Origin of the sequence: Albidovulum denitrificans (assembly GCF_002973535.1) — a bacterium.
GTDB classification, from domain to species: Bacteria; Pseudomonadota; Alphaproteobacteria; order Rhodobacterales; family Rhodobacteraceae; genus Albidovulum; species Albidovulum denitrificans.
In genome coordinates this window covers 1-113513 of record NZ_PVEP01000008.1, presented here as the reverse complement: position 1 = coordinate 113513, position 113513 = coordinate 1, and the positions used below count along the sequence as shown (strand labels likewise).

The 113513-nt window shown below is 66.3% G+C and carries 105 protein-coding genes, 1 tRNA gene, 1 pseudogene and 1 riboswitch (1 of these 108 running past the window's edge); of the genes and pseudogenes, 50 read left to right on the top strand and 57 right to left on the bottom strand.

What is annotated here, in order from left to right; translation table 11 throughout:
• Together LX70_RS16205 and pbpC are read left to right on the top strand one after the other, a co-directional pair.
• Positions 1 to 4174: the 3' portion of an alpha-2-macroglobulin family protein gene (locus tag LX70_RS16205; RefSeq protein ID WP_105515844.1), read on the top strand. Its footprint begins 1280 nt before the window's first position; the window shows 4174 of its 5454 coding nt (coding positions 1281-5454); its start codon lies off the left edge, out of view; it ends in the stop codon at positions 4172 to 4174.
• Positions 4171 to 6213: a penicillin-binding protein 1C gene (gene pbpC, locus LX70_RS16200; protein WP_105515843.1), complete on the top strand. Its 2043-nt coding sequence runs from the start codon at positions 4171 to 4173 to the stop codon at positions 6211 to 6213. The genes LX70_RS16205 and pbpC overlap by 4 nt, the downstream gene beginning before the upstream one ends.
• Positions 6214 to 6291: 78 nt before the next feature.
• Here the strand turns inward: pbpC and LX70_RS16195 are convergent, their stop codons facing one another.
• The 6 genes from LX70_RS16195 to LX70_RS16170 form a co-directional block, all read right to left on the bottom strand.
• Positions 6292 to 7470 (bottom strand): acetyl-CoA C-acyltransferase family protein, encoded by a 1179-nt coding sequence (locus LX70_RS16195; RefSeq protein WP_105515842.1) that lies wholly within the window; start codon positions 7468 to 7470, stop codon positions 6292 to 6294.
• Between the two features lie 46 nt (positions 7471 to 7516).
• Positions 7517 to 8365 (bottom strand): metallophosphoesterase, encoded by an 849-nt coding sequence (locus tag LX70_RS16190; protein ID WP_105515841.1) that lies wholly within the window; start codon positions 8363 to 8365, stop codon positions 7517 to 7519.
• Positions 8362 to 9102, bottom strand: a complete 741-nt coding sequence (locus tag LX70_RS16185) for a metallophosphoesterase (protein ID WP_105515840.1) — start codon at positions 9100 to 9102, stop codon at positions 8362 to 8364. Before LX70_RS16185 ends, LX70_RS16190 begins: the two co-directional genes overlap by 4 nt.
• A gap of 130 nt (positions 9103 to 9232) precedes the next feature.
• On the bottom strand, positions 9233 to 9841 hold the full coding sequence (locus LX70_RS16180; RefSeq protein WP_105515839.1) for a dimethylsulfonioproprionate lyase family protein: 609 nt from the start codon (positions 9839 to 9841) through the stop codon (positions 9233 to 9235).
• 159 nt (positions 9842 to 10000) lie between these two features.
• Positions 10001 to 11596: a phosphoglycerate dehydrogenase gene (gene serA, locus LX70_RS16175; protein ID WP_105515838.1), complete on the bottom strand. Its 1596-nt coding sequence runs from the start codon at positions 11594 to 11596 to the stop codon at positions 10001 to 10003.
• A gap of 81 nt (positions 11597 to 11677) precedes the next feature.
• Positions 11678 to 12826 carry a phosphoserine transaminase gene (locus tag LX70_RS16170; protein ID WP_105515837.1) on the bottom strand — a complete coding sequence of 383 codons (1149 nt, stop codon included), beginning with the start codon at positions 12824 to 12826 and terminating at the stop codon, positions 11678 to 11680.
• A 252-nt stretch (positions 12827 to 13078) separates the two neighbouring features.
• Between LX70_RS16170 and serB the strand changes: the two genes are divergently transcribed.
• A complete protein-coding gene (serB, locus tag LX70_RS16165) occupies positions 13079 to 13951 on the top strand; it encodes a phosphoserine phosphatase SerB (protein ID WP_105515836.1) in 873 nt (290 codons plus the stop codon).
• 177 nt (positions 13952 to 14128) lie between these two features.
• Here the strand turns inward: serB and LX70_RS16160 are convergent, their stop codons facing one another.
• The gene (locus LX70_RS16160) at positions 14129 to 15124 is read right to left on the bottom strand and encodes an asparaginase (protein ID WP_281260460.1); all 996 of its coding nucleotides are present in this window, start codon (positions 15122 to 15124) and stop codon (positions 14129 to 14131) included.
• 167 nt (positions 15125 to 15291) lie between these two features.
• Here LX70_RS16160 and LX70_RS16155 point away from each other — a divergent pair, with 167 nt between their 5' ends.
• Positions 15292 to 15819 (top strand): invasion associated locus B family protein, encoded by a 528-nt coding sequence (locus tag LX70_RS16155; RefSeq protein WP_105515834.1) that lies wholly within the window; start codon positions 15292 to 15294, stop codon positions 15817 to 15819.
• Between the two features lie 31 nt (positions 15820 to 15850).
• Here LX70_RS16155 and LX70_RS16150 read toward each other — a convergent pair whose 3' ends face one another.
• From LX70_RS16150 to LX70_RS16105, 10 genes are all read right to left on the bottom strand, one after another.
• Positions 15851 to 18049 (bottom strand): fused MFS/spermidine synthase, encoded by a 2199-nt coding sequence (locus tag LX70_RS16150; RefSeq protein ID WP_105515833.1) that lies wholly within the window; start codon positions 18047 to 18049, stop codon positions 15851 to 15853.
• Positions 18050 to 18118: 69 nt separating this feature from the next.
• Positions 18119 to 19288, bottom strand: a complete 1170-nt coding sequence (locus LX70_RS16145; protein ID WP_105515832.1) for a DNA recombination protein RmuC — start codon at positions 19286 to 19288, stop codon at positions 18119 to 18121.
• Positions 19285 to 21129 carry a DNA mismatch repair endonuclease MutL gene (gene mutL, locus LX70_RS16140; RefSeq protein WP_105515831.1) on the bottom strand — a complete coding sequence of 615 codons (1845 nt, stop codon included), beginning with the start codon at positions 21127 to 21129 and terminating at the stop codon, positions 19285 to 19287. The genes LX70_RS16145 and mutL overlap by 4 nt, the downstream gene beginning before the upstream one ends.
• Before the next feature lie 56 nt (positions 21130 to 21185).
• Entirely contained in the window at positions 21186 to 22499 is a 1314-nt protein-coding gene (locus LX70_RS16135) for a M16 family metallopeptidase (RefSeq protein WP_105515830.1), read from the bottom strand.
• Entirely contained in the window at positions 22496 to 23851 is a 1356-nt protein-coding gene (locus LX70_RS16130; RefSeq protein ID WP_105515829.1) for a M16 family metallopeptidase, read from the bottom strand. Before LX70_RS16130 ends, LX70_RS16135 begins: the two co-directional genes overlap by 4 nt.
• 90 nt (positions 23852 to 23941) lie before the next feature.
• On the bottom strand, positions 23942 to 24505 hold the full coding sequence (locus LX70_RS16125) for a DUF3035 domain-containing protein (protein WP_105515828.1): 564 nt from the start codon (positions 24503 to 24505) through the stop codon (positions 23942 to 23944).
• A gap of 52 nt (positions 24506 to 24557) precedes the next feature.
• Complete coding sequence (lspA, locus tag LX70_RS16120; RefSeq protein WP_105515827.1) at positions 24558 to 25028, bottom strand: signal peptidase II; 471 nt, start codon at positions 25026 to 25028, stop codon at positions 24558 to 24560.
• Between the two features lie 7 nt (positions 25029 to 25035).
• Positions 25036 to 26607 (bottom strand): bifunctional phosphoribosylaminoimidazolecarboxamide formyltransferase/IMP cyclohydrolase, encoded by a 1572-nt coding sequence (gene purH, locus LX70_RS16115; protein ID WP_105515893.1) that lies wholly within the window; start codon positions 26605 to 26607, stop codon positions 25036 to 25038.
• A 60-nt stretch (positions 26608 to 26667) separates the two neighbouring features.
• Positions 26668 to 28437: a heparinase II/III family protein gene (locus LX70_RS16110; RefSeq protein WP_105515826.1), complete on the bottom strand. Its 1770-nt coding sequence runs from the start codon at positions 28435 to 28437 to the stop codon at positions 26668 to 26670.
• Between the two features lie 88 nt (positions 28438 to 28525).
• Positions 28526 to 29803 carry an RsmB/NOP family class I SAM-dependent RNA methyltransferase gene (locus LX70_RS16105; RefSeq protein WP_105515825.1) on the bottom strand — a complete coding sequence of 426 codons (1278 nt, stop codon included), beginning with the start codon at positions 29801 to 29803 and terminating at the stop codon, positions 28526 to 28528.
• Between the two features lie 67 nt (positions 29804 to 29870).
• Between LX70_RS16105 and LX70_RS16100 the strand changes: the two genes are divergently transcribed.
• On the top strand, positions 29871 to 30050 hold the full coding sequence (locus tag LX70_RS16100; protein WP_105515824.1) for a DUF1674 domain-containing protein: 180 nt from the start codon (positions 29871 to 29873) through the stop codon (positions 30048 to 30050).
• Positions 30051 to 30168: 118 nt separating this feature from the next.
• Here the strand turns inward: LX70_RS16100 and dapB are convergent, their stop codons facing one another.
• Positions 30169 to 30987, bottom strand: coding sequence for a 4-hydroxy-tetrahydrodipicolinate reductase (gene dapB, locus LX70_RS16095; RefSeq protein WP_105515823.1), 819 nt, complete (start codon positions 30985 to 30987; stop codon positions 30169 to 30171).
• A 98-nt stretch (positions 30988 to 31085) separates the two neighbouring features.
• Here dapB and rbfA point away from each other — a divergent pair, with 98 nt between their 5' ends.
• The 3 genes from rbfA to truB are packed head-to-tail and all read left to right on the top strand — an operon-like array spanning position 31086 to position 33193.
• Positions 31086 to 31511 carry a 30S ribosome-binding factor RbfA gene (gene rbfA / locus LX70_RS16090; RefSeq protein WP_105515822.1) on the top strand — a complete coding sequence of 142 codons (426 nt, stop codon included), beginning with the start codon at positions 31086 to 31088 and terminating at the stop codon, positions 31509 to 31511.
• Positions 31492 to 32238 (top strand): phosphodiester glycosidase family protein, encoded by a 747-nt coding sequence (locus LX70_RS16085; RefSeq protein WP_105515892.1) that lies wholly within the window; start codon positions 31492 to 31494, stop codon positions 32236 to 32238. The genes rbfA and LX70_RS16085 overlap by 20 nt, the downstream gene beginning before the upstream one ends.
• Before the next feature lie 52 nt (positions 32239 to 32290).
• Entirely contained in the window at positions 32291 to 33193 is a 903-nt protein-coding gene (truB, locus tag LX70_RS16080) for a tRNA pseudouridine(55) synthase TruB (RefSeq protein WP_105515821.1), read from the top strand.
• Between the two features lie 56 nt (positions 33194 to 33249).
• Here the strand turns inward: truB and LX70_RS16075 are convergent, their stop codons facing one another.
• Positions 33250 to 35226, bottom strand: coding sequence for an FAD-dependent oxidoreductase (locus LX70_RS16075; protein WP_105515820.1), 1977 nt, complete (start codon positions 35224 to 35226; stop codon positions 33250 to 33252).
• Between the two features lie 300 nt (positions 35227 to 35526).
• On the opposite strand from LX70_RS16075, the gene LX70_RS16070 reads away from it, so the two are divergent.
• Both LX70_RS16070 and LX70_RS16065 read left to right on the top strand, forming a co-directional pair.
• The gene (locus tag LX70_RS16070) at positions 35527 to 36180 is read left to right on the top strand and encodes a peroxiredoxin (protein ID WP_105515819.1); all 654 of its coding nucleotides are present in this window, start codon (positions 35527 to 35529) and stop codon (positions 36178 to 36180) included.
• A 192-nt stretch (positions 36181 to 36372) separates the two neighbouring features.
• A complete protein-coding gene (locus tag LX70_RS16065; protein WP_105515818.1) occupies positions 36373 to 36588 on the top strand; it encodes a DUF1127 domain-containing protein in 216 nt (71 codons plus the stop codon).
• Positions 36589 to 36772: 184 nt separating this feature from the next.
• Here LX70_RS16065 and pnp read toward each other — a convergent pair whose 3' ends face one another.
• Entirely contained in the window at positions 36773 to 38926 is a 2154-nt protein-coding gene (gene pnp / locus LX70_RS16060; RefSeq protein ID WP_105515817.1) for a polyribonucleotide nucleotidyltransferase, read from the bottom strand.
• A 231-nt stretch (positions 38927 to 39157) separates the two neighbouring features.
• Positions 39158 to 39922 (bottom strand): phytochelatin synthase family protein, encoded by a 765-nt coding sequence (locus tag LX70_RS16055; protein ID WP_105515891.1) that lies wholly within the window; start codon positions 39920 to 39922, stop codon positions 39158 to 39160.
• A gap of 186 nt (positions 39923 to 40108) precedes the next feature.
• Here LX70_RS16055 and LX70_RS16050 point away from each other — a divergent pair, with 186 nt between their 5' ends.
• Both LX70_RS16050 and LX70_RS16045 read left to right on the top strand, forming a co-directional pair.
• Entirely contained in the window at positions 40109 to 41107 is a 999-nt protein-coding gene (locus tag LX70_RS16050) for a hypothetical protein (RefSeq protein ID WP_105515816.1), read from the top strand.
• Positions 41108 to 41197: 90 nt separating this feature from the next.
• Positions 41198 to 42442, top strand: coding sequence for a cation:proton antiporter (locus tag LX70_RS16045; protein WP_105515815.1), 1245 nt, complete (start codon positions 41198 to 41200; stop codon positions 42440 to 42442).
• 63 nt (positions 42443 to 42505) lie between these two features.
• Here LX70_RS16045 and rpsO read toward each other — a convergent pair whose 3' ends face one another.
• The 8 genes from rpsO to LX70_RS16005 form a co-directional block, all read right to left on the bottom strand.
• The gene (gene rpsO / locus LX70_RS16040; RefSeq protein ID WP_105515814.1) at positions 42506 to 42775 is read right to left on the bottom strand and encodes a 30S ribosomal protein S15; all 270 of its coding nucleotides are present in this window, start codon (positions 42773 to 42775) and stop codon (positions 42506 to 42508) included.
• A 194-nt stretch (positions 42776 to 42969) separates the two neighbouring features.
• A complete protein-coding gene (locus LX70_RS21060) occupies positions 42970 to 43983 on the bottom strand; it encodes a calcium-binding protein (protein ID WP_105515813.1) in 1014 nt (337 codons plus the stop codon).
• A 121-nt stretch (positions 43984 to 44104) separates the two neighbouring features.
• A complete protein-coding gene (locus tag LX70_RS16030) occupies positions 44105 to 44614 on the bottom strand; it encodes a DUF1643 domain-containing protein (RefSeq protein WP_105515812.1) in 510 nt (169 codons plus the stop codon).
• On the bottom strand, positions 44611 to 45264 hold the full coding sequence (locus LX70_RS16025; RefSeq protein ID WP_105515811.1) for an RluA family pseudouridine synthase: 654 nt from the start codon (positions 45262 to 45264) through the stop codon (positions 44611 to 44613). Before LX70_RS16025 ends, LX70_RS16030 begins: the two co-directional genes overlap by 4 nt.
• 190 nt (positions 45265 to 45454) lie before the next feature.
• Complete coding sequence (locus tag LX70_RS16020; protein WP_105515810.1) at positions 45455 to 46348, bottom strand: homocysteine S-methyltransferase family protein; 894 nt, start codon at positions 46346 to 46348, stop codon at positions 45455 to 45457.
• A gap of 11 nt (positions 46349 to 46359) precedes the next feature.
• Entirely contained in the window at positions 46360 to 47139 is a 780-nt protein-coding gene (locus LX70_RS20800; protein ID WP_170076227.1) for a GFA family protein, read from the bottom strand.
• Positions 47139 to 47594 carry a GAF domain-containing protein gene (locus tag LX70_RS16010; RefSeq protein ID WP_105515809.1) on the bottom strand — a complete coding sequence of 152 codons (456 nt, stop codon included), beginning with the start codon at positions 47592 to 47594 and terminating at the stop codon, positions 47139 to 47141. The genes LX70_RS20800 and LX70_RS16010 overlap by 1 nt, the downstream gene beginning before the upstream one ends.
• A gap of 73 nt (positions 47595 to 47667) precedes the next feature.
• On the bottom strand, positions 47668 to 48849 hold the full coding sequence (locus LX70_RS16005; RefSeq protein ID WP_105515890.1) for an acetyl-CoA C-acyltransferase: 1182 nt from the start codon (positions 48847 to 48849) through the stop codon (positions 47668 to 47670).
• 91 nt (positions 48850 to 48940) lie between these two features.
• Between LX70_RS16005 and LX70_RS16000 the strand changes: the two genes are divergently transcribed.
• Both LX70_RS16000 and LX70_RS15995 read left to right on the top strand, forming a co-directional pair.
• Positions 48941 to 49279, top strand: a complete 339-nt coding sequence (locus LX70_RS16000) for an STAS domain-containing protein (RefSeq protein WP_105515808.1) — start codon at positions 48941 to 48943, stop codon at positions 49277 to 49279.
• Positions 49263 to 49760: an ATP-binding protein gene (locus LX70_RS15995; RefSeq protein ID WP_105515807.1), complete on the top strand. Its 498-nt coding sequence runs from the start codon at positions 49263 to 49265 to the stop codon at positions 49758 to 49760. The genes LX70_RS16000 and LX70_RS15995 overlap by 17 nt, the downstream gene beginning before the upstream one ends.
• Positions 49761 to 49953: 193 nt before the next feature.
• Here LX70_RS15995 and LX70_RS15990 read toward each other — a convergent pair whose 3' ends face one another.
• The 3 genes from LX70_RS15990 to LX70_RS15980 all read right to left on the bottom strand — a co-directional run bounded on the left by LX70_RS15990 (position 49954) and on the right by LX70_RS15980 (position 51886).
• Positions 49954 to 50406 (bottom strand): GFA family protein, encoded by a 453-nt coding sequence (locus tag LX70_RS15990; RefSeq protein ID WP_105515806.1) that lies wholly within the window; start codon positions 50404 to 50406, stop codon positions 49954 to 49956.
• Positions 50407 to 50626: 220 nt separating this feature from the next.
• On the bottom strand, positions 50627 to 51238 hold the full coding sequence (locus LX70_RS15985) for a glutathione S-transferase family protein (RefSeq protein ID WP_105515805.1): 612 nt from the start codon (positions 51236 to 51238) through the stop codon (positions 50627 to 50629).
• 27 nt (positions 51239 to 51265) lie between these two features.
• On the bottom strand, positions 51266 to 51886 hold the full coding sequence (locus LX70_RS15980; protein ID WP_105515889.1) for an FMN-binding negative transcriptional regulator: 621 nt from the start codon (positions 51884 to 51886) through the stop codon (positions 51266 to 51268).
• A 137-nt stretch (positions 51887 to 52023) separates the two neighbouring features.
• Positions 52024 to 52182, top strand: a riboswitch (FMN riboswitch).
• Positions 52183 to 52268: 86 nt separating this feature from the next.
• Between LX70_RS15980 and LX70_RS15975 the strand changes: the two genes are divergently transcribed.
• Complete coding sequence (locus tag LX70_RS15975; RefSeq protein ID WP_105515804.1) at positions 52269 to 52706, top strand: 6,7-dimethyl-8-ribityllumazine synthase; 438 nt, start codon at positions 52269 to 52271, stop codon at positions 52704 to 52706.
• A gap of 155 nt (positions 52707 to 52861) precedes the next feature.
• Here the strand turns inward: LX70_RS15975 and mtaB are convergent, their stop codons facing one another.
• Positions 52862 to 54115, bottom strand: coding sequence for a tRNA (N(6)-L-threonylcarbamoyladenosine(37)-C(2))-methylthiotransferase MtaB (gene mtaB / locus LX70_RS15970; RefSeq protein WP_105515803.1), 1254 nt, complete (start codon positions 54113 to 54115; stop codon positions 52862 to 52864).
• On the bottom strand, positions 54112 to 54951 hold the full coding sequence (gene dapF, locus LX70_RS15965) for a diaminopimelate epimerase (RefSeq protein WP_105515802.1): 840 nt from the start codon (positions 54949 to 54951) through the stop codon (positions 54112 to 54114). Before dapF ends, mtaB begins: the two co-directional genes overlap by 4 nt.
• 97 nt (positions 54952 to 55048) lie before the next feature.
• Here dapF and LX70_RS15960 point away from each other — a divergent pair.
• Positions 55049 to 55124 (top strand) — tRNA-Lys (locus LX70_RS15960).
• Between the two features lie 56 nt (positions 55125 to 55180).
• Here the strand turns inward: LX70_RS15960 and LX70_RS15955 are convergent.
• From LX70_RS15955 to LX70_RS15940, 4 genes are read right to left on the bottom strand one after another with little or no spacing between them, the layout of a single operon-like run.
• Entirely contained in the window at positions 55181 to 55870 is a 690-nt protein-coding gene (locus LX70_RS15955) for a GntR family transcriptional regulator (protein ID WP_105515801.1), read from the bottom strand.
• A gap of 7 nt (positions 55871 to 55877) precedes the next feature.
• The gene (locus LX70_RS15950) at positions 55878 to 56783 is read right to left on the bottom strand and encodes a DMT family transporter (protein ID WP_105515800.1); all 906 of its coding nucleotides are present in this window, start codon (positions 56781 to 56783) and stop codon (positions 55878 to 55880) included.
• A gap of 7 nt (positions 56784 to 56790) precedes the next feature.
• On the bottom strand, positions 56791 to 57954 hold the full coding sequence (gene argE / locus LX70_RS15945; RefSeq protein WP_105515799.1) for an acetylornithine deacetylase: 1164 nt from the start codon (positions 57952 to 57954) through the stop codon (positions 56791 to 56793).
• Between the two features lie 5 nt (positions 57955 to 57959).
• Positions 57960 to 59144: a M24 family metallopeptidase gene (locus tag LX70_RS15940; RefSeq protein ID WP_105515888.1), complete on the bottom strand. Its 1185-nt coding sequence runs from the start codon at positions 59142 to 59144 to the stop codon at positions 57960 to 57962.
• A 191-nt stretch (positions 59145 to 59335) separates the two neighbouring features.
• Between LX70_RS15940 and ehuB the strand changes: the two genes are divergently transcribed.
• From ehuB to LX70_RS15900, 8 genes are read left to right on the top strand one after another with little or no spacing between them, the layout of a single operon-like run.
• Positions 59336 to 60178: an ectoine/hydroxyectoine ABC transporter substrate-binding protein EhuB gene (gene ehuB / locus LX70_RS15935; protein ID WP_105515798.1), complete on the top strand. Its 843-nt coding sequence runs from the start codon at positions 59336 to 59338 to the stop codon at positions 60176 to 60178.
• A 57-nt stretch (positions 60179 to 60235) separates the two neighbouring features.
• Positions 60236 to 60901, top strand: coding sequence for an ectoine/hydroxyectoine ABC transporter permease subunit EhuC (gene ehuC / locus LX70_RS15930; protein ID WP_105515797.1), 666 nt, complete (start codon positions 60236 to 60238; stop codon positions 60899 to 60901).
• Positions 60898 to 61566: an ectoine/hydroxyectoine ABC transporter permease subunit EhuD gene (gene ehuD / locus LX70_RS15925; protein WP_105515796.1), complete on the top strand. Its 669-nt coding sequence runs from the start codon at positions 60898 to 60900 to the stop codon at positions 61564 to 61566. Before ehuC ends, ehuD begins: the two co-directional genes overlap by 4 nt.
• 9 nt (positions 61567 to 61575) lie before the next feature.
• Positions 61576 to 62382, top strand: a complete 807-nt coding sequence (gene ehuA, locus LX70_RS15920) for an ectoine/hydroxyectoine ABC transporter ATP-binding protein EhuA (RefSeq protein WP_281260462.1) — start codon at positions 61576 to 61578, stop codon at positions 62380 to 62382.
• Between the two features lies 1 nt (position 62383).
• Positions 62384 to 63388, top strand: coding sequence for a hydroxyectoine utilization dehydratase EutB (gene eutB / locus LX70_RS15915; protein ID WP_105515794.1), 1005 nt, complete (start codon positions 62384 to 62386; stop codon positions 63386 to 63388).
• Positions 63378 to 64364 carry a cyclodeaminase gene (locus LX70_RS15910; protein WP_105515793.1) on the top strand — a complete coding sequence of 329 codons (987 nt, stop codon included), beginning with the start codon at positions 63378 to 63380 and terminating at the stop codon, positions 64362 to 64364. Before eutB ends, LX70_RS15910 begins: the two co-directional genes overlap by 11 nt.
• 3 nt (positions 64365 to 64367) lie before the next feature.
• Complete coding sequence (locus LX70_RS15905) at positions 64368 to 65516, top strand: M24 family metallopeptidase (protein WP_105515792.1); 1149 nt, start codon at positions 64368 to 64370, stop codon at positions 65514 to 65516.
• Positions 65513 to 65989: an Lrp/AsnC family transcriptional regulator gene (locus tag LX70_RS15900; protein ID WP_105515791.1), complete on the top strand. Its 477-nt coding sequence runs from the start codon at positions 65513 to 65515 to the stop codon at positions 65987 to 65989. Before LX70_RS15905 ends, LX70_RS15900 begins: the two co-directional genes overlap by 4 nt.
• On the opposite strand, the gene LX70_RS15895 is transcribed toward LX70_RS15900, so the two are convergent.
• Complete coding sequence (locus tag LX70_RS15895) at positions 65990 to 66862, bottom strand: MurR/RpiR family transcriptional regulator (protein WP_245885108.1); 873 nt, start codon at positions 66860 to 66862, stop codon at positions 65990 to 65992.
• Positions 66863 to 67005: 143 nt separating this feature from the next.
• Between LX70_RS15895 and LX70_RS15890 the strand changes: the two genes are divergently transcribed.
• The 9 genes from LX70_RS15890 to LX70_RS15850 all read left to right on the top strand — a co-directional run bounded on the left by LX70_RS15890 (position 67006) and on the right by LX70_RS15850 (position 77503).
• Positions 67006 to 67797, top strand: a complete 792-nt coding sequence (locus LX70_RS15890; RefSeq protein ID WP_105515789.1) for an N-formylglutamate amidohydrolase — start codon at positions 67006 to 67008, stop codon at positions 67795 to 67797.
• Position 67798: 1 nt separating this feature from the next.
• Complete coding sequence (locus LX70_RS15885; RefSeq protein ID WP_105515788.1) at positions 67799 to 68305, top strand: TRAP transporter small permease subunit; 507 nt, start codon at positions 67799 to 67801, stop codon at positions 68303 to 68305.
• A gap of 3 nt (positions 68306 to 68308) precedes the next feature.
• Complete coding sequence (locus tag LX70_RS15880; protein ID WP_105515787.1) at positions 68309 to 69634, top strand: TRAP transporter large permease; 1326 nt, start codon at positions 68309 to 68311, stop codon at positions 69632 to 69634.
• A 46-nt stretch (positions 69635 to 69680) separates the two neighbouring features.
• Positions 69681 to 70718, top strand: a complete 1038-nt coding sequence (locus LX70_RS15875) for a TRAP transporter substrate-binding protein (protein ID WP_105515887.1) — start codon at positions 69681 to 69683, stop codon at positions 70716 to 70718.
• A gap of 120 nt (positions 70719 to 70838) precedes the next feature.
• The gene (locus LX70_RS15870; RefSeq protein ID WP_105515786.1) at positions 70839 to 72203 is read left to right on the top strand and encodes a glutamine synthetase family protein; all 1365 of its coding nucleotides are present in this window, start codon (positions 70839 to 70841) and stop codon (positions 72201 to 72203) included.
• 40 nt (positions 72204 to 72243) lie between these two features.
• Positions 72244 to 73632, top strand: coding sequence for an aldehyde dehydrogenase family protein (locus LX70_RS15865; protein WP_105515785.1), 1389 nt, complete (start codon positions 72244 to 72246; stop codon positions 73630 to 73632).
• Positions 73629 to 74777, top strand: coding sequence for an iron-containing alcohol dehydrogenase (locus LX70_RS15860; protein ID WP_105515784.1), 1149 nt, complete (start codon positions 73629 to 73631; stop codon positions 74775 to 74777). The genes LX70_RS15865 and LX70_RS15860 overlap by 4 nt, the downstream gene beginning before the upstream one ends.
• Positions 74778 to 74822: 45 nt before the next feature.
• Entirely contained in the window at positions 74823 to 76058 is a 1236-nt protein-coding gene (locus LX70_RS15855; protein WP_245885107.1) for an NAD(P)/FAD-dependent oxidoreductase, read from the top strand.
• Positions 76059 to 76198: 140 nt separating this feature from the next.
• On the top strand, positions 76199 to 77503 hold the full coding sequence (locus LX70_RS15850; protein ID WP_105515782.1) for a UDP-glucose dehydrogenase family protein: 1305 nt from the start codon (positions 76199 to 76201) through the stop codon (positions 77501 to 77503).
• A gap of 94 nt (positions 77504 to 77597) precedes the next feature.
• Here the strand turns inward: LX70_RS15850 and LX70_RS15845 are convergent, their stop codons facing one another.
• From LX70_RS15845 to LX70_RS15830, 4 genes are read right to left on the bottom strand one after another with little or no spacing between them, the layout of a single operon-like run.
• Positions 77598 to 79103: a malonate--CoA ligase gene (locus LX70_RS15845; RefSeq protein WP_105515781.1), complete on the bottom strand. Its 1506-nt coding sequence runs from the start codon at positions 79101 to 79103 to the stop codon at positions 77598 to 77600.
• A 55-nt stretch (positions 79104 to 79158) separates the two neighbouring features.
• Positions 79159 to 79947 carry an iron chelate uptake ABC transporter family permease subunit gene (locus LX70_RS15840; protein WP_105515780.1) on the bottom strand — a complete coding sequence of 263 codons (789 nt, stop codon included), beginning with the start codon at positions 79945 to 79947 and terminating at the stop codon, positions 79159 to 79161.
• Entirely contained in the window at positions 79940 to 80719 is a 780-nt protein-coding gene (locus LX70_RS15835; RefSeq protein ID WP_105515886.1) for a metal ABC transporter ATP-binding protein, read from the bottom strand. Before LX70_RS15835 ends, LX70_RS15840 begins: the two co-directional genes overlap by 8 nt.
• The gene (locus tag LX70_RS15830; protein ID WP_105515779.1) at positions 80706 to 81206 is read right to left on the bottom strand and encodes a Fur family transcriptional regulator; all 501 of its coding nucleotides are present in this window, start codon (positions 81204 to 81206) and stop codon (positions 80706 to 80708) included. Before LX70_RS15830 ends, LX70_RS15835 begins: the two co-directional genes overlap by 14 nt.
• A gap of 85 nt (positions 81207 to 81291) precedes the next feature.
• Between LX70_RS15830 and LX70_RS15825 the strand changes: the two genes are divergently transcribed.
• Positions 81292 to 82215 (top strand): zinc ABC transporter substrate-binding protein, encoded by a 924-nt coding sequence (locus tag LX70_RS15825; RefSeq protein WP_105515778.1) that lies wholly within the window; start codon positions 81292 to 81294, stop codon positions 82213 to 82215.
• Positions 82216 to 82302: 87 nt separating this feature from the next.
• Positions 82303 to 82794: a GbsR/MarR family transcriptional regulator gene (locus LX70_RS15820; protein WP_105515777.1), complete on the top strand. Its 492-nt coding sequence runs from the start codon at positions 82303 to 82305 to the stop codon at positions 82792 to 82794.
• Between the two features lie 97 nt (positions 82795 to 82891).
• Here the strand turns inward: LX70_RS15820 and LX70_RS15815 are convergent, their stop codons facing one another.
• The 7 genes from LX70_RS15815 to LX70_RS15785 all read right to left on the bottom strand — a co-directional run bounded on the left by LX70_RS15815 (position 82892) and on the right by LX70_RS15785 (position 94833).
• Positions 82892 to 84895, bottom strand: a complete 2004-nt coding sequence (locus tag LX70_RS15815; protein ID WP_105515776.1) for a hydantoinase/oxoprolinase N-terminal domain-containing protein — start codon at positions 84893 to 84895, stop codon at positions 82892 to 82894.
• A 9-nt stretch (positions 84896 to 84904) separates the two neighbouring features.
• A complete protein-coding gene (locus tag LX70_RS15810) occupies positions 84905 to 86527 on the bottom strand; it encodes a GMC family oxidoreductase (protein WP_105515885.1) in 1623 nt (540 codons plus the stop codon).
• A 75-nt stretch (positions 86528 to 86602) separates the two neighbouring features.
• The gene (locus tag LX70_RS15805; RefSeq protein ID WP_105515775.1) at positions 86603 to 87502 is read right to left on the bottom strand and encodes an NAD(P)-dependent oxidoreductase; all 900 of its coding nucleotides are present in this window, start codon (positions 87500 to 87502) and stop codon (positions 86603 to 86605) included.
• A gap of 10 nt (positions 87503 to 87512) precedes the next feature.
• The gene (locus LX70_RS15800; protein ID WP_105515774.1) at positions 87513 to 89066 is read right to left on the bottom strand and encodes a trimethylamine methyltransferase family protein; all 1554 of its coding nucleotides are present in this window, start codon (positions 89064 to 89066) and stop codon (positions 87513 to 87515) included.
• Positions 89059 to 89892 carry an isocitrate lyase/PEP mutase family protein gene (locus tag LX70_RS15795; RefSeq protein ID WP_105515773.1) on the bottom strand — a complete coding sequence of 278 codons (834 nt, stop codon included), beginning with the start codon at positions 89890 to 89892 and terminating at the stop codon, positions 89059 to 89061. Before LX70_RS15795 ends, LX70_RS15800 begins: the two co-directional genes overlap by 8 nt.
• Positions 89889 to 92330, bottom strand: a complete 2442-nt coding sequence (locus tag LX70_RS15790; RefSeq protein ID WP_105515772.1) for a GcvT family protein — start codon at positions 92328 to 92330, stop codon at positions 89889 to 89891. Before LX70_RS15790 ends, LX70_RS15795 begins: the two co-directional genes overlap by 4 nt.
• Positions 92331 to 92394: 64 nt before the next feature.
• Positions 92395 to 94833 (bottom strand): GcvT family protein, encoded by a 2439-nt coding sequence (locus tag LX70_RS15785; protein ID WP_105515884.1) that lies wholly within the window; start codon positions 94831 to 94833, stop codon positions 92395 to 92397.
• A gap of 108 nt (positions 94834 to 94941) precedes the next feature.
• On the opposite strand from LX70_RS15785, the gene LX70_RS15780 reads away from it, so the two are divergent.
• The 11 genes from LX70_RS15780 (at position 94942) to LX70_RS15730 (ending at position 102805) form a co-directional block, all read left to right on the top strand.
• Complete coding sequence (locus LX70_RS15780; protein ID WP_105515771.1) at positions 94942 to 95520, top strand: isochorismatase family protein; 579 nt, start codon at positions 94942 to 94944, stop codon at positions 95518 to 95520.
• Positions 95520 to 96389 (top strand): LysR family transcriptional regulator, encoded by an 870-nt coding sequence (locus tag LX70_RS15775; RefSeq protein ID WP_105515770.1) that lies wholly within the window; start codon positions 95520 to 95522, stop codon positions 96387 to 96389. Before LX70_RS15780 ends, LX70_RS15775 begins: the two co-directional genes overlap by 1 nt.
• Positions 96390 to 96518: 129 nt before the next feature.
• Positions 96519 to 96779, top strand: coding sequence for a hypothetical protein (locus LX70_RS15770; protein WP_146111627.1), 261 nt, complete (start codon positions 96519 to 96521; stop codon positions 96777 to 96779).
• A 104-nt stretch (positions 96780 to 96883) separates the two neighbouring features.
• On the top strand, positions 96884 to 97498 hold the full coding sequence (locus LX70_RS15765; protein WP_105515883.1) for a ribonuclease D: 615 nt from the start codon (positions 96884 to 96886) through the stop codon (positions 97496 to 97498).
• 3 nt (positions 97499 to 97501) lie between these two features.
• A complete protein-coding gene (locus LX70_RS15760) occupies positions 97502 to 98470 on the top strand; it encodes a KpsF/GutQ family sugar-phosphate isomerase (RefSeq protein WP_105515768.1) in 969 nt (322 codons plus the stop codon).
• A 3-nt stretch (positions 98471 to 98473) separates the two neighbouring features.
• The gene (lptC, locus tag LX70_RS15755) at positions 98474 to 99082 is read left to right on the top strand and encodes an LPS export ABC transporter periplasmic protein LptC (protein ID WP_105515767.1); all 609 of its coding nucleotides are present in this window, start codon (positions 98474 to 98476) and stop codon (positions 99080 to 99082) included.
• 8 nt (positions 99083 to 99090) lie between these two features.
• The gene (gene lptA / locus LX70_RS15750) at positions 99091 to 99591 is read left to right on the top strand and encodes a lipopolysaccharide transport periplasmic protein LptA (RefSeq protein WP_105515766.1); all 501 of its coding nucleotides are present in this window, start codon (positions 99091 to 99093) and stop codon (positions 99589 to 99591) included.
• Positions 99591 to 100352, top strand: a complete 762-nt coding sequence (lptB, locus tag LX70_RS15745; protein ID WP_105515765.1) for an LPS export ABC transporter ATP-binding protein — start codon at positions 99591 to 99593, stop codon at positions 100350 to 100352. Before lptA ends, lptB begins: the two co-directional genes overlap by 1 nt.
• Before the next feature lie 16 nt (positions 100353 to 100368).
• Positions 100369 to 101658 (top strand): RNA polymerase factor sigma-54, encoded by a 1290-nt coding sequence (locus LX70_RS15740; protein WP_170076226.1) that lies wholly within the window; start codon positions 100369 to 100371, stop codon positions 101656 to 101658.
• A gap of 73 nt (positions 101659 to 101731) precedes the next feature.
• Entirely contained in the window at positions 101732 to 102304 is a 573-nt protein-coding gene (gene hpf / locus LX70_RS15735) for a ribosome hibernation-promoting factor, HPF/YfiA family (protein ID WP_105515763.1), read from the top strand.
• 36 nt (positions 102305 to 102340) lie between these two features.
• The gene (locus tag LX70_RS15730; protein WP_105515762.1) at positions 102341 to 102805 is read left to right on the top strand and encodes a PTS sugar transporter subunit IIA; all 465 of its coding nucleotides are present in this window, start codon (positions 102341 to 102343) and stop codon (positions 102803 to 102805) included.
• Between the two features lie 72 nt (positions 102806 to 102877).
• Here the strand turns inward: LX70_RS15730 and LX70_RS15725 are convergent, their stop codons facing one another.
• The 4 genes from LX70_RS15725 to LX70_RS15710 all read right to left on the bottom strand — a co-directional run bounded on the left by LX70_RS15725 (position 102878) and on the right by LX70_RS15710 (position 108385).
• Positions 102878 to 104299, bottom strand: a complete 1422-nt coding sequence (locus LX70_RS15725; RefSeq protein ID WP_105515761.1) for a nodulation protein NodH — start codon at positions 104297 to 104299, stop codon at positions 102878 to 102880.
• Between the two features lie 9 nt (positions 104300 to 104308).
• Positions 104309 to 106009 carry a DUF5927 domain-containing protein gene (locus LX70_RS15720; protein WP_105515760.1) on the bottom strand — a complete coding sequence of 567 codons (1701 nt, stop codon included), beginning with the start codon at positions 106007 to 106009 and terminating at the stop codon, positions 104309 to 104311.
• The gene (locus LX70_RS15715) at positions 106006 to 107016 is read right to left on the bottom strand and encodes a glycosyltransferase family 2 protein (protein ID WP_105515759.1); all 1011 of its coding nucleotides are present in this window, start codon (positions 107014 to 107016) and stop codon (positions 106006 to 106008) included. The genes LX70_RS15720 and LX70_RS15715 overlap by 4 nt, the downstream gene beginning before the upstream one ends.
• Positions 107017 to 107170: 154 nt before the next feature.
• Entirely contained in the window at positions 107171 to 108385 is a 1215-nt protein-coding gene (locus tag LX70_RS15710; protein ID WP_105515758.1) for an ROK family protein, read from the bottom strand.
• Between the two features lie 159 nt (positions 108386 to 108544).
• Here LX70_RS15710 and LX70_RS15705 point away from each other — a divergent pair, with 159 nt between their 5' ends.
• From LX70_RS15705 to LX70_RS15690, 4 genes are all read left to right on the top strand, one after another.
• Entirely contained in the window at positions 108545 to 109558 is a 1014-nt protein-coding gene (locus LX70_RS15705; RefSeq protein ID WP_105515882.1) for a sugar ABC transporter substrate-binding protein, read from the top strand.
• Positions 109559 to 109671: 113 nt separating this feature from the next.
• A complete protein-coding gene (locus LX70_RS15700; protein ID WP_105515881.1) occupies positions 109672 to 110745 on the top strand; it encodes an ABC transporter permease in 1074 nt (357 codons plus the stop codon).
• Positions 110742 to 111521: an ATP-binding cassette domain-containing protein gene (locus tag LX70_RS15695; RefSeq protein ID WP_105515757.1), complete on the top strand. Its 780-nt coding sequence runs from the start codon at positions 110742 to 110744 to the stop codon at positions 111519 to 111521. The genes LX70_RS15700 and LX70_RS15695 overlap by 4 nt, the downstream gene beginning before the upstream one ends.
• Positions 111518 to 112126, top strand: a complete 609-nt coding sequence (locus LX70_RS15690; protein WP_105515756.1) for a nucleoside/nucleotide kinase family protein — start codon at positions 111518 to 111520, stop codon at positions 112124 to 112126. Before LX70_RS15695 ends, LX70_RS15690 begins: the two co-directional genes overlap by 4 nt.
• A 9-nt stretch (positions 112127 to 112135) precedes the next feature.
• Here LX70_RS15690 and LX70_RS15685 read toward each other — a convergent pair whose 3' ends face one another.
• The 3 genes and pseudogenes from LX70_RS15685 to LX70_RS15675 all read right to left on the bottom strand — a co-directional run.
• Positions 112136 to 112549: a universal stress protein gene (locus LX70_RS15685; RefSeq protein ID WP_105515755.1), complete on the bottom strand. Its 414-nt coding sequence runs from the start codon at positions 112547 to 112549 to the stop codon at positions 112136 to 112138.
• Positions 112550 to 112618: 69 nt separating this feature from the next.
• Positions 112619 to 113086, bottom strand: a complete 468-nt coding sequence (locus LX70_RS15680; protein ID WP_105515754.1) for a group II truncated hemoglobin — start codon at positions 113084 to 113086, stop codon at positions 112619 to 112621.
• Positions 113087 to 113113: 27 nt separating this feature from the next.
• A pseudogene (locus LX70_RS15675) lies at positions 113114 to 113513 on the bottom strand (bifunctional methylenetetrahydrofolate dehydrogenase/methenyltetrahydrofolate cyclohydrolase); the annotation flags it as partial.

Below are 113513 nucleotides of genomic sequence, written 5' to 3'. Positions count from 1 at the left end.
CAAATCCGAGATCGCCGAGGAGGTGTGGAAAGGCACCGGCACCGTCGCGATGGAGGTCAACCGCGACATGACCACCCTTCTTCCGCTGGACGGCGTGATGGGCGATCTGGGTCCGGGCATCTATGCGCTTCAGGCGGCGGTTCCGGGGCTTGATCCCTATGACCATCCGGCGGCGACGCAGTGGTTCGTGATCTCCGACCTTGGCATGACCAGCCTCAGCGGCGCGGATGGCCTCAACGTCTTCATCCGCGGCCTGTCCGACGCGGCGGCGGTCGAAGGGGCAGAGGTCACGCTTCTGTCGCGCGCCAACGCGGTTCTGGCCCGCGTCCCGACCGATGCGCTGGGCTACGCCCGGTTCGACGCGGCCCTGACCGCAGGGACCGGCGGCGGCGCGCCCGCGCTTCTGACCGTCGCCAAGGGTGACGACTTCGCCTTCCTGTCGCTGAGCGAGGCGGAATTCGACCTCTCCGATCGCGGCGTCACGGGGCATGAGGCCGCGCCCGCCGTCGATGTCTTCCTGACCACCGATCGCGGCGCCTATCGCGCGGGCGAAACGGTGAACATCACCGCGCTGACCCGCGACGGCAAGATGGACGCGATCGAGGGGCTGCCCCTGACGCTGCGCCTGATCCGGCCCGACGGGGTGGAATATTCACGCCTCCTGACGCCCGAGGCCGGGGCGGGCGGCCATGTCGCGAACCTGCCCCTTGCGGGCAACGCCCCGCGCGGCACCTGGCGCGTGGAAAGCTTCCTTGAGGAGAACAAGCCCCTCGCCTCGCAGACCTTCCTTGTCGAGGATTTCCTGCCCGAGCGCATCGACGTCGCGCTGTCGCTGCCCGATATGGCGCTGCGTCTGGGCGACACCGTGCCCCTGGGGGTCGAGGCGCGCTATCTTTTCGGCGCACCCGGCGCCGATCTGGAGGTCGAGGGCGATATCAGGCTGACCGCGCTGACGGCCCTCCCCCCCTTCCCTGGCTACGCCTTCGGCCGCTATGACACGCCCTTCACACCCTATCGCGACGCGCTTTCCGGTGCAGGCACGACCGACGCGCGGGGCCAGGCGACCCTGCCCGTCGCCCTGCCCGATCCGGGCGAGGCCGCGAACCGCCCGCTTGAGGCCCGTGTCAGCGTCCGCGTCAAGGAAGGCTCCGGCCGCCCGGTCGAACGCGACATCGCCCGCACCGTCATGCCCGAAAGCCCCGTCCTCGGCATCAAGCCGGGGTTTGAGGGCGGCGTCGTCCCGCAGGGCGATGAGGCGACGTTCCAGGTGATCGCCGTCGGCCCGGACCAGAGCCCCGCCGCGCGCAAGGCCCACTGGACGCTGAACCGGCTTGAGACGCGTTACCAGTGGTACGCGCTTTACGGCCAGTGGAACTGGGAGGTGACGACCACCCGCAGCCGCGTCGCCTCGGGCGATCTGGACCTGACCGCCGAGGGGCCGCAGGTGGTCTCCGCCCCCGTCGACTGGGGCAATTATGAGCTTGTGGTGGAGTCGGTGGACGGCCCCTATACCGCCAGCGCGACAGAGTTCTACGCGGGCTGGTACGCCCCTGCCGATGCCGCCAGCACGCCCGACACGCTGCAACTGTCGCTCGACAAGCCCGCATACCGGCCGGGTGAGACGGCGAAGATACGGATCGAACCGCGCGCCGAGGGGATCGCGCTGATCTCCGTCCTGTCGAACCGGCTGATCGACATGAAGGCGGTGCCGGTCACGGCGGGCGAAAACGTGATCGACCTGCCCGTGACCGACGACTGGGGCGCGGGCGCCTATGTCACCGCCTCGGTCATCCGCCCGGTCAGCGCCGACGCCGGTCGCACCCCCGTCCGCGCGCTTGGCCTGTCCTACGCGCCGGTCGATCCCGGCCCCCGCAAGCTGACCACGACGCTTGACGTCGCGGCAGAGGTCGATCCGCGCGGCCCGCTGCCCGTCGCCCTGAAGATCGAGGGCGCGGCAGAGGGCGAGACGGTCCATGCCACCATCGCCGCCGTCGATCTGGGTATCCTGAACCTGACCGGCTTCACCGCACCGGACCCGGAAGATCACTATTTCGGCCAGCGCAAGCTGGGTGTCGGCATCCGTGACATCTATGGCCGCCTGATCGACGGCGCCAATGGCACGCCGGGCAGCATCCGTTCCGGTGGCGATGCCGCCACAGGGCTGAAGATGCAGGCCCCGCCACCGACCGAGGAACTTGTCGCCTATTTCGACGGCCCCCTCACCGTCGGAGCGGATGGCTATGCCCGCACCTCCTTCGACCTGCCCTCCTTCAACGGCACCGTCCGGGTGATGGCCGTCGCCTGGTCGAAATCCGCCATCGGGCAGGCGCAAACCGATGTTCTGGTTCGTGACCCGGTTGTCGTCACCGCCTCGGTCCCGCGCTTCCTGTCGCCCGGCGACGAAAGCCGCGTACTGCTTGAGATCGTCCACGCCACCGGCCCGGCGGGACGCATGGGCCTTGACGTCACGGCCGACGGCCTGACCCTTGGCAGCGCGCCGTCCGGCGTCGATCTGGCAGAGCTTGGCAAGGCCAGCGTCACCGTCCCCCTGACCGCGACGGAGGAGGAAGGCAACGCCACCCTCCGCATCGCCCTGACCACCCCGGCGGGCAAGCAGCTGGTCAAGACTGTGACCATCCCGGTCGAAACGCATGACCCCGAAACCACGCATCAAAGCCGCTTCGAACTGGCCGCCGGTGCGACCTTCACGCTGGACCGCAACGCCTTCGCGGGCCTCGTCCCCGGCAGCGGCCGCGCCACGCTGGCCGCGGGTCCCCTCGCCCGGTTCGACGCGCCGGGACTTCTGGCCACGCTGGACGCCTATCCCTATGGCTGCACCGAACAGCTGACGTCCAGGGCGCTGCCGCTGCTCTATTTCTCAGATGTCTCGACCGCGCTCGGCGTGTCGCAGAAGGGTGACGTGTCCAAGCGCGTGACCGAAAGCATCTCGGAAATCCTGCTCAACCAGTCCTCCAACGGCGCCTTCGGCCTCTGGTATCCCGATACCGGCGATCTCTGGCTGGACGCCTATGTGACCGACTTCCTCAGCCGCGCGCGGGCGCAGGGCTATGCGGTCCCCGACACCGCCTTCCGCAACGCGCTTGACAACTTGCGCAACCAGATCAACTACGCCCCCGATTTCGACGATCACGGCGGGCCTTACGCCTATGCGCTGATGGTGCTGGCCCGCGAAGGCGCGGCGGCGATCGGCGATCTGCGCTACTATGCCGATGTGAAAAGCGGCGCCTTCGACACGCCCATGGCCGCCGCCCAGCTTGGCGCGGCGCTGGCCTCCTACGGCGACCAACGGCGGGCGGACGCGATGTTCGCCAAGGCCGCAGGGCTTGTGGCCCTGCACGGGGCCGGCGAGGAATCCCGCCTCTGGCGCGCCGATTACGGCACCCGCCTGCGCGACGCGACCGCGCTTCTGGCGCTCGCGTCCGAGGCCGGATCGACCGCCTTCGACCCCGATGACCTGACGAACGCCGTCGCATCCGGGATGATAGGTCAGCACCTTTCCACACAAGAGGCGACCTGGGCGCTGCTGGCCACCCACGCGCTGATCGACCGGCCCGACACGGCGGGCTTTACCGTCAACGGCTCCCCCGCCGAAAGCCCTGTCATCGCGCTATCCGAAGCCGAGGCGACAACCCCGCAAAGCATCACCAACGCCACCGGCAAGGCCGCCACGGTGACACTGACCACCTTCGGCGTCCCGTCCGACCCCGAGCCCGCAGGCGGGCGCGGCTATACCATCGCGCGCAGCTACTACACGCCCGAAGGTACGCCGGTGGACATCGCGACGGTCCCGCAAGGCACCCGACTGGTGGCGGTGATCGAGGTCACGCCCCATGGCAAGGGCGAAGCGCGGCTGATGGTGAACGACCCGCTTCCGGCCGGGTTCGAGATCGACAACCCCTCGCTGATCCGCGCGGGCGACATCGGCGCGCTCGACTGGCTCGACACCGTCGATGACACGCGGATGACCGAGTTCCGGCAGGACCGCTTCCTCGCCGCGCTCGACTGGCGGTCGGACCGGCCCTTCCGGCTGGCCTATATCCTGCGCGCCATCTCTCCGGGCAGCTTCCATCAGCCCGCCGCGACGGTCGAGGATATGTACCGCCCCGACTACCGCGCCCGGACCGAGGCAGGCCGCGTGACGGTGACGGAGTGATCCGGCCCGGCTGGCGCCTTCCGACCCTCGCCGCGGTGTTTCTCTTCGCCGCGGGGCTGGCGCGGGATGCGACCGACCGCTGGATCGACACCACCGCCCTGCCGCCCCTTGCCGTCGAGACGGGGGCGGAGATCACCGCCCGCGACGGCACGCTTCTGCGCGCCTTCACCGTCGCAGATGGCCGCTGGCGGCTTGACCCCGGCCCGGTCGATCCGCTTTTCACCCGGATGCTGATCGCCTATGAGGACCGTCGCTTTGCCGACCATCCCGGTGTCGATCCGCGCGCCATGCTGCGTGCCGCCGGGCAATCCCTTCTGGCCGGGCGCATCGTCTCGGGCGGTTCCACGCTGTCGATGCAGGTCGCGCGCCTGATGGAAGACAGCGGCACCGGCAAGCTTTCTGGCAAGCTGCGCCAGATCCGCGTCGCGCTGGCGCTGGAACGGCACCTGACCAAGGCCCAGATCCTCGACCTCTACCTGCGCATCGCCCCCTATGGCGGCAATCTGGAAGGCATCCGCGCGGCAAGCCTGTCGTGGTTCGGCAAGGAACCGCGCCGCCTGACCCCGGCCGAGGCCGCGTTCCTCGTCGCGCTGCCGCAATCGCCCGAAACCCGCCGACCCGACCGCTTTCCCGACGCGGCCGGTGCCGCCCGTGACCGCGTCCTCGACCGCATGGTCACGGCCGGCGTCCTGACGGCAGAGCGTGCCGATGCCGCCCGCCGCGAAACGATCCCGACCGCGCGACGCGACTTCCCCGCCCTCGCGCCCCATCTCGCCGCCCGGCTCCACGCCGCCCGCCCGCTGGACCCGCGGATCGAAACCACCATCGACGCCCGGCTTCAGCGCAGCCTTGAAACCCTTGCCGCCCGCGCCGCCAGCGCGCAGAGCGCGCGGCTCTCGCTTGCCATCCTCGTCGCCGACCACCGGAGCGGAGAGATCCTCGCCTCCGTCGGTTCTCCCGACTGGACCGACGACCGCCGCGCCGGGTTCATCGACATGACCGAGGCGCTCCGCTCCCCCGGTTCCACGCTCAAACCCTTCGTCTATGCGCTGGCCTTCGACGACGGCCTCGCCCATCCCGAAACGCTGATCGAGGATCGCCCCACCGCCTTTGGCACCTACGCGCCCCAGAACTTCGACCGAGAGTTTCGCGGCACGATTCCGGTGCGCCAGGCGCTGCAACTCTCGCTCAACATCCCCGTCGTCGCCCTGACCGAGGCCATCGGCCCGGCGCGCCTGATCTCCACCCTCCGCCGCGCCGGGGCAAGGCCGGTCATCCCCGGCGGCCAGCCCGGCCTCGCCGTGGCGCTTGGTGGCGTCGGCATCACGCTGACCGACCTCGTGCAAAGCTACGCCGCCCTCGCGCGGCTCGGCGACCCCGTCACCCTCTCCGCGCTTGCCACCCGGGACGCACAGCAAGGCCAACGCCTTGTCTCGCCCGAGGCCGCCTGGATGGCCGCCGACATCCTCGCGGGCCTGCCGCCACCCGCCAACGCGCCCGCCGGGCGGATCGCCTACAAGACCGGCACCAGCTACGGCCACCGCGACGCCTGGGCGGTGGGCTTCGACGGCGCCCATGTCGCGGGCGTCTGGATGGGCCGCGCCGATGGCGCGTCGGTCCCTGGCGCCTTTGGCGGCGATCTGGCCGCGCCGGTCCTTTTCGACACCTTCGCGCGGCTGAAGGCCCAGCCCGATCCGCTGCCGCCCCCGCCCCCCGCGACGCTGATCCTGCCGAACGCCCGCCTGCCCCTGCCGCTTCAGCACTTCCGCCCGCGCGGCGCGGCGCTGGCCAAGGCCCCGACCGGCCCCGAGCTTGCCTTCCCGCCCGACGGGGCGGAGATCGAGGCGAACGGCCCGCTGCCGCTCAAGGTCCGGGGCGGCACCCCGCCCTTCACCTGGCTTGCCAACGGCGCGCCGGTCATCCTTGCCGACCGCGCCCGCGAAACCGCGATGCCGACGCCCGGCGCGGGCTTTCTCAACCTCTCGGTGATCGACGCGATGGGCCAAAGCGCGACCGCGAAGGTCACGCTCCGTCCCTGATCTTCTCCGTTGCAAAAATACTCTGGGGGGAGTCCCCGGCGGGGACGGGGGGCAACGCCCCCCTGCCCGGTCGCGGCGCTACAGACGCTCGATCGCCAGCGCGATCCCCTGCCCGCCGCCGATGCACATGGTGACAAGCGCGATCCGGCCGCCCACCCGCTCCAGCTCATAAAGCGCCTTCACGGTGATCAGTGCCCCGGTCGCCCCGACCGGATGGCCCAGCGCCACCGCCCCGCCATTGGGGTTCACCTTCGCGGGATCGAAACCCAGTTCCTGCGACACGGCCAGCGCCTGCGCCGCAAAGGCCTCATTCGACTCGATCACGTCGAAATCGCCGACCGTCAGGCCGGTGCGCTTCATCAGCGCCTCGACCGCCGGGACCGGGCCGATGCCCATCACCTCGGGCCGCACGCCCGCATGGGCATAGCCGACGATCCGCGCGCGCGCCTTCAAGCCCGCCTTTTCGGCCGCCGAGGCCCGCGCCAGAACCAGCGCCGCCGCCCCGTCATTGATGCCCGAAGCATTGCCCGCCGTCACGGTCCCGTCCTTCTGGAACACCGCCTTCAGCCCCGCCAGCGCCTCAAGGCTTGTGGCCTTGGGATGCTCGTCGGTATCGAACACCACCGTTCCCTTGCGCGAGGCGATCTCAACCGGCACGATCTGGTCCCGGAACCGCCCCTCGGCGATGGCCTTGGCCGCGCGGGTCTGGCTTTCCATCGCGAAGGCATCCTGCGCGTCGCGGGTGATGCCGTGTTCCTTGGCGACATTCTCTGCCGTCACGCCCATATGGCCGGTGCCGAAGGGGCAGCTCAGCGCCCCGGTCATCATGTCAAGCGCCCTTGTATCCCCCATCTTCTGCCCGAAGCGCGCGGCCTGAAGGATGTAGGGCGCCCGGCTCATGCTTTCGGCCCCGCCCGCCAGCGCGAAATCGGCATCCCCCAGCATCAGCGATTGCGCGGCCGAGACGATGGCCTGCGCGCCCGAGCCGCACAGCCGGTTCACGTTCATCGCGGGCGTCCCGTTCGGAATACCCGCCTGTATCGCCGCCACCCGGCTAAGATACATGTCGCGCGGTTCGGTGTTGATGACATGGCCAAAGACCACATGACCGATCTGCGCGGCCCCTACCCCGGCGCGTTCGATCGCGGCCTTGGCCGCCACGGTCGCCGTGTCGATCGGCGCCATGCCCGACAGGCTGCCGCCAAAGGTGCCGATAGCCGTCCGCGCCCCGGACAGGATCACGATGTCGTCGCTCATTTCAGTGCCTCCAGATCTGGTCGCCGTCTTGCGTTCACCGCCAAGGTTAGCCGCCCCCCGTCACCGTGACCATCACGATCTCGGGCGGCTGGAAAAGACGTAGCGGCACACCGGAATAGCCGATCCCGGCCGACACGATCATGTGCCGCGCCCCGTCACGGATATGGCCCCAGGCATAGCGCCCGCCATAGGCCGAGGGCGTCATCGGCCGCCAGCCGAACAGGTTCGCCTGCCCGCCATGGGTATGGCCGGAGATCTGGAGAAAAGCGCGCGCGTCGCCTTCGGCGAAATAGTCCGGTTCATGCGCCATCAGAATCGCGGGCGCGCCGTCAGGCACCGCGGCAAAAGCGTCGTCAGGCCGGTGAAACCCCGGCAGGCGCAGATGCTTGCGCGCGCCCTGACTGTCGAACCCCACCAGCCAGAAGGCGTCACCCCCATGCCCGATCCTCATCGCCCGGTTGGCGAGGTGATGGATACCGCTCCCCTCCAAAGCTTCCGCGACAGAGTTGCGGGCGAAATCGGTCTGCCGCGACAGGTGGCAATCCCACCAGTCGTGATTGCCCAGCACCGCCGCGACGCCAAGGGGCGCCCGCAGATGCCCCAGCCGGTCGATGATCGGGGCCGCCGGGACCGCGCGGCCCGGAAGGTTGCGGTCCATCAGGAAATCGCCCGGCAACAGGATCAGGTCGGCGCCCAGCGCATTGACCGCCGCGACGATCCGTTCGACACGGGCCAGCGGCGTCCAGGGGATGCAGACATGCAGGTCCGCGACGACGGCGATGGTCAGGTCGGGCAGATGCCAGCCCGGATGCGCGACCTTATGGGAGGTCAGGCGCGGAAAGCTCAGCATCGTGGCGGGCGCGTAGTGGCGGCGAAGGCGCGGCGGCGGCGTCATCGCGGTGGCCGGACCTCGACCCGCCCGGACGCGGTCAACTGCCAGACGGCGCCATCCTCGATCACCACCACGCTCAACGGGCGGCCATAGCCCGCCCCGGTGTCAAGGTTCAGCCGGTTGCCGTAATGCGTGACCGCATCGACCGGCGTATGGCCATGGACGACAAGACCGCCATGATCGCGGGTATCCTCCAGAAACTCGCGCCGGATCCAGAGCAGGTCATCCTCGGCCTGCCGATCCAGCGGCACGCCGGGGCGTACCCCGGCATGAACAAAGACAAGGTCCCCGGCCCGGTGCATCAGCGCCAGCCCCCGGACGAACCGCCGATGCGCCTCAGGCACCGCCTGCACCGCGTCGTCGTGCAGGTCGAAAAGCATCCGCTCCCCCGCGCCCGCGACACCGTAGGACAGAAGCGTTTCCCCCCCGCCAAGGCGCGGATCGGTCCAGTGCAGCCCGGCGCGCAGGCCCGGATCGTAGTGATCGGGATCGCCCAGGAACCCTTCGAACATCCGGTCGTGGTTGCCTTTCAGCGCGACCCAGGGCTCACCCCGCGCCATGCCCTCGATCAGGAAGTCGATCACCCCCCGGCTGTCCGGTCCCCGGTCGACAAGGTCGCCGACATGCACGACCTCTGCCGCAGGGTCGCCGGCCATGCCGCGATCCTCGGCGATCAGGTCATGCGCCTCGCGCAGCTTGGCAAGATGCCCGTGAATATCGCCGATAGCATAGATCCGCATGGTTCGCCCGCTTTCCGTTGCGCCGCGACCCTAAAGCATGTTGCACAAAAGTGGGAACCGGTTTTGTGCTTCTCGAACATGCGAAATCATTGGGTTAGCCAAAGCACCGGGATGCCGCAATGCGGCGCGTTCAAACGGCGAAAACCGCGGGATCGTCGAGAAAGGCGTAGGAAGCCGCGTTGATATCCCCGCTCCAGCGGTAGAGCGCGACAAAGCCCTTCGGCCCGGCGCGGAACGCATGGGGCATCAGGCTTGGATGGTGGATCATCTCGCCCGCGCCGCGCAGCCTGACATCCTCCCCCGCGGTCCAAAGCGCCTCACCGGCGAGGATCACATAGGTTTCATCCGCGTCGTGGTTGTGAAGCGGGTAGTAGCTGTCCGGCCGCTGGAACAGCAGGCCCAGCCGAAGGTCCGGCGCCGGGATCGGCCCGTCCGGCCCCATCAGTTCGGCCACGGCGCAGATCGCCGCCGCATCGTCGGTCATCTGCCCGGCCACCGGGTTCGTCCCCCAGGGGATCATGTCCTGCACCGCCAGAAGCGCCCGCGCCGCCGCCATGTCCGAGGTGGACAACACATCGCGGATCAGAATGTCGAAGGCACAGGCCTCCCGCTTGCCGATGGCCTCCGGCGCGGGTGTGGTCAAAAGCGCCTGCGCGGTGCGCGCCGCTTCATCCCGGCCCTCGTCACGGTAGAGTGCGGCCAGCGCCGACAAGAGCGCGTCGAATTCGGGGCTGTACATCGCTGCGTCCTGTCCAGCGGGCGGAATGGAAGCAGATGTGATGAAGAATCACCCCTCGCTCTTCGACGCAAGCGACAGGGACCCGTCGCTTTTCGACGCGCGGCAGAGATGGGAAACCGGGCCGATGATGCGGCCCGGTCCCTGGTCACTTCGCCCGGCTCAGGCGACCTCGAACTCCAGCGGCTTCACCTGCTGGAAAAGCCCCGTCTTCATCAGCTTGTCGATGACCGGCTGCGGGATCGGATCGTCGACGTAAAGAAGCGCGATCGCATCATTGCCGCGCGCCGACCGGCCAAGGGTGAAGTTCGCGATGTTGACGCCGTTTTCGCCCATCGTCTGGCCCAGTGTCCCGATGATCCCCGGCACGTCCTCATTCGTGGTGTAAAGCATGTGCTGCCCGATCTCGGCGTCGATATTGATGCCCTTGATCTGGATGAAGCGCGGCTTGCCGTCGGAAAAGACCGTCCCGGCGATCGACCGTTCCCGCGTCGCGGTGACGACGGTCAGCTTCATGTAGCCGTCAAAGACGCCGCCCTTCTCCTGATGCGTGGTGGAAATCTGGATACCGCGTTCCTTGGCGATGACGGGGGCAGAGACCATGTTCACGTCCGGGTTGGTGGCCTTCATGATCCCGGCAATCGCGCCGCAGTTCAGCGCCGACAGGTTCATCGAGGCGACCGTGCCGTCGTAAAGGATGTTGATCGCCTTGACCGGCTCATCCGTCATCTGCCCGGCAAAGGCGCCCAGATGCTGCGCAAGCTTCAACCACGGCCCCATGACGGCCGCTTCCTCGGCGGTGACCGAAGGCATGTTCAGCGCGTTCTGTACCGCCCCGGTCAGCAGGTAGTCCGACATCTGCTCGGCCACCTGAAGCGCCACGTTTTCCTGCGCCTCGGTCGTGGCGGCCCCCAGATGCGGCGTGACGACCACGTTCGGCAGGTGGAAAAGCGGGCTTGCCGTCGCGGGCTCGGTCTCGAACACGTCGAAGGCGGCCCCGGCGACATGGCCGGATTTCAGCGCCTCGGCCAGCGCCGCCTCATCCACCAACCCGCCACGGGCGCAGTTGATGATCCGCACACCCTTTTTCGTCTTCGCGATGTTCTCTTTCGACAGGATGTTGCGGGTCTTGTCGGTCAGCGGCACATGCAGCGTGATGAAATCGGCCCGCGCCAGAAGCTCGTCCAGTTCCACCTTGGTCACGCCCATCTGCTTGGCGCGCTCCTCGCTCAGGAACGGGTCATAGGCCACCACCTTCATGTGCAGCCCCAGCGCCCGGTCACAGACGATGCCGCCGATATTGCCCGCACCGATCACGCCCAGCGTCTTGTTGAACAGCTCCACCCCCATAAAGCGGTTCTTCTCCCACTTCCCGTCATGGGTGGAGGCGCTGGCCTCCGGCAATTGCCGGGCGACGGCGAACATCATCGCGATGGCATGTTCGGCCGTGGTGACAGAGTTGCCGAAGGGCGTGTTCATCACGATGATGCCCTTCTTCGACGCGGCGGGAATATCGACATTGTCGACCCCGATCCCGGCCCGGCCGATGACCTTGAGGTTGGCCGCGGCGGCAAGGACCTTTTCGGTGACCTTGGTGGCCGAGCGGATGGCAAGGCCGTCATACTGGCCGATCACCTCCAGAAGCTTCTCCTTGTCCTTGCCAAGATCGGGCAGGTAATCGACATCGACCCCCCGGTCGCGGAAAATCTGGACGGCGGTTTCGGAAAGCTTGTCGGATACGAGAACTTTGGGTGCCATGGGGCAAATCCTTGATATGTCTTGGGGAACGCTGTCCCGGACCTGATCCGGGACCTCATGTTCGGTTTGGCGCGCGAGGGGTCAGTTTGCCTGCGCAGCGATCTCGGCCTCGAAGGCCCATTCGATCCACGGCATCAGCGCGGCAACGTCCGATGCCTCGACCGTCGATCCGCACCAGAGGCGCAGGCCCGCAGGCGCATCACGATAGGCGCCCGCATCGAGCGCCACGCCCTCTTTCTCAAGCCGCTTCGCCACCGCCTTGGCAAAGGCCGCGCCGTCCCTGATCCGGGCATCGGTGAACTTCAGACACACGCTGGTGGTCGATGCCGTCGCCGGATCGACCGCCAGATTGGCGATCCAGTCCTTGTCCGCGATGAAATCGTGAACCGCCCTGGCATTCGCCCCGGCCCGCGCGATCAGCCCCTTCAACCCGCCGATGCCTTGCGCCCATTTCAGCGCGACAAGGTAATCCTCAACACAAAGCATCGACGGCGTATTGATCGTCTCACCGACAAAAATGCCCTCAATCAGCTTGCCGCCCTTGGTCATGCGGAAGATTTTCGGCAGCGGCCAGGCGGGGGTATGGCTTTCCAGCCGCTCCGCCGCGCGGGGCGACAGGATCAACACGCCATGCCCGCCCTCGCCGCCCAGCACCTTCTGCCAGGAAAAGGTGACGACATCGAGCTTGTCCCAAGGCAGGTCCATCGCGAAGGCCGCGCTGGTCGCGTCGCAGATCGTCAGGCCAGCGCGGTCCGCCGGGATCGCATCGCCATTCGGCACCCGCACGCCGCTGGTCGTCCCGTTCCAGGTGAAAACCACATCCTTGTCGAAATCGACCGTCGCGAAATCCACGATTTCGCCATAAGGCGCCTTCTTCACACTCGCATCCAGCTTCAGCTGCTTGACCACATCCGTGACCCAGCCCTCGCCGAACGATTCCCAGGCCAGCATCTCCACCGGCCGCGCGCCCAGAAGCGACCAAAGCGCCATTTCCACCGCGCCGGTATCCGACGCCGGAACGATGCCGATCCGGTACTCGGCCGGAACGCCAAGGATCTCACGGGTCAGGTCGATCGCCTCTTTCAGCTTCGCCTTGCCGATGGCGGCACGATGCGACCGGCCAAGCGGTGCATCCGAAAGCATGTTGAGGGAAAAACCGGGGATCTTCGTGCAGGGGCCCGAAGAGAAGCGCGGATTGACCGGCCGCGCGGCCGGAGGCGTCTTGACCATTGCTGGTATCCTTCCAGATATACGCCCCTCGTTGGGGAGGGGTGTCCCGCCGCCGGGGATAAAGCGGCCCGGACCGCCGCACAAGCCGGAAAATCGCGCCGAAGCGTCGCTTTCGCGCCCCGATCCGCAACACGCCATCCACTATCGGAAACTCCACCACCCCGCCGCCTCTCGCCAGAAACCCCTCTGGCCTCCCGCGCCGGTTCGCACTAGAGGTCCCGAAAGACCCCGAAACCACCGGAGCGGCCCACCATGTTCATCGTGACCCTGCTTGCCAATCCCGACCGCGCCGATCTCGACACCGCCGCGGTCGAGGCGCTTCAGAACGCCTGGGGCGGCGACACGGCGCGCTGGCTCAACCCCGGCATCGCCGCCGAATTCCCGGTAGAAATCGTGCCAGCGAACAGATGGGACAACTGGCAGGGCTTGCAGGAGATGGGGCTCGACCTCATCGTCCAGCCCGCCGAGGGGCGGCGGAAGAAGATGCTGCTGGCCGATATGGATTCGACCATGATCGGCCAGGAATGCATCGACGAACTGGCCGACATGGCGGGCGTCGGCCCCCGCGTGGCCGAGATCACGAAACGCGCCATGAACGGCGAACTGGATTTCGAAGGCGCGCTGATCGAACGGGTCGGCCTTCTCAAAGGCCTGCCCGAAGCCGTGATCGACAAGGTCCTGGCCGAGCGCATCACCTTCACCCCCGGCGGGCGGGAGCTTCTCGCCACGATGAAGGCCAATGGCGGTTACGCGGCCCTCGTCTCGGGCGGCTTCACCGCCTTCACCACCGCCGTGGCGCGGGAACTCGGCTTCGACGAACACCGCGCCAACACGCTTCTGGCCGAAGACGGCACCCTCACCGGCGACGTCGCCCGCCCCATCCTCGGGCGTGAGGCCAAGATCGCCGCGCTGGAAGAGATCACCGCCCGCCTCGGCCTTGCCCATGCCGATGTAATGGCCGTCGGCGACGGCGCCAACGACCTCGGGATGCTGCACCGCGCCGGTGCCGGTGTCGCGCTTCACGCCAAGCCTGCGGTCGCCGCCCAATGCGACATCCGCATCAATCACGGCGACTTGACGGCGCTGCTCTACATCCAGGGCTACACGGTCGAGGACTTCGCCTGACCCCACGGGCTTCTTCGTTGCAAAAATAATCCCGCCGGAGGCGTCGCGAAGGTCTGCCGCGCAAGCGGCGGGCCTGAGGGGAAGATCGTGCGCCCGGTACGGGCGCCCCGCCCTTTGATTTCGCATGTTCGGGAAGCACGAAAACCGGCTCCCACTTTTCATGCAACATGCTTCAGGTCAGGCCGCGAAACCGGGGGCCAGCCGCATCTCGCCCACCGCGATCCCGCGCCGGTTCAGCATCGGGTCGCTCAGGTAACGCCCGACGACCGGATGCCCGGCCTCCAGCGCGCCAAGCCGCACCAGAAGCGCCGTGATCGCCGCTTCCGAGGCCCGCGTCCCGCCATCGAGGATCTTCACCGCGACGCCGCGCTTCATCTCCGGCAGGATCGCCACGAACACCGCCTCGGCCCCGGTCTTGACCGCAACCTTGCCGCCCATCGCCCGCATCAGGTTGGTGCAGGCCCGCCCTTCACCGGCGACCAGCGCGGGATAGGCCACCATCGCGCGCCAAAGCCGCGCCATGGCCCGTTCGCGCGCGTTCCCCTCGGGGTTGGCGGCGGCAAACCCCGCCATGGCGCGCCCCAGCCCATGCAACGAGGTCGCAAAATTCGGCGCCGAACAGCCATCTATGCCGTAACCGGGCGAGGCCTCGCCCGTCACCTCCTCGAACGCCGCCCGCACGGCTTTTTGCACCGGATGGTCGACCTCGACATAATCCGGCCCCGCCTTCAGGTGCCGGCCCAGCGTCAGGAAGCCCGCATGCTTGCCGGAGCAGTTGTTGTGGACCTGACAGGGCGCGGCGTCCGAACACATCAGCTCCTTCCGCGCGTCGCGGTCGTCGGGCATCTGCGTCCCGCAACGCAAATCGTCGTCGCCCATCCCCAGATCGGCGAGCCAGCGATTGACCGGATCGGTGTGGATATGCGCGCCATTATGGCTCGCGCAGGCCAGTGCCAGCTGCGCCTCGGCCAGACCAAAGGCCTCCGCCGCGCCGCTTTCGATCAGCGGCAGCGCCTGGATCATCTTGCAGGAGGACCGCGGAAAGATCACCGCCTCGGGGTCGCCCCAGGCCTCGACAATCGCGCCGCTCTCGTCGCAGATCACCGCATGACCGGCATGGACGCTTTCCAACATCCCGCCGCGCCAGAGTTCTATCAAGGGAATCGCTGCCAAATCACCCTCACCATTGCGCGATTTTCTGCCGCCGGGGCTTTCCCCGTCCAAGGAATTCGCGTTATGACACCCATACTCAGTGATAGGGTTTCCTGCCACCCAAAAGTCGATCGGCAACAGCGACGGGGCAGGAGGCAAAGACAATACGGTTGGAGGGAGCAGATCCAATGACATCGGCGATGCTGCGCATCCTGGGCGCTACGGTTCTGGCAATTGGCACGACCACGGGCGCGCAGGCACAGGTCTCGACCAACAGGGTGGCGGCCGAAACCGACTGGAGCGTCTTCGTCGAGGACAGCCCGAAGGAATGCTGGGGCGTCTCGGCCCCGAAGGAAACCGTGAACACGCGCGACGGCAAGGCCGTGTCGGTGCGGCGCGGCGACATCCTGCTTTTCGTCACCTTCCGCCCCGGCTCGGCCGCGGGCGAGGTGTCGTTCACCGGCGGCTACCCCTTCGCGGGCGGCTCGACCGTGGATCTGATGATCGGCGATACGAAGTTCGACCTTTTCACCGATGGCGAATGGGCCTGGGCCGGATCGCGTGACGACGACGCAAAGATCATCGCCGCCCTGAAGGCCGGGGCGAGCGTCTCGCTGACCGCACGTTCGGCGCGCGGGACGCAGACCAAGGACAGCTTCTCGCTCCTCGGGATCACCGCCGCGCTCGACGAGGCCGCCAAGCGCTGCGCCAACTGACGCCGCGCGGGTCCGGCCGGGCCGCTGCGGGTCAGTTCAGCACCGACAGCAGGTTCGCGAAATCGTCGGTCCAGACCGGCCCGCCGTCTGAGCGCAGCACCCGCCACCGGGGGTCCGCCGCCAGCGGGCCAAAGACACCCTCATCCCGTGCGATCATCACCACGCGCGATCCGATATCGCCGGGGTCGCGGTCGGCATTGCCGTCATACTCCTCGATCCGCGCCGTCAGGCCCAGCGCGGCGGCGCTGCGGCCCAGCGGCCGGTCGATGGCGTAGTAGCGGTTCGAGATGTGGTAGATAAGCAGCCCGTCCGGGGCCAGACGGCCCATGTAAAGCTCCATCGCTTCCAGCGTCGTCAGGTGCATCGGCACCGCATCGGACCCGTAGGCGTCGATCACCAGGATGTCATAGGGCGCCTCGCCGCCTTCCTGCGACAACACCACCCGCGCGTCACCCAGACGGGTCGTCATGTCTGGTGCGCAAGCAGACAGGAAGGTGAAGTAGGCCGGATTGCGCGCGATCCGATCCACCGCCGCGTCGATCTCATAGAACGTCCAGTCCTGCCCCGGCTGGCTGTAGCAGGCCAGCGCCCCGACACCCAGCCCCACGATCCCGACACGCTTCGCGCGCTGCCCGACGGGGGAGCCAAGGACCCGCGCCATCGGCGCGTTGCGGTGATAGTAAAGCTGCGGTTCGGGCCGGTCGCGCCCGAAATCGGCCAGCTTTTCCGACCCGTGAATGGTCGTGCCGTTGACGTACTGGCGCATCCCGTCCGCCTCCATCACCCGGTGGGTGCCAAAGAAGCTGCGATCACGAAAGACATCGCCCGAAGGCATTTCATAAAGGCTGATCCCCGTCACGATCCCCATGGAAATCGCCGCGGCCGGTAGCTGATGGCGGAACCAGATCGCCACGCCACCGGCCAGCGCGAACATCGTCAGGCGCAGCGTCAGCCAGTCATCGACACCGTAGACCCGCGTCATCACCACGATCGGCACCACCGCGATCAGCCCGAGGGCGGCCCCCTTCAGCGCCAGCGCCCGCGTCGGCCGCATGGCGCGGCTGAGGATCAGGACCGCCGCCAGCAGTACGGTCACCCCGCCCTCGGCCAGCGTGTTGAACAGGATCGGCGCGAGGATGGAGTTGAAGATCCCGCCCAGCGCACCACCGACGGACATGACCAGATAGAACACGGTAAGGTGACGGCCATCGGGGCGCTCGGCATAAAGCCTTGCATGACCGAACAGCGCCACCACGAAGAAGGCAAGGACCAGCCCGGCCGCCCCCCAGACATCCAGATGCCCGCCCGTCAGCCCCGCGAAAGCCGCGCCAAGCCCGCCAAGCGCGATCAGGTAAAGGAGACGCAGGACCGGGCTGGCCCCGATGGGCCGTTTCGCGAAGGTCAGGACGAAGCTGAGAAGGTACAGCGACAGCGGCACCACCCAGACCAGCGGCACGGCGCCCAGGTCGGTACTGATCTTCGTCGTGACCGCCAGCATCATCGAGGACGGCACGAAGGACAAAAGCAGCCACCAGCCGACCTGGCCCGCCGTGATCGGCCCGGCCGCGCCCTCGGCCCGTGCCGCGCGTGCGTTGGGGCCGCGCAGCACCAGAAGGCCGCAGATCAGAAGGAAGGCGCCGAAGGTGACAAAGCCCAGCGCCCAAAGCTCCCCGATCCGCCGCGCGCCCAGAAGCGGTTCGGCGACAAGGGGAAAGCCCAGAAGCGCGATGAGCGAGCCAAGATTGCTCGCCCCGTAAAGGAAATAGGGATCATCAGCCGAAGGGCCGTCGCTGCGCGCATACCAGGACTGGATCAGCGGCGCGTTGGCCGACAAGACACCGAAGGGCAGCCCGACGCCCAGCGCAAAGAGGACCAGCGTCTGTACCACGGCGGACCTCTCCGCCGCGAACTGCCAGCCTTCGGGGATCGCCAGCGGCAGGAAGAACAGCGCCGCCCCCCAAAGCAGCAGATGCAGGAAAAGCTGCGCCCAGACCGGCAGATAGCGCGTCACCAGATGGGCATAAAGGTAACCGCCGATCAGAACGCTTTGGAAAAACAGCATCGCGGTCGTCCAGACCGCAGGCGCGCCGCCGATCTGCGGCAGCACGATCTTGGCGAAAAGCGGCTGCACGAAGAACAGCAGGGACGCGCTGATGAAGATCGTGACGGTGAAAAGCACCGGAACGATGAATCTCGCCGTCGACACGGGACCCGTCTCAACCCTCTGCATTTGCCCTCTCCGCACTGGTCATTGTTGACCGTTACGGATGAAATCCGCCCGGAATGCGGCGAATACCAGTCAGATCTTGGCCAATGGCACCACGCGCTGATCCTCAGCCTCGGGCGAAAGCTCCTCAAAGTCGAAATTGTCGAGCTTTGCCGCGCGCTTGCCCGCGCGTTCGGCAGCCGTGGTGATGCCCTCCAGATCGCCGCGCGCCTGGTTGAAATGGGTGGAAAGCTTGTCCACCCGCTCAACCACCAGTTCCACGTCGCGGTGCAACAGCCGCAGCGTCGCGCGGATCGCCCCCGCCTGTTCCCGCATCCGCGCGTCCTTCAAGACCGCCCGCATGGTGTTCAGCGTCGCCATGCAGGTCGTCGGTGACACGATCCAGACCCGCGCGTCAAAGCCTTCGCGCACCAACTCGGGGAAGTTCGCGTGCAGCTCGGCATAGACCGCCTCCGACGGCAGGAACATCAGCGCGCCATCCGCCGTTTCCCCGTCGAGGATATAGCGTTCCGAGATCGCCTTGATATGGCTTCTGACCGCGATCCGCAGGCTGCGCTGCGCCTCGATCAACTGCGACTGGTTTTCGGCCCGGCGCAGCATCTCATAGGCTTCCAGCGGGAACTTGCTGTCGATCACGATGGGGCCGGGCGGGTTCGGCAGGTGGATCAGGCAATCGGCCCGCCGCCCGTTCGACAGCGTCGCCTGCATCGAATAGGAATCGGGCGGCATCGCCTTGCGGACGATGTCGTTCAACTGAATTTCCCCAAAGGCGCCGCGCGTCTGCTTGTTCGACAGAATGTCCTGCAAGGACAGGACGTCACCTGACAGCTTTTCGATATTCGATTGCGCCTTGTCGATCGTCTCAAGCCGCTGCTGAAGATCGCCCAGCGACCGGGCGGTGCGCGTCGCGGCGCCCTGAAGGCTTTCGGTCATGCCCTTGGACACTTCCGCCAGCCGCTGCTCCATCAGGTGCAGGACCTTGGTCTGTGAGGTCGCCTGCGCCTCGGACACATGGGTCAGGCCACCGGCAAGCTGCTGCTGCCCGTCCGACAGGGACTGCACCCGCTGGCCAAGCTGGCTGAGGTGATAGGACAGCGGTTCGGTCATCCGGGCCGACCGGGCAGCAGCGCGCATGGTCAGGATGATGAGGATAAAGAGCGCCAGCACCAGCACCGCGCCGCCGAGGATGGCAAGCACCAGCGGGTCGCCCAGCGCATAGCTCTGTCCGTTGACCGTGATCATGTGCGCCCGAAAAGCCGTTCGATATCGGAAAGCTTCAACTCGACATAGGTCGGCCGCCCGTGATTGCATTGCCCCGACAGCGGCGTCGCCTCCATCTCGCGCAGAAGCGCGTTCATCTCCTCGGGCCGCATCCGGCGGCCGGAGCGAACCGATCCATGACAGGCCATCCGGCTGAGAACCGCGTCGATCCGCGATTGCAGCTTCTGACTGCTGCCGAGGTCGTGCAATTCGTCCAGAATGTCGCGGATCAGCGCCGTCACATTGACCTCGCCCAAGAGCGCGGGAGTCTCGCGCACGGCCACCGCGCCACCGCCGAAGGGCTCAACCGTCAGCCCCAGCGCCGAAAGCGGCGCCGCGTGGTCCAGCAAAAGGCCCGCATCGGCGTCCGAAAGCTCAACAATCTCGGGGATCAGAAGCGCCTGCGCCGCCACGCCGTTCGCGTCGCGCTGCCGCTTCAGCCGTTCATAGACCAGCCGTTCATGGGCGGCGTGCTGATCGACGATGACGATGCCGGTTTCGGTCTGGGCGATGATGTAGTTCTCATGCACCTGCGCGCGGGCGGCGCCAAGGGGGTTCTGCTCCTGACCGCGATCCGTGACCTCGGGCATCGGCGCCGGATCGAACCGCGCGCTGGCCTCGGCGAAATCGCGGGCAAGCGGCGCCTGCCAGTCGCGGACATGGTGAAGCGTCGTCTGCGACGGCCGGTCCATCTGATAGATACGCGGCGCCGCGCCTTGCGGTTCGCGCCGAAGCGCCCCCAGCGTTGCCGCCGCGACGGTGGAGGACGCGCGATGCCCCGCTTCGGCCAGCGCATGGCGCAGCGCCGACACGATCAGGCCGCGCGCCACGCCGGGTTCGCGGAACCGCACCTCGGCCTTGGCGGGATGCACGTTCACGTCCACCCGTTCGGGGTCGCAGATCAGGTTCAGCACCGCCGCCGGATGCCGGTCACGGCTCAGCACATCCATATAGGCCGCGCGCAGGGCCCCGATCAGCAGCTTGTCGCGGACCGGGCGGCTGTTGACGAACAGGAACTGTTCCACCGCCGCGCCGCGCGAATAGGTCGGCAAGGCGGCAAAGCCGGTCAGGCGGATGCCCTCACGCTCCGCATCAATCGGCAGGGCGTTTTCGGCGAACTCCCTGCCGATCAGGGTGCCGAGCCGGTGCGACAGCGCGTCAAAGAGATCGCCCTGCTCAGGGTCCGCCCGCAGGATCACACGGCCCTCGCCACCGCCCGACACGTCGCGCAGCGTGAACCCGACGAAAGGCTCTGCCATCGCCAGACGCTGCACCACGTCGCGGATCGCCTGCGCCTCGGCCCGGTCAGAGCGCAGGAACTTCAGCCGCGCGGGTGTCGCGAAGAAAAGATCGCGCAACTCGACGACGGTGCCTTTCGACAGGGCCGCCGGGCGCACCGGATCGACCCGTCCGCCAGAGACGGCAATCTCCGCCGCCGCCTCCCCCGCCGCGCGGGAGGTGATGCGAAGCCGCCCGACCGCGCCCAGCGACGGCAGCGCCTCGCCCCGAAAGCCGAAGGTGCGGATGTTCAGCAGGTCCGATCCGTCGATCTTGGACGTTGCGTGCCGGGCCAGCGCCAGCGGCAGATCGCCAGCGCTCATCCCGCAGCCGTCATCGGCCACGCGGATCAGCGTCTTGCCGCCATCGGCATAAGAAACCTCGATCCGCCGCGCCCCGGCATCCAGCGCGTTTTCGACCAGCTCCTTCACGGCCGAGGCCGGACGTTCGACCACCTCACCCGCAGCGATGCGGTTGACGGCGGCCTCATCCAGCTGCCGAATAACAGGCCGATCAGGCAGGATATTGGGGCTTTCGGCGTTCATCCTACCAGAATTAGCAGGTTCCGGCAGATTCGGCCATGCCCGGCGAAGGCTTTGCGTCAGTTCGTCGTCTGAAGTCCGACGGGCTTGCCCACGACCACGAAACGCAAGCCACCGGGTGTCATCAACCGTTGTGCCACCCGCTTCACATCGTCCAGCGTCACCGCCTCGATATAGCCGTTGCGGTCGTTGACATAGGAGGCAGGCAGCCCCTCGGCCATCATGCCGACGAGGATGCCAGCAATCCGGTCATTGCCGTCGAAGCGCAGCGGGAAGGAGCCGGTCAGATAGGTCTTGGCGGCGTCCAGCTCTGCCTCCGTCACGCCGTTGGCCGCCACGTCGGCCCAGACGTCCTGCACCACGCCGATCGCCTCGGCCACCTTTTCGTTCGCCGACGAAAACGTCCCCTGCCAGGTCTCGGCCAGGTTCAGCGGCATCAGGAAGGTTCCGATCCCGTAGGTCAGCCCGCGCTTTTCACGCACCTCATCCATCAGCCGGGCGGAAAAGCCCTGCCCGCCGATGATGTGGTTCAGCACATAGGCGGCGAAGAAATCCGGGTCGTCGCGCGTGATGCCCGGCTGGCCGAAATTCACCACCGATTGGGGGCTGTCGAAATCGACGACGGTCACGCCCCCGGTCAGGTCCGGGGTGACATGGGGCGGCATCGGCGCGCCCTTGGCGGGCAGCGGGCCAAGCACCTCGTCGATCAGCTTGCCCAGCGCCTCGGGCGTGATGTCGCCGACCGCGGCGACCGACACCCGGTCGCGCGCCAGAACCGCGTCCTTGGCGGCGATCAGGTCGTCGCGGGTCAGCGCGGCAAGGCTGTCCAGCGTGCCGTTGCGCACGGTCCCATAGGGGTGATCGCCAAAGGCAAGGCGGTCGAGGGTGCGGCTGGAGATGCGCCCCGGATCGGTTTCGTCCTGCCGGATAAGCGAATCGATCTGCGCCCGCACCCGGTCGATGGCGTCCTGATCGAAGCGCGGCTCTGTCAGGGCGGATTTCAGAAGGGCGACAACCTGATCGCGGTTCTCGGTCAGCATCTGCGCCGAGACGGAGACCGCATCATCGCCCACGTCGAAGGAAATATCGGCCGCCAGCGCCTCACGCGCGGCGGCGAAGCCCTGCGAGTCCAGATCGCCCGCCCCTTCCTCAAGGGTCGAGGTCATCAGCGTGGTCGCCCCGCGCTTGCCCGGCGCATCAAGGCTCGCCCCGCCCTCGAACCGCAGTTCAAGCGCGGTGAAGGGCAGCGAATGTTCCTCGACCAGCCAGGCGCGGATGCCGCCGGGCGAGGTGATCTCCTGTATCTTCACTGCCGCGAGGGCGGGCAGCGCGGTCATAAGGACAACGGCAACCGTGATGAGGGCGCGGATCATTGCATCAACTCCGTCGTGTCATCGCCCGCGCTTTCGGGCATCATCCAGCCGGTGACAGCGTGGCGCTTGTCCAGCACGTCGCGCGCGGCTTGCCGCACCTCATCCACGGTGACGGCATCCAGAACGGCGGGCCAGTCCTGCACGTCCTTGATCGTCAGCCCGGTGGTCAGCGCCTCACCATAGCGTTTGGCCAGACCCATCACGCTGTCCTCGGCATAGATGTTGTCGGCGCGGATCTGGGTCTTGATCCGCGCGAACTGCTCCGCGTCGATGCCGTTCTTCGCCACATCGTCCAGAACGCCGTCCATGGCCTTTTCGGCCTCGGCCATCCCGACACCCGGCGCAGGCACGACGACAAGGCTGAAGGTCGTGTCGTCATAGGACAGACCGTCATAATCGGCGGCGGTGTAAAGCGCGATCTTGCTGTCGAACTGAAGCCGTTTGGCCAGGATCGAGGTCTGCGGGCTGCCGCCCAGCGCCGCGGCAAGGATCGTCAGCGCCGCCGCCGTCTTCTGGTCGCCCGGATCGCGTTCGGGGGCCAGATAGCTGCGCGACAGATAGGGCTGCGCGACGCGCGGGTCACGGTAGCTCAGCCGCCGCTCGGCCCGTTGGACGGGCTCCTGCGGCCGCGCACGCGGGCCGATCCCCGGCGTCGGCGCCAGCGGGCCATAGTATTTCTCGGCCAGCGCCTTCACCTCATCCGGCGTCACGTCGCCCGCGACGATCAGCACGGCGTCATTGGGCGCGTAATAGGTCTTGTACCAGTCCAGCGCGTCCTGCCGGGTCAGCTTCTCCATCTCCTGCCGCCAGCCGATGATCGGCGTGCCATAGGGGTGGTTGAGGTACTGCGCCGCCTGCTTCTGTTCGCCGAAGATGGCGCCCGGATCGCTGTCGGTGCGCTGGTTGCGTTCCTCGATGACGACCTCGCGCTCTGTCTGCCAGTCGTCTTCCGACAGCTTGAGATGGCGCATCCGGTCCGCCTCCATCTTCATCACCAGCTCCAGCCGGTCCGAGGCGATACGCTGGAAATAGGCGGTGAAATCCCATGAGGTGAAGGCGTTGTCCGACCCACCATTGGCCGCCACGATCTTCGAGAACTCACCCGAAGGAACGGTATCCGTCCCCTTGAACATCAGGTGTTCCAGAAAATGCGCCACGCCCGAGACGCCCGGCTTTTCGTCGGCGGCCCCGGCGCGGTACCAGACCATCTGGACGACGACCGGCGCGCGGTGATCCTCGATCACGACGACCTGAAGCCCGTTATCTAGGTCGAAGGACGTGACCTCTCCCGCCGCGGCGGGGCTTGCGAAGACCGCGGCAAGCACGAGGGGGCGCAGAATACGCAGGAACATGCCTTCCTCCCAACAGGATGGGCGAATTGGTAGCGGCTGAATGGCAAGCGTCAAGTCAAAGGCGCGCGGGCTGACGCAGAGGTGATCCTACTACTTCGCCTTCTTCAGCCCCTTGGGCGGTGCGCCGACGTTCTTCACACCGCGCGCGCGCCAGTATTCAAGCTCGGCATGCTGGTCGAGAGACATGCCCGCATAGGCGCGGTAATAGACGTTGGTGTTGAAGATCTGCTCCAGAAGCCGCCCGTCATGGTCACGCCGCCATTGCAAGTCTTCGGCCGCCAGCGTCTGACGGATCCCCGCCGAGCGCCCGTAACGGCCGGTATAGTTGACCAGCGTCGTGCTGGCCGCCGCGATGGTCTGCTGGCCCAGCGCCGCCGGATTGCCGCCCAGCGCCGCGATGGCGTCGGCTTCGGGCGTCGGGTCGGTGATGTTGGCACCGCCCGGCGTCGGCGCCGGAAGCTGCGCCAGATCCTCGGGCATCTGCAAGGGCTTGGTCGGAACCACGGCGAATTCGTCGGGGCTGCGCGTCTGGCTGCGGACATGCATCAGGCGCGGGTCCTTGTCATTGCCACCAAACATGCCGCCGCAGGCTGAAAGCGTCAGCAACAGCACCGCACCAAGCGTTATTTTGCCCAGAGTCAGCCTCGGCTGCATCCGTCTCTCCCTCACCTGCCTGATGTCGTCTTAGCCCAACTGATCGGCGCCGTCACCTAGTCTTCTCCCGCCCGGTAAAGATCACCAGCCCGATGGCGCCGGCAAAGATGGCAATATCGGCGACATTGAAGGAATAGGGGTTCTGAAACCCCGGCACCGACATGTTCAGGAAATCGGCCACCGCGCCATAGATGATCCGGTCGATGACATTGCCCGCCGCGCCCCCGATCAGCATCCCGGCCGAAAGCTTGACGATGGTGCTGTGCGGCTCGCGCCGGACCCAGAGCCAGACCCAGGCGGAGATTACCACCGCCAGCGCGATCAGCGCCCAGCGCGCAAGGTCCGAGGAATGGGACATCAGCCCGAAGTTGATCCCCTGATTCCATGCCATGCGGAAGGTCAGCCAGGGCGGCAGCACGTCGATCTGATGGCGCGCGGAAAGGTCCATCACCTCGACCACGGTGAATTTCGTGATCTGGTCCAGCGCAAAGGTCGCGGCGGCGGTCAGGACGACAAGGCGCATCCCGCCCTCAGTGCCGGAAATGGCGCTGGCCGGTAAAGACCATGGCCAGCCCGGCCGCATCGGCCGCCGCAATCACATCGGCATCGCGCATCGACCCGCCTGGCTGGATCACCGCCGTCGCCCCGGCCTCCGCCGCCGTCAGCAGACCGTCGGGGAAGGGGAAGAAGGCGTCAGAGGCGACGACCGATCCCTTGACCGTCGGTTCCGACAGACCCAGCGCCTCGGCCATATCGGCGGATTTGCGGGCCGCGATGCGGGTGCTGTCCACCCGGCTCATCTGCCCCGCGCCGATGCCGACGGTCGCGCCACCCTTGACGTAGACGATGGCATTCGACTTGACGTGTTTCGCGACCTTCCAGGCAAAGAGAAGATCGGCGATCTCCGCCGCGCTGGGGGCGCGTTTCGTCACCACCTTCAGGTCGGCGGGCAGGATGATGCCGTTGTCGCGGTCCTGCACCAGAAAGCCGCCCGCGACCTGGCGGAAGGTCAGGCCCGCCGATGTCGGATCGGGCAGCCCGTCCGTCGTCAGAAGGCGCAGGTTCTTCTTGGCCGCAAAGACCGCCTTCGCCGCATCGTCCGCACCGGGCGCGATGACGACCTCGGTGAAGATCTGGCAAATCTCTTCCGCCGTCGCGGCATCAAGCGGGCGGTTGAGCGCCACGATCCCCCCGAAGGCCGAAGTCCGGTCGCAATCATAGGCCGCGCGATAGGCGTCGATCAGCGTTTCACCCCGCGCCACGCCGCAGGGGTTCGCGTGCTTGATGATCGCACAGGCCGGTCCCTCGGCCGGATCGAACTCTGCCACCAGCTCGAACGCCGCGTCGGTGTCGTTGATGTTGTTGTAGGACAGCTCCTTGCCCTGCCACTGCTTCGCGGTGGCAACGCCCGCCCGGTCCGATCCGTCGGTGTAGAAGGCCGCCGACTGGTGCGGGTTCTCACCATAGCGCAGCGTCTGCGCCAGCGTCCCGGCAAAAGCCCGGCGGCGCGGCGCCGTTTCGCCCAGCGCACCGGCCATCCAGCCCGACACCGCCGCGTCATAGGCCGCCGTCAGCGCATAGGCCCGCTGCGCAAGCACCTGACGGAAAGCATAGCGCGTCTGGCCCCCGTTGGCGTCCAGTTCGGCCACCACCGCCGCGTAATCCTGTGCGTCGGTCACCACGCTGACATAGGCGTGGTTCTTCGCCGCCGCCCGAATCATCGCCGGGCCGCCGATGTCGATATTCTCGACACAGGTCGCGTAATCGGCGCCCTTGGCCACCGTCGCCTCGAACGGATAGAGGTTCACCACCAGAAGGTCGATCGCCGCGATGCCGTGGTCTTCCATCGCCTTCGCATGGTCGGGATTGTCGCGCAGCGCCAGAAGCCCGCCATGGACCATCGGATGCAGCGTCTTCACCCGCCCGTCCATCATCTCGGGAAAGCCGGTCACATCGGCCACATCCCGGACCGCCAGCCCCGCCTCGCGCAGCATGGTCGAGGTGCCGCCGGTCGACAAAAGCTCCACCCCCCGCGCCGCCAGCGCCCTGGCGAAATCGAGAAGCCCGCCCTTGTCCGAGACGGAGATCAGGGCGCGCCGCATCGGCGCAAGGTCGGAATGCTGGTTTTCGGGCGCGGTAACGGTCACGGGCGGGGTCCTTCGCTATGGGTCCTGGGGCGCGTCGGCATCGCCATCGCGCAGCGTGTCACGGATCGCCGCCGGGGTATCCTGTGCCTTGGCCAAGGTCCAGCCCAACTGGCAGGCATAATCGAGAACGACCGAGGAAAGGATGATCTGCTTCGTCGCCCGCGGCTTCAGCCGCCCGCTTTCAAGGTAGACCGAAGGCTCCAGCCGCAATTCCCCCACGCCGTCATGGCGAAACACCCAGATCTCCCCGCTTTTCAGCGCCATGGAGATGGCCGTGCCGCCAAGATCGACGGTCGCGTCGACATCGGGATGCAGGTGAAAGCGCAGATCGAAAGCGATGCCCTTGTGCCGCGTCCGCTCCATGATCGTCTCATAGCGCCGCCGGTCGCCCACCGTCATCGCGCCCAGCGTATCTTCGCCCGCAAGGGACCGCCCGTCGATCGACAGCGTCAGGTGGCGGATATGCGTCAGGCCATGGGTCGGGACATAACCGTTATGCCCGGCCATCAGGCGATGGCTGTCGCTGTCATCCTCGGGCTGCGCCCAGACCTGATCGGGGGCATCCATCAACTGACTGCGGGCGCTGAACGGCCCTTCTGCGCCAAGCCGTGACGACGAAAACCCCTGCACGCAGAGCGTCGAATGCGATGGCGTCGCCCGCCCCGCGCGGCGCCAGTCCGGCCCGAAACTCGCCCCCGATCCGCAATTGACGATCAGCGGGCGGCGCCCCGACGTCATCTCCATCGCCAGGGTAGAGGCATGGGCGTTCTCCGACGCGCGCCCCGACGGCGGCGGCGCGGCATCGACGATCACGGTGGTGCGCCCGGCGGCCAGCCGCGCATAGCCCATGGCAAGCCCGTGCGCCGTCATCGCCCGGCCGCGCAGATTGGCCAGCGCCTGATCCAGCCGCCCCTCAAGGCCCCGCCCGCCACCATGGAACCGCGCCAGCCCGCCATCGGCATGGCGCAGCGCCCGCAAGGTCGGCGCGATCCGGTCGATGGCGGCGACATGATCGGGATGCGGCACCCGCCCGGCCTCGGCCAGCGCGGCGGCGGCCCAGGTCAGCAGGGTGAAAACTTCAAGCAATTCCTCTGGGTTGCGCGTCGGCACGCCGCCTTCGGCGTCGATCTCGCTGGCGCAGTCGCGGCCCAGCGCCTCGGCGGCGGGGCCGACATGGCGCTCCATCCCGGTCAGGGCAAGGCCCGCGTAGATCAGCCCGGTCAGCGCCTCGAACCGCGGCAGGCCCGGCGCGGCGGTGCGCCAGCGCCGCGCAAGGAAAATCGTCTGCCGCCCAAGGCAACGGAAATACGCGTCGGAATCGGCCCGCGACCGTCCGTTCAGCAGCAGGATCGCATGGTTGATCCAGCGGATCAGCCGCCGCCCGGTCAGGTCCGGCGTCCAGCCCGGCCCCGATCCGCGCCCGAACCGCGCGATCCAGTCAAAGACCCAGTCCTGCGCCCGCTTGCGCGCCGGAAGATCGGAGACCGAGGCCAGATCGTCCAGCCAGGCGCAGCCGTGAATCGCCTCCTCGAACCGCGGATCGGGGACCGGCAGATCCCAGATGGAGCGGTCTTTGGATTCGATCAGGAACCCGGCGAACAGGAAATTCCCGGCAATAAGCTGACGCCCCCGCGCGAAAGACCCGATGGTCTTCGGCTCCGGCTGGCTGACGAACCCGGTCGCGGGCCGCGCCAGCGCCGCAAGACGCGCATGGATGCGGTCGAAGCCACCGACCTTCGCCCCGGTCTGCTTTTCCGATCGCGCCACGCCCCACGTCCCTGTCATTGTCCAGGGCCCGAAAGCCCCGATATCTGCCCGGAGGCAGACTATCCGCGCCCCCGCGCCCTGTCACGGGCGCTCTGGCCCCACTGCCTCAGGACCGGCGGAGGGCCGCGATATAGAACCCGTCCAGCCCGCCAAGCTCCGGCCAGTCATCCGGCCGCGTCCTCAGCCCGCCCTCTGCCGTTCTCCAATGCGGCGCGGCACCGGCGAGGTCAAGCGCCCCGGCGTCGATGGCAAGCGCGCTGTTGCGCTCAAGCGCCGCCGCCACCTGCCGCTCCCCCTCATCGGGCAGAAGCGAACAGGTCGCAAAGACCAGCCGCCCGCCGGGCGCAAGACGCGCGACGGCGCTGTCGATCAGATCGGCCTGAAGGCGGGCGATCTCGCGAATGCCCGTCCCGTCGCGCAGGTAAGGCAGGTCCGGGTGGCGCCGGATCGTCCCCGTCGCCGAACAGGGCGCATCAAGCAGCACCGCATCGAAATCGCCCGCCCCCTCCCAGCTCAGCGCATCCGCCGCAACGACCGTCGCCGACAGCCCGCAGCGCGCAAGGTTCTCCCGCAGCCGCACCAGCCGCTCCTCCGACAGGTCAAGCGCGGTCACCTCCGCCCCCGCCGCCGCAAGCTGCAAGGTCTTGCCCCCCGGCGCGGCGCAAAGGTCCAGCACCCGCTCCCCCTTCCGCACCGCCAGCGCCTTCGCGGCCAGCGCGGCGGCGGCGTCCTGCACCCACCAGTCGCCGGTCGCATAGCCCGGCAGCTCGCTCACCTGCCCGCCGGCGGTCAGCCGTACCGACCCGGTCGGCAGCACCACCGCGCCCAGCCGCCCGGCCAGCCCCGCCGCATCGCCATCCTTCGGTGTCAGGTCGATGGGCGCGCCGCGCGCATGGGCGGCCTCCATCGCCTGCGCCGCCTTCTTGCCATAGGCCGACATGATCCGCCCGCGCAGCCAGCCCGGCATCTCCGGCGCGGGCAGCGCCGCCCAACGCTCAACCGACACCTCCGAGGCGCGCCGCAAAACGGCATTGACCAACCCGGTCAACCGCTCGCCCCCGGCGCCCAGGGCCCGCGTCGCCGCCACGGCCTCGCCTACGACACCATGCGGGGCGGCGCCGTCCTCCATCATCTCGCTGACCGCGACCCGCAGGATCGCCCGCACCGGCGCGGGCGGCACCTTGCGCATCAAGGGCTTCAACACCCCGTCGGCCCGCGACAGGTTGCGCAGCGCCGACAGCGCAAGCCGCTGCGCCCGCGCCCGATCGGGCGGCGCGAGCCTGTCCAACGCCCCGCGCTGCACCTGCTCGACCAGGGACACCCGGTCCTCCAGAACCCCCAGAACCAGCCGCGCCGCCGCCGCCCTTGCCGTTACCTGCGCCATTCCCGCCCCGTTTGCCTTGACCCCTCGCCGCCTATATCATGGCGCGACCCCGGACAAGGACAGCACCATGACCGACCCGCGCACGGATAACCTTCCAGACGCCGCGAAACGCGCGCTGGCCGAGGCGGCGGAGCGTCGCAGAAAGGCAAAGCCCGCCGACCGTCCGACCGAACTCGGCGGCCGCGACGGGCCGGAACCTGTCCGCTACGGCGATTGGGAAAAGAAGGGCATCGCGGTCGACTTCTGACCACGCCCCCCGACGTCTTCCCGCCCCGGCTTCTTCGTTGCCAAAATACTCCCGCCGGAGGCAGGCCGCGCGCGGCCCCGGCGAGCGGGGGCTCGACGCCCCCCGAGACGGCCCGCCCTCAAAGGCCAAGCACATCCATCATGTCATATTCGCCGGGCTTCTGGTCCTGCCCCCAAAGCGCGGCCCTCAGCGCACCGCGGGCAAAGATCGCCCGGTCGGTCGCGACATGGCGCAGGATGATCCGCTCGCCCTCGCCCGCGAAGATCACGTCATGCTCGCCCACGATGTCGCCGCCCCGGATCGCGGCAAAGCCGATATCGCCGCGCTTGCGCGCCCCGGTCAGCCCGTCGCGCCCGCTGTCGCGATGGCCCTCCAGCGCCACGCCGCGCCCCTCGGCCGCCGCCTGCCCCAGCATCAGCGCGGTGCCGGACGGCGCGTCCACCTTCATCCGGTGATGCGCCTCGACGATCTCGATGTCCCAGTCGGCATCCAGCGCCTCGGCCACCTTGCGCGTCAGCCGCGTCAGCAGGTTGACCCCAAGGCTCATGTTGCCCGCGCGCACAATGACGGCGTGACGCGACGCGGCGGTCAACTTCGCCAGTTGCCCTGCCTCGAACCCCGTCGTGCCGATGACATGGACCGCGCGCGCCTGCGCGGCCAGCGCGGCAAACTCGACCGTCGCGGCCGGGGCGGTGAAGTCGATCACCGCCTGCGCCTTCGCGAAAGCCTCAAGCGGATCGTCCGTCACCCGCACGCCATTGGCCGCCCCGCCCATCGCCTCGCCCAGATCGCGCCCGATCCAGGGCGTGCCTTCGCGTTCCACCGCGCCGACCAGCCGCAGCTTCTCCGAAGCCCCGATCAGCTTGACGAGCATCTGGCCCATCCGGCCCGACACCCCCGTCACCACGACGCCCGGCAGATCCTGCTCTGGCTGCATCTCCACGCTCCTTCTTGCGACCGGCCCGGTTTAGCCGGTCACGCAAGCGTTGGCAAAGCCCCGTTGCGGGGCGCGCGGGCTTGGCCTAAACCGGGCCAATGGCACATCACCGCACCTCTTCGGGCAAAGGCCCCTCGCAACGTCAGCTTCGCGTCGGCGAGGCGATCCGGCGCAAGCTCTCCGAAGCGCTGATGCGGGGCGAGATCCATAACGACGATCTGGCAGGCATGTCGATCACGGTGGGCGAGGTCAAGGTCTCTGCCGACCTGCGCGTCGCGACCGCCTATGTGCTGCCCTTGGGCGGTGCCGGGGCCGAGGCGGCGCTGAAGGCGCTCAGCCGGTCGCAGGGGGAGCTTCGCCATGTCGTCGCGCGCGACCTGCAACTGAAATTCGCCCCCGAGCTGCGCTTCCGCATTGACGAAACCTTCGACCGCATGGACCGGATGCGCGAACTGCTGGCCGACGAACGGGTGCAGCGCGACATCGCCGCGACGGATGACCGGGATGACGAAGCTCTGGACTGACACACTGGCGGCCCTTCTGCTGGCCACCCCGGTTCAGGCCGCGGCCGATCCCGCCTGCCGTACCGTCCCCTTCGAGGACCTGACCTTTTCGGTCTGCGAGGCCCACGCGGGCGACGACCTGCGCCTGTTCCTGAAGGATGCCGAGGGCCAGCCGCTTCTGGGTTTCGAACGGGTCGATGCGGCGCTGGCCACCGAGGGGCGCAAGCTGGTCTTTGCGATGAATGCGGGCATGTACCACCCCGACCGCAGCCCGGTCGGGCTTTATGTGGAAAACGGGGCCGAGGCGCAGCGCATCATCACCTCGGACGGGCCGGGGAATTTCGGCCTTCTGCCGAACGGCGTCTTCTGCATCGCCCCCGACCGTTTCGCGGTGATCGAATCGCGCCGCTATGCCGAAACCACGCCCGAGTGCCGCTATGCCACCCAGTCCGGCCCGATGCTGGTCATCGGCGGCAAGCTGCACCCGAAATTCCTGCCGGGCTCGGATTCGCTTTACTACCGCAACGGCGTCGGGGTCAGCGCCGACGGCGCGACGGCCTGGTTCGCGATCTCGGACGCGAAGGTGAATTTCCACACCTTCGCCCGCTTCTTCCGCGATGCGCTCGGCGCGCCCGATGCGCTTTACTTCGATGGCAATATCTCCCGCCTCTATGCGCCCGATCTGGGGCGCAACGATCTTGGCTTTGCCATGGGGCCGATGGTCGGCCTGACCGCCCCGGCGGATTGACGGCCGCGCGGGCTTTCGCTAATCGGCGCGCTTCGGATCGGAAGGGCAGGACATGGCACGCAAGAAGGGCCGCGACATCTCGGGCTGGCTGGTGGTGGACAAACCGGCGGGCATGACCTCCACCTCGGTCGTGAACAAGGTCCGCTGGGCGCTGGACGCGAAGAAGGCGGGCCATGCCGGGACGCTCGACCCCGCCGCGACGGGCGTTCTGGCGGTGGCCCTGGGCGAGGCGACGAAGACCGTCCCCTACATCACCGACGCGCTGAAATGCTACCGCTTCGCGGTGCGCCTTGGGATCGCCACCAACACCGACGACGCGGAAGGCGAGGTGATCGCGACCTCGGACGCGCGTCCCTCGGACGAAGATATTGCCAGCGCGCTGGTGGCGTTTCGGGGCGAGATCATGCAGGTCCCGCCGCAATTCTCCGCCGTGAAGGTCGATGGCGAACGCGCCTATGCGCTGGCCCGCGCGGGGGAGGAAATGGACCTGGCCGCGCGGCCCCTCTGGGTCGAAAGCCTTGAGGTCGTGGCGCGGCCCGATGCCGATACGGTCGAGTTGGAAATGGTCTGCGGCAAGGGCGGCTATGTCCGCTCCATCGCCCGCGATCTGGGGGCGGCGCTGGGGTGTCATGGCCATGTCCTCTGGCTGCGCCGCGTATGGTCGGGGCCGTTCGAGGCCACCGATGGCGTGTCGGTCGAGGTGATCGACGCCGAAGCCAAGACCGGTGCGCTCGACGCGCGGTTGCTGCCGCTTGAGGTCGGGCTGGCGGAGCTGCCCGAGCTGAAGGCGACGCCAGAGGGCGCGGCACGTCTTCGCAACGGCAATCCGGGGATGGTGATCGCCTCGGACATGGACTGGGGCGAGGAAGCCTGGGCGAGCTATCAGGGCCGCGCGGTGGCGGTCGGCGTCTACAAATCGGGCGAGCTGCACCCGAGCCGGGTGTTCAATCTTTGACGGCAAGGCCGGGGGCCAGCCCCCGGACCCCCGGAGTATTTTCGAACAGAAGAAGTTCAGAGCATGAGCGCGGTCTTGCGGCCCTCGTGGAAGGCATAGGGCGCCTGCCGGGGGGCGGCGGCATCGCCGATCAGGTGGGTCTCGATCCCTTCCAGTTCCGCCGAAAGCGGGTCGAAGGCGCGGTTGGTCGTGGACATGACGAGCGCGGAGGCGCCGTGGCGGGTTTCCGCCCCGGTCAGCATGTTGCGCAGTGTGGCCGCGTCGCCGTGCCATTCGGCGACGAGATGTTCGGTCAGGACCCTGACGCCCAGTTTCGCAAGCCGCGGGCGCAGGCCGATATCCGACGAGGTGCGCGCAAGTTCCTTGCCGATGAAGGGTTCCGGCGTGACGATGGTGACCTGCTTGCCCTGTTCGGCCAGCGCCCAGGCGGTGCCGAGGCCGCGCCAGTGACCGCCCTCGTCATAAAGGATCACGCTGTCACCCAGCTTCGCCTCGCGCCGCATGACCTCTTCGGGCGACCAGACATTGCCTTTGTCGATACCGGGCAGCCGGTCATGGCCGGGCAGCCAGCGTTGGAACCCGTCCTCATCGGGCAGCGATCCGGTGGCGAGGATGACGGCATCGGGTGACAGCGCGCGGATGTCGTCGGCTTCGGCGTAACTGTTCAGGTGGACGCGGACCTGGAGCTTTTCGAACTGGCGTTCATACCAGTCGAGCAGGTCAAGAATCTGCGCCCGGCGCGGTTGTTCGCCCGCCAGCCGGAACTGCCCGCCGATCCGGGGTTGCGCCTCGAACAGATCGACGCGGTGGCCGCGTTCGGCGGCGGCGCGGGCGGCCTCAAGCCCCGCAGGACCGGCGCCCACGACGACGATATGGCGGGGTTTGTCGGCGGGGGTGAAGCGGTCGCCACCCCATTCGAATTCACGCCCAGCGGACGGGTTGATGAGGCAGGAGATCCAGTAATCGCGCGACCGCCGCCCCCAGCACATCTGGTTGCAGGAGATGCAGCCGCGCACATCCCCGGCCCGGCCTTCAGCCGTCTTGCGCGCCAGATGCGGATCGGCGATCTGGCCCCGCACGATGGAGACCATATCCGCCTGACCCGACGCGATCACGCTTTCGGCGTTCTCCGGCGTCCTGACATGCGCCTCCGACGTGATCTTTGCGTGTTTGACGACCTTTTTCAGTTCCTCGGTAAAGGGCGCGGTCAGCTTGTCGGCATAAAGGAAGGTCGGCATCAGCCGTTCGAAATCGAGGTAACCGCCATGTCCGCAGGTGACGTAATCGACATGGCCTGTGGCGTCATGCAGCGCCACGACCTCGGCCAGCGCCTCGCCCTGCAACAGCACGTCGTGGCTGTCGGAGGTGGAGATGGCGAGGCCGATGATGAAATCCTCGCCACATGCCTTGCGGATGCCCTCGATGATCCGCCGCGACATGCGGGTGCGGTTTTCAAGGCTGCCGCCCCATTTGTCCGTGCGCCGGTTCGACCAGGGCGTCCAGAACTGATCCAGAAGCGAGTGATAGGCGCCCCAGACCTCCACCCCCTGAAAGCCACCCTTCTTGCAGCGGACAGCGGCGGCGATATGGGCCGCGATCAGCTCCTCGATCTCGGCCTCCGTCATGGCATGGGACCCGTCGCTGTCGTGATAGGACGGCCCGCCCGACGGCCCCCAATGGGGCGAAAAGCTGAGGTCGGAATCGCCATGCGCGCCGATATGGTAAAGCTGCTGGAGAAGGACCGCGCCCGCCTCTTTCACCGGCTCCGTCACCTTGCGGAAATGCGCGATCACCTCATCGGTGGAATGCAGGAAGTTGCCGCGCGTCAAAACGCCGGTGCGGTGAACCGGCATCGGTTCGGCCACGATCATGCCCGCGCCCCCCAGCGCGCGTTCCAGAAGATAGCCGGCGAAACGCGGGCCGGGCAGGCCCATCTCGGCCATGTTCGCGGTATGGGCGCCGAAGACGATCCGGTTGCGCAGCGTCTGGCCGCGTAGCTCGATCGGGGACATCAGGTGGGGGTGGGCGGTCATGGTCGGGTCAACCTTCGCTTTCGTTTCGTCTTGCTCTGCCTGTCCCGGGCCTGCCCCGGGACCTCTTGCGCGGAGAAGGACCCGGTCCGGGGCGCCTTCCGGGTATAGCCGAAATCTTACGGGCGCGCGGGCCGCAGGGCATGTCGGCCGCGCGACATTGCGCCCCCAAAAAACGTCGCTTTGGGGCGGGTCCGGGTCCGTCGCGCGCCGCGAAAGGCCGGTTTTCGCGCTTTCGCTCTGGCATCCCGCGCCACGCGGCGTATGGTCCGGCCAATCTCATCACCCGGAAAGGAGCATGACATGGGTCTGCGCATCAACGACACCGTCCCGAACTTCACCGCCGAGACCGATCAGGGCAAGATCACCTTCCATGACTGGATCGGCGACAGCTGGGCGATCCTCTTTTCCCACCCGAAGGACTTCACCCCCGTCTGCACGACCGAATTCGGCGCCGTCGCGCAACTGGCCGAGGAATGGAAGAAGCGCGGCACCAAGGTGATCGGCCTTTCGGTCGATGGCGTCGAGGATCACAAGAAGTGGAAGGCCGACATCGAAAAGGCCGCCGGCGCGCCTGCCTCCTTCCCGATCATCGCCGATACCGGGCTTGAAGTGTCCAAGGCCTTCGACATGCTCGAAGCCGACGCCTACCTTCCCGACAACCGCACCGCCAATGACAGCCAGACGGTCCGCGCCGTCTTCATCATCGGGCCGGACAAGAAGCTGAAGCTGTCGATGCTTTACCCGATGAATGTCGGGCGCAACTTCGCCGAGGTGCTGCGCGCGCTCGACGGGTTGCAAACCGCGAACGGAAAGGGCGTGGCGATGCCCGCCAACTGGACCGCGGGTCAGGACGTGATCGTGCCGCTGTCGCTGGACGACGCGGCGGCCGAGGCGAAGTTCGGCAAGATCAACAAGGTCCTGCCCTACCTGCGCTACGCGAAGCTGCCCGACTGATCCCGGCATCGTTTCCGAACCGACGGACCCCGCGCCCCGGCGCGGGGTTTTCGTTTCCGGCGCATAGCTAGCCATGCGTTCAGCGCATAGCGACAATGGCAAAGCAGCGGATTGTGCAGGTGCAGCATCAGGCCCATGTTAGCGCCAACGGCAGGATGTTCCCTGCCAATCGACGAAGAAAGAGGTTCTGAAATGGCATATGTTGCTTCCCACCGCGTTTCGCATGTTTCGCTTGGCGACCACGCCGCCAACCTGATCGCCGCCTTCCGTCAGGCCCGCGCCCGCCGCGCGGTCTACGCCAACACGCTGGGCGAACTCAGCGCGATGACGGACCGTGACCTGGCCGATATCGGCATCGCCCGCGACCAGATTGCCGACATCGCGCATGAGGCCGCCTACGGCAAGTAAGCGCAAGGTTTCCCCCGCCCGACCCTCCCTCGGGCGACGGGACAGGCAGGGCGCCCTCCTCCCGCGCCCATGCCTTCAGAAAGGCCCGTAGCCCCGCTGCGGGCCTTTTGCTTGCCCCCCGCACCGGCAAAGGAAAAGGCCCCGGCGTTTCCACCGGGGCCTTCGATCCGTCAGGAAGGAAAGATCAGCTTTCCGCCGATTCTTCCTTTTCCTTCTTCTCCGGCGCGATTTCCTCGCCGGTTTCCTGATCGACCATCTTCATGCCAAGGCGCACCTTGCCGCGATCGTCGAAGCCCAGAAGCTTGACCTTCACTTCCTGGCCTTCCTTCAGAACCTCGTTCGGGTGCTGAAGCCGCTTGTTGGCGATCTGGGAGACGTGAACCAGACCGTCGCGCTTGCCGAAGAAGTTCACGAAGGCGCCGAAATCGACAAGCTTGACCACCTTGCCGGTATAGATCTTGCCCTCTTCCGGCTCGGCCACGATCGAATAGATCATGTCATAGGCCTTCTTGATCGCTTCGGCATTGGCCGAGGCGATCTTGATGACGCCATCGTCGTTGATGTCGACCTTGGCGCCGGAGGTTTCCACGATCTCGCGGATGACCTTGCCGCCGGACCCGATCACTTCGCGGATCTTGTCGGTCGGGATCGTCATCGTCTCGATCCGCGGCGCGTGGGCGGAGAACTCGCTCCGGCCCTCGGTCAGCGCCTTGGCCATCTCGCCCAGGATATGCATCCGGCCATCTTTCGCCTGCGCCAGCGCCTGCTCCATGATCTCGGGCGTGATGCCCGCGACCTTGATGTCCATCTGAAGCGAGGTGATCCCGGCCTCGGTCCCCGCGACCTTGAAGTCCATGTCGCCGAGGTGATCCTCATCGCCCAGGATGTCGGTCAGGACCGCCCACTTGCCATCATCCTCAAGGATCAGGCCCATGGCGACACCGGCAACCGGCGCCTTCAGCGGAACGCCCGCATCCATCATCGACAGCGACGACCCGCAGACCGTGGCCATGGAGGAGGAGCCGTTCGATTCCGTGATCTCCGACACGATGCGGATCGTGTAGGGGAAATCGGTGGGCGCCGGCAGAACCGCCTGAAGCGCGCGCCAGGCAAGCTTGCCGTGGCCGATCTCACGACGACCCGGAGGGCCGAAGCGCCCGACCTCACCGACCGAATAGGGCGGGAAGTTGTAATGCAGCAGGAAGTTGGACCGCCAGTTGCCGTGCAGCGCGTCGATGATCTGCTCATCCTCGCCGGTGCCAAGCGTGGTGATCACAAGGCCCTGCGTCTCGCCACGGGTGAACAGCGCGGACCCATGCGTGCGCGGCAGGATGCCGACTTCCGACACGATCGGACGGACCGTCTTGGTGTCCCGGCCGTCGATACGGATGCCGTTGGCGACCACGTCGCCGCGCAGGATGCCCGATTCCAGCTTCTTGATCGCCGAACCGAGGTTCTCATCCGCCAGATCCTCTTCCGACAGCGCGCCCTTGATGGACGTGACGGCGGCGGAGATGGCGTTGGTGCGCTCCTGCTTGTCCTTGATCGCGAAGGCGGCGCGCATCTCTTTTTCACCCGCGGCCTTCACCTTGTCGTAAAGCGCGGCATAGTCGGGGGCCGCGAAGTCGAACGGCTCTTTCGCCGCCTCTTCGGCAAAGTCGATGATGAGGTCGATCACCGGCTGCATCTGGTCATGGCCGAACTTCACGGCGCCCAGCATCTCGGCCTCGGACAGCTCATATGCTTCCGATTCCACCATCATCACCGCGTCCTTGGTCCCCGCGACGACAAGGTCAAGCCGCTGCTCGGGGTTCATGCGCAGCTGGTCCATGTCGCTGACTTCGGGGTTCAGCACATACTCGCCATCGACAAAGCCGACGCGCGCCGCACCGATCGGACCCATGAAGGGCACGCCCGAGATCGTCAGCGCCGCCGAGGCCGCGATCATCGCGACGATGTCCGGGTCGTTGACGAGGTCGTGGCTCAGAACCGTGCAGATCACCAGCACTTCGTTCTTGAAGCCCGGCACGAACAGCGGACGGATCGGCCGGTCGATCAGGCGCGAGGTCAGCGTTTCCTTTTCCGAAGGACGCCCCTCACGCTTGAAGAAGCCACCCGGAATCTTGCCGGCGGCATAGGTCTTTTCCTGATAATGCACCGTCAGCGGGAAAAAGTCCTGGCCCGGCTTCGCCTGCTTGGCGAAGGTCACGTTGGCCATGACGGAGGTTTCGCCCAGCGTGGCGATGACCGAACCGTCGGCCTGACGGGCAACTTTCCCCGTTTCCAGTGTCAGCTCTTCCTGGCCCCACTGGATGGATTTCTTGGTCACATTGAACATGTATCGTTTCCTCTGGGGAGCATGCACGGGCGTATCCCGTGTCTCCCGTTTGCATGGCGGCCCCATTGCCGCCGCCCCCTATCCTATCGCATGCGCCCGGGGGCATGGGCTCACGTCACAGATGGACGGGGGCCATACAGGAAATCGGGTCGGTTGGGAAGCGGGGAGTTTTCCGCCGCCCCATTCGCGGGTGTCATAGCCCGCTCTCCGGGGTCTGTCGGCTGGCTGACGCTATTTCACGATATGCACAAGCCCGCCGGTTTCGCCTTCAAGCGGGCCATGCTCGGCCGAGGTCGGTTTCAGCATGGCCTCAAGCAGGACGGGGACCGGGGTCCAATAGGGGATGTACCATTCCTGATCGACCTCAAGGATCAGAACCTTGTCAGCCGTGGCATCATAGGCCCCGATGACCGACACATGCGGGCCGTCCCAATCGCCCGTCACCACGCCCTGATTGAAATAGATCAAAAGCGCGTCGGCGGATGAGATTTCGTTCGCGGCCAGCCTCGCGCGCAGCTCCGTCAGGGTCGCTTCATCCTGCGTGCGGGGCTTGTAGCTTTCCACCCGATAGGCTTCCATCCCCGCCGCTGTCACCGCCGCCCCGGTGAATTCCTCAAGCTGGGCAAAGGTGACGCCATCGCCATCCTCGGCCGATAACGCCTTCCATTCCGCGTTGCCGACAAGGTCCAGCATCTCGGGCTGGGTGGTTACAGTGTCTTCCGCCAGGCCCGGCAGGCCCCTGATGCCGTTCAGTGCGCCGGTCACGGCAGCGATCGAACAGGCCGAGGTGGTGAACTGGGGCTTCACAAAGGCTTCAAATGCCCAGTAGTCCGGCGCGGATGCCTCGCGCAGATACGCCGCGTCGGCGGTCACCGGCACGGCGTTCGGCCCCAGTTTCGGCAGCGGCGCCTCATCGGCCGAGGCGGGCGTCAGGAGGCAAAGCGACAGACCAAGCCCAATGGTGGCGCCGGGGCAGAACCGGGAAAACTGTATCATGATGAACAATCCGAAAGGGTTGCGATGCGCAACGCTACCAGCGCGGCAATCTCTGTCAATCTGAAGAATGGGAACATGGATGCGGAAGGTGGCCACGATGCCCGCGACAAAGCCCCGCCTTGCCCTCCCTTCCCGCCCCGTTCAAACTCGCGCCGCTTCAGTTCATTTAACAATTGCAGAGTTCCGATGACCCTCCGTCAGCTTGCCTCCCTCCTCACAGCACTTTGCCTGTCGGGCGCTGCCACCGCCGAAACCCTTCCGCCGGTTCCCGGCAGCGAGGATGCCGCCTACAAGACGGCCGTCGCCGACTGGCTCGGCGGGCAGGACATCACCGCCCTTCGCGCGCTGTCGGATCTGGCGGGCGGCGGGAATACGGCGGCGCAGATCCTGCTGGGGCGGATTTCCGAGAATGCGGCCTTCTACAAACATCTCTCCGCCACCATGCCCCGCAAGGAGCGGATCGCGCTGATGCGTCAACCCGGCGGGCTGTCCGGGCGGTCCTGGCTGCTTGCCGCGGAAGGGTCCGAACCGCTGGCCGCCGCGCTTCTGCACGCCGCGCAGCCCGACAAGCGGGCGGACGCGATCGCCCCCCTCCTCGACCTCGGAGAGCCGTCGACCGCCATGCGGACCGGCCTCGACATGCTCTATTACGGTGAGGCAGAGCCGCTTCTCATGGCGATTTCCGGCCGCACCGACCTCCCGCGCGAGGCGAAGTTTCTTGGCGTCGCAGCGCTTGATTTCATCGTTCCGGGCGCCTTTTCCGATGCCACGCAGGGGCTGGCGGCGCACCCGGAACTGCCGGTCGACGTAACGCTCACCTGGGTGGCGCCATCGCCCGCAAACCTCTCGCAGGACAAGGCCATGCGCGACCTCGTCGCCGAAACGGCACCGCAGGTCCGGGCCTGGACGCCGCTGGTCGCGTTCTGCGACCGCCACTGCCCCGACAGCCCCGGAACCTGCGCCGCATTGGGTGCCGCGCTTGCCCCCAAGGGGCCATTCCCCTTCGAAAGCCCGTCCCAGCGCCTGATCCCGGATGAGGTCTACTGGTCAAGCGCCCGGATGGAGGGCGATCTGGCGCGCGGCTACATGGACCTGTCAAACCCCGACAAAAAGGCGGAATTGACCCGTATCGACGCCTGCTTCCTGCCCGCGATGGCCAGCGCGCAGAAGGCTGCGTTGCAATAGGAACCCTCTGGCGGCGCGCCCGATGCGCCGCCACCTTGCCTTCGCTTCCCGCCCCGATCACTATCGCGCCGACAAATTCCCGGAGTTCGGATGACCCTGCTTCAGCTTGCCTCCCTCCTGATCGTGCTGGCGGGCGCGTTCGGCGCGATCAACTACTTCTTCCTCCGCCTGCCCGCCCCCATCGGCATCCTTGTCGTCGCGCTCCTGACCTCGCTGGTGATGATGGCCGGGGACGCTTTCCTGGGCCTTCACATCGGCGACATGGTCGAGGCGGCGATCGCGGACATCGACTTTTCCGACGCGCTGATGGAGGGCGCGCTGGGGCTGATGCTTTTTGCGGGCGCGCTGCATGTGAAGGTCTCCGACCTGCGCTCCGTCTGGCCCATGGTCCTTATCATGGCGACGGCGGGGGTGGTCCTGTCGACCCTCGTCGTGGGTTACGGCTTCCACTGGCTGACCGGCGCGCCGATCCTTGTCGCGCTGACCTTCGGCGCGCTGATCTCCCCCACCGATCCGGTCGCGGTGCTGGGCGTGCTGCGCGGGGCCGATCTGCGCAAATCGCTGGAAACCATCATCTCGGGCGAAAGCCTGTTCAACGACGGCGTCGGCTATGTCGTCTTCCTCGTCCTGTCGGGCGTCGCCTTTTCCGCCGGGCATGGCGAAGCCGCGACACTGGCCGATGCCGGAAAGCTTTTCCTGCATGAGGCGGTGGGCGGCGCGCTTCTGGGCATTGCGCTCGGCTGGGCGCTTTTCCGGCTGATGCGGCTGATCGACGACCCCTCGCTTGAGGTTCTCCTGACGCTGGGTCTGGCCTTCGGGGGGTATGAGCTGGCCCTGATGCTGCATGTCTCCGGCCCGATCATGGCGGTCTGCGCCGGGCTTCTGATCGGCGATGTCGGCGCGCGCTATGGCATGTCGGACGAGACGCGCAAATATGTCGATGCCTTCTGGATGCTGGTGGACGAAATCCTGAACGCCGTCCTTTTCCTGATGATCGGGTTCGAGATCTTTGCCATCACGCTTGACGCGGGCATCCTGACCGTCGCCGCCGCATCGGTCGCGCTGGCGCTTCTGGGGCGCCTGATCGCGGTCGTGGTCCCGGTGCTGGCGCTGAAACCCTTCACCAGCTTCGGACCGGGCGTGGTGCCGATCATGACCTGGGGCGGGCTGAAGGGCGGCATCTCGGTCGCGCTTGCCCTGTCACTGCCGGAAATGGAGTGGAAGCCGGTGATCCTGACCGCGACCTATGTGATCGTGGTCTTCTCGATCATCGTGCAGGGCCTGACCGTGGGCTGGGTGGCGCAACGGACGGGCCGTCAGCAGACGCTGGTCTGACCGCCAAAGCAAAACGCCCGACCATGCGGCCGGGCGTTTCGAAATCCACCTGTCGGTAGAGGCTCAGCGGCGGATGCCGAGGCGCTTGATCAGGTCCTGATAGCGGCCCTCGTCGTTCTTCTTGAGGTAGTCAAGAAGCTTCCGGCGCTGCGCGACCATCATCAGAAGGCCACGACGGGAGTGGTTGTCCTTCTTGTGGGTCTTGAAATGCTCGGTCAGCGTGGAGATCCGCGAGGTGAGGATGGCGACCTGCACTTCGGGCGAACCGGTGTCGCCTTCCTTGGTCGCGAATTCCTTCATCACGCGGGCTTTTTCTTCGGCCGTGATCGACATCGGGGTCTCCTTTCGGGTTTAGGGGTCATGGCACAAGCCGGGATGTCGTCCAGCAGGGCCCGTGGAGTCTCCGCCAGTGCGGCGGATGGGGGCATATAGGGGCAATCGCGCGAAAAGGAAAGCGGGAATCACGCCGGGGCGGCGGCAGGCCTGTCCGGGGGGCAGCCAGCCCTTCACACCCAGCCCCGCGCCCCTCAGGCCGGCTCGGTCATCACCGCCCGCAGGATGATGTCGTCCACGGTGGGCGCGACCGGGCCATAGACATCGGCCACGACAATCCCGTCGATCAGGATACTGGCCGCCATCCCCCGCGCCTCGGGCGGCGTCACCGTCACGTTCGGTTCCGGGTGGACAAGCGGATCGTAGACCAGCAACAGCCGGTCCTCCGCCGGGTCGTAATCGGTGATGGTCACGATCCCGCCGCCCTCGTCAACCCATCCGGCCAGGTCGAACTCATCCGCGCCCTCGCCGCCCGTGGCCCAGTCACCCGGCCCCGCGACGATCGTGTCATTCCCGGTATCGCCGTTCAGGTAATCCTGCCGCTCGGCCACCGGGTCCAGCGGGTTTTCCTGCGCGCTGCCGTCGATATAGTCATTGCCATCCCCGCCCATCAGCGCATCGGCCCCCGCGCCGCCGTAAAGCGTGTCATCGCCAAGCCAGCCCATCAGCGCGTCGTTGCCAGCCCCGCCATCAAGGAAATCGGCCTCGGTCCCGCCGTTCAGCCGGTCGGCGCCGTCACCCCCGCTCAGCACATCCCGGCCCAGACCGCCGGTCAGGCTGTCATCCCCGGCCTCGCCCGCAAGGAAATCGTCGCCATCGCCACCGTCAAGCGTATCGTTCCCCTCGCCGCCCAGAAGCGTATCCGGCCCGTCATCGCCAAGAAGCTGGTCGTCGCCCGTGCCGCCGACAAGCGTATCCGCCCCGGCATAGCCGTTGACCTGATCGTCGCCGCCAAGCGCGTCGATCCAGTCATCCGTCGCCACGCCACCCGCATCGCCCGAAAGGATATCGGCCATCTCGGTCGCGGCGGCCGCGTCCCGTGAGGTTACCAGACCATCCCCGATCGTCACCGGAGGGTCCACCAGATCGACGGCCCCGGTATCGGGGTCCGGTTCCGTCGGCTCCGGTTCCGGCTCTGGCTCCGGTGCCGAGAAATCGAAGGCCAGCCCCAGCGTCACAAGGCCCAGCAGTCCCGCAAACATCAACATTGCACTACCCCATTCCGCCAGCCCCGACACGGCGCTGGTTTCCCGGAACGGACCCTGAGGGAACGGAGTTAACGCACCGGGAAGATCGGGGCGGATCGTGCGAATTGTCGGTATTTTTCCTTCAGCCCGCGGGCCAGAACTGCGGCACCACGGCATTGCCGACATAAAGCGGATGGCGCGGATGGCCCGCTTTCGTCAGGCCCAGCGTGTGCAGGACCAGCCCGCGATCCAGCAGCGCGGACCGCATCCGCGCGCCCTCCCCCTGCAAGGCGCCGTGAACGCCCCAGCCGCAGAGGATCATCCCCGCCCGCGCCGCGCCCTCAAGCACCACCGCGCCGTTCCCCGGCCCGACCGGATCTTCCGCCCGACGCAGGTCGGCGGGGCGGGTAGCGCGAAAGGCGAACAGGTTCAGGATCTCCACCCCGCCAAAGCCGCCACGCCGCGCCCGCCCCTCGCAGCGGGCAATCGTCGGGTCATTGTGTTCCTCTGTCGCGGTCGAGGGGTTGAGCATGATCCACGCCAGCACCGGCCCCGCAGCCCAGGCCCGCGTCAGGCGGTAGCGATACTGCCCGCAGCGGGAATAGAGCGCCTCGGACCGGGTGCCGCCCGCCTCATGCGCGCGCAGGATCACCGGAACGGCACCGGCGCGGTAAAGGTCTCCCCCCGCCCGGTCTCGGGATGGTTCAGCCGCAGGCTTTCGGCATGCAGCATCAGGCGCGGAAAGTCCCGCGCCGGACCCTCGGCATAAAGCGGATCGCCCAGGATCGGATGGCCCAGCGCCTGCATGTGAACCCGCAACTGATGGCTCCGCCCGGTCAGGGGCATCAGCCGTACCCGGCTGTTGCCATCCTCCTCGCCCAGCACCTTCCAGTCGGTCTGCGCGGGGCGTCCGTTCTCATGGTCCACATGCTGACGCGGCCGGTTCGGCCAGTCGACCGCCAAGGGCAGGTCCACCCTGCCCGTCTTCGGCTCAACCCGCCCCCAGACCTGCGCGCGATAGGCTTTCTTCGTCTTGCGCATCTCGAACTGCATCGACAGATCGCGCTGCGCATGGGGCGTCAGCGCAAAGACGATCACGCCCGAGGTATCGCGGTCAAGCCGGTGAACCAGAAGCACCTCGGGATAAAGCGCCCTGAGCCGCCCGATCAGGCAATCCGCCAGATGCGCGCCCTTCCCCGGCACGGTCAAAAGCCCGGCAGGCTTGTCCACCACAAGGATCGCATGATCCGCATGGATCAGGCGCAAGGGTTCATCGGGCGGGGAATAGTCGATGCCGGTCATGGGCGGGGAATAGCAGCGGCACGGGAGGCGGGCAATCGGGGGGAGGCTTGCGAAGGGACGGGATGCAGGAAAACCGTAGGGTGGGCATTCTGCCCGCCACCCGCGCCCGGGCGGGAACGCCCCCCGCATGTAGCTACAAAAACCCTACACGTCCCCGACGCGAACCCTATGCCCTTCCTACGGCCCTTTTTCACACGATCCGGTGTCCCGCCGCCGTCAGCCGCCGGGCGATCTCGGCGATATGGGCGGGGGTCGTCTCGCAGCAGCCGCCGACGATGGTGGCACCCATGCCGACCCATTGCAGCGCGAAATCGGCATAGCGTTCGGGGGTCATTTCCGGGCGGGTATGCAGGCTGTCCACGGTCGGATTGTCCTTCAGGAACTCCTTGGTGATCTGCTGGAACCCGTTGGCATAGGCCCCGTAGGGAAGGCCGAAGGTCCCCAGAACCGACAGCGCCGCCGCCATCGCCTCGGGCGCGGAGCAGTTGGCCAGAACCGCCCCCGCCTTGCCCGCGACGATGGGGCCGAGGTCTGCCACCGCCTCGCCCGACCGCAGGCGCGACCCGTCCTCATCATCGACCGTCACCGACAGCCAGACCGGCTTGCCGCCGAGAAGCGCGCCCTCAAGAACCGCCCGCGCATGGGCGAGCGAGGCCACCGTCTCGGCCAGGAAAAGATCAACCACAGGCGCAAGAAGACGGGCGATTTCGGCATATTTAGACACGGATTCGTCATGCGGCGGATGCGTCTCCGGCCGGTAGGAGGCGACGAGCGGCCCCAGCGATCCGGCAATGCGCCCCGCCCCGTGCGCGGCCCGCGCGGCGGCGGCTTCGGCCAGCGCCTGCATGTGCAGCGCGTTGAAACGGTCGTCGATGTCGAACTTCGCCAGCCGGTCGTGATGGATGGCATAGGTGTTCGTCGTGGCCACCGTGGCACCGGCGTTGAAATAGTCCTCATGCACCTGCCGGACGAGGCCGGGATGGTCGATCATCACCTGCGTGGACCACAAGGGCGTCGGCGCGTCGCCGGAGCGCGCCACAAGCTCCTGCCCCATGCCACCGTCGAGAAGCGTGATGTCTGCCATGTCTTTCCCCCTTACCAGCGGCCCGCCTGCGGCAGACCATCGTCGATGTCGTAGTAGTCGCCTTTCGAGGCGACGAAAATATGCTCAACCAGACGCCCCCCGGTCGCCCCGGTGACACAGCCCGCCTCGACCGAGAACTCCCCTGCGGCGGAGCGGAACCAAAGGCCCGACCCGCAGGCCGAACAGAAACCGCGACGGCCTTTGCCGGGCGTCTCGAACTCTCTCAGCGTGGCGCGCCTGTGCCAGGTCAGACGGCTTTCATCCGTGTCTATCGAGGCGGAATAATGCCCTGAAAGCACCCGGCACTGGTGGCAGTGGCAGGCGGTGATCGGCCCCGCCGGGCCGGGCATGTCGAAACGGCACGCGCCGCAGAGACAGGCGCAGGAAAGCTTCGCGGGCGGAGGGGCCGACGGGGCGGGCGGAGGGCCTTCGGGGCTGTAGTAATCGCCCGCATCCGCGCGGTGCCAATGTTCCGCCAGCCTGAGACCCGTCGGTGCATTGAGCGCCCCGGCGGCGATGGACATCTCCGCCCCCGCCTCGGGCCGCCAGAAAAGCGAGGCACCGCAATCGGAACAGAACCCCCGTTCGACACCGGGGGAGGAACGATACCAGCAAAGCGTCGTGTCCCAAAGCAGCCGGAACCCGGCCTTGGGCGCGAAACTGCCCGCCCAGACATGCCCGCTCCACCGTCGGCACTGGCTGCAATGGCATGCGATGACGTCATCAAGCGGCCCTTCGACCACGAAGGACACCCCGCCGCAAAGACAGCCGCCCTTGTGCCCGCGCCCCATCAGAGCCGCCCGAAGACAGAGGCGAGAATCGCGGCCAGCGCCGCGCCATCGGCTTCGGTGAAGGCGTCCGGCCTGTCGCTGTCGATGTCGAAGACCCCGATCAGCCGCCCGTCCTTGCCAAAGACCGGCAGCACGATCTCGGACCTTGTGGAAGAGGCGCAGGCGATATGGCCGGGGAACGCCTCGACATCCGGGACGATCTGGATCGCCCCGGTCCGGGCGGCGGCACCGCAGACACCGCGCGAGAAGGGAATGACGAGGCATCCGTGACCGCCCTGATAGGGGCCGATCTTGAGCATTTCCGGCCCTGTCACGCGGTAAAAGCCGGTCCAGTCAAAGCGGTCGTCGGCATGGTGAACCTCACAGGCGACCGTGGCCATGAGGGCGACGATATCGCTTTCGCCCTCGGTCAGGCTGGCGATGGTGCGGGACAGCGTGGCGTAATCGGCCTGCATGGCGGGTCCTTTGGCAACCGGGCGGGGGCATCCTGCCCCCGCACCCCCTGGGAGTATTTGGACAACGAAGAAGTCAGGCCCGTTCGATGGCGATGGCCGTGCCTTCACCGCCACCGATGCAGATCGCCGCGACCCCGCGTTTCAGCCCGCGCTTTTCCAGTGCATTCAGCAGCGTGACGACGATCCGCGCGCCCGAGGCACCGATGGGATGGCCCAGCGCGCAGGCGCCGCCATTGACGTTCACGCGGGCATGGTCGAGGCCCATTTCCCGCATGAAGGCCATCGGAACCACCGCAAACGCCTCATTCACCTCCCAGAGATCGACCGAAGCATGGTCCCAGCCGAGCCGGTCGAGAAGTTTGCGCGCGGCCGGCACCGGCGCGGTGGGGAAATCGGCCGGGGCCTGCGCATGGCTCGCATGGCCAAGGATGCGGGCGCGGGTTTTCAGCCCCGCCGCATCGGCAGCGCGGGCAGAGGCGAGGATCAGCGCGGCGGCGCCATCCGAGATCGAGGAGGAATTGGCAGCCGTCACCGTGCCGTCCTTGCGGAAGGCAGGCTTCAGCGTCGGGATCTTTTCGGGCCGGGCGGTGGCGGGCTGTTCGTCGGCGGTGACGGTGACCTCACCCTTGCGGGTCGTGAGTGTGACCGGCGCGATTTCGCCGTCGAAGGCGCCCGATGCCTGCGCCTCAAGCGCGCGGGAGAGGGAGGCGAGCGCATAGTCGTCCTGCGCCGCGCGGGTGAACTGGAACGCGCTTGCGCAATCCTCGGCGAAGGTTCCCATCAGGCGGCCCTTGTCATAGGCATCCTCAAGCCCGTCGAGGAACATGTGGTCGATGACCTGCGCATGGCCAAGCCGCGCGCCGCCCCGCATCTTCGGCAGAAGGTAGGGCGCATTGGTCATGCTTTCCATCCCGCCCGCGACCATGATCCCGGTCTGACCAAGCGCGATCTGGTCGAAGGCCACCATCGCCGCCTTCATGCCCGAGCCGCACATCTTGTTCAGTGTCGTGGCCGGAACCCCTTCGGGCAGGCCCGCCCGGAACCCCGCCTGCCGCGCGGGCGCCTGGCCCTGACCGGCGGGCAGGACACAGCCCATCAGCAACTCCTCGACCTGATCGGGCCGCGCCCCGGCATCGGCCAGCGCCGCCGCGATGGCGGCCCCACCAAGCGTCGCGGCGTCGGTTCCGGCGAAGACGCCCTGAAACCCGCCCATCGCCGTCCGCGCGGCGCCCGCGATCACCACATCCTCAGCCATATCCATCCTCCATCTCGGCGGTCTGAAACCGGCATACCGAATAGTAAGCTTTGTCGTCTAGCGTTTCCGGGATCACGAGGGACGGAGCGCCATGGAACTTCAATCGACACGCACGAGGGACACCCTGCTGGTCCGGGTGGAGGAGGACCGGATCGACGCCGCCGTGGCGATCCAGTTCAAGGACGCGATGCGCGAACTTGCCGGGACCGCGGCGGGGCGGGTGACGCTGGATCTTGGCAAGGTGCGATTCATCGACAGTTCGGGCCTTGGCGCCATCGTCTGGGTGCTGAAGTTCCTTGCCCCGGCGCGGGAGCTGGAGCTTGCCAACCTGACCCCGAATGTGGAGCGTGTCTTCAAGCTGACCCGCATGAACGAGGTGTTCCGCATCCTGCCCACCGCCCCGGACGCCGCCAATGCCGATACCGTCTGAACCGCCCTGCGGCGGACACGATCCGGGGCTCTTCCCCTTCGACCTGCGGCTGCGTTTTCCCGCCACGGCCCCGGCCGTTCGTACCGCGCTGGAAGAGATCACCGGCGGCCTTCGCGGGCGGATCTGCGCGCCGACGCTTGGCACGCTTGAGATCGTGCTGGCCGAGGTGCTGAACAACATCGTCGAACACGCCTATCGCGGCGGCGGCGCGGGGGAGATCGGCCTGTCGGTGGCCGCCAATCCGCAGATGCTGAGCTGTGAGGTGTGCGATTACGGAACGCCGCTGCCCGCGCTCCTGCCCACAACCGAAGGCGGCGGGACCAGTGTCTTTGGCCCCGACGGGGCGCTGAAGGAAGGCGGCTGGGGCTGGCATATCATCGGCCGACTGACGCGCGAGCTGTCCTATTCCCGGCGCGGCGGAGAGAACCGGCTGTGCTTCGCACTCGACCTTTGCCCGACGCCGCATTGCCAGGCGGAGTGAGGCGCGATTGACCTGAGGCATGGCGCCCCAGGGCGGTCATGTCGAGCGGTGCCGGAGTTGTCCTTTTCGGACGTTCCCCCCCGTGAAAGCACGGGGACCGGCTTCGGATCGGCGACGAAGATGCTTTTTTCTGGCGTGGATATGGTGTCGTGTGACGGCAGTCTGAAAGGCGGCAGTGCCGGACTTCTTACCTTTAACCTTGTCCTCGCTGTTCAGCCGCATGAATTGCCGCACCGAACTCTTCCGGCGTTGGAGATTCGGCAAAGACCGGGATGCCCTTGGGAAGGGCGATCCAGGCCTGTTTGCGGCTGATCCATATATGCGCGATCGGGTCTAGGGTCTGACTGCCTGCGAGGGTACCTGCTCGAAGGAAAATCATATCGGGAAGCAGACTGTTCCGATTGAAGATACGGGTATGGCAGATCGCACAAAATACTTCCTCAAATTCAATGCCATTTTCTGAACGCTTATATCCCGTGGTGCCCCCTTCGAATGTGAAAGATGAATCCGATACCATCGCATGTTCGGCAAATGCGCTACCGCTTCGTGTCTGGCAGTTAAGGCAGTGGCAGGCGTAGACATAGACGGAACTCTCCGTGATCGAATACGTCACAGCATTGCATTCGCAAGATCCGGTTATTGTCATCGGCGTTGCTCCTCGGCGGTTCCGGTGAATTCGACACCCGCCTACCAGCCCCCAACAATGACCGTAAAGGCCATACTGCCGACCTCCGGGTTTTCATGAAGCGCCGCCCCCGCGCTACGGGCGCAGACAAGGTGTTGACCTCTCCCCAAAGGGCCTTTCGGGACCCGAAAGGGCTAGCACCCCGGCGAACGGCAGGTCGTATTCCTAAGCCTCTGACGCCCTACCCCTGCGGCACCGTCGCCACCATGCTCTCACGCGCCGCGAAAGCTTCGTGCCAGCGGGCAAGCTCCGGCCGCCCTTCACGCCAGCCGCGCGCGTCGAAACGGAAATCGAGGTAGGACAGCGCCACCCCGATGGCGATCTGGCCCATGTCCAGCGGCCCGTTCAGATGCGACATCCAGCGCCCCTCAAGCGTGTCGAGCGCGCGGGCGATCTTGGCCCATTGCCCCTCCACCCAACCGTCGAAGCGCTTCTCTTCAGGCCGCAAGCGGTCTTCATAAAGCATCAGGATCGCCGCCTCGATCATGCCGTCGGCGGTTGCCTCAAGGGTCAGCGTCTCCCACAGGCGCGGCGCGGGCGGGTAAAGACCGGCTCCGGCCCGATCATCCAGATAGCGGCAGATGACGCGGCTGTCATAGACGGCAGGCCCGTCGCCACGTTCCAGCGCCGGGATCTTGCCCAGCGGGTTCTGCGACAGCGGCATCTTCGAGGAATCGAGCGGACTGCCGGTGGCCTGCGCGATTTCCACCTGATCGGCCAGACCGGCTTCGAGGATCAGGACCATCGCCTTGCGGCCGAAGGGCGTGGTGGGGGATGTGTAGAGACGAAGCATCTGGGACCTCTGAAGGGGGGCGTGAAGTCAGGCGGGCGGATCGCGCATCAGCGCGGCAAGTGCCGCAGTCTCCTGCCCCGGCGTGTCGGCTGTCAACCGCCCGGCGGCAGCAAGGCGCGCGGCCGCGGGCTTGTTCTGGGTCAGCTTCCAGGTCCCGTCGACCGAGGCGATCGTCAGCCGCACGGCGCAGATCGACCGCATCATGCGGGACAGCACCTCGGCGGGCATCTTGTCGGCCGTCCAGGGCGTCTTCGGCTCAAGCCGCGCCTCGAACACCTCGGACAGGCGGTCGAGCTGGCCGCGAAGCGCGGTGTCGGGCAGCGGTTCGAGGGTGCCGCGCAGATGGGCGGCGATATAGTTCCAGGTCGGCACCTGATCGTCGATCCCGTACCAGTCGGGCGAGATATAGCCATCCGGCCCCGACACGGCGAGCAGCGCGGGCAGACCATCACCCAAGGCCCGGACGATCGCGTTCGACCGCACCAGGTGCATCTCTGCCACCTTGCCGTCGGGCGTGAGCGTGAAGGGGACATGCGCGGCAAGCGGCCCCTGTGGCCCGTTGACAAGGAGAAGGCCGAAGCCACGCCCCCGCGCGAAGGCAAGGACATCTTCTTCCGGTATCCGGCGATAGACGGGGTTCGGGTGCATCGAAACGGTCTCCTTCCCCCCCGTATCTGCCCCTGTCGGCGCGGGTTTGTCATCCCCGCCTTTGTCACCGGCACAATCTTTGCGCCACTCGCCGGGCCGCGGGCCCTTGCGCAAGACCCCGCCCCCTGCCATCCTGCCCGCGTTCTCAGGGCGGGGCGGAATTCCCCACCGGCGGTATGGGGCCAATACGCGCGCGCGCGCCCCGAGCCCGCGAGCGCCCTCGCGAAAGCGTGGGGTCAGCAGATCCGGTGCGATGCCGGGGCCGACGGTCACAGTCCGGATGAAAGAGAACGTACAGGTCCGCAATGCGCCCCATCGGGGCGGGCGGCCCTGTCCGTGATCGCCTTGGGTGACGTGTCACTTGAGCAAAGGAGATCACCGAATGACACCCACCCGTTACGCCTTCATCAAGGCCAACTGGCATGCCGATATCGTGGACCGCGCCTTGGACGGCTTCCGCGAGGAGATCGGCAACCACGCCGCCGTCGAGGTCTTCGACGTTCCCGGCGCCTTCGAGATACCGCTGCTGGCCCGCGATCTTGCCCGCACCGGCCGGTTCGACGCGGTCGTCGGCGCGGCCTTTGTCGTCGATGGCGGCATCTACCGCCACGACTTCGTCGCCGCGACCGTGGTGGAGGGGCTGATGCGGGCGCAGATGGAGACCGACGTGCCTGTGCTGTCGGTCGTCCTGACGCCCCATTACTACCAGGAGACGGAGGCCCATGGCGCGTTCTTCCGCGAGCATTTCGTGCTGAAGGGACGCGAGGCGGCGGCTGCCGCCCTGGCGATCGCCAAGACTCGCGCGGCGCTGGCAGCCTGACGCGAGGAGCGGGGGGCCGTCTGCCCCCCGCGACCCCCCGAGAGTATTTTGACAACGAAGAAGTCTATAGCATTTCGGGTTTACACTGAATCAGAATTCGAACTTATTTCTTTCGAATTCTGACACTTACTTTCTCAACGGAAACCCGAAACGCTTTAGGCAGTCAGCCGGATGCCGTCATGACCGCGGATGGTCACGGTCAGAAGGCTGCCTTGGGGGCGGTCCTCGGCGAAGGCCACTTCGGTGAACTGTTCGGTCCGGCCAAGGCGCGGACCTTCGGTGAGGACGCGGTGGGTTTGCCCGCGCTGCGCATCGAGGTGGCGCGCAAGCGCGGCATCGCCCGCCGCCCTGAGCCGGGCGGCGCGTTCGCGGATCGCCGGTCCCCTGACCTGCGGCATCCGGGCGGCGGGGGTTCCCTGGCGCGGACTGAAGGGGAAGACGTGGAGGAAGGTCAACCCGCACTCCTCGACCAGCTTCAGCGAGTTGTCGAACATAGCCTCCGTCTCGGTCGGGAAACCGGCGATGATGTCGGCGCCGAAGACGATATCGGGGCGCAGGCGCCGCGCATCCTCACAAAAGCGGATCGCGTCGTCGCGCAGGTGGCGGCGCTTCATCCGCTTCAGGATCATGTCGTCGCCCGCCTGAAGGCTGAGATGCAGATGCGGCATCAGGCGCGGTTCGGTCGCGATGGCCTGCATCAGGTTTTCATCCGCCTCGATCGAATCGATCGAGGAGATGCGAAGCCGGGCGAGGTCCGGGACCAGCCTCAGGATGCGCATCACCAGATCGCCGAGGCGCGGCCCGCCGGGCAGGTCGGCACCCCATGAGGTCAGGTCGACCCCGGTCAGCACGACCTCATGAAAGCCCTTGCCCACCAGCCGCTTGATCTGTTCCACCACAACGCCGGCGGGGACGGAGCGGGAATTGCCGCGCCCGAAGGGGATAATGCAGAAGGTGCAGCGGTGGTCGCAACCGTTCTGGACCTGCACATAGGCGCGGTGGCGGCCGAAGCCGTCGATGAGATGCCCGGCGGTCTCGGTCACCGACATGATGTCATCGACCATCACGCGCTCCGTCTCGCCGATCAGGTCGGGGGCGGTCAGCGTCCTCCAGGTCTCGGCCTGCATCTTTTCGCTATTGCCGATGACGCGGGTGACCTCGGGCATGGCGGCGAAGGTCGCCGGTTCGGTCTGGGCGGCGCAGCCGGTGACGATCACCGCCGCGCCGGGATTGTCGCGGGCGAGACGGCGGATCTCCTGCTTGGCCTTGCGCACCGCCTCGGCCGTGACGGCGCAGGTGTTGACCACGACGGCGCCGTCCAACCCGGCAGCCGTGGCGAGTTCCTTCATCGCCTCCGTCTCATAGGCGTTGAGACGGCAGCCGAGGGTGGAGAAGACCGGCGGTTTCATGGATGGGCGGCGAGGAAGGCGGGGGTGAGGGTGCCGTCAAAGACATGGGTCGTCGGCCCGGTCATCCAGACGCCATCCTCGCGCCAGTCGATCTCAAGCGTCCCGCCGTCAAGATCAAGCGTCACGCGCCGCCCGGTCAGCCCGCGCAGATGGGCCGCGACGGCCGTGGCGCAGGCGCCGGACCCGCAGGCGAGCGTGATGCCGGTGCCGCGTTCCCAGACCCGCATCCGCAGCCGGTCGGGGCCGGTCAGCGTGGCGTATTCGACATTGGTTGCCTTGGGGAAGAGGGGGTGATGCTCCATCACGCCACCCTCGCGCGGCAGGTCCACCGCCTCGGCATCCGCGACGAAGAAGACGCAATGCGGGTTGCCCATGCCGACGGCGGCGGGATCGCCCGCAATCGGCAGGTGCAGGAGGTCTGCCCCTTCAGCCAGAGGCACGCCCTGCCAGTCGAGGATCGGATCGCCCATGTTGACGCTGACAAGCCCGTCGGGGCGGCGCAGCGCGGCCAGCGTGCCGCGTTCGGTCACGAAGCTGACCCGGTCGCGGCCCAGCCCCTGCATGACGCGATCGGCCACACAGCGCGAGGCATTGCCACAGGCCCCCGCGCGCGACCCGTCCGAATTCCAGAACTCGAGCGCGTAATCGGCGCCCTCCGCATCGAGGATCTCGGCCAGCTGGTCGAAACCCACGCCGCGATGGCGATCACCGAGGGCCGCGGCAAGCGCCGGAGTGGTCACACGATCCCGCCCCCGTGAATCGAGGATCACGAAGTCATTGCCCGCCCCGTGCATCTTCACGAAGGCCAGGCCAGCAGGGGCGCGCGCGTCTTTCATGGGGCGGCATATACGCCCCGTCCGGGGATTTTGCCAGACCGGCCCGCTTTTGCTCTTGACCGCCATGAGCGAGGTTCATAAAGAGGCGCCCTGTGATGGGCCGTTAGCTCAGTTGGTAGAGCAACTGACTTTTAATCAGTGGGTCGCAGGTTCGAATCCTGCACGGCTCACCACTGTAATCCTTCGGAAATGTCGGACGGAACGCGGCCTTCGCGCCGCTGGACCGTACTCACGGGCGCGTCTTGAACCCGTTCTGCATGCGCGCGAAGCTCATCGAGATATGGGCGCGCTGGATGTGGGCGGCGGCGTGCAGGTCGCCGATTTCCAGTGCGCGCAGGATGTCGTGGATCTCGCGGTCGAAGATGTCGGCCTCATCGGCAAGGTCGATCTTTGATTCGAAGACGGATTTCAGCCAGATACGGGTGGTGCGGAAATAGAGCTTTTCGCAGATGTCCTTCAGCGGCTCGTTATCCGTCAGCCGTTGCAGCGCCATGAAGAAATCCATGTTCAGCTCGGCAAAGCGCTTCGGCTCCGGCGCGCGGACGATTTCCTTCGACCGGGCGGACAGCGCGCGGAAGTCGGCCCAGAGCGCCTCATCCGGGGCCACGGCGCCCAGCCGCCCGGTCAGTTCGGCAAGCTCGAACCGCAGCTGATAGGTCTGCGCCAGCTCCGCGATGTCCACGTCGGTCACGAAGGTGCCGACGCCATGGACCGATTGCAGCAGCCCCTCGCTTTCCAGCCGGGCAAGGACCCGGCGCAAGGGCGTGCGGCTGACCCCGAACTCCGCCGCCAGCGCCTCTTCCGACAGCCGCGTGCCGGGCGCGTAGTCGAGAAGGCAGATCCGGGTGCGGATCACGGCATGCATCCTCTCGAACCGGTCGCGGGCGCTGGGGCTGATTTCCGGGGTGACGACATTCATCGGCGGATCATCCTGACGCTGTCTTCTTGCCGACGATGTAGACGCCCGCGGCCGAAAGCGCAAAACCCAGCAAGGCTAGCGGGGTGATCGTCTCACCCAGGATCAGCCAGGCGGCGACCATGGCCAGCGGCGGGACCAGGTACATCATCGCCGAAATGCGCGTCGCGTCGCCGCGCTGCACCAGCGCGATGAAGAGGCTGATCGAGATGATCGAATTCGCGATCACGAGATAGGCGATGGAGACGGCGAAGCCGGGGGTCCAGTCGATGACCATCGTCTCGGTCATCGCGGCCACCGGCAGAAGGACCGCGAAGCCGACGGCGTATTGCACGATGCCGCCGGTGACCGGATCGGTCCGCATCCCGTGCCATTTCTCGAACAGCGTGGCCGAGGTGATGCCGCCCAGCGAGCAAAGGGCGAGGAAGACGGCGACCCAGGGGCTTGGCCCAAGCGAGCCTTCCGACAGGATCACGAGGACGACCCCGGCAAAGCCCAGCGCCAGCCCGAACCACAGCGCCGGGCTGCCCCGCGCGGCGGAGATAAAGGGCGCGAACACCGCGACCAGGATCGGCTGCAACGCCATGATGATCGCCGTGGTCCCGGCGTTCATCCCGCGCTTCATGGCAAGATAGGCCATCCCGAAATAGACACACTGGATCAGGAACCCAGTCACCATGACCGCCCCCCAATGCCGCCCGCCCTGCGGCCAGCGCGGGCGGCGCAGGAGGAGGAGCGGCAGCAGCGCCAGCACGGCAAGCCCGTAGCGCAGCGCCAGCATCGTCATCGGCTCCACATAGGACAGGCCGAGCTTGGCAAAGGCATAGCCGCCGGACCAGAGGATGAGGAAGATGAAGGGCGCCGCGCGCCAGAACAGCGGCTCGGCCGTGCGTCCGGTTGGTGCGGCGATCTGCATCACATCCTCATGCCCCGAGTTTCGCGCCCAGACGTTCCAGCATCACAAGGCATTCTTCAAGCTGGTCAAGCGCAAGGTATTCGTCGGGCTTGTGCGCCTGCTCGATCGAGCCCGGCCCGCAGACCACCGCCGACATGCCCAGCGCCTGAAAGATCCCGGCCTCGGTCCCGAAGGCGACGGTATCGGCGCCATTGGCCCCGGTCAGTTCGGCGACGATGTCGCGCGCCTCGTTCTCATCGGCCGGGATCAGCCCGTCGACCTCGCCGATCACCTCGGTGACGATGTCGGCCTCGGGCATCACGGCGCGCATGGCGGGCAGCAGCGTATGGGTGCAGTAGTGGTGCAGGTCGTCCTTCACGAAATCCGCGTCCCCCGCCTGGACCGGGCGCATTTCCCAGTCCACCCGCGCCTTGCCGGGGATGACGTTATGGGCCACCCCGCCGACCAGCGCGCCGGTGTTGATCGTGGTCCAGGGCGGATCGAACCGCCCCTGCGCCGGGGCGCGCGCCTTGAGCTGTTCCTTCAGCTCAAGCAACCGGCCGACATAACGCACCGCGTATTCGACCGCATTCACCCCCCGGTCGGGGCCAGAGCCATGGCCCTCAAGCCCGGTGAAATGGGTGGTGTATTCGTAGCAGCCCTTGTGCCCCTCGATGATCCGCATCAGGGTCGGTTCGCCGATGATCGCCACGCCGGGGCGCACCCCTTGCGCGCGCAGAACCTGCGCCAGCGCCTGCGCGCCAAGGCAGCCGGTTTCCTCATCATGGGTGAAGGCGAAGTGGATCGGCCGGTCCTTCACCTTCTCGGCGTAGAAGGGTGCCATCGCCACGGCGGCGGCGATGAAGCCCTTCATGTCGCAGGTGCCACGCCCGTAAAGCCGCCCGTCCCGCTCCACCATCTCGAACGGATCGGTGGTCCAGTCCTGATCGGCGACCGGCACCACGTCGGAATGGCCCGACAGAAGGATGCCGCCATCGACCTCCGGCCCGAGCGTGGCGAAGAGATTGGCCTTCGTCCCGCTCGGGTCGGCATGCACCTCGACCTTCGCGCCCACGCCTTCCAGCCGGTCGGCGAGGAATTCGATCATCGCCAGATTGCTGTCCGTCGATACCGTCGGAAAGGCGATCAGGTGGCGCAGAAGCGCCTTGGTATCGTCAAGCGCGTGCTGCACCTTCCTCAGTCCTTCACGAAAAGCTTGCGGTCCATGTTGCAAAGCGGCTCTGCCGCCCCGGTTTCCTTGATGAGGATCGTTTCGGTCGTTTCAAGCCCCCAGCTTTCCATCCAGAGCGCGGGCATGAAATGGAAGGTCATGCCGGGTTCCAGAACGGTTTCATCCTCGGTGCGGAATGATGCCGTGCGCTCGCCCCAGTCGGGCGGATAGGACAGGCCGATGGGATAGCCCATGCGCCCCTCGCGCTTCAGGCCGTATTTCTTCAACACATCGAGAAAGGCGTTGCAGACGTCGGCGGTGCGATTGCCCGCGCGCGCCGCTTCAAGCCCCGCTTCGATCCCCTCGATCTGGGCCTTCTCGGCCTCAAGCATCTCTTGCGGCGGCTTGCCAAGGAAGACGGTCCGGCAGAGCGGCGCGTGGTAGCGGCGGTAGCAGCCGGAAAGCTCGAAGAACGTCGCCTCCCCCGCCTTCATCGGTGCGCCGTTCCAGGTCAGGTGCGCGGCGGTCGCGTCAAGGCCCGAGGGCGTCAGCGGCACGATGGCCGGATAATCGCCCCAGTCGTCGCCCACCCCGGTGATCCCGGCATGAAAGATCTCGGCCACAAGGTCATTCTTGCGCACACCCGGCGCCGATTTCTCGATCGCCGTTCGCACCACCTTTTCCGAAATTTTCGCAGCCTTGCGGATGAACGCGATCTCATCTTCCGACTTGACCAGCCGCTGCCAGTTCACCAGCGCGGTCGCGTCGGCGAACGTCGCGTTTGGCAGTTCGGCGGTCAGCACCGCATGGGCCTTGGCGGAGTAGTAGTAGTTCTCCATCTCCACCCCGATCCGCGCCTTTTCCAGCCCAAGCTCGCGCAGGATGCGGGCAAGGTCCTGCATCGGATGACGAACGGTGGACTGGACGTAGTTGTCGGCATAGCCGTGGATCGTCGCGCCCTCCATCCAGCAGGTGCGCAGCGCGCCAAGGCTGTCCATGTAGCGCCCCCACCAATGCGGATCGCCATCCTTGGTCAGGATCACGCCCTGATGCACATAGAAGGACCAGCCGTCATAGCCGGTCAGCCAGGCCTGGTTCGACGGATCGGTGACGAAGACCGCGTCAAGCCCCGCCTTTTCCATCGCCGCCCGCGTCTTCGCGATTCGGCGCGCATATTCGGCGGCGCCGAAGGGGGCATGTTGCAAACCCATGATGAACCTCATGTGAATCGGGTTGATTTGTACACAACGGTATGGCCGGGCCTGACCCTTGGCAAGATAGATGCGCATTTCAGGGCGCATTCGACAACAAATTTCTTGACACAAACGCCCGCCGAACAATGATGTGTACAACACCACGAGCTTCGGCCCGAATCCGAAGACATCCAGCACGGGAGCACAGGATGAAAAAGCACCTACTGACGACCCTTCTTGCCAGTGTCGCACTTGGCGCCACCACGGTTGCGGCCTTTGCCGGTCCGCTGATGGACCGCATCAATGCGGGTGAGACGATCCGCATCGGCTTTGCCAACGAAATCCCCTTCGCCTATCCGGGCGACGACGGCAGCCCGAAGGGCTTCGTCAACGCCGAGGTTCTCGGCGTGCTGGCGAAGATGGGCTACACGAATATCGAGCCGGTCCAGACCGATTGGGGCGGGCTGATCCCCGGCCTTCAGGCGGGGCGCTTCGACATCATCACCGGCGGTATGAACATCCTGAAATCGCGCTGCGAGAACATCGCCTTTTCTGACCCGATGGCCAGGATCGGCGACGCCTTCATCGTTGCCGCAGGCAATCCCAAGGGGCTTGAGAACTACGTCACCATCAAGGATGCGGGCGCCGTCATGGTGACCGGCGCAGGCTATTCCAACGTGGAACAGGCCAAGGCCGCCGGCGTCCCGGAAGCCGACATCATGCAGGTCCCCGGCCCGACCGAAATCCTTGCCGCCGTCAAGGCCGGGCGTGCCGATGCGGGCGCAGGCACCTACTTCACCATGAAGCAGCTTGCCGCAAGCTCTGATGGCACGGTCGATGTCACCGACCCCGGCGCGATGCCCGAGGACACGATGAACTGGGCCGGTGTCGGCTTCCGCAAGGAGGATCAGGACTTCCTCGACACGTTCAACGCCGCGCAGAAGGACTATCTCGGCTCGGCCGAGATGATGGCGGCGGTGAAGGACTACGGCTACGACGAAACCACCCTTCCGGGCGACAAGACGACTGATTGGGTCTGCGCCAATCGCTGATCATGAAAGGGGCGGTGCGATCCGCCCCTTGTCATCCTGACGGGGAAGGGGCGGCCGATGTCGATCTGGGAGTATATGCAGATTTATGGCGCGCGGCTGGCCAGCGGCACCGCGATCACCTGCGCCCAGTTCGTTCTTGCCGCCCTTATCGCCATCGTCGTCGCGCTTCTCGCCGGGCTTGGCAAGCTGTCGCAGAACTGGCTGATCCGCGGCACCTCAGTTGTGTACATTGAGATCTTTCGCGGCACCTCGCTTCTGGTTCAGCTCTACTGGATCTTCTTCGTGCTGCCGCTCTTCGGTATCACGCTGCCGAAATTCGTCGCGGGTTTCGTCTCGGTCGGGCTGAACGTCGGCTCCTACGGCGCGGAACTGGTGCGCGGCGCGATCCAGTCGGTACCGAAGGGGCAGTGGGAAGCGGCCTATGCCCTGTCCATGTCGCCCGCCAAACGGATGCGCCGGATCATCCTGCCGCAGGCAATCGGCATCATGCTGCCGCCCTGGGGCAACCTGCTGATCGAGCTTCTGAAGGGGACCGCGCTGGTTTCGCTGATCTCGGTCGCGGACCTGATGTTCCAGGCCAAGCAGATCAACGCCTCCACCTTCCTCTCGGCGCAGTCCTTCGGTATCGCGCTGGTGATCTACTACATCCTCGCCCGGTTCTTCATCACCCCCTTCATGCGGCGGATGGAACGGGCCATGGCGCGGAGGCTTGGCAAGGCATGAGCTTCAACTGGCGCTGGGACTTCACCTGGGACATCCTGCCGCGTCTCCTCGCGGCCACGCTCAACACGCTGATCGCCGCCGGTGCGGGCTATGCCATCGCGCTTGTGCTGGGCCTCATCCTTGCGCTGGCGCAGCGCACGGGGTGGCGGGGGCTGACCGTCGCGGTAAGGGAATTCGTGGAGTTCATCCGCTCCACCCCGCTCGTCCTGCAAATCTTCTTCGTCTTCTATGTCGGCCCGCAATTCGGCATCCGCCTGTCGCCCTGGACCTCGGGCATGATCGCCATCGGCCTGCATTATTCGGCCTACCTGTCCGAGGTGTACCGCGCCGGGATCGAGGCCGTTCCGAAAGGCCAGTGGGAGGCCTGCCGCGCCATCAACATGTCGACCCGCGACACCTATCTGCGCATCATCATCCCGCAGGCCCTGCCGCCGTCTATCGCCGGGATGGGAAACTACCTTGTCGGTATCTTCAAGGACACGCCGATGCTGTCGGTGATCGGGGTTGCCGAGCTTATGCACACCGCCAATGCCATCGGGTCGGAAAGCTACCGCTTCCTTGAACCCTACACACTGGTGGGTGTGATCTTCCTTGCCATTTCGCTGCCCACCGCCGGCCTGATCCGGCTGTTCGAAGGCTGGGTGCGCCGCAAACTGGGGCTTTGAACGATGGATATGTCTGCCTACCCGCTGGAACTGCCCGAAGGCGACCGCCCGATGGTGCGGTTCATGAACGTGACCAAGAGCTACGGCAAGCTTGTGGTGCTGGACCAGCTGAACCTCGACATTTCGGAAGGGGAGATGGTATCGGTCATCGGCCCGTCCGGCTCTGGCAAGACGACCGTGCTGCGGATGCTTATGACGCTTGAGACGATCAATGGCGGCGTCATCTATGTGGACGGAAAACCGCTGACCCATATGCCGAAGAACGGCACCCTTGTGCCTGCCGATGAGAAATACCTGCGCAGGATGCGCGCATCCATCGGCATGTGCTTCCAGCACTTCAACCTTTTCCCGCACATGACCGCGCTTCAGAACTGCATGGAGGGGCCGGTGCAGGTCCTCGGCCTGTCGAAGGCGGAGGCGCGGGCGCGGTCAGAGGAACTGCTGACCATGGTCGGCATGATCGACAAGAAGGACCAACACCCCTCGCGCCTCTCCGGCGGTCAGCAGCAGCGCGTCGCCATCGCCCGTGCGCTGGCCATGCGCCCCAAGGTGATGCTGTTCGATGAGGTGACATCCGCGCTTGACCCCGAGGTGATCGGCGAGGTGACGAATGTCATCCGCAAGCTCGTGACGGAACACAACCTGACCATGCTGATGGTCACCCACCAGATGGGCTTCGCCCGCGACATCTCCGACCGGGTCTGCTTCTTCTTCGGCGGCAAGATCGAGGAGCAAGGCCCCCCGGACGAGCTGTTCGGCAACCCGCAGCGCGACCGGACAAAACAGTTCCTGTCGGCGGTCAAGGACGCGGACTGAGATGGCATTTTCGCTGGCCGACATACTCGCCGCCCGGCGGGTCATCCGGGGTGTGGCGGATGCCACGCCCTTCGTCCCCTCGCCCTTCATGACCAGGACCGCAGGGCAGGATTTTCTGCTGAAACTGGAAAACATGCAGCCGGTCGGCGCCTTCAAGCTGCGCGGCGCGGTGAACGCGGTGATGACGCTGCCCGCAACTGTCGGGGGTGTGACCTGCTGTTCCACCGGCAACCATGGGCGGGGCGTGGCCTATGCGGCCGGGCAGCGCGGCATGAAGGCGGTGATCTGCATGTCACGCCTTGTCCCGCAGGCCAAGGTCGACGGCATCCGCGCGCTGGGCGCCGATGTGCGCATCGTCGGCACCAGCCAGGATGAAGCGATGCACGAAAGCCAGCGGCTTTGCGACGCCGAGGGGCTGGTGGAAATCTCACCCTTCGACGACCCGAAGGTAATCGCCGGTCAAGGCACCATCGGGGTGGAGATGCTTGAGGCGCGGCCAGACCTGACCACGCTTCTGGTGCCGCTGTCGGGCGGCGGGCTGGCGGCCGGGGTCGCGGTCGCGGCCAAGGCGATCAACCCCGCGATCCGCGTCATCGGCATCACCATGGACCGGGGCGCGGCAATGCATGCCTCTCTCATCGCCGGAAAGCCGGTGGAGGTACCGGAAGTCGCCTCTCTCGCCGACAGTCTGGGCGGCGGGATCGGGCTGGAAAACCGCCTCTCCTTCCCGCTTTGCCGCGACCATCTGGACGCGACCGTTCTGGTGACCGAGGAAGAGATCCGCCACGCCATGCAGGTGCTGTATTTCGAGGACCGGATCGTGGCCGAGGGCGCCTCGGTCGTCGGCCTTGCCGCCATCCTGTCCGGCAAGGTCAGGGTGGAGGGACCCACGGGAACCATCGTCACCGGGCGCAACCTCGACATGGGGCTTTTCACGAAGATCATGGCGGGGGAAGACGTGACGATCGGCGACCTGACGGTGAAGGGCAGATGCTATGGCGCATGACATCCAGATCGTGACCGAGGCGGAACTGCGCGCGGCGGTCGGCCTTGACCTGACCACCATCGGCATCATCGAACAGGCCTTCGCGGCATTGGCCAAAGGCGGCGTCGTGATGCCGCCGATCCTGTCCATGGACCTGCACGCGGCCAATGGCGAGGTCGACGTCAAGACCGCCTATATTCCCGGCTTCGACGGTTTCGCGATCAAGGTCAGCCCCGGCTTTTTCGACAACCCGAAGCTGGGCCTGCCAAGCCTGAATGGCTTGATGATCCTCTTCTCCGCGAAGACCGGGCTGGTTGAGGCGCTGTTCCTCGACAACGGCTATCTGACCGACATCCGCACCGCCGCCGCCGGGGCCGTCGCCGCCCGCCAACTCGCGCCCGCACATGTCGAAACTGCGGGCGTGATCGGCACCGGCGTGCAGGCCCGGCTGCAAATGCAGGCGGCGCATCTGGTCCGCCCCTTCGCCCGCGTCCTCGTCCATGGCCGCGACATGGACAAGGCCCGCGCCTGCGCCGCCGATCTGGCCCGCGCGCTTGGGATCACCGCCGAGGCCACAGCCGACCCCGCCGCGCTGGTCGCCGAAAGCCAGTTGGTCGTGACCACCACCCCCGCCCGCACCCCGGTCCTGAAGGCCGACTGGCTGCATCCCGGCCTGCACATCACCGCCATGGGGTCCGACCAGACCGGCAAGACTGAAATCGAGCCTGCCGCGCTGATGGCCGCCGACGCCTATATCTGCGACCGCGTCAGCCAGTGCGAGGTGTCGGGAGAGCTTGAGGCAGCGCTGGCCTCGGGCCTCTGGACCAAAGGCACCCCCGCCGAACTGGGCGAGGTCATCATCGGCGCAAAGCCGGGCCGCACATCGCCCGACGCCATCACCATCTGCGACCTGACCGGCACCGGCGTTCAGGACACCGCCATCGCAACCCATGTCCGCGCCCGGTTCGGCAACGCGGGGACGATCATTCGGGCATGACAGATGTTCAGGAACCCTTTTTCCGATAACGAACTCTCCCGCCGCGCCGCCGCCGTTCGCGCCGAAATGGCGGCGCGCGACATCGACATCGCGGTGCTTTCCGCCCCCGAAAGCGTCTTCTATCTGACCGGCCTCGACCACTGGGGCTATTTCGCGCCGCATCACCTGATCGTCCCGGCGGATGGCGAGATGGTGCTGGTGACAAGGGCGATGGAGCGGGTGACGATCGAAAACCAGGTGCGCAACGCCCGCTTCTCCGGCCACAGCGACAGCGTCACCCCCGCCAGCCATCTGGCGCGGGAGCTTGCCGCCCTGAAAGGCCGCCGATTGGGGTTTGAGGTCGCCTCCACCGGCCTGACCTTCGCCGCGGGTCTGGACCTTGTCGGCGCCCTTGGCCTGGCGGACTGGGCCGACATCACCACCCTGACCCACACCCTTCGGCTGGTGAAATCGGAGGAGGAGCAGGCGCTGATGCGCGCCGCCGCCAAAGCCTCTGACGCAGGCACGCTGGCCGCCATCGCCGCGATCCATGACGGCGCGGCCGAGGCCGAGGTGGCCGCCGAATGCACCGCCGCGATGATCCGCGCCGGATCGAACCCGCCCGGTTTCGGCCCCTTCATCCGCCCCGAACACCGCATCGCCGAGGAACACACGACCTGGGGCGACGGCACCTACAAGGCGGGTGGCCGGGTGATGCTGGAACTTGCGGGCTGCGTCTCGCGCTACCACGCGCCAATGGGGCGGCTGATCCATATCGGTCAGATCCGCGATGAGGACGCTGCGATGGCCGAGATTTCCAAACGTGCCTTCGAGGCAAGCCTGAACGGCCTGCGCCCCGGCCGCAAGGCGCGCGAGGTCTATGCCGACTGGCAGGCCGTCGTCGACGATGCCGGGATGGCGCACTACCGCCGCCATCACTGCGGCTACCTCGTCGGCCTTGGCATGGCGCCGTCCTGGACCGGCGGAAACTCCGTCACCGGCCTCAGGCATGACAGCGACCTTGAATTGCGTGAGGGAATGACCTTCCACCTGCTGTCATGGTTCACCGAAACCGGGCGCGGCGATTACTTCGTGTCGAACACCGCGCTTCTGGGCGCGAACGGGCCGGAACTGTTGACCAAGGCGCCGATGGGGCCGACGGTGGTCCGATGAAGCTTGACGACCGCGACATAGCCATCCTGCGGGTCCTTTCGACCGAGGGCCGCATCACCAAGGCGGCGCTGGCCGACCGCATCGGCCTGTCGCCGACCCCCTGCTGGGACCGGCTGAAAAAGCTTGAGGATGCCGGGCTGATCGAGGGCTACCGCGCCGATATCGGCCTGAAGAAGCTTGGCCCCCATGTCACCGTCTTCGTCGCCGCCGAACTGGCCGACCACACCGCCGCCAGCTTTCGCGCCTTTGAAGAGGCGGTCGGGCGCTATGACGAGGTCATCGCCTGCTGGGCGCTGGGCGGCGGGTTCGATTACCTGATGCAGATCGTGACGCGCGACATCGACGCCTATCAACGCCTGATCGACACCATGCTGGACGCCCGGATCGGGCTGGCGCGCTATTTCACCTATATCGTGACGAAGCCGGTGAAGGGCCGCACCGCGCCCCCCTTCGCCGCACTTCTGGGCCGTTGATCACCGCGAGCGGCGGAAAAAGCGGGCGCGGGCATACAGATCCTCAAGCCGCTTCATCCGGGTTTGCGTTTCCTCCCATGTCAGCGCCTGCACCGCCGCCAGAAGCGTTTCGACCAGAACCTGAAGCGCCACGGTCGAATCCCAGGCCGACGGCACCTCGATATGCGCCGACAGACGATAGCGCGCGCGTTCGGCGGCGGGGCTGACCCATTGGTCGGTCATCAGGACGACCTCCGCCCCCTGATCGGCGGCCATCTCCACCAGGGACAGCACGTTATTTTCATACCGCCTGATGTCGAAGGCCAGGATCACGTCGCCTTCCCGCATGTCGATCAGCGCGGGCGGCCAGGCGTTCGACATATCCGAAATCAGTGTCACGTCGCGTCGGATCACCTTCATATGCGTCACGAAATAATCCGCCATCGCGTGGGTGATCCGACCGCCCATCGCGAAAAGCTTGCGCTGCGGATCGGCCATCAGCCGCGCGATGGCGTCAAAGTCGGCATGGTCGATCTGGCCCAGCGTCGCCTGAAGGTTGCCGACGACCGCATCGGCAAAACGGTTGAGGATATGGGTATCCGGCACCCCCTCCGCCCAGCGGTCATGCTTGGTGAGGGGGGAGATCAGGCGTTCCTCCACCTCTGACCGGACCACGGCCTGAAAATCCGGGTAGCCCTTGAAGCCAAGCTTTTGCGCCAGCCGCACGACCGTGGGCGTGGACACATCCGCAGCCTTTGCCAAGGCTGTGATCGAGCCCAGCATCGCAACCGGGTAGTTCCGGGTGATATGGGTGGCCAGCTGCCGCTCCGCCCGCGTCAAGGCATCGAAATGCGCCTTGATATGTTGTTCGACCGTCGGGGCGGGTTTCGACACTGGCGATACTCCGAACAGAGTGCGCATCTTCCCGGCACGCGCATCAGAAACGATTGTAACAGAAATTTCCGTTGAGAAAATATCTTGACACAAAGCGGGCGCGCAAGAGAGCCTTGTGGTCAGGAATCGGGGGCAATGCAGTCATGGCGACGGGGCGCGGATCAGACCGTCTGAACGTGGTGGGGGTCGAAAACCGCGCGGCACCCGGTCCGTTCCTGATTGTCTGCGAACATGCCTCGAACCACTTCCCGCCCGGCTTCGGCACGCTTGGCCTTTCCGATGCCGACCGTCAGGCGCATATCGCCTGGGACCCCGGCGCGCTGGGCGTGGCGCGGCGGCTGGCGCGCAACCTTGACGCGCCGCTGGTCCATGCGCGGGTGTCGCGGCTGATTTACGACCTGAACCGCCCGCCCTCCTCCACCGGCGCCATGGCGAAGCGGAGCGAGGATTACGACATCCCCGGCAACCACGACCTGACCCCGGCAGAGCACTGGCGCCGGACCGAGGGCATCTACCTTCCCTTCCACACCACGCTTCACGGCGAAATCGCCCGCCGCCTCGCCGCGGGCAATCCGCCCGTGATCGTGACCATCCACAGCTTCACTCCGGTCTGGTTCGGCACCCCGCGCGATGTCGAATTCGGCATCATCCACGACGCGGACCCGACCTTCGCGCGGGCCGTCCTGGCCGAGGCGAAGGCAAGGACCGGCCTCGATTGCCGCCTGAACGAACCCTATTCGGCGGCGGATGAGGTCACCCATACGCTGCGCCTGCACGCCACGCCCTACGACCTGCCGCACGCCATGCTGGAGCTGCGCAACGACCTTGTCGCCGACCCGGTGGCAGAGACCGCCATGGCCGACGGGTTGGCGCCCGTCCTTTCCGCCGCACTCGCCGCCATCCGCAACGACCAGACCGAGGGGGCCAGCGCCTGACATGCCGAACTGGATCAAGGCCTATGTACGATTCGTCGATGCCCTGAACTACCGGGTCGGGCGGTTTTCGATGTATCTGCTGTTCGTGCTGATGGGCATCCTGCTCTGGTCCTCGATCAGCAACATCCTGCGCCAGAACGCGATCTGGACGCTGGAAATGGCGCAGTTCACCATGGTCGCCTATTACATGCTGGGCGGGCCGTATTCCCTGCAACTCGACTCGAATGTCAGGATGGACCTGCTCTACCACCGCTGGTCCGACCGGACAAAGGCCTGGTTCGACGCCTTTTCGGTCTTTGCCCTGCTCTTCTACCTCGGCGTGCTGCTTTACGGCGCGGTCGAAAGCACGATCTACTCGCTCGAATACGCCGAACGCAGCCCGACCGCGTGGCGACCCTATATCGCGCCGATCAAGATCATCATGTGTGTCGGCATCTTCCTGATGCTGCTTCAGGCCATCGCGTTCTTTTTCAAGGACGTGGCGAAACTGCGCGGCGAGGAGCTTTGACCCATGTCCTATGACATGATCGCGATCATGATGTTCAGCACGATGATGCTGATGATGATGACCGGCCAGCGCGTCTTTGGCGCTATCGGTTTCGTGGCCGTCACCGCTTCGGTCTTTCTCTGGGGGGTTGGCGGGTCCGACCTTGGCTTTGCCGCCGCGATGAAGCTGATGAAGTGGTATCCGCTGCTGACGCTGCCGATGTTCATCTTCATGGGCTATGTGCTGTCGGAAAGCCGTTTGGCGGACGATCTTTACCGGATGTTCCACGTCTGGATGGGGCCGGTGCCGGGGGGCCTTGCCATCGGGACGATCCTTCTGATGGTCGTGATTTCGGCGATGAACGGGCTTTCGGTCGCGGGCATGGCCATCGGCGCGACCATCGCCCTGCCCGAGCTTCTCAGGCGCAACTACGACAAGCTGATGGTGACGGGCGTGATTCAGGCGGGATCGTCGCTGGGCATCCTCGTCCCGCCCTCGGTCGTCCTTGTCCTTTACGCGATGATCGCGCGCCAGCCGGTCGGCCAGCTTTGGCTGGCGGGGGTCTTTCCCGGCCTGATGATGGCCGCGCTTTTCATCGGCTACATCTGGCTGCGCTGCAAGATCACGCCGTCGCTTGGCCCCGTGCTGTCGCCCGAGGAACTGGCGCAGGTCAGCCGCGCCGAAAAGCTGCGGCTGCTGCGCGCGGGCCTGCTGCCGGTCATCATCTTCGTGTCGATGATGGTGCCTTTCGTCATGGGCTATACGAGCCTTGTGGAAAGCTCGGTCGTCGGCGCGCTCGCCTCGGTCTTCGCGGCCGTCATCAAGGGTCGCTTCACCCGTCAGGTGTTCGAAACCGCGACGCGCGAGACGCTGGCGATTTCCTGCATGTTCATGTGGATCATCCTGGCCGCGCTCGCCTTCGGCGCCGTCTTTGACGGGCTTGGCGCGGTGAAGGCGATCGAGGGCTTTTTCGTCGACCGCCTCGGCCTGTCGGCCTGGGAAATCCTGATCCTGATGCAGCTTTCCTACCTGATCATGGGGACCTTCCTTGACGACACCGCGATGCTGGTCATCGTCGCGCCGCTTTACGTTCCGCTGGTCAAGGCGCTTGGCTTCGACCTGATCTGGTATGGTGTCCTTTACACGATCACCTGCCAGATCGCCTACATGACGCCACCCTTCGGCTACAACCTCTTCCTGATGCGCGCGATGGCCCCGCCGGAGATCTCGATCATCGACATCTACCGCTCCATCATCCCCTTCGTCTTCGTGATGATCCTGGCGCTGATCATCGTGACCGCCTTCCCGCAGATCGCGCTCTGGCTGCCCGAACACGTCTATGCCCGTTAACCCGACAAGCCCCGTCAAGAGGGACCACATCAGCAAGGAGAAGAAGATGACCACGACAAGACGGAAGTTCCTGACAAGCGGCGCCGCCGTCGGCGCCGCGACGCTCGCCGCACCGGCGATTGCCCAGTCCGCCCCGATCAAGTGGCGGCTTCAGACCTATGCCGGCCCCGCGCTTGGCGTCGAGGTGATCGACCAGTGCATCAAGGATTTCAACCAGATCGCCGACGGCCAGATGGAGATCGAGCTGTTCTATGCCGATCAGCTTGTCCCCACGGGTGAGCTGTTCCGCGCCATGCAGAAAGGCACCATCGACGCGGTGCAGTCCGATGACGACAGCATGGCCTCGCCGACCGAGGTCACGGTCTTTGGCGGCTACTTCCCCCTGGGCCTGCGCTATTCGCTCGACGTGCCTGCGCTGTTCAACCACTGGGGTCTGGATGAGATCTGGAAGGAAGAATATGCCAAGGTCGGCGTGCGCCATATCTCCGCCGGGTCCTGGGACCCCTGCAACTTCGCAACCCACAAGCCGATCACGTCCCTCGCCGACCTGAACGGGTTGCGCATCTTCACCTTCCCGACCGCAGGCCGCTTCCTGTCGCGCTTTGGCGTCATCCCGGTGACGCTGCCCTGGGAAGATGCCGAGGTCGCACTGCAAACGGGCGAACTGGACGGCATCGCCTGGTCCGGCATCACCGAGGACTATACCAGCGGCTGGGCCAACGTGACGGAGCATTTCCTGACCAACAACATCTCCGGCGCCTGGATCGGCCACTTCTTCGCCAACATGGACCGCTGGAATGAGGTGCCGCCGCATCTGCAACGGCTGATGGAGGTCTGCTTCAACTCCTCCCACTACCACCGCCAGCACTGGTACTGGAACGGCGAGGCGAACCTGCGCGTCAATGAAACGAAGCTGAAATCGACCACCATCCCCGACGACGAATGGGCCAAGGTCGAGGAAGAAGCCCACAAGTTCTGGGATGAAATCGCCGCCGAAAGCCCGCTGAAGGCCAAGATCGTCGACATATTCAAGAACTACAACGACACGATGGTGAAGGCGGGCAAGCCCTACCGCTACAGCTAGGACCAGCGGGGCGGCGGGACTTTCGCCGCCCCTTCCCTTCCCGACAGAATTTGATCAAATATCGAACCAACAGGAAGAGGGCCGATTCCGGCCCCGCCAGACGAACGAGGAGAGGCGAGAATGCCCGCAAACCTGACCTTCGACGCGCTGAAGAAAGCCGTGGCCAGCGGAGAGATCGACACCGTCCTGGTGGCCTTCCCCGACATGCAGGGCCGCCTGATGGGCAAGCGCTTCGTCGCGCAGCATTTCGTCGACAGCGCCTGGGAGGAAACGCATTGCTGCAACTACCTTCTGGCCGTGGATGTGGAGATGTTCACGGTGCCGGGCTACAAATCCGCCGGCTGGGAAAAGGGCTATGGCGACTACACCATGAAGCCGGACCTTTCGACGCTGCGCCTTGTGCCGTGGCTGGAAGGCACCGCGCTTTGCCTTGCCGATCTTCTCGACCATCACACGCATGAGGAGATCGCCGTCTCCCCCCGCGCGATCCTCAAGCGCCAGATCGCCCGCGCCAAGGCGATGGGGTTCGACGCGATGATGGCGACGGAACTGGAATTCTTCCTGTTTCAGGACAGCTATGACGCGATCACCGACCGCAACTTTCAGGACCTGAAGCCGCTGGGGCGCCACAATATCGACTACGCGATCTTTGGCACCACCAAGGAAGAAGGCGTGATGCGGGCGATCCGCAACGGGCTTTGGGGCGCAGGCATCCCGATCGAGAATTCCAAGGGCGAGGCCGAGGTCGGCCAGGAAGAGATCAACGCGAAATATTCCGACGCGCTCGACACCTGCGACATGCACGCGATCATCAAGAACGGCGTGAAGGAAATCGCCTTCCGGCACGGCCATGCCGCAACCTTCATGGCGAAATACGACCACCGCAGGGCTGGCTCCTCGTCCCACGTCCACCAGTCGCTCTGGCAAGGCAGCAAGCCCGCCTTCCGGGACGAGAAGGACCCGCATGGCATGTCGGACCTGATGAAGCACTACGTCGCCGGGCAGCTTGCCTATGCGCGCGACTTCACCCTGATGCTCGCCCCCTACATCAACAGCTACAAGCGCTTTGTCGTCGGCATGTTCGCCCCCACCAAGGCGGTGTGGAGCCTCGACAACCGCACCGCGGGCTTCCGCGTCTGCGGTGAGAACACCAAGGCGATCCGCGTCGAATGCCGCATCGGCGGCGCCGACCTGAACCCCTATATGGCCTGCGCCGCCCTTCTGGCCGCGGGCCTTGCCGGGATTGAGGAAAAGCTGGCGCTTGAGAAATCCGTGGACGGCGACGTCTACAACGCCAAGCGCGTGCGCGAGATCCCGCATACGCTGGTCGAGGCAGCGGCGCTGGCGAACAAGTCGAAGATGCTCCGCGCCGCCTTCGGCGATGATGTTGTGGATCACTACGTCCACGCCGCGCATTGGGAGATAGAGGAACAGAACCGCGTCGTGACCGACTGGGAAGTGAAACGGGGATTTGAGCGGCTGTAGAGGCCGTCGAAGGGCGCCGATAGCGCCAAGTGAGGACCAGATGACCAAGATGATCCAATGTATCTCGCCCGTCGACGGGCGGGTCTATGCCGAGCGTCCGGCCCTGACGCTGGTTGAGGCCGAGGCCGCCGTGGCCCGCGCCCGCGCCGCGCAGGCCGGTTGGGCCGCGCGCCCGCTTGAGGAGCGTATCGCGCTGGTGAAGGCCGGTGTCGAGGTCCTGAACGGGATGAAGGACCGCGTGGTCGAGGAACTGGCCTGGCAGATGGGCCGCCCCACCCGCTACGGCGGCGAATTCGGCGGCATGAACGAACGCACGACCTATATGGCCGGGATTGCGGCCGATGCGCTGGCGCCGATGGTGGTGGAAAACTCCAACCTCTTCGAACGCCGCATCGAACGCGAACCCTTCGGCGTGGTCTTCATCGTTGCGCCCTGGAATTATCCCTACATGACCGCGATCAACACGCTGGTGCCTGCGCTGATCGCCGGGAACACGGTGATCCTGAAGCACGCGACCCAGACCCTTCTGGTGGGCGAACGGCTGGCCGAGGCGTTCCATGCCGCGGGCGTGCCGGAGGATGTGTTCCAGAACGTCGTTCTCGACCATTCCGTCACCGAGGACCTGATCGGCCAACGCGCCTTCGGCTTCGTGAACTTCACCGGCTCGGTCGGGGGCGGGCAGGCGATGGAACGCGCCGCCGCCGGGACCTTTACGCCGGTGGGGCTTGAACTGGGCGGCAAGGACCCCGGCTATGTCATGGAGGACGCCGATCTGGACGCCGCCGTCGACAGCCTGATGGACGGCGCGATGTTCAACGCCGGTCAGTGCTGCTGCGGGATTGAACGGATCTATGTCCACGAAAGCCTTTACGACGCCTTCGTCGAAAAGGCCGTAGCCTGGGTGAAGACCCTCAAGCTCGGCAACCCGTTCGACGCCGCGACCACCATCGGCCCGATGGCCAACAAGCGCTTCGCCGAAACGGTCCGCAGCCAGATTGCCGATGCGATCACCGATGGCGCGACGGCACTGATCGACCCGGCGCTTTTCCCCGAGGATGACGGCGGCGCCTATCTCGCGCCGCAGATCCTCGTCAATGTGAACCACGAGATGCGGGTGATGCGCGAGGAAAGCTTTGGCCCCGTCGTCGGCATCATGCCGGTCAAGGATGACGCGCATGCAGTCGCCATGATGAACGACTGCGACTATGGGCTGACCGCCTCGCTCTGGACAGCGGACAGCGAGCGCGCGGCGCGGATCGGGCGGCAGATCGAGACCGGCACCGTGTTCCAGAACCGCTGCGATTACCTCGACCCGGCGCTCTGCTGGACCGGCTGCAAGGATACCGGGCGCGGCGCGGGGCTGTCGGTACTTGGCTACCAATCCGTGACCCGGCCCAAATCCTACCATCTCAAGAAGGTGACGAAATGAACGTGCCTACCGCCAACTGGTCCTACCCCACCGCCATCAAGTTCGGCCCCGGCCGCATCAGGGAGCTTGCCGATCACTGCAAGGCCGTCGGCATGAAAAAGCCGCTGCTGGTCACCGACAAGGCGCTGGCCGCCCTGCCGATCACGGCCGGGGCGCTCGACATCCTCGACGCGGCCGGGCTTGGCCGCGCGGTCTTTTCCGAGGTCGATCCCAACCCCAACGAGGCGAACATGGTGGCCGGGCTGAAGGTATTCCGCGCGGGCGGCCATGACGGCGTGGTCTGCTTTGGCGGCGGCTCGGCGCTTGACCTTGGCAAGATGATCGCGCTGATGGTGGATCAGACCGTCAGCGTCTGGGATCTTGAGGATATCGGCGACTGGTGGACACGGGCGAACCCCGCGACCATCGCCCCGATCATCGCCGTGCCGACCACCGCCGGGACGGGGTCCGAGGTCGGCCGCGCGGGCGTCCTGACCAACAGCCAGACCCACAAGAAAAAGATCATCTTCCACCCGAAGCTGCTGCCCGCCGTCACCATCTGCGACCCGGAGTTGACCGTGGGGATGCCGAAATTCATCACCGCAGGCACCGGCATGGACGCGCTGGCCCATTGTCTTGAAGCCTATTCCAGCCCCTTCTACCACCCGATGAGCCAGGGCATCGCCCTGGAAGGCATGCGGCTGGTGTTCGAAAACCTGCCCAAGGTCTACGATACCCCGAACGACCTTGAGGCGCGGGCAAACATGATGTCCGCCGCCGCGATGGGCGCGGTCGCGTTCCAGAAGGGGCTTGGCGCGATCCATTCGCTGTCGCATCCCGTCGGCGCGGTCTATGGCACCCATCACGGGACCACGAATGCGGTCGTCATGCCGATGGTGCTGGATTTCAACCGCTCTGCCATCGAGGACCGGATCGTAAAGGCCGCCGCCTATCTGGGCATTTCCGGTGGGTTCGACGGCTTCCGCGCGGCGGTCATGGACCTGCGCGCAAGGCTCTCCATCCCGGAAAACCTGACGGCGATGGGGGTTGAAGCCGCGCGGCTGGACGAATTGACCGAGATGGCGCTTGAGGATCCGTCCTGCGGTGGCAACCCGATCGAGATGACGAAGGAAAACACCCGCAAGCTCTATGATGCCTGCATGTGACCAGAACGGGCGGCCCATGGCCGCCCGACGTCACCGGCCCCGCTGATGGAGACGGTCGAAACCGCCGTCATCGGCGCCGGGGTCGTGGGCCTTGCCATCGCGCACCGGCTTGCCTCCGAGGGGCGAGAGGTCTTGCTGATCGACCCTGAACCGCCCGGATCGGGCGCGTCCTACGGCAATGCGGGGACCATCGCCGATTATGCCGTGCAGCCGGTCGGCACGCCCGATGTCCTGCGCAACCTGCCCGGCCTGCTTTTTGACCGCAACTCTCCCCTGTCGATCCGCAAGGCCGCGCTGCCGACGCTGGCGCCCTGGCTTCTTCGTTTCGCGCGCCAGTCGCTGCCGGGGGCCGCGCGGGCGAATGCGCAGGCGCTGGCCGCCCTTCTCGCCGACGCCGCGCCGCGCTGGACGACGCTGGCGGCGGAGATCGGCGCCGATGCCTTCCTTCAGGACCGGGGCTGCCTTTACTGGTACCGGAGCGACGCCGAATACCGCGCCGCCGCCAGCGACATGGCCTTCCGCCGCACCCTTGGCGCAACCGTCGAACTGCTGCCCGCGCCGGACCTTGCCGCCCTTGAACCCACCCTGCCGGTGGAGGCCGGCGGCGCGGCCTTCTTTCGCGGCGCCCTTTTCCTGACCGATCCCGGCGCGGTCATGGGCCTTCTGGCCGAACGGACGCAGGCGGCGGGCGCGGCGCTGGTCAAGGGCAAGGTCACGACCCTGTCGCGCGACGGCGGGCGGGTCCGCCTCTCCGGCCCCGGCCTGTCGGTCAAGGCGCGTCATGCCGTGATCGCCGCGGGCGCGCATGGCCGCGACCTTGCCTTGCAGGCGGGCGACCGGGTCCCGCTGGACACCGAACGCGGCTATCATCTGGAATGGGACATGGCCCAGCCGCGCCTCTCGCGCCCGGTCTGCCCCACATCGCGCGGCTTTTACCTTTGCCCGATGCGCGGCCGTTTGCGCGCGGCGGGAACGGTCGAGCTTGGCGGGCTGACGGCGCCACCCTCCGCCCACCGCCTGTGCCGGATCGCCGAAGGCGTGGCAGAGGTTTTTCCCGATCTCGGTCCGCGCAGCCGCGAATGGATGGGGTTTCGCCCCTCGATCCCGGATTCGCTTCCGGTGATCGGGCCGTCGGCGGCGGGCGACACCGTGATCCACGCCTATGGTCATGGCCATATCGGCCTGACCCTTGCCCCCGTGACGGCCGAGATGGTCGCGGGCATCGTCACCGGCAGATCGGCCCACCCGCTGCTGGCCCTGACCCGGCCCGGACGGTTCTGATCCCAAGACCGCCGCATTCGCGCAATTGTACGCAAAACCGGAACAAACCCGGCAGCGTCCCGCCGGGTCCTTTGCGCACCATTGACACGTCCCGCGCCTTCGTCCCATGACGGGCCAGAAATTTGCATGAGGGCGCATTCATGAAGATCGCGATGATCGGCACCGGCTATGTCGGCCTTGTTTCCGGTGTTTGTCTTTCGGATTTCGGCCATAACGTGATCTGCGTCGACAAGGACCCCCGCAAGGTCGAGATGCTGACCCGTGGCGAGGTGCCGATCTACGAACCCGGCCTTGACGTGCTGATGGCCAAGAACGTCGCGGCGGGGCGGCTTGAGTTTACCGGCGATCTGAAGGCCGCCGTGGACGGGGCGGATGCCGTCTTCATCGCCGTCGGCACCCCAACGCGGCGCGGTGACGGCCACGCCGACCTGACCTATGTGATGGCCGCGGCGGAAGAGATTGCCGAAGCGCTGACCGGCTATGCCGTCATCGTCACGAAATCCACCGTTCCGGTCGGCACCAACGCCAAGGTGCGCGCCGTGGTCGAAGCCGCCGCGCCGGGCAAGGCATTCGATGTCGCCTCCAACCCCGAATTCCTGCGCGAAGGTGCGGCGATCGACGATTTCATGCGCCCCGACCGGGTCGTCGTCGGCACCACTTCGGACCGCGCCAAGACCGTGATGGGCGAGATCTACCGCCCGCTCTTCCTGCGCGATTTCCCGATCCTCTACACCGATCTGGAAACGGCGGAGATGATCAAATACGCCGCCAACGCCTTCCTCGCGACCAAGATCACCTTCATCAACGAAATCGCCCGGCTTTGCGAAAAGGTCGGCGCCGATGTGAAGCAGGTGTCGAAGGGCATGGGCCTTGATAACCGGATCGGGAACAAGTTCCTGCATGCCGGTCCTGGTTACGGCGGGTCCTGTTTCCCCAAGGACACCACCGCGCTGGCCCGGATCGGGCAGGATTACGCCTCGCCCATGCAGATCGTCGAAACGGTCATCAAGGTGAATGACGAGATCAAGCGCCGGATGATCGAAAAGGTCCTCGACCTCGGCGACGGATCGGTCAACGGCAAGACCATCGCGGTCCTTGGCGTGACCTTCAAGCCGAACACCGACGACATGCGCGACGCGCCCGCGCTGACCATCGTCCCGGCGCTGGTGGGCGGTGGCGCCAAGGTCCGCGTCGTCGATCCCCAAGGCCGGCGCGAGGGGGAGCATCTGCTGCCCGGCGTCAGCTGGCTGGACGATCCCTATGCCGCGACCGAAGGTGCCGACATCGTCGTCATCCTGACGGAGTGGAATGAGTTCCGCGCCCTTGACCTGCCGCGCATGGCCGCCGGAATGAAACAGGCTCGCATGGCCGACCTGCGCAACATCTATTCCCCGAACGACGCCGAAGCCGCGGGGTTTGAGGCCTATGCGGGTGTGGGCCGCTAAAGCGTTTCGGGTTTGCGTTGTGAAAGGAAGTATCAGAATTCGAACGAAACAAGTTCAAATTCTGAGTCAGTGTAAACCCGAAATGCCATAGGCCCTACCCGAACAGCCCCTTCAACTCGTCGCGCAGCACGTTCTTCTGTACCTTGCCCATCGTGTTGCGCGGCAAAGCCTCGCGCAGCACGACGCGCTTGGGCAGCTTGAACCTCGCCAGCCGGTCGGCGATCTGCGCCGCGACGCTGTCAGGGTCCGGCGCCGCCCCCGGCTCAGGCACCAGCACCGCCACGACCGCCTCACCGAAATCGGGATGCGGGACGCCGATCACCGCGCTTTCCAGCACGCCAGGCAGATCGTCCAGCACCAGCTCCACCTCCTTCGGATAGACGTTGAACCCGCCGGAGATCACCAGATCCTTCGCGCGCCCGACGATGGTCACATAGCCGTCCGCATCCATGAACCCCAGATCGCCGGTGATGAAGAAGCCGTCGGGGCGAAGCTCCTCCGCCGTCTTCTCGGGCATCTGCCAATAGCCCTGGAACACGTTCGGCCCGCGCACCTCCAGTGTCCCGATCTCCCCCCTGGGCAATTCGGCCCCTGAGGCGTCGCAGATCTTCACCTCGACACCGGGAAGCGGGAAACCCACCGTCCCGGCGCGCCGGTCCCCGTCATAGGGGTTCGAAGTATTCATGTTGGTTTCGGTCATGCCATAGCGTTCCAGGATGCGATGGCCCGTCCGCGTCTCCCATTGCCGGTGCGTCTCGGCCAGAAGGGGGGCAGAGCCGGAAATGAAAAGCCGCATCCCCGCCGTCAGGTTCCGGTCCAGCCGGGGGTCGTCCAGAAGCCTTGTGTAGAAGGTCGGCACGCCCATCATCGCGGTGGCGCGGGGCAGGTGGCGGATCACCTCCTCTGCGTCGAACTTCGGCAGGAAGATCATCGGCCCGCCCGCCAGAAGCGCCACATTGGTCGCCACGAAAAGCCCGTGGGTGTGAAAGATCGGCAGCGCGTGAAGCAGCACGTCATCCGCGGTGAAACGCCAGTACTCGACAAGCACCCGCGCGTTCGACAGCAGGTTGTCATGGCTCAGCATCGCGCCCTTCGACCGCCCCGTCGTACCTGAGGTATAGAGGAACGCGGCAAGGTCCCCCGGACCGGCGGGACAGACCGGCAGCGGATCAAGGCCCGCCGACCGTTGCGCGAATGACCCGGTGCCATCGGCGTTCAGAACCCCAACCCCCGCCCCGGCGGCGCGGGCCACGGGTGTCAGCGCGGCTTCGTTCCGGCCATCGCAAAGCACAAGCTTCGCCCCCGCATCGGTCACGAAATAGGAAATCTCGGCGGGCGTATAGGCGGTGTTCAGCGGCAGGAAGACGATGCCCTGCCGGATCGCCCCGGCGATCACCGCCAGCATGTGAACGCTTTTCTCCAGTTGCAGCGCCACCCGGTCGCCCGGTTGCAGCCCCGCGCCGACAAGGGCCGCGCCATAGCGCGCCGCAAGCGTGCAGAACGCGCCATGGGTCACGGTCGATCCGTCGGGCAGATGCAGGAACACCGTCCCGCGCCCCTCATGCGGCGCCAGCAGCCCGTCATGCAGATGGTTGGTCATCGTCCCCTCCCCGGCCTCGTTCCGTTCCGGGCATAGCGGCAGGGGGCGGGGATTTCTAGCGGGCGCGTTGGCGAAAGCCGAGGCTGGCGGCAAAGATGGCGGCCGCCGCGACCACGATGCTTGGCCCCGCAGGCGTGTCGAAGGTGAGAGAGCCCCAAAGCCCGGCCAGAACCGCCACGCAGCCGATCAGGACCGCCATCGCCGCCATCGCCTCGGGCGTGCGCGCGAAACTGCGCGCCGCCGCCGCCGGAACGATCAGCATGGCCGAGATCAGAAGCGCGCCCACGATCTTGATCGCGACCGCCACGACCAGCGCCAGCGCCACGGTCAGGACAAGGCGTTCCCGGCGCGGATCAAGGCCCGCGGCCTGCGCCAGTTCCTCATTCACCGTCGCGGTCAGAAGCGGGTTCCAGCGCCAGACCAGAAGCGCGAAGACCACCGCACTTCCGCCCCAGATCCACAGGAGATCGGCCACCGTCACCGTCAGGATGTCGCCGAACAGGAAGCTGCTCAGGTCGCTGCGCACCTCGGGCGCGAAAGAGACCGCGACAAGTCCGACCGCCAGCGCGGAATGCGCCAGGACACCAAGGATCGTATCACCCGACCTGTCACGGCTGGACAGAAGCGTGACCAGCGCGGCCATGACCAGCGCCACCAGCGCCGTCCCCAGCGCGACCGGCAGGTCGGAAAGAAGCGCCAGCGCCACCCCCAGAAGCGCCGCATGCGCGGTGGCGTCGCCCATATAGGCCATGCGCCGCCAGACGACGAAGGCACCCAGCGGCCCGGCGGCGATCATCAGGCCGATCCCGGCAAGGGCGGCATGGATCAGGAAGGTGTCAGGCATCGGCGGCCTCCGGCCCGTGGGCGTGGGCGTGGGCGTGATCGTGGTCATGCGCGCAGCCGTCATGCACATGGTCCGGCCCATGCGTATGACGGTAAAGCGCCAGCGTCCCGCCCGTCCCCAGCCCGAAAAGCGCCCGGTATTCCGGCGCCTCCGACACGATCTCGGGCGTGCCTTCGCAGCAGACATGCCCGTTCAGGCAGACCACCCGGTCCGAGGCGCGCATGACCACATGCAGGTCATGGCTGACCATGATGACGGCCGTCCCGGTTTCGGCCCGCACCTCTTCCAGCAACTGATAGAACGCCGCCTCCCCCGGCTGGTCGAGACCCTGCGTCGGCTCGTCAAGGATAAGGACCTGCGGTTCGGCCAGAAGCGCGCGGGCCAGAAGGACCCGCTGCAACTGCCCGCCGGACAGCGCCACGACCTGCCGCCCGCCAAGATCCGCCACGCCGGTGCGGGCCAGAACGGCGGCGGCGGCGGCATCGCTGACCCGGTGCGGCAGCGACAGGAAGCGGCGCACCGTCATCGGCAGCGCCGCATCAAGGTGCAGGCGTTGCGGCACATAACCGATCCGCAAACCCGCCCGATGCCGGACCGCGCCCGCACTGGGCCGCTCAAGCCCGATCAGCGCCCGGATCAGCGTCGATTTGCCCGACCCGTTGGGGCCGAGGATCGTCACGATCTCCCCCGGTGCGATGGTAAAATTGACGCCGGTCAGGATCGTGTTGTCGCCGCGCCGGACGGAAAGCCCTTGTGCCTCAATCAGCGGCATGACCGTCATCCCTGCATGAAGGGCAAAGGCCCACCGCCTCAACATTGCTGCGTTCGACCGCAAAGCCGATCGAGGCGGCGGCGCGGTCCACCGCCTCGGCCACCTCTGTCACCGGCGCCTCGGCGACTGCGTTGCAGGCGTGGCAGATGAAGAAGACCGGGCGATGCGCGGTGCCGGGACACATGCAGGCGGCAAAGGCGTTCAGCCGCCGGATACGATGGGCAAAGCCGTGATCGACAAGGAACTCCAGCGCGCGGTAGGCCACTGGCGGCTGGTTGCCGAACCCGTCCTCGGCCAGCTTCTCCAGCACCTCATAAGCGCCCATGGCACGGTGACCGCTCAGCAAGATCTCAAGCGCGCGGCGGCGCACCGGGGTCAGCCGCACGCCCTGGCTTTCGCTTAACGCCTCGGCCTCGGCCAGCAGGTCACCGGCGCAAAGCGAATGGTCATGGGCCTGAAAGGCAATCGGCGGGGAAGCGGAGGCCATGTTATAGTATCACATTCTGGTTGACATGTTACGATATAACATAAATAAGATGCCCCCGCACCGCAACTGCCAAGATGGACCCGACATGACCAGACTGCTCCTGCCCGCCGCGATCCTGCTTTCCGCCACCGCTGCCACGGCCGAGGTGCCGCAGGTCGTGACCGACGTTCCGATCACCCAGTCCCTCGTCGCCGGGGTTATGGGCGATCTCGGCACGCCCGAGGTGATCGTCACCAAGGGCGCGGACCCGCATGACTATCAGCTGCGCCCCTCGCAGGCGCGTGCGCTGGCCGGGGCGAATATCGTCTTCTGGGTCGGCCCGGAAATGACCCCCTGGCTGAACGGCCCGCTTGAGGCATCCGGCGCCGCCACGCGGGTGGAACTGCTTGAGGTCGCCGGAACCCATCTGAGGCATTTCGACGAGGCCGCAGAGGACCACGACGACCACGATCATGCTGACCATGACCACGAAACCGACCACGGCCACGATCATTCCGGCACCGACCCCCATGCCTGGCTCGACCCCGACAACGCGCGCACCTGGCTTGCCGCCATCGCCGAGGTTCTGGCAGGGGCAGACCCCGACAACGCCGCGACCTACCGCGCCAATGCCGAAAAGGCCGCAAAGGACATCGTTGACCTTGATACCTCGCTGAAGGAACGCACGCGCGCGCTGACGAAATCCATCGTCGTTTCCCACGACGCCTATGGCTATCTGGCAGAGCATTACGGGCTGACCATCGCGGGCAGCCTGTCCGAGGGCGACGCGGCCCGTCCCGGCGCAGCACGGGTGTCAGAACTGCGCCAGCTTCTCGACAGCGGCAATGTCGCCTGCGTCTTCCCCGAGGCGGGTCACGATCCGAAACCGCTGGCGGTCCTGACGGACGGCACACCCGCGAAGCTCGGCGCGCCGCTTGACCCGGCCGGGCTTGATCTGGAACCGGGGCCGGGGCTTTACCGCGCCGTTCTGGACGATCTGATCGAAAAGATCACCGCCTGCGCCGGGTAAGGGCGAAACCGACGGCAAGGCGGTTGCCATGGCCGGTCTCCTGCCTGAAAGTGTCCCCGACCCTTTCAGAACCCGGAGCCGCGCCCTTTGGATTTTCCCGCCGCCTTCGCCGAACTCGCCCAGCTTTTCGGCCTGTCGCGGCCCGCGGGTCTCTGCTTTGCGGCGATCTGGCGGGCGGCGCAGGCGCCCTGCGCCGATGACCTGACCGGGGCGCTGGGGCTGTCACGCTCCAACGTCTCGACCGCGTTGAAGGAGTTGCGGGACTGGGGTCTGATCGCCCGCGTCCGCGCGCCGGGCGACCGCAAGGAATATTACACGGCCGACCCCGACGCGCACGCCGTTCTCCTGGCCATGCTCGCCGCCTTTCAGCGCCGCTCGCTGACCCCGGCGGTGGAGCGTCTTCTGGCCGCCGAATCCGTCGCCAATGACGCCCGCGCCGCGGCGATGCATGCGGTCCTCGGCACGCTGTCCGACAGGCTGGCGGAGTTCGCCGCCCAACCGCCCGGCGACGGTGTCACCACGGCTGACAAGACCCCGTCCGAGGGCGGCAAGAAGAAGAAAAAGAAGCGGAAGGCGTAGCGCGCCCTTTAGCATTTCGGGTTTACACTGAATCAGAATTCGAACTTATTTCGTTCGAATTCCGATACTTGCTTTCTCAACGAAAACCCGAAACGCTTTAGCCGCGCGCGATACGCGGGCGGCCGCTGACTTGGATGCGCAGCCGCGCCTCGATGAACATCGGCTGGCCTTCGATCTCAACCTCGCTCAGATCGCAGGTCTCGGTGATGCGCATATCCTCCATCCCCGCCGCCTGCGCCTTGGCGCGCGCCTCGGCGTCCAGCGCGGCGCGGAGCGCGTCCAGCGCCTGCTCCCTCTCATTGAACCGCGCCGGTCCCTCGGCCAGATGCGCGACGAAAAGGCCGGGGCCGGGGCTGGAGACCAACCCTTCGGCATGGACGGAGCTTTGGCCGACAACGGCCCCGATGGCATTGGCCACACCCGCATGTTCGGGCAGGATCGTCCGCGCGTTCAGCGCCTGCCCCACCGCGCCGTAATAGCTGGGGGCCGAGGCGCCAAGGCCGATGACCGGCAGCGCGAGTTCGGCGCGAAGGCGCAGGATGCCGGAATGGCCCGCAAGGCCCGCGCGCAGCAGCGGATGGCGGGCCAGCACCTCCGGCTGATCCGCCCACTCCTCCTCCGCGAATGCGGATTCCAGCAGGCAATCGACGGTCTGGCGCGTCAACTGGTCAATGATCTCCTGCGCCAGCGGGCGGGGGCCGTCGGTGATCCGGTCGCCGCGCCCGTTCCGCCGCCGCGCGAACAGCGTCACCGCCTTCAGCGCCGCGCTGCCATCCCAACTGTCCAGCCGCCCAAGCACATGCGCCGCGTCGGACGGCGTGACGCCCGCGATCATCACCAGCCCGCGCTGCACCAGCCGCATCATCGCGGGCATATCAAGCCGCGTCCGCACCGCGTCTGACAGCCGCACCGGCCCGTTTTCCAGCCGCTCCACCACCCCCGCCTCACGCGCAGAGAGGCCCGCCGGGGCGGTGCCGCGCCACATCGGCAGGGCAAAACGCCCGTCCATATCGCCGGTCGCGTCCTGCGACAGCCAGGTGTCGAGCGCATCGTGAACCAGCCCCGGCCAGTCCCGTGCCGCCAGCGACACCGGCACCAGCCGCCGTGGCCCAAGGCGCAGGCGCGTCGCAAGCCCGTCTTCCTGATGCACCTCGCTGTCGCCGCCAAGCCCGGTCGTGCGCATCGCGACCGCCTCGACCATGGTACGGAACGGTCCGACCCGCGCGCCCATCGGGTCGATGGCGGGCAGGCCGTCCTTCAGAAGGCAGACATCCGTCGTCGTCCCGCCGATGTCGGAAATCAGCGCGTCCTTCTCCCCCGTCAGCCAGCGCGCCCCGGCGACCGAGGCAGCGGGACCGGAAAGGATCGTCTCGATCGGGCGTTCGCGCGCAACGGCGGCCGAAACCAGCGCCCCGTCCCCGCGCACCACCATCAGGGGCGCGTCGATGCCAAGATGGGCCATATGCCCGTGGCACGACGAAATCAGATTGTCGATCATCCCGATCAGCCGCGCATTCAGAACCGCCGTCAGCGCGCGGCGCGGGCCGTTCAGCCCGGCAGAAAGCTCATGCGAACAGGTGACCGGCTTGCCTGTCACCTCGCGGATCAACTCGCGGGCAGCAAGTTCGTGCGCCGGATTGCGGGTCGCAAAGCTTGCCGCCACGGCAAAGCCGCTGACACCCGGCGCGACCTCGACCAGCGCCGCGCGGAGCGCATCAAGGTCCAGCGCGGCCAGTTCCCCGCCACCGTGGTTATGCCCGCCCTTCGCCCAAAGCACAGGGTCGCCCCGCATCGCCTCTTCCAGCCCGGCGCGCTTGAACTCCGCCTGTTCGAAGCCGATGAAGACCAACGCCACGCGCCCGCCCTGCCCTTCGACCAGCGCATTGGTGGCCAGCGTGGTGGAGAGCGAGACCAACCCCACCTGCGCCGGGGCAATCCCCGCCGCCGCGATGGCCGCGTCGATGGCCGCGCCGACACCGGCGGACAGGTCGGGCCGCGTGGTCAGCGACTTGGCCGAGGCGACGACGCGGTCGCCCGCCTCATCCAGCACGACGGCGTCGGTATAGGTGCCGCCGGTATCGACGCCCAGAAGATAGCTCATCACCCCGTCCTATCGCTTGGTCCCCAGAATGCGCTCGGCCCCAAGCCAGCCCACAAGGATACTCGGCGCATTGGTATTGCCGCCGATCAGCGTTGGAAAGACCGAAGCGTCACAAACGCGCAGGCCCTCCACCCCCCGCACCCGAAGATCGGGATCGACGGCCGATGTCGCGGGATCGCGGCCCATACGAAGGGTACAGGAGGGGTGGTAGACCGTCCCCGACCGGGCGCGGAAATCGGCGATCAGGTCGGCGTCGGACGTCACCTGCGGGCCGGGGCGCAATTCGTCCGCGATCAGGGCGCACAACGGGTCCTGCGCGGCAATCCGACGAAGGTATTTGACCGCCGCCAGCATTTCATCGACGTCGTGATCGGTCGAATAGGCATTGGCGACGATCCGGGGCGCGGCGAAGGGATCGGCGGAACGCAGGTCGATCCAGCCCCGACTGGTCGGGCGGCAGTTCGACAGCCCGATGGACATGCCCGAAAACGGGTCCGGCGTCAGAAGCGGGCGTTCCCCCGCGCGCGGGAGAAGGGTTGAGAAGGCCTGAAAGTAAAGCTGCATGTTCGGCCGGTCGAGCGCAGGATCGGTGCGGAAGAACCCGCCACCATGGTTGATCGACTTGGCCAGCGGCCCGGTGCCGCGCAGGACATACTGCATCCCTGCCCAGAGCTTGCCCCACCATGGCCGAAGGGCATCGTTGTAGGTCGGCACCGTCATCCGCCAGGTATAGTTGATACCCTGATGGTCGTTCAGGTTCCGGCCCACCTGCGGGCTGTCCGCGACAACGGAAATCCCATGCCCTGCCAGATGTTCCGCCGGGCCGATCCCCGACAGCATCAGAAGCTGGGGGGAGTTGACGGCGCCCCCGGCCAGGATCACCTCACCCCGCGCCATCGCGCGTTTGAGGGTGCCGCCCTGCCGGTATTCCACCCCCACCGCGCGGCCGCCCTCGACGATCACCTTCGTCGCATGGGCGCCGGTCAGGACGCGCAGGTTCGCCCGTTTCATCGCCGGTCGCAGGAACGCCCGCGCGGCCGAATTGCGGCGGGCCTTACGGATCGTCATCTGGTAGATGCCGACGCCTTCCTGATCGGCCCCGTTGAAATCCGCGTTGCGGGCCAGCCCCGTCGCCTCGGTCGCGGCGATGAAGCTGTCGACCAGCGGATGAAGGTCGCGCCGGTTGGCGGAGACGAAAAGCGGCCCGCCCTTGCCGCGCCAGTCATCCGCGCCCGCCTCATTATCCTCGATCGCCCGATAGGCGGCGTTGACAGCCTCCGCGCCCCAGGCCGGCCCGGCCAGATCGCCCCAGTCGTCATAGTCGCTGCGATGCCCGCGTATCCAGACCATGGCGTTGATCGACGACGACCCGCCCAGGATCTTGCCGCGCGGCCAGTGATCGCTTTGCCCCGCCAGTCCCGGATCGGGTTCCGCCCGGTACATCCAGTTCACCGCCGGATCGTAGAACAGCTTGCCATAGCCCAGCGGAAGCTGGACGTAGAACCGCCGGTCGGTTCCGCCCGCCTCAAGCACCAGCACGCGGTGCCGCCCGCTGGCCGACAGCCGGTCAGCCAGAACCGAGCCTGCCGAACCGGCGCCAACGATCACATAATCAAATTCCGCGCTGTCCATCGCCATCCCTCAGACGCGGATATGACCACCCGTCCCGCGACCGGGCTGTCATGCAAGCGACATGAAACGTCGCAACTATTCCAGCCTGTCGGGGAAACCCGCGGCCCGAAGGTCCGTCCCCAGCCGATCCTCAAGCAGTTTCGCGATCATCGGTGATTGCGCCGCCCCGCCATAGGCCGCCTTCGCCGCGACATAGGTCTGCTCCGTCATCGCGGCGAGGTCCAGCGGCACCCCGAATTCGCGCCCGAAACCCAGCGCGAAGCCAAGGTCCTTCAACGCAAGATCGACGGAAAACGCGATGTCGTATGACCCGTTCAGGATCAGCGCGCCCTCTGTCTCATGCACGAAGGAATTTCCCGAAGACGCGCGGATCGCCTCCCACGACTGCTTCAGGTCAAGCCCCCCGCGTTTGGCGAGCATCAGTGCCTCGGACGTGGCCTTCAGGTGGATGAAGGCCAGCATGTTGGTGATGACCTTGATGATCGCCGACGACCCGAGCGGCCCCATGTGAAAGACGCGGTTCCCCATCGCTTCCAAGGCGGGCCGGTGCAGGTCGACCAGATCGGCGTCACCGCCCGGCAGCATCGTGATCTGACCCTTTGCGGCCAGATGGACCCCGCCCGTGACCGGCAGTTCCAGCATCCGCACCCCGGCCTCGGCCGCGATGGCGGCCAGACGCAGCACGTCGTCGCGGCCCAGCGTCGACATCTCCACCCAGGTCGCGCCGGGCTTCATCGCGGGCAGGATCTGACGCAACACCGTCTCGGACACGGCGGGCGAAGGCAGGCAGGTGATGACGTGATCGGCCGATCCGGCCAGCACCTCGACACTGTCCGCCCAGACCGCCCCCTTCGCGACAAGCGCGTCCCCTGCGCCGCGGTTCAGGTCGTGGACGGTGACCCCGAACCCCGCTTTCAGCAGGCAGCCCGCGCAATTCGCGCCAAGGTTCCCAAGCCCGATATAGCCGTAATGCACCGCACGCCCCTTAGCGGAAGTAGATGTTGTAATCGGCGCGGATCGCGGCATCCAGTTGCGGATCGACCTGCATCCCGGCCTTCGACAGGATGTCGTTCTTCCGCGCGATGGCCTTGTCCAGAAGCATTGGCCGGTCGGCCTCAACCCATTCCTTCGGGCTCATCCGGTTGCCAAGCGCAGGGTAGACATATTCCGTCTGCATCAGCTTCAGCGTCTGTTCAGAGCCAAGATAATGCCCCGGCCCGCCCAGGCAGACCGATTTCATCGCCTCGATCGAGGTCGAATCCTCGGTGACGTCTATGCCCCGGATACAGCGCAGGACCTGCCCCAGGATGTCGTCGCCGAGAACCAGCGACTCAAGGCAGAAGCCCAGAAGCGAGGCGTGCATGCCCACCGCCTCATAGACCATGTTCAGGCCGGACAGGCCCGCAAGCGTATTGGTGATCGCCTGTTCCCAACCGGCCTGCATGTCGGGCAGCTTGGCATCCGAAATCCCCGCCGCTGCGCCGCCGGGCAGGTTGTAGAAGCGGTGCATCTGCGCGCAGCCTGCGGTCAGCAGCGCCTGTTCCGCCGACCCGCCCGACATGGCACCAGTGCGCAGGTCCGACACGAAAGGCCAGGTGCCGAAGATCGCCGGATGCCCCGGCGCCATGGCGTTGACATAGACCACACCGGCCAGACATTCCGCCACCGCCTGCACGATGGCCAGCGCGATCGGCGCGGGGGCCGTCGCGCCTGCCTGCCCGGCCGACAGAAGCAGCACCGGCATCCCGCCCCGGATGCAGGCCTCCATCGTGACGCAGCTTTCCTCGGCAAACTTCATCGGCGGCACAACAAAGCAGTTGGAATTGGAGATGAAGGGCCGTTCGCGCCATTTGCCCTCACCGCCCGCAAGCCGGTGGATCATCTCGAAACACGGCGCGACATGCGAGGGGTCGGAAAAGGACGTGCCGACATGCTTCGTGGTGCCGGAACAGCAGGCGTAAAGCGTGTTCAGGTCCATCTCGAGGTTGTCGGCCACGTCCCGCGCCACCATGGCCCGCTGGAAAAAGTGGACGTTATCAAGCGCATGGGTGATCCGCGCCGCGTCATAAAGATCCTGCGCGGTGGAATCGCGATAGGTGTTCGTCTCCAGATCGACGATATGCACCGCCGCGCCCGCCGTGCCGAAATGGACGTTGGTGCCGGTCAGGTGCAGGTCATGCTTCGGATCGCGGCCAAAGAGGGTGAGGTCACGCGCGGCAAGGGCCAGCATGTCCTCGACCAGCGCACGGGGAAAGCGCAGCCGCCCGTCATCGCCCTGAATGGCGCCCGCGCGGGTCATGATCTCCACCCCCGAGGCCGGGGCCTGCGACAGGCCGATGACCTCCAGCGCGTCAAGCGCGGCCTCGTGTATCCGCGCCATACCCTCTTGCGTCAGGGGCTTGTATTGCCCGCCGGGCAGTCCCGCCCGGATCGGCCGCAGGTTTTCGGCCAGGGGCGCGGCCCGCAATGCGCGGCGTGCCTCACGCCCGCCCGCCCGTGCCGCCCGCCGCGGCTCGCAGTTCAATGCCTCTTCACTCATCGCCCGTCCCTTTCCTGAGCAATGCGTCAACCTCGTCGCCGGAGGCCGCGGCCATCAGCGGGTCGAACGATCCCGCCCCCATCATCGCCACCATGCAATCGCGGATCGCCGCATGGGTGACCCGCGCGACCTGACTGCCAAGTGAAATCCGGCGCACGCCCATCGCGGCCAATTCCGCCACGCTCAGCTTTCTCAGCGGCCCGGCGGCGAGCGCGTTGACGGGCGCCGTCACCGAGGCCAGCACCTGCCGCAACTCCTCCGGCCCCGGCGGGACGGGCAGGTAAAGCAGGTCCGCCCCCGCCACCTCAAACGCCTGCAGGCGGCGGATACCCTCGGCCAGGTCATAGACCCCGTTCATTACCCCATCGGCGCGGGCGCACAGAACGAAGGGCCGCCCCAAAGCCTTGGCCGCCGCCACCGCCGCACGAATGCGTTCGACGGCCAGATCGAAATCATAGGCCGGGGCGCCCGCCACCATGCGCGTATCCTCGATCGAACAGCCCGACAGCCCCGCCTCCGCCGCCAGCCGCACGGTGTCGGCCACGCCCTCGGGATCATCGGCAAAGCCGTTCTCGAAATCGCCCGACAGCGGCAGCGCGGTTGCCGACAAAAGGTCCTGCGCATGGGCCAGCGCCTCATCCCGGCTGACGCCGCCCATATCGGGCCGGCCGAGCGTGAAGGCATGGGCCGCCGATGAGGTGGCAAGCGCCTTCGCCCCCGCCGCCGCCATCATCCGCGCCGATCCCCGGTCCCACGGGTTCGGGATCACGAAGCAGCCGGATTGATGCAGGTCGAAGAACGCCTGATGCCGCGCCGCCAATGTCATGCCCGCACCCGTTCGGCTTTCGGATCGTACATCGGCGCCAGGCTCGCCTCGGCCCGCACCCGCCGCCCGGCGATCTCGATCTCATAGGTCGAGGCCAGAACCTCATCCGCGCTCTCGCCCTTGCACGGCACATAGCCAAGCCCGATCGCCCCGCCGAGGTGGTGGCCGTAATTGCCCGAGGTGACGATGGAGACGATCCTGCCATCCCGCACCACCGCCTCATTGTGAAACAGGCTTGCCTCCGGGTCGGTCAGGCGGAACTGTACCAGCCGCCGGTTCAACCCCTCCTCACGCTTGCGCAACACCGCGTCGCGGCCGATGAAATCGCCCTTCCCGGTCTTCACCGCAAAGCCAAGCCCGGCCTCAAGCACATGATCCTCATCCGTGATGTCATGGCCGAAATGCCGGAACGCCTTCTCGATCCGGCAACTGTCAAGCGTATGAAGCCCGCAAAGCTTCAGCCCCAGATCCGCCCCCGCCTCTTCCAGCGCCTCGAATATATGCGCCGTCTGGTCGGTGGGCGCGTAGATCTCCCAGCCCAGCTCGCCGACATAGGTCACCCGGTGCGCGCGCCCAAGGCCCATGCCGGTCTCGATTTCCTGCGCGGTGCCGAAGGGGAAGGCCGCGTTGGAGAAATCCGCCGGGCTGACGCGGGCCATCAGATCGCGCGCCTTCGGTCCCATGATGCACAGGACGGACTCCGCCGCCGTCACATCGGTGATGACCGCGAAGGCATCCCCCAAATGCCGTCGCAGCCAGGCCAGATCGCGTTGCAGCGTCGCCCCCGGCACGACCAGAAGGAAGGCCGTCTCCGACAGCCGCGTCACGGTCAGATCGCACTCGATCCCGCCCCGCGCGTTCAGCATTTGCGTATAGACGATCCGCCCCGCAGCCACGTCCAGATCGGCCCCGCACAACCGTTGCAGGAAGGCCAGCGCATCGCGCCCCTCGACCCGGATCTTGCCGAATGAGGTCATGTCAAAGAACCCGACCCCGGTCCTGACCGCCAGATGTTCCTCGCGCTGGTTCTCCCACCAGTTCTGGCGCCCCCAGGCATAGCGGTATTCCCGCTCCTGCCCCGGCCGCGCGAACCAGTTCGCCCGCTCCCAGCCCGCAACCTCGCCAAAGACCGCGCCGCGCGCCTTCAGATGTTCGTGCAGCGGCGTCCGCCGCACGCCCCGCGCGGTTTCCACCTGCCTATAGGGCCAGTGATCCGCGTAAAGCAGGCCCAGCGTCTCGCTCACCCGCTCCTTCAGATAGCGGCGGTTGCGCTGGAACGGCTGGGCGCGGCGGATATCGACCTCCCAGAGGTCGAAGGGCGGTTCACCGTCATTCATCCACTGCGCCAGCGCCATCCCGGCACCGCCCGAGGACACGATGCCGATCGAATTATACCCCGCCGCGATCCAGTACCCGCCAAGCTCCGGGCTTTCGCCCAGATAGTAACGGTCGTCGGGGGTAAAGCTCTCCGGCCCGTTGAAGAAGGTATGGATCCCCGCCTTTTCAAAAAGCGGCATCCGGTTCATCGCCGCTTCAAGGATCGGCGCGAAATGGTCCCAGTCCTCGGGCAGGGTGTCGAACTCGAAATCCTCGCGAATGCCGTCCATGCCCCAGGGCTTCGCCTTCGGCTCGAACGCACCCAGCATCATCTTGCCCGCATCGGACTTGTAATAGGCGCATTCGTCCGGCACCCGCAGCACCGGCAGATGGCCCAGCCCCTCGACCGGCTCCGTCACCAGATAGAAATGCTCGCAGGCATGCAGCGGCAAGGTCACGCCCGACTGCGCCGCAAGATCGCGGCCCCACATGCCACCGCAATTGACGACCATGTCGGCGGCAATCTCGCCACGCTCGCCGCCCGCCTCCCATACGACGCCGGTGACCTTCGCCCCGTCATCAAGGACCTTCGTCACCTTGACACCCTCGATGACCTGCGCGCCCCGCATCCGCGCGCCCTTGGCCAGCGCCATTGCGATATTGGCCGGATCGCATTGCCCGTCCAGCGGCAGATGCACCGCCCCCACCACGTCCGAAACGTTCAGATGCGGGTACATCGCCTTCACCTCGGCGGGCGAAACCTCCTGCACGTCCACGTCGAAGGCCCGCGCCAGTGTCGCCTGCCGGTAAAGCTCCTCTTTCCGCGCCTCGGTCAGCGCGACAGAGATCGAACCCACCTGCCGCATGCCGGTGGCAACCCCCGTCTCCTCCTCCAGCCTGACGTAAAGATCGGCGGAATACTTGGCCAGCCGCGTCATGTTCTGGCTCGCCCTGAGCTGCCCGATCAGCCCCGCCGCATGCCAGGTCGTGCCGCAGGTCAGCCGCCGGCGTTCCAGAAGCACGATGTCGCTCCAGCCAAGCTTGGCCAGATGATAGGCGACCGAACAGCCGGAGACCCCGCCCCCGATGATGACGACACGCGCGTGGCTCGGAACCTTCATCTTCTGCCTTTCATTGTGGCCTAAATACTCCGGGGGGGTCCGGGGGGCTGGCCCCCCGGCGCTCTCACCCCTTGATCCGTGTGTTCTCCGGGTCCCAAAGCGGCCTGTCCTGCTGCACCACCGCCTTGCACCGCTCACCGTAAATCTCGACCTCGACCTCGGTCCCCGGCACCGCGAGATCCGCCCGCAACATGCCGAGCGCAATGGATGTGCCGACGCGGTAGCCCCAGGCGCCCGATGTCGTCTCCCCCACAACCGCACCGCCGTGCCACAGCGTCGACATATAGGGCGCATCGCAGTCCCCGGCCTCAACCGTCAGGGTGACGAAACGCTTCTTCACCCCGCGCTGCTTTTCGGCCAGAAGGGCGACCTTGCCGGTAAACTCCTTGTCCCAGCGGATGAAGCGCTCAAGCCCGCCTTCCAGAAGCGAATAGTCGGTGGACAGATCTCCCTTCCAGGCCCGGTAGCCCTTCTCGATCCGAAGCGAGTTCAGCGCCCGCATCCCGAAGGGCGTCGCCCCGGCCGCCAGCACCGCGTCATAGATCACCGGCATGTCGGCAAGGGGGGCGTGAACCTCCCATCCCAGCTCGCCCGCGAAGGACACGCGCGCCAGAACCGCCTTGCGCCCGGCCACCGTCGCCTCCGCATGGCTCAGCCAGGGCAAGCTCAGGTCGGCATCCGAAATCGCGGCGAACAACCCGCGCGATTGCGGCCCGGTCACGATCAGCGTGGACATCTCCGCCGAACGGTCCCTCAGCGTCAGATGCCCCGGCAGCGACCGCGCCAGCCATTCGTAATCGTGCCACTGCGCCGTCGCGGCGGTGATAAGCGTGTAGTCATCCACCCCGTTGCAGGCCACCGACATCTCGGTCGCGATCCGGCCGCGGTGGTCCGGGAAATAGGCCAGCGACAGCCGCCCCGGCTTCGGCAACCCGCCCGCGATCTGCCCCGACAGCCACTCGCCCGCGCCCGCCCCGGTCAGGTGAAAGCGCGAGAAGCCCGGCAGGTCGAGAACGCCGACACCATCGCGAACCGCCTCGCATTCCGCCCGGATACGCGCCTCCCACGGCCCGGCGCGGGTCCAGGTCTGCGTCGCCGCCCAGCTTGTGTCGTCGCCCGGTTTCGCGAACCATTCGGCACGCTCCCAGCCGTTATAGGGCGCCATCTGTCCACCCAGCGCCTTGACCTTGTCATGCACCGGCGACAGCCGCCGGTCCGGCGCGGCGGGCCAGCGCGCCATCGGGAAGTGCATCCCGTATTCGTGGCCATAGACCTCCTTGCCCTTGGCCACGCAGTATTCGGGGTCCGTATAGCCGGTGAAACGGCGCGGGTCGCAGGACCACATGTCCCATTCCGTCGCCCCCTCCGTCACCCATTCGGCCAGCACCTTGCCCGCGCCGCCGCCCTGGGCGATGCCGAAGGTAAAGACGCAGGCCTCGAACGCATTCGGCACGCCCGGCATCGGCCCGATCAGGGGATTGCCGTCCGGCGCATAGGGGATGGGGCCGTTGATGACCTTGGAAATCCCGGCCGTCCCCAGCAGGGGAACGCGCGCCATGGCGTCCTCGATATACCATTCAAGCCGGTCGAGGTCGTCGGGGAAAAGCTGAAAGCTGAAATCCTCGGGGAACGGATCGTCGGGGGAGACCCAGTGCGCGCGGCAGTTCCGCTCATAAGGGCCAAGGTTGAAGCCGGTCTTTTCCTGCCTGAGGTAGTAAGAGGTATCGACATCGCGCAAAAGCGGCAGCTTGTGGCCGACCTCTTTCGACCATGCCTCGATCTCGGCAATCGGTTCGGACAGCAGGTACTGATGGCTCATCACCATCATCGGCACGGTGCGCCCGCCATAGGGCTTGAACCACTCGCCAACCTTCTGCGCGTAATAGCCTGCGGCGTTGACCACGATCTCACAGCGGATGTCGCCCTTTTCGGTGTGGACGATCCATTCCCCATTCTCGCGGCTGACGCCGGTGGCGGGGGTAAAGCGCAGGATGGTCGCCCCCATGTCCCGCGCGCCCTTGGCCAAAGCCTGCGTCAGTTGCGCCGGGTCGATGTCGCCATCCGCCGGATCGTAAAGCGCACCCGCAAGGTCATGCGTCTCGATGAACGGGTATTTTCCCCTGATCTCATCCGCGCCCAGGACCTCGATCTCCATGCCCTGATAGCGGCCCATCCCCTTGGCGCGGGCAAACTCCTGCATCCGCTCCTTCGAATGGCCAAGGCGGATGGAGCCGGTGACATGATAGTTCATCGGGTAATCCACTGCGGCGCCGAGACCACGGTAAAGCTCGGTCGAATAGCGCTGCATGTTCATCAGCGACCATGAGGTGGAGAAGGTCGGCACATTGCCCGCCGCGTGCCAGGTGGAACCGGCCGTCAGCTCGTTCTTCTCAAGCAGCACGCAGTCGGTCCAGCCCGCCTTGCACAGATGATAGAGCGAGGACACGCCAACCGCCCCCCCACCGATGATGACCACCCGCGCCTGCGTCGGAATCCCCGCCATGGCTTTGCCTCCCGCCTTTTCGATCTTCAACATGTGCGCCGGAATTTTCCCGGTTTCAATTCGCATATCGCGGCATTATTGATCGGAATATCCGATTAGAGGGGCGACATGGACGATCTGCTTTTCAACCGCGACCAAAGCGTTCTGGCGGTGATCGACGTGCAGGACGTGTTTCTGGCGAAACTGGCCCCTGAAGCGCGGGCGCCGCTTCTGGGTCGTATCGTCTGGCTGATCCGGGTGGCCCGCGCGCTGGACATTCCCGTTATCGCGATGGGTGAGGACATCGCCCGCAACGGTCCGCCGATGGCCGGGGTGATGGACGCGCTGGCGGCGGACACGGCCGTTTTCGACAAGCGGGTCTTCGGCCTTGCGGGGCAGGACGATCTTCGCGCGGCGGTCCTTGCGACGGGGCGCGCGCAGGCCGTTCTGGTCGGGCTGGAAACCGATGTCTGTGTCGCGCAGTCGGCGCTGGGGCTGATCGGCGCGGGGCTTCGCGTCGCGGCGATCCGGGATGCCACCGGATCACCCGGCGCCGACCACGCGGCGGGGCTGGACCGGATGCGCGCCGCAGGGGTCACGATCACCACCGCCAAGGGCATCTACTACGAATGGCTGCGCGACCTTGAAACGCTGGCGTGCATCAAGCCGCTGGTTGGCGCCGCCAAACCGGATGACCTGATCCTCTGATGCAGATCGAACTGATCGACACCTTTCTGGACCTTTGCGAGACGCGCAGCTTCAACCGCTCTGCCGAGCGTCTTGGCGTCACGCAATCCACCGTCTCGGGCCGGATCCGCAGCCTTGAGGCGTCGCTGGGCCGGCCGCTGTTCCTGCGCTCCCGCGCCGGGACCGAACTGACAACCGAAGGGCTGCGGTTCGAACCCCACGCCCGCGCCCTGCGCCGCAGCTGGACCGAGGCGCTGAACGCCACCCGTGACGCGGGGCCGGGCGGTGTCACGCTGCGCATCGGCATCCAGCACGACCTTGTCGGCGCCCATTTCGCCAATCTGATCCGCGAATTCCGCGCCCTTCTCCCCGATGCCTCCTTCCTGTTCGAGGCTGACTATTCCCAGCAGATGTGCGCCGATCTCGTCTCCGGCGCCCAGAACCTTGGTCTTCTCTTCTCCCCCCGCCTGCACCCCGACCTCTATTTCGAAACGCTGGGGGAGATCTGGTACGACATGGTTTCGACCGAGACGGACGCCCTTACCCATGTGCGCGAGGACACCTATATCCTTGGCAACTACTCCCCCGCTTTCGCCGTCTCCCATTCCGCCCAGCATCCCGGCCTTGGCGGGGCGACGCTCTCGGTCGGGCAGAACGCCGCCATGGTCGGGCTTCTGCGCTCGCTCGGCGGGTCGGCCTATGTGCTGCGCGACAGCGCGCGGGAGATGGTCGAGGACGGAACGGCAAGATTTGTCGCCGATGCGCCCGCCATTCCGCAGACGGTCTTTGCCGGGCTGCACCTGCGCCAGCGTCACCGCACAACGCATCGCCGCCTCGTTCACCATCTTCACGCGCATTTCGGCACTGAACCACCCCGCAAACGGCGCTGATGCCCTGCCGGAATCGGGCGCAACATCCCGTGAATCCCGACACTTGTCCGATTGGACATGTCTAAAAAGCCAAGTTCCAGAATCAATCTGGAGCATGAGATAAGACACCTATAGGTGGTAATGATTGTAATGAATTCTACGAATAGTAATTCCAAGGTAAGCCATTTGTTTCCGGAACTGCCTCCGACGCGGACCAGCTCCTGCGTCGGGGGCGGCTTCCCGGAAAAGGGTAAGCGGTTTGAACGTCTGGCCGCCTGTGGAACCTGTTTTCTGGCAAGTGTCGCTGCGGCGGCTGTCCGTTGGATCGGTCAGCCGCTGCTTCGTCTGCCCGCGCTGGAATTCACCATCATCCTGATCCTGTCGGCGACGCTTCTCTTCGCCGTCATCTAACGCCCTCGCGCTTCCGGCATTGAGCGCGCGGCCCGAATACCGTAACAGGACCCGACGAGGCGATGCACCGCCATTGCCTGCGCAATTCGGTCGCGGAGTTTCGGATGACCATCTACCTGCATCGCAACGACCTGCCCGACGGGCTTGACCTTGGTCCCTCGGTCGCGATTGATACCGAGACGATGGGCCTTGACCCGCGCCGCGACCGGCTGTGCCTTGTGCAACTGTCGGCAGGCGACGGCAACGCGCATCTGGTCCAGATCGCGAAGGGGCAGCAAAGCGCGCCGAACCTGGAACGCCTGCTGACCGATCCCGGCACGCTCAAGATCTTTCACTTCGGCCGTTTCGACATCGCCGCGATGGAAAATGCCTTTGGCGTCACCACAGAGCCGGTCTATTGCACCAAGATCGCATCGAAACTGATCCGCACCTTCACCGATCGCCATGGCCTCAAGTACCTGTTGCAGGAACTGGTCGGCGTCGATGTCTCCAAACAACAGCAGACCTCGGACTGGGGCGCCGAGGACCTGACGGAGGCGCAGATGGATTACGCCGCCTCGGACGTCCTTTACCTGCACCGCCTGAAGGAAGAGCTTGACCGCCGCCTCGCCCGTGAAGGGCGCGCCGAACTGGCCGCGGCCTGCTTCGATTTCCTCCCCGTCCGCGCCCGGCTGGACCTTCTGGGCTGGCAGGACACCAACGACATCTTTCAGCATTAGGCCATGACCGACCGCGCGATCTTTCTGGAAACCGCCCGCCGCGTCATCGCGACCGAGGCGAAAGGGCTGGCCGATCTGCGCGACACGCTCGATGACAGCTTTGCCATCGCGGTCGAACTGATCCTGAAGGCCAGCGGTCGGGTGATCGTCTCGGGCATGGGGAAATCCGGCCACATCGCGCGCAAGATCGCGGCCACGCTCGCCTCGACCGGGACGCCCGCAAGTTTCGTTCACCCCGCCGAGGCCAGCCATGGCGACCTTGGCATGATCACCGAAGGCGACGTGGCGCTGGTGCTGTCGAATTCGGGCGAGACACCCGAACTGAGCGACATCATCGCCCATACACGGCGCTTTTCGATCCCGCTGATCGGGGTGGCGAGCAAGCCGGGATCAACCCTTCTTCGCCAGGCCGATGTCGCCCTTGTCCTGCCCGCCGCGGCCGAGGCTTGCGGGACCGGCATCGTCCCCACGACCTCGACCACGATGACGCTGGCGCTGGGGGACGCGCTGGCCGTCGCGCTGATGGAACACCGCCACTTCACGCCCGAACATTTCCGCACCTTCCACCCCGGCGGAAAGCTGGGGGCCAAGCTGCTGAAGGTCCGCGACCTGATGCATGCCGGTGATGCGATCCCGCTGGTTGGCGAAGACACGCCCATGGGCGACGCCCTCCTGGTGATGAGCCAGAAGGGCTTCGGCGTCGTTGGCGTGACCGGCGCCGGTGACCGGCTGGCGGGGATCGTCACCGACGGCGACCTTCGCCGCCATATGGCGGGCCTGCTGGACCGGACGGCGGCCGAGGTGATGACCCGCGCGCCGCAGACGGTCGACCCGGAGTCGGTCGCCGAAAAGGCCGTGGCGCTGATGAAAGAGCGCAAGATCACCTGTCTTTTCGTCCTGCCCACGGATGGTGACGGGCGGCCTGCCGGCATCCTCAACATCCACGACTGCCTGCGCGCGGGCGTGGTCTAAGCGATGGCCATCCCCGACAACCTGCATTCCCGCGTGGTCTTCTGGCTAAAGATCCTGCTGCCGATCCTGGCGCTTGCCATCCTCTCCACCCTCTTCCTGTTCTCCCGCCGGATCGACACCGAAGGCGCGCTGCCCTACAGCGAGGTCGATGTAACGGAACTGGCCCGCGATCAGCGCCTGACCGATCCGCAATATTCCACCGTCACCGACGACGGCAGCGCGCTAAGCGTCGCGGCGGCCGTCGCGCGGCCCGGAACCGGCGATGCGGATGGCGGCGCGGCCGACGATCTGGTCATGCGCTATGACACGCAAGACGGGCTGAGGATCGACCTTGAGGCAACGTCGGGCCAGATCGACCAGACCGGCGGGCAGGCGATCTTGCGCGATGGCGTCACCATCACCACCTCCACCGGGTACAAGCTGACCACAAGCGGCCTTGACGCGGCGCTCGACCGGACGAAGGTAGTGTCCGACGGCGCCGTGACCGCGACCGGGCCACTTGGTCGCATCGACGCGGGCCGGATGGAATTGCGTCATGGTGATGCCGGAATCGACGGCTACGTTCTGATTTTCAATGACGGGGTCAAGCTGGTATATCAGCCGGTGAAGTGAGGTTACGGATGGTTCGCACGATACGTTTGGCAGCGCTTGCGCTTGGTGTCGCGGTCTTTGCGCCTGCGGCGCACGGTCAGGGTGCGACGGTTGCCTTCGGCGGGATCAAGTCCGACACCTCGCAACCCGTCGAGGTGACCGCCGACCAGCTTGCCGTCAACCAGACCGACGGCACGGCGACCTTTACCGGCAATGTCGTGGTGATCCAGGGCGATCTGCGCCTTGGCGCGACGACCGTCCGGGTTGAATACGCCAAGGACGACCGGACCAAGGTGGAACGGATCGTCGCCTCGGGCGGTGTGACGCTTGCCAGCGCGGCCGAGGCGGCCGAGGCGAAGGACGCGGTCTACACCGTCGCGAACGGGCAGGTGGTTATGACGGGCGACGTCCTTCTGACCCAGAACGGCGGCACCATCGCGGGCCAGAAGCTGAGCGTCGATCTGAAGACCGGCACCGGCCAGATGGACGGGCGCGTGCGCACGGTAATCTCGCCCAAGGGATCGCAGTGATGAGCGACCGCCCCGTCCTCTCCGTCGCCCAGGGCTCTGCCGGGCTGAAGGTCGAACACCTGCGCAAGAGCTATCGCAAGCGCCCGGTGATCCGCGACGTCTCGCTCGACCTCGCGCGGGGGGAGGTGGTGGCGCTTCTCGGCCCCAACGGCTCGGGCAAGACGACATGCTTTTACAACATTGCCGGGCTGATTTCGCCCGACAGCGGCCATGTCATCATCGACGGGCAGGACGTCACCGGCCTGCCGATGTACCGCCGCGCCCGGCTGGGCATCGGCTATCTGCCGCAGGAAGTGTCGATCTTTCGCGGGTTGTCGGTTGAGGACAACATCCTCGCCGTGCTGGAAATCAACGAATCCGACGGCCACAAGCGGCGCGAGAAGCTTGAGGAACTGCTGTCCGAATTCTCCATCACCCATCTGCGCCGCGCCCCCGCGCTGGCGCTGTCGGGCGGCGAACGGCGGCGGGTGGAGATTGCCCGCTGCCTTGCGGCGGAACCGAAATACCTGCTTCTTGACGAACCCTTCGCCGGGGTCGATCCGATTTCGGTCGGCGACATCCGCACCCTTGTCCATGACCTCAAGTCGCGCGGGATCGGCGTCCTCATCACCGACCACAACGTGCGGGAGACGCTTGAGATCGTCGACCGCGCCTATATCCTTCACGACGGTACCGTGCTGATGAGCGGCACGGCGGATGAGGTGGTGCGCGACGAAAACGTGCGCCGCGTGTATCTGGGGCAGTCCTTCCGCCTCGGCTAGCGGGGACCGGACCGCGATGGCACTGAAGTCCCGCGTCAATCTGACCACCCGGCAGGCCCTGACCCTGTCCGGCCAGATGCGCGAGTCGCTCACCATCCTGCGCCTGCCCACCGCCGCCCTACTGGACGACATCGCGCGTGAGGCCGCCGAAAACCCCTTTCTGGTGGTCGAGGGTCCGGCCGGGGGGACGTCGGCCTTTGACTACGCGATCGAGACCACCGCCGCACCGGAAAGCCTGATCGACACCCTGACCCGGCAGCTTGCCCTGCAACGGCTCGACCCGCCGACGCTGGCCGCCGCGAGCTATCTGGTGGGGGAATTGCGCGAAGATGGCTATCTCGACACCGCCCTGGACGAAATCGCGGCGGAAACCGGCGCGCCCCTCGACATCCTCGAACGCGGCCTTCACGCGCTGCAACGCTGTGAACCGGCCGGGATTGGCGCGCGCGACCTGCCGGAATGCCTGGCGCTGCAGCTGATCGACGCCGGGATAGACGGGGCGCTGGCCCGCCGCGCCACCGCCCACCTGACCGATTTCGCCGAAGGCCGCTGGCCCCGGCTGGAAAAGCTCCTCTCCCTGCCGGAGGCAAGGCTGCGGCAGATCGCGGACCTGCTGCGCCGCTTCCCCTCACACCCGGTCGAGGGCGACACGGCCGCGCCCGCGATTCTGATCCCGGAGATAAGGATCGATCGCATCGGCAGGCGCGTCGAGGCAAGGTTGAACGCAGACGCCATCCCCCGTGTCGCGGTCCTGTCCGCCGACCGCGCCGCGCTGACCGGCGGCGACCTGCGCGGGCTTTACGACCGCGCCGGGGCGCTTGCCGCCGCCATAGGCGCGCGGCTGACCACCCTGAAACGCATCGCGACCGTCATCGCCGCCCGGCAAGAGGCATTCTTTCTCGGCGGCGCGGCGCCAAGCCTGCAACCGCTCAGCCGGGCCGAGATTGCCGCCGAACTGGACCTGCACCCCTCGACCGTCGGGCGGGCGCTGAACGGCAAGGCGCTGATCGCCGATGGCAAGGTCCATCCCTTCAGCCGCTTCTTTTCCCGCCCGCTTCCCGGCGGGGCCGCGCCCGTTTCCCCCTTCGACGCGCAACGCCGCATCAGGGAGCTGGTGGCAGCCGAAGACCCCGGCGCCCCCCTTGCGGATGCCAAGATTCAATCACACTTGAAGAACGAAGGCGTTGACATCGCACGTCGAACTGTCGCCAAATATCGCAAATGCATGCGCATACCTTCATCCTTCGCGCGCCGGACTCGCAAGCCACTTGCGAAGGATGGTTCTCAGCCGCCATCGGGCGACTGACCCCGAATTCACCCCCCGCCCGCCGTCCAGAAAAATATCGCCGGATACGCGGGCTCCCATCCATGGAGGACACATGCGATACCAGATCAGCGGCAAACAGATCGACGTGGGTGAGGCGCTCCAGAGCCATGTGAAGAGTGAGCTTGGCGAGACGGTCGAGAAGTACTCCCAACGTCCGACGGATGCGAACGTGATCTTTTCGCGCAACGCGCACGAGTATCTGTGCGACGCCACCGTCCACCTCTCGACCGGGCTGACGGCCTCTGCCACCGGCCACGCGACCGAGATCTATGCGGCCTTCGACGCCTGCCGCGAAAAGATGGACAAGCAGCTACGCCGCTACAAGCGTCGGCTGAAGGACCATCACCGCGAACGGTCCGAACCTGTTGAATTCGCCGATGCACCCATGTATGTGCTCGCCGCGAACGACGGATCATCGGATTCGGAGCCTGAAAGCCTCCAGCCGATGATCATCGCCGAGTTGGAGACGAAAATCCCTTCGCTCTCGGTCGGCGAAGCGGTGATGCAGATGGAGCTGTCGGGTGCGACGCTTCTGGTGTTCCGCAACGAGAAGAGCGGTGGCGTCAACGTTGTACACCGCCGGGATGACGGCAACTTCGGTTGGATCGACCCGACCGCCATGTAAAGTACCCGTCCTTGGGGTGCGGAACAGATAAGGCATATGGATCTTGCAAGCCTACTGAAACCGGCAGCTGTCCGGGTCGTCGGTCACGCGACCAGCAAGAAGCGGCTTTTCCAGGACCTCGCAGAGCTTGCCTCTGCGGTCTATGGCATCGACCCTTCCGAAACCGTGAACGCGCTTCAGGAACGCGAAAGCCTTGGCCCAACAGGTGTGGGCCATGGCGTCGCGCTGCCCCATGCGCGGCTTGACGGTCTGGACCGTGTGATCGGCATCTTCATGCGGCTGGAAAAGCCGCTGGATTTCGATGCGGTGGACCGTCAGCCTGTCGATCTGGTCTTTGCGCTGTTTGCCCCGAAGGATTCCGGGGTCGAACACCTCAAGGCGCTGGCGCTGGTGTCCCGCACCATGCGGGACCCGGCAATCTGCGCCAAGCTGCGCTCCAACGTCGATCCCGCGACCCTGCATGCGGTCCTGACCGAGGCCAGGTCGAACCAGGCCGCCTGACGTTAAAGCGTTTCGGGTTTCCGTTGAGAAAGTAAGTATCAGAATTCGAACGAAATACGTTCGAATTCTGATTCAGTGTAAACCCGAAATGCTATAGGGCAGCGCGCGTGCGTAGCCAAGAAGCTGGTAGTCCCGGCCGTAGGCGGCGTGGGCTGCCGCCTCAACCTCGGCGCTGCTGATCGCGCGCAGGCGGTGGTCCTGCGGCGAGACCTCCCCCACTTCCGGTCCGGGCGCGGCAAGGCCGGTCAGGCCCGCCATATGGGCCAGATCGGCGCCGATCGTCTCAACCCGCACGACTAGGTCGGGGGGCGCGAATTGCGCCATCCCTTGCAGGAGGGAAAGTTGACTGGCCCAAAGCGCATGCTGCTGCACCGGCGTCTGGCCGTTCAGATTGGCGCGCAGGAACCGCAGGAAGGCGAGGAAGGCCGCGCGCTCCTGCGCGATGTCGGGGTCGCCGCCATTGGGAAGCCGCGCCATCCCCCAGCTTGTTTCAAGGCCCAGGCGAAGCCCCTCGAAATCGTCATCCTCAAGGATCCGGCGAAACACCGCATAGGCCCGGCGAAGCGGGTGGCAAAGGATGGTGAAGCTGCGAAACCCCGGCCGGTCGCGCATCCAGTCGCGCAGGCCGGACTGGGTCATCCCTTCGACCAGCCCGCCGCCCGTTTCGGTCATCCAGCGCCGCACCGCCCCGTCCGCAAAAGGCACGACCGGGAAATAGAGCAGCCCTGCCTCTTTCGTCGCGACCGCACGCGGCACGCCCGGCCCCCGGCGCGGCTCAAAATTCGGGATGCGCCCCAACCCGGCCCAGTCGACACCCGCCACCGCGCGCGCCATTTCGGCATGGTTAGACACCTTTTCACCCAGCGGCTCGGGGTTCTGCGGGATCAGCTTGCGGGAGATACGGCCAACACCGGCCCCGACGCCAAGGAAGGTCAGAAGGCCGTTGATGACCTCCACCGACTGCACATCCTCGTAATCAAGATAAAACCCCGTCTGCCCGCTGACCTGCAAGGCGCGCAGGATACCCTCCTGATAGCCCCGCCGCGCATCAAGGAAATCGTTGAACCCTGCGGCATCGAAGGTGGGTTTCGCAACCTTGCGCTTGCGCACGTCCGACGCCCGCCAGCGCCCGGTCTTGCGGGCGATCAGAAGGCTGACGTAACTGTCCAGCGGGTTGCGCGTCAGGATGATCTTGGCGCAGGCCGGATCGGTCAGGATCGCCTCCCTCACACGCGGATCGTGATCGTCGAAGTAGCGAAACCCGTTCAGCCCCGGCGCCTCCTTCAACCGCTGCAAAAGCGCCATCGGATCGGCGTCACGGGCCGCCTTGTCCAGCCCGAAGGCCTCCGCCCGGTTCGGCCCGCCCAGATGCACCGGATTGAACAGCTCGGCGTGGGAGGTGACGCCTTCGACCTGATTCAGGGTCTCTTCCAGCAGGTTCGACCCGGTCCGCATTCCGGCGAGGATGACGAAATATGTGAACCCGCCCGCCATCCCCGACCGTCAGCGCACCAGATAGGGCTTGCCATGCGCCTCGGGCTTCACGCCCGTCCCGTCGGCGGAGGACACGAATTCCCCCATCACGATGGGCTGCATCCCCTGGTTCTTCAGGTTCTGAAGGAACTGCCCAAACCCGCTGAGGTCCACCAGGCGCGGCGCCTCGGCGGGGGTGCGCGCCAGTTGCGGGCGAAGCTCATCAATGACGGTCTGCAAGGCTTCCATCGGGCTTTCCAGAAACTCGGCCATCGACCAGATCCTGACCCGCGCCTTGATGAAATTCGTCCGCAGGATAGCGAGGTGATCGCTCTCGATCCGTTGCAGGCGCGCGGCCTCGGCCCGGATGTCGGCAAAGTTCATGTTCGAGCGCAGAAGCGGCACCGCCCAGGTCCCCGAAATGACCGAGATTTGCGCGTTCGGATCGGTGGCCATGAACCAGTTGCAATGCTGGTTGTCGCGGGGCGAGAACTGAAAGCACTGCCTCTCTCCCCGCGTGTTCCAGATCAGGTTCGTCAGGAAGGATCGCGGGTTGTAGTCGCGCAACGTCGCGCTGTCGCTCAGACAGCCGTTGAACACCGCTTCCCGCCCCGCGAATTCGACCCTGTCCGGTGCGAAAAGATGGCCGTGGACCCGCCCGCCGACGGTCTTGCCAAGCCAAAGGTCGAACTCCTCGAAAAGGTCGGAAAAGCCGTGAAAGACACTGTAAGGGCCGGCGGTCTTGCCGTTTTCATGGTCGCGCTGCGGAAACCGGCTTTGCATGTAAAGCCCCGGCCGCCCGCGCGCCCGCCGCTCTACCGCGCGCGAAAAAAGCCGGTCGATCTTCGCGGGCGCTGGCTCCGCCCGCGGGGTCTGGCCCAGCTTCTGGCCAAGGAACGTGGCATAGAGCCGTTCGGCCTGCGGCCAGATCTTGCGGGCGACGAAACAGTCCGAGCGGCGCAAAAGCTGAAGGTGGTCGTCGTAGAAGGTATGCGGCTTGCCCTCGAAATCGAACTTCGACAGCGTCAGCGAGCGGCTTTCGATGTTCAGCGAATAAAGCCGCGCGAGGGTCTGGAAATAGCTTTCGTCCGGGATCCAGACCGTGCGGAAAAAGCGGTCGTGCAGCGCCCGGTCCGGGTCTTGCAGGATCGCCGACAGGGTCTGGCGCGTCAGGCACCACCATTGCGACCCCAGATGCGGCACGATCCCCTTCGGCATGCGCCGGTGCATTCGCAGCCGCCGTTGCAGACGCACGGTCAGGTCGAACAACCTGCGGTGACTGCGCCAGCCGAACGGGAAGTGAAGCGAGAAACGCTCCGTATCCAGCCCGCCCTTGGTCCAGGTCACATCCGCCGTCGTCACGCTTTCGATGAAATCGGTCGTGGGCCGCGCCGCCAGATAGTCGATCAACTCCTCCACCGGGCGCAACGGCAGGCAGGCGCCAGAGGCAAGGTAGACATGCCGGATGCCGGGATGGCGGTGCAGGATCTGTTCGGCCGCGCTTTGCGTCGCGGCGACAAGCGACCATGTCCCCCAGTTGCAGGCGAAGCGCGGCGAAAAACTGACATCGTCCAGATCGGCAAGACGGGCGACAAGGCCCGCATACTCCTCCCGCTCCACGCGGCTGTCGACATGGATCACCACGGGGCAACCCGCAGCCGCCAGATGCCGCGCCACCTGCGCGGCACGGAACAGCGCGGTGTGGCACATCATGATGAAGCCGACGCTCACGCCCAGTTTCCTTTCGACATCAGCCCCAGGATCTCAAGCTGGCGCCAGTTGACGTATTTCTCCGACCAGCGGGTCCAGAGGTTCAGGTCCTCGTCCAGCGCGGTCGCATAGGCCGCGTATTCCCGGCTGTCGGCGAAATGTTCGCGCCGCTCCAGCTCCTCCGCCACCTTGGCGGGCAGGGTGGACAGGAACTTGGCATGAAGCAGGCAGCCCGACGCCCGCTCCCCCCCCAGATCGTCATAGACGCCGTTCAGGCCGCGCGGCAGCAGCATGTGGGTGGAACTGGCGAAGGCATAGGGCCAGCGCCATTTCACCAGCGGGATCTTGTTCAGCGACGGCGCCTTCACCGGATCGTCGGCAAACATCGCCCGCGCGCGCGGCCCGCCCTGAATCCAGAGGTTGCCGTAAAGCGCATTGCGGGAGATGGAGTAATTCCCGCCATCGAAGTGATCGGCGATCTCGAACGGGTTTGTGCCCGGCTCATAGGTCACGTCCGACACGCCGCCCCTGGGGTACATGTCCAGAACCATCGCCGGAAAGGCCGGCACGTCGTTGACGTCAAGCCAGTCCGTCAGCGCCCGGATTGGGCGCGTGTCGCAGAACGGATAGACGAAGAATTCGTCGATATCGACGACCAGAACCCAGTGCCGCCGCGCATGGCGCATCAGGATCCAGTTCACCCAGTCCAGACCGTAGCGCGCGGCCTTGTAGCTTTTCTTCGTCGACCAGAGCGTCACATCGGGCTGCACCGACAGATAGGCCAGCGACCCGTCGTCCGAACCGTTATCGACCATCAGGAAATGGTCGATCCCCAGATCACGGTAGTAGCGCATGAAATGCGGCAGCAGCGTCATTTCGTTGCGCAGCACGGCGACAAGCAGGATCGCGTCCTTGCCTATGCCTTCCAGCCGGTCGGTGACGGGCTTGATCTGGCGGCGCTTGCGAAAGGCACGATAGCGCAAAAGCTTGCGTCGGCCTCTTAGCCTGTATCGCTGCCAGATATTCACGCGCCTGCCGTCTCCCCAACACGACCGTGATCACGGGGGCGTCCTACACCGGGGTCGCCGCGATCACCGTCGCGGTCAGGAGAATACAAAGACCGGAACGTCTGGTAAACGACCGAGTTTCCGCGACGGGAAAGTTGTGCCTTCGCGGCCCCACCTAGCCGAAACGCGGATGCGACAGCAGGTAGCGCTCGATGATCCTGAGGGATGCCGCGCCGATCGCGCGGGCATTGCGGCCGACCGAGGCTTCGGTCAGCACGGGCCTTTCGATGCCTTGCGTGTCCATCCGGTCGATTGCGGCCTGGGCGCGATCAATGATCCGGGCCTTCACCCCCGGCGGACAGTTTGCGTCGATCAGGATACCTTCGAAGTCGATGACCGAAACCACGGCGACAACGGCGATGGCAAGGTGACGCGCGGTGTGCTCGATCCAGGCGTCCAGCGGGGCGCCGAAGTCGGACCAGTCGTTCTCCGGGTCCCAAAGCGCCGCCGCATCGCGCCCGTCCGCCTCAAGCGCGCGTTCCAGGAGATAGATCGACGCATGCTGGATCAACTGCGTCGCCCCCTCGGCCGAGGCGACGGGGATGGAGCCGAAGGCGGCTGCATTGCCGGTTCGGCCGGAATAGACCGTGTCGTTCAACACCACCCCGCCGCCGATGAAGGAGCCGATGAAGAAATAGCCGTAATCCGAAAACTCCCGCCCGCGGCCGAAGACATGCTCTGCCGTGCAGGCGGCGGTGGCGTCGTTCTGGACCACGACCGGCAGGCCGGTGATCCCGGCCACGCTGGCAGCGATGTCGAAATCGCGCCAGGCCTGCATTTCGTCACCGGGCGCGTTGACCTTGTCGAGCCAGTTCCAAAGCTCGGACGGCGCCGCGACGCCGATCCCCGCCACGCGGTCGCGCTGGCGGGCCGAAAGCGCCCCTGACAAGGCCGCGAATGCCTCGGTCAGAAAGCCGGTGACGGTGTCCGGCGTCGGATAGGGATAGGTTTCCTTGCGCTGCGCGCGCAGCCGCCCGGTGGCGTCGATCAGCACCAGATCGACACTCTTCCGCCCGATATTCAGCCCGTAGGACAGGATGCCGTCGGGGTTCAGCATCATCGGGATCGACGGCTTGCCGACCTTTCCCCGCTGCGGCTCCCCCCTGAGCAATAGCCCGTCGCGTTCCAGCGCGCGGATGATGATGGAAACGGTCTGCGCCGACAGGTTGGCGCGCCGCGCGATCTCGGCACTGGGCAGCGCGCCATGGCGCAGGATCAGCGAAAGGACCAGCCTTTCGTTGTGATCGCGCATACCGGATTGGTTCGCGCCCCCCAACGGATCGCGAATGGCCGAGATGTCCATATCGGGTGCCTCATCTCCCCCCATCATGGCCGGACCGTAGCAGCCGCCTATTAATAAATCAAATTTATTTATTAATTGACAGACGCCCGGAATCGCCGAATATTGCCGACCGAAGGCAGCGGATTCGGGCTGCCGGACAGCCGGTTGCAGGCCAGCCCTGCCCGGTTCCACGTCAGGGAGGATGACATGACCAAATATCTGATCGGCGCCGCTGTCGGCGCGCTTTGCCTGGGTGCCGCGGGCGCCGCGTCCGCGGACAGCGCCTGCCTTATCACCAAGACCGACACCAACCCCTTCTTCGTGAAGATGAAGGAAGGCGCCGAGGCGAAGGCGGCCGAGCTTGGGATCGAACTGAAATCCTATGCCGGCCGCATCGACGGCGACAATGAAAGCCAGGTCGCGGCGATCGAGGCCTGCATCGCCGACGGCGCCAAGGGTATCCTGCTGACCCCGTCCGACACTTCGGCCATCGTCGATTCCGTCAAGGCCGCGCGCGATGCCGGTATCCTGGTGATCGCGCTCGACACGCCGCTTGATCCGATCGACGCCGCCGACGCCACCTTCGCGACCGACAACTTCCAGGCCGGGCTGCTGATCGGCGAATGGGCCAAGGCGACGATGGGCGACGCGGCGGCGAATGCCAGGATCGGCCTTCTCGACCTTGCCATTTCCCAGCCCTCCGTCGACGTCCTGCGCGATCAGGGCTTCCTGCAAGGCTTCGGCGTCGATCTGGGCGACCCGAACAAATGGGGCGATGAAACCGACCCCCGCATCGTCGGCCATGAGGTCACCGCCGGGAACGAGGAAGGCGGCCTGACCGCGATGGAGGCGCTGCTGGCCAAGGACCCCGACATCAACGTCGTCTACACCATCAACGAACCCGCCGCCGCCGGTGCCTATGAGGCGCTGAAAGCGGTCGGCAAGGAAGGCTCCACCCTCATCGTTTCTGTCGATGGCGGCTGCCCCGGCGTCAAGAACGTGGCCGGTGGCGTGATCGGCGCGACCTCGCAGCAATACCCGCTGCTGATGGCGTCGAAGGGGATCGAGGCGATCGCCGCCTTCGCCAAGGACGGCACCAAACCCGCGCCGACCGAAGGCAAGAACTTCTTCGACACCGGCGTGACGCTTATCACCGACAAGCCGGTCGATGGCGTGGAATCGATCGACGCCACCAAGGGCGCGGAGCTTTGCTGGGGCTGATAGCCTGCGGGATTTCCCGGTTTAAGTGGTAGGATCGGTATGATCCGGCGAAGGGCGGCCTGATGCGCCGCCCTTCCTTCAAGGCCCGCATCGTAGGCGTGAGGAGGGCGATGATGACAAGCAATGGCAACACGGCGGCAGGGTTCGAGGAGGGGCTGCAAGGCGCTTCCGAGAAGGTCGCGGAATTTCACGACGACAAGAGCCTGCTGAAACGTGTGCAGCATTGGCTGCACCAGACACCTTCGGCGGTCCCGATGATCGTTCTGGCAGTGTCGGTCGTGGTCTTCGCGATCCTGTCAGAGAACTTCTTCCGCGCGACCACGATGTCGACGATCCTTCAGCAGATCGCCATCGTCGGCATCCTTGGATGCGCGCAGACTCTGGTGATCCTGACCGCGGGTATCGACCTGTCTGTCGGCGCCATCGCGGTCTTCTCATCGGTCCTGATGGGACAGTTGACCTTTCGTTATGGCATTCCCGCGCCGATGGCGATCGTTCTGGGCCTCGCGCTTGGCACCGCGATGGGGGCGATCAACGGGCTTCTGATCTCGCGCCTGAAGCTGCCGCCCTTCATCGTCACGCTCGGCACCTGGCAGATCTATCTTTCCGCGAACTTCATCTTCTCGGCGAATGAGACGATCCGCAGCCAGGACATCGCCGAAAGCGCCCCGGCGCTGCAATTCTGGGGCAATGCGGTGCAGCCGGGCGGGGTGAAGATCCTCTTCGCCGTCTTCCTGATGATCGCCCTCGTCGCGATCATGTCCTATGTCCTGCGCCACACCGCCTGGGGCCGCCATGTCTATGCCGTGGGCGACGATGCCGAGGCAGCGCAGCTTTCCGGCGTCCGCACCGACCGCATGATCTTGCAGGTCTATGCGCTGGCGGGGCTTTTCTGCGCCATCGCGGGCTGGGTGATGATCGGCCGCTTCGGGTCCGTCTCGCCCACCGCCTCGACGGGGCAGCTTGGCAATATCCAGTCGATCACGGCCGTGGTGATCGGGGGCATCTCGCTTTTCGGCGGGCGCGGTTCCATCGTTGGCATGTTCTTTGGCGCGCTGATCGTCGGCGTTTTCGAAATGGGCCTGCGGCTGGTCGGGACCGACCCGCAATGGACCTTCTTCCTCATCGGCGTCCTCATCATCTTCGCCGTCGCCGTGGACCAGTGGATCAGAAAGGTGTCGTCATGACCGAACCCATTCTCAAGGCCCGCAACCTCGTCAAGCGCTACGGCAAGGTGACCGCCCTCGACCACTGCGATTTCGAGCTGATGCCGGGGGAAATCCTCGCTGTCATCGGCGACAACGGCGCGGGCAAGTCATCGCTCATCAAGGCGCTGTCAGGCGCCGTGCAGCCGGACGGGGGGGAGATCTGGCTTGACGGGAAGAAGGTTGAGTTCGCGTCGCCCCTCGACGCCCGCGCGCATGGCATCGAATGCGTCTACCAGACCCTTGCGATGTCGCCCGCGCTTTCCATCGCCGACAACATGTTCATGGGCCGCGAGCTGCGCAAACCCGGCATCATGGGATCGCTCTTCCGCAAGCTTGACCGCCCGGCGATGGAAAAGTTCGCCCGTGAGAAGCTGAATGAGCTTGGGCTGATGACGATCCAGAACATCAACCAGGCGGTGGAGACCCTGTCGGGCGGCCAAAGGCAGGGCGTCGCCGTCGCCCGTGCGGCGGCCTTCGGGTCGAAGGTGGTGATCCTCGACGAACCGACAGCGGCCCTTGGCGTCAAGGAAAGCCGCCGGGTGCTGGAACTGATCCGCGATGTGCGCTCGCGCGGCATCCCGATCATCCTCATCAGCCACAACATGCCCCATGTCTTCGAGGTCGCCGACCGCATCCATATCCACCGTCTGGGCAAGCGCCTTTGCGTGATCCGGCCGGACGACTACACGATGTCGGACGCCGTGGCCTTCATGACCGGCGCCAAGGAGGCCCCCGGCGAACCGATGGCCGCATGATCGACCGGATCAAAGCCATCCTCGCGCGCCTGCCCGACCCTTCGGGCGGGCGCTGCCTGATCGCGCTGGCCGGTCCGCCGGGCAGCGGAAAATCCAGCCTCGCGGCGCCCCTCGTCGCGGAACTCACCCGCCGCGGCCGCCCCGCCGCCCTCGTGCCGATGGACGGCTTTCACCTCGACAACCGCATCCTTGCCGCACGCGGCCTCCTGCCCCGCAAGGGCGCGCCCGAAACCTTCGATGCCGCCGGTTTCCTTGCGCTTATCAAGCGCCTGAAGCACGGGGAAGAGGTGATCGCCCCCTGCTTCGACAGGGACCGCGACATCGCCATCGCCGGTGCGGTAGAGATCCCCGCCAGCACCGAAACGGCCGTCGTCGAAGGCAACTACCTGCTTTTCGACGAAGCACCCTGGCGCAGCCTCGCGCCGCTTTGGGACCTCTCGGTCTTTCTCGACGTACCAGAGAAGGAACTGCGCCGCCGCCTCGTCAACAGGTGGAAGGACCACGGGCTTGACGACCGCGCCGCCCTTGAACGCGCGGAAGGGAACGATCTGGCAAACGCGCGCCGCATCCTCGCCGCGCGCCTGCCCTCTACGATGACGATCTGACAGCCCGCCTCAGCGCGCGACGGTCACCGAACAATGCGCCTCGCTCGCCACGCTGGCGGCGACAGAGCCAAGGACCAGCCGCTTGACCCCGCGCTTGTCGCCCGTCCCCATGACGATATGGTCATAGCCGTTCTCATCGGCATAGGTGATGATCGCGGGCGCGATCTCCCGCGCGACCAGTTCGACGGTCCCGATCTCGGCCAGCCCGTCGGCCTTGGCGGTCGCCTCGGACTGCTCCAGCAGCTTCTTGACCTCGGCCTCGGTCAGGTGATTGATGACCGGCCCGCGCGCCGCGCCATGGGCCATGTTGACCACGCAGACGGTCAGTTGCGCCCCGGTCAGGCGCGCCAGTTCGACGGCCTTGTGAACCCCCAGCGTGGCGTGATCGCTTCCGTCGGTCGGGCAGAGAATCTTCTTGGTCATGAGATACCCCTCTCAGTGATGACTTGGCTCAAGCGTCGTCTTCCAGTCGTCGCGCGTCCTTGACTTGGGTCAATGTTTCTTCCTGTCGTGAAACTTCTGCGACATTTGCGCCGCGGAATCCGGCCCGTGATCGGCGGGGACACCCCATTCCTTCAGGTCATTGACCAGCATCATGCAGATCCGCCGGAACGTCGCCCGCAAGCGCTCGATCTCCGGCCCGGCAAGCCCGTTCTTCTCCAGCGCCCGGTCCATGCAGGTCAGCCAGTCCTCGGCATCCTGTTCCGAGATCGGCACATGGACATGCATCCGGCGCAGGTCCATGTGACCGTGTTTTTCCTGGTAATAGCGCCGCCCGCCAAAGAACCCGCTGAGGAAGTTGAACTGCTCCTCCCGGACATGGGCAAGGCCGTGGCCGCGAAGATGAAGCTTGCGCAGGGTCTCGCCCTCGGGAAGCACCTCGATGAAGTCATAGAAATCGTTGACGAGCGTGCGCAGGACCGCCTCGCCGCCAATCGTCTCGATCATCAGTTGTGACATCGTGGTCTCCTCCGGGTGCGTTTTCTCCTAAACCGTCAACCCCTCCGGCTCTGTCAACCCGTTCATGCGGCAGCAGGCGGTGAGGGTATTGGCCAGAAGGCAGGCGATGGTCATCGGGCCGACGCCGCCGGGGACCGGGGTGATGGCGCCTGCGACCTCGGCGGCGCTGGCGTAATCGACATCGCCCACCAGCTTCGTCTTGCCGTCGCGTTCGATCCGGTTGATGCCGACGTCGATCACCGTCGCGCCGGGCTTGACATGCGTGGCGTTCAGCATCTCGGGCCGGCCCACCGCGGCCACCAGGATATCGGCCCGGCGGCACACCTCGGCCAGGTCCCTCGTCCGGCTATGCGCGATCGTCACCGTGCAGCTTTCCCCCAGCAGCAGCTGCGCCATCGGCTTGCCGACGATGTTCGACCGCCCCACG

Coding starts and splice junctions, on each gene's coding strand:
- LX70_RS16195 (WP_105515842.1), bottom strand. CDS start 7,470: ATGAGCGACGACATCGTGATCCTGTCCGGGGCGCGGACGGCTATCGGC.
- LX70_RS16190 (WP_105515841.1), bottom strand. CDS start 8,365: ATGACGCCGCCGCCGCGCCTTCGCCGCCACTACGCGCCCGCCACGATG.
- LX70_RS16185 (WP_105515840.1), bottom strand. CDS start 9,102: ATGCGGATCTATGCTATCGGCGATATTCACGGGCATCTTGCCAAGCTG.
- LX70_RS16180 (WP_105515839.1), bottom strand. CDS start 9,841: ATGTACAGCCCCGAATTCGACGCGCTCTTGTCGGCGCTGGCCGCACTC.
- serA (WP_105515838.1), bottom strand. CDS start 11,596: ATGGCACCCAAAGTTCTCGTATCCGACAAGCTTTCCGAAACCGCCGTC.
- LX70_RS16170 (WP_105515837.1), bottom strand. CDS start 12,826: ATGGTCAAGACGCCTCCGGCCGCGCGGCCGGTCAATCCGCGCTTCTCT.
- serB (WP_105515836.1), top strand. CDS start 13,079: ATGTTCATCGTGACCCTGCTTGCCAATCCCGACCGCGCCGATCTCGAC.
- LX70_RS16155 (WP_105515834.1), top strand. CDS start 15,292: ATGACATCGGCGATGCTGCGCATCCTGGGCGCTACGGTTCTGGCAATT.
- LX70_RS16150 (WP_105515833.1), bottom strand. CDS start 18,049: ATGCAGAGGGTTGAGACGGGTCCCGTGTCGACGGCGAGATTCATCGTT.
- LX70_RS16145 (WP_105515832.1), bottom strand. CDS start 19,288: ATGATCACGGTCAACGGACAGAGCTATGCGCTGGGCGACCCGCTGGTG.
- mutL (WP_105515831.1), bottom strand. CDS start 21,129: ATGAACGCCGAAAGCCCCAATATCCTGCCTGATCGGCCTGTTATTCGG.
- LX70_RS16135 (WP_105515830.1), bottom strand. CDS start 22,499: ATGATCCGCGCCCTCATCACGGTTGCCGTTGTCCTTATGACCGCGCTG.
- LX70_RS16130 (WP_105515829.1), bottom strand. CDS start 23,851: ATGTTCCTGCGTATTCTGCGCCCCCTCGTGCTTGCCGCGGTCTTCGCA.
- LX70_RS16125 (WP_105515828.1), bottom strand. CDS start 24,505: ATGCAGCCGAGGCTGACTCTGGGCAAAATAACGCTTGGTGCGGTGCTG.
- lspA (WP_105515827.1), bottom strand. CDS start 25,028: ATGCGCCTTGTCGTCCTGACCGCCGCCGCGACCTTTGCGCTGGACCAG.
- purH (WP_105515893.1), bottom strand. CDS start 26,607: ATGCGGCGCGCCCTGATCTCCGTCTCGGACAAGGGCGGGCTTCTCGAT.
- LX70_RS16110 (WP_105515826.1), bottom strand. CDS start 28,437: ATGACAGGGACGTGGGGCGTGGCGCGATCGGAAAAGCAGACCGGGGCG.
- LX70_RS16105 (WP_105515825.1), bottom strand. CDS start 29,803: ATGGCGCAGGTAACGGCAAGGGCGGCGGCGGCGCGGCTGGTTCTGGGG.
- LX70_RS16100 (WP_105515824.1), top strand. CDS start 29,871: ATGACCGACCCGCGCACGGATAACCTTCCAGACGCCGCGAAACGCGCG.
- dapB (WP_105515823.1), bottom strand. CDS start 30,987: ATGCAGCCAGAGCAGGATCTGCCGGGCGTCGTGGTGACGGGGGTGTCG.
- rbfA (WP_105515822.1), top strand. CDS start 31,086: ATGGCACATCACCGCACCTCTTCGGGCAAAGGCCCCTCGCAACGTCAG.
- LX70_RS16085 (WP_105515892.1), top strand. CDS start 31,492: ATGACGAAGCTCTGGACTGACACACTGGCGGCCCTTCTGCTGGCCACC.
- truB (WP_105515821.1), top strand. CDS start 32,291: ATGGCACGCAAGAAGGGCCGCGACATCTCGGGCTGGCTGGTGGTGGAC.
- LX70_RS16075 (WP_105515820.1), bottom strand. CDS start 35,226: ATGACCGCCCACCCCCACCTGATGTCCCCGATCGAGCTACGCGGCCAG.
- LX70_RS16070 (WP_105515819.1), top strand. CDS start 35,527: ATGGGTCTGCGCATCAACGACACCGTCCCGAACTTCACCGCCGAGACC.
- LX70_RS16065 (WP_105515818.1), top strand. CDS start 36,373: ATGGCATATGTTGCTTCCCACCGCGTTTCGCATGTTTCGCTTGGCGAC.
- pnp (WP_105515817.1), bottom strand. CDS start 38,926: ATGTTCAATGTGACCAAGAAATCCATCCAGTGGGGCCAGGAAGAGCTG.
- LX70_RS16055 (WP_105515891.1), bottom strand. CDS start 39,922: ATGATACAGTTTTCCCGGTTCTGCCCCGGCGCCACCATTGGGCTTGGT.
- LX70_RS16050 (WP_105515816.1), top strand. CDS start 40,109: ATGACCCTCCGTCAGCTTGCCTCCCTCCTCACAGCACTTTGCCTGTCG.
- LX70_RS16045 (WP_105515815.1), top strand. CDS start 41,198: ATGACCCTGCTTCAGCTTGCCTCCCTCCTGATCGTGCTGGCGGGCGCG.
- rpsO (WP_105515814.1), bottom strand. CDS start 42,775: ATGTCGATCACGGCCGAAGAAAAAGCCCGCGTGATGAAGGAATTCGCG.
- LX70_RS21060 (WP_105515813.1), bottom strand. CDS start 43,983: ATGTTGATGTTTGCGGGACTGCTGGGCCTTGTGACGCTGGGGCTGGCC.
- LX70_RS16025 (WP_105515811.1), bottom strand. CDS start 45,264: ATGACCGGCATCGACTATTCCCCGCCCGATGAACCCTTGCGCCTGATC.
- LX70_RS16020 (WP_105515810.1), bottom strand. CDS start 46,348: ATGGCAGACATCACGCTTCTCGACGGTGGCATGGGGCAGGAGCTTGTG.
- LX70_RS20800 (WP_170076227.1), bottom strand. CDS start 47,139: ATGGGGCGCGGGCACAAGGGCGGCTGTCTTTGCGGCGGGGTGTCCTTC.
- LX70_RS16010 (WP_105515809.1), bottom strand. CDS start 47,594: ATGCAGGCCGATTACGCCACGCTGTCCCGCACCATCGCCAGCCTGACC.
- LX70_RS16005 (WP_105515890.1), bottom strand. CDS start 48,849: ATGGCTGAGGATGTGGTGATCGCGGGCGCCGCGCGGACGGCGATGGGC.
- LX70_RS16000 (WP_105515808.1), top strand. CDS start 48,941: ATGGAACTTCAATCGACACGCACGAGGGACACCCTGCTGGTCCGGGTG.
- LX70_RS15995 (WP_105515807.1), top strand. CDS start 49,263: ATGCCGATACCGTCTGAACCGCCCTGCGGCGGACACGATCCGGGGCTC.
- LX70_RS15990 (WP_105515806.1), bottom strand. CDS start 50,406: ATGACAATAACCGGATCTTGCGAATGCAATGCTGTGACGTATTCGATC.
- LX70_RS15985 (WP_105515805.1), bottom strand. CDS start 51,238: ATGCTTCGTCTCTACACATCCCCCACCACGCCCTTCGGCCGCAAGGCG.
- LX70_RS15980 (WP_105515889.1), bottom strand. CDS start 51,886: ATGCACCCGAACCCCGTCTATCGCCGGATACCGGAAGAAGATGTCCTT.
- LX70_RS15975 (WP_105515804.1), top strand. CDS start 52,269: ATGACACCCACCCGTTACGCCTTCATCAAGGCCAACTGGCATGCCGAT.
- mtaB (WP_105515803.1), bottom strand. CDS start 54,115: ATGAAACCGCCGGTCTTCTCCACCCTCGGCTGCCGTCTCAACGCCTAT.
- dapF (WP_105515802.1), bottom strand. CDS start 54,951: ATGAAAGACGCGCGCGCCCCTGCTGGCCTGGCCTTCGTGAAGATGCAC.
- LX70_RS15955 (WP_105515801.1), bottom strand. CDS start 55,870: ATGAATGTCGTCACCCCGGAAATCAGCCCCAGCGCCCGCGACCGGTTC.
- LX70_RS15950 (WP_105515800.1), bottom strand. CDS start 56,783: ATGCAGATCGCCGCACCAACCGGACGCACGGCCGAGCCGCTGTTCTGG.
- LX70_RS15940 (WP_105515888.1), bottom strand. CDS start 59,144: ATGGGTTTGCAACATGCCCCCTTCGGCGCCGCCGAATATGCGCGCCGA.
- ehuB (WP_105515798.1), top strand. CDS start 59,336: ATGAAAAAGCACCTACTGACGACCCTTCTTGCCAGTGTCGCACTTGGC.
- ehuC (WP_105515797.1), top strand. CDS start 60,236: ATGTCGATCTGGGAGTATATGCAGATTTATGGCGCGCGGCTGGCCAGC.
- ehuD (WP_105515796.1), top strand. CDS start 60,898: ATGAGCTTCAACTGGCGCTGGGACTTCACCTGGGACATCCTGCCGCGT.
- ehuA (WP_281260462.1), top strand. CDS start 61,576: ATGTCTGCCTACCCGCTGGAACTGCCCGAAGGCGACCGCCCGATGGTG.
- eutB (WP_105515794.1), top strand. CDS start 62,384: ATGGCATTTTCGCTGGCCGACATACTCGCCGCCCGGCGGGTCATCCGG.
- LX70_RS15910 (WP_105515793.1), top strand. CDS start 63,378: ATGGCGCATGACATCCAGATCGTGACCGAGGCGGAACTGCGCGCGGCG.
- LX70_RS15905 (WP_105515792.1), top strand. CDS start 64,368: ATGTTCAGGAACCCTTTTTCCGATAACGAACTCTCCCGCCGCGCCGCC.
- LX70_RS15900 (WP_105515791.1), top strand. CDS start 65,513: ATGAAGCTTGACGACCGCGACATAGCCATCCTGCGGGTCCTTTCGACC.
- LX70_RS15890 (WP_105515789.1), top strand. CDS start 67,006: ATGGCGACGGGGCGCGGATCAGACCGTCTGAACGTGGTGGGGGTCGAA.
- LX70_RS15885 (WP_105515788.1), top strand. CDS start 67,799: ATGCCGAACTGGATCAAGGCCTATGTACGATTCGTCGATGCCCTGAAC.
- LX70_RS15880 (WP_105515787.1), top strand. CDS start 68,309: ATGTCCTATGACATGATCGCGATCATGATGTTCAGCACGATGATGCTG.
- LX70_RS15875 (WP_105515887.1), top strand. CDS start 69,681: ATGACCACGACAAGACGGAAGTTCCTGACAAGCGGCGCCGCCGTCGGC.
- LX70_RS15870 (WP_105515786.1), top strand. CDS start 70,839: ATGCCCGCAAACCTGACCTTCGACGCGCTGAAGAAAGCCGTGGCCAGC.
- LX70_RS15865 (WP_105515785.1), top strand. CDS start 72,244: ATGACCAAGATGATCCAATGTATCTCGCCCGTCGACGGGCGGGTCTAT.
- LX70_RS15860 (WP_105515784.1), top strand. CDS start 73,629: ATGAACGTGCCTACCGCCAACTGGTCCTACCCCACCGCCATCAAGTTC.
- LX70_RS15855 (WP_245885107.1), top strand. CDS start 74,823: ATGGAGACGGTCGAAACCGCCGTCATCGGCGCCGGGGTCGTGGGCCTT.
- LX70_RS15850 (WP_105515782.1), top strand. CDS start 76,199: ATGAAGATCGCGATGATCGGCACCGGCTATGTCGGCCTTGTTTCCGGT.
- LX70_RS15845 (WP_105515781.1), bottom strand. CDS start 79,103: ATGACCAACCATCTGCATGACGGGCTGCTGGCGCCGCATGAGGGGCGC.
- LX70_RS15840 (WP_105515780.1), bottom strand. CDS start 79,947: ATGCCTGACACCTTCCTGATCCATGCCGCCCTTGCCGGGATCGGCCTG.
- LX70_RS15835 (WP_105515886.1), bottom strand. CDS start 80,719: ATGCCGCTGATTGAGGCACAAGGGCTTTCCGTCCGGCGCGGCGACAAC.
- LX70_RS15830 (WP_105515779.1), bottom strand. CDS start 81,206: ATGGCCTCCGCTTCCCCGCCGATTGCCTTTCAGGCCCATGACCATTCG.
- LX70_RS15825 (WP_105515778.1), top strand. CDS start 81,292: ATGACCAGACTGCTCCTGCCCGCCGCGATCCTGCTTTCCGCCACCGCT.
- LX70_RS15815 (WP_105515776.1), bottom strand. CDS start 84,895: ATGAGCTATCTTCTGGGCGTCGATACCGGCGGCACCTATACCGACGCC.
- LX70_RS15810 (WP_105515885.1), bottom strand. CDS start 86,527: ATGGACAGCGCGGAATTTGATTATGTGATCGTTGGCGCCGGTTCGGCA.
- LX70_RS15800 (WP_105515774.1), bottom strand. CDS start 89,066: ATGAGTGAAGAGGCATTGAACTGCGAGCCGCGGCGGGCGGCACGGGCG.
- LX70_RS15795 (WP_105515773.1), bottom strand. CDS start 89,892: ATGACATTGGCGGCGCGGCATCAGGCGTTCTTCGACCTGCATCAATCC.
- LX70_RS15790 (WP_105515772.1), bottom strand. CDS start 92,330: ATGAAGGTTCCGAGCCACGCGCGTGTCGTCATCATCGGGGGCGGGGTC.
- LX70_RS15785 (WP_105515884.1), bottom strand. CDS start 94,833: ATGGCGGGGATTCCGACGCAGGCGCGGGTGGTCATCATCGGTGGGGGG.
- LX70_RS15780 (WP_105515771.1), top strand. CDS start 94,942: ATGGACGATCTGCTTTTCAACCGCGACCAAAGCGTTCTGGCGGTGATC.
- LX70_RS15775 (WP_105515770.1), top strand. CDS start 95,520: ATGCAGATCGAACTGATCGACACCTTTCTGGACCTTTGCGAGACGCGC.
- LX70_RS15770 (WP_146111627.1), top strand. CDS start 96,519: ATGAATTCTACGAATAGTAATTCCAAGGTAAGCCATTTGTTTCCGGAA.
- LX70_RS15765 (WP_105515883.1), top strand. CDS start 96,884: ATGACCATCTACCTGCATCGCAACGACCTGCCCGACGGGCTTGACCTT.
- LX70_RS15760 (WP_105515768.1), top strand. CDS start 97,502: ATGACCGACCGCGCGATCTTTCTGGAAACCGCCCGCCGCGTCATCGCG.
- lptC (WP_105515767.1), top strand. CDS start 98,474: ATGGCCATCCCCGACAACCTGCATTCCCGCGTGGTCTTCTGGCTAAAG.
- lptA (WP_105515766.1), top strand. CDS start 99,091: ATGGTTCGCACGATACGTTTGGCAGCGCTTGCGCTTGGTGTCGCGGTC.
- lptB (WP_105515765.1), top strand. CDS start 99,591: ATGAGCGACCGCCCCGTCCTCTCCGTCGCCCAGGGCTCTGCCGGGCTG.
- LX70_RS15740 (WP_170076226.1), top strand. CDS start 100,369: ATGGCACTGAAGTCCCGCGTCAATCTGACCACCCGGCAGGCCCTGACC.
- hpf (WP_105515763.1), top strand. CDS start 101,732: ATGCGATACCAGATCAGCGGCAAACAGATCGACGTGGGTGAGGCGCTC.
- LX70_RS15730 (WP_105515762.1), top strand. CDS start 102,341: ATGGATCTTGCAAGCCTACTGAAACCGGCAGCTGTCCGGGTCGTCGGT.
- LX70_RS15725 (WP_105515761.1), bottom strand. CDS start 104,299: ATGGCGGGCGGGTTCACATATTTCGTCATCCTCGCCGGAATGCGGACC.
- LX70_RS15710 (WP_105515758.1), bottom strand. CDS start 108,385: ATGATGGGGGGAGATGAGGCACCCGATATGGACATCTCGGCCATTCGC.
- LX70_RS15705 (WP_105515882.1), top strand. CDS start 108,545: ATGACCAAATATCTGATCGGCGCCGCTGTCGGCGCGCTTTGCCTGGGT.
- LX70_RS15700 (WP_105515881.1), top strand. CDS start 109,672: ATGACAAGCAATGGCAACACGGCGGCAGGGTTCGAGGAGGGGCTGCAA.
- LX70_RS15695 (WP_105515757.1), top strand. CDS start 110,742: ATGACCGAACCCATTCTCAAGGCCCGCAACCTCGTCAAGCGCTACGGC.
- LX70_RS15690 (WP_105515756.1), top strand. CDS start 111,518: ATGATCGACCGGATCAAAGCCATCCTCGCGCGCCTGCCCGACCCTTCG.
- LX70_RS15685 (WP_105515755.1), bottom strand. CDS start 112,549: ATGACCAAGAAGATTCTCTGCCCGACCGACGGAAGCGATCACGCCACG.
- LX70_RS15680 (WP_105515754.1), bottom strand. CDS start 113,086: ATGTCACAACTGATGATCGAGACGATTGGCGGCGAGGCGGTCCTGCGC.